Source organism: Parvibaculum sp., assembly GCF_030694575.1.
Lineage (GTDB): Bacteria > Pseudomonadota > Alphaproteobacteria > Parvibaculales > Parvibaculaceae > Parvibaculum.
Map to the genome: position 1 here is coordinate 57,672 of NZ_JAUYUS010000023.1, position 90,441 is coordinate 148,112.

At 63.2% G+C, this 90,441-nt stretch carries 88 protein-coding genes and 2 tRNA genes (1 of these 90 cut by a window edge); 66 read left to right on the forward strand and 24 right to left on the reverse strand.

The features are described from left to right. On the forward strand, window positions 1-224 hold the 3' portion of the coding sequence (locus Q8S60_RS03960; protein ID WP_012112162.1) for an HU family DNA-binding protein. It extends 52 nt beyond the left edge of the window; the window shows 224 of its 276 coding nt (coding positions 53-276); the start codon falls outside the window, past its left edge; the stop codon is at window positions 222-224. A 71-nt stretch (window positions 225-295) separates the two neighbouring features. Here the strand turns inward: Q8S60_RS03960 and Q8S60_RS03965 are convergent, their stop codons facing one another. Then, entirely contained in the window at window positions 296-1,579 is a 1,284-nt protein-coding gene (locus Q8S60_RS03965; protein ID WP_305277621.1) for an MFS transporter, read from the reverse strand. Window positions 1,580-1,726: 147 nt separating this feature from the next. On the opposite strand from Q8S60_RS03965, the gene Q8S60_RS03970 reads away from it, so the two are divergent. From Q8S60_RS03970 to Q8S60_RS04065, 20 genes are all read left to right on the forward strand, one after another. Then, window positions 1,727-1,802, forward strand: a tRNA-Val gene (locus Q8S60_RS03970). 105 nt (window positions 1,803-1,907) lie between these two features. Continuing rightward, window positions 1,908-1,984 (forward strand) — tRNA-Asp (locus Q8S60_RS03975). 278 nt (window positions 1,985-2,262) lie between these two features. Then, complete coding sequence (locus tag Q8S60_RS03980; protein WP_305277622.1) at window positions 2,263-2,628, forward strand: NADH-quinone oxidoreductase subunit A; 366 nt, start codon at window positions 2,263-2,265, stop codon at window positions 2,626-2,628. Continuing rightward, window positions 2,619-3,194 (forward strand): NADH-quinone oxidoreductase subunit B family protein, encoded by a 576-nt coding sequence (locus tag Q8S60_RS03985; protein WP_305277623.1) that lies wholly within the window; start codon window positions 2,619-2,621, stop codon window positions 3,192-3,194. The genes Q8S60_RS03980 and Q8S60_RS03985 overlap by 10 nt, the downstream gene beginning before the upstream one ends. Before the next feature lie 69 nt (window positions 3,195-3,263). Continuing rightward, on the forward strand, window positions 3,264-3,866 hold the full coding sequence (locus tag Q8S60_RS03990) for an NADH-quinone oxidoreductase subunit C (RefSeq protein WP_305277624.1): 603 nt from the start codon (window positions 3,264-3,266) through the stop codon (window positions 3,864-3,866). 3 nt (window positions 3,867-3,869) lie between these two features. Further along, window positions 3,870-5,048 carry an NADH-quinone oxidoreductase subunit D gene (locus Q8S60_RS03995; protein ID WP_305277625.1) on the forward strand — a complete coding sequence of 393 codons (1,179 nt, stop codon included), beginning with the start codon at window positions 3,870-3,872 and terminating at the stop codon, window positions 5,046-5,048. Beyond that, window positions 5,045-5,671 carry an NADH-quinone oxidoreductase subunit NuoE gene (gene nuoE, locus Q8S60_RS04000; protein ID WP_305277627.1) on the forward strand — a complete coding sequence of 209 codons (627 nt, stop codon included), beginning with the start codon at window positions 5,045-5,047 and terminating at the stop codon, window positions 5,669-5,671. Before Q8S60_RS03995 ends, nuoE begins: the two co-directional genes overlap by 4 nt. Further along, window positions 5,671-6,960, forward strand: a complete 1,290-nt coding sequence (gene nuoF, locus Q8S60_RS04005) for an NADH-quinone oxidoreductase subunit NuoF (RefSeq protein ID WP_305277628.1) — start codon at window positions 5,671-5,673, stop codon at window positions 6,958-6,960. The genes nuoE and nuoF overlap by 1 nt, the downstream gene beginning before the upstream one ends. A gap of 5 nt (window positions 6,961-6,965) precedes the next feature. Continuing rightward, window positions 6,966-9,011: an NADH-quinone oxidoreductase subunit NuoG gene (gene nuoG, locus Q8S60_RS04010; protein ID WP_305668382.1), complete on the forward strand. Its 2,046-nt coding sequence runs from the start codon at window positions 6,966-6,968 to the stop codon at window positions 9,009-9,011. 10 nt (window positions 9,012-9,021) lie between these two features. Further along, window positions 9,022-10,035, forward strand: a complete 1,014-nt coding sequence (nuoH, locus tag Q8S60_RS04015) for an NADH-quinone oxidoreductase subunit NuoH (protein ID WP_305277631.1) — start codon at window positions 9,022-9,024, stop codon at window positions 10,033-10,035. A 40-nt stretch (window positions 10,036-10,075) separates the two neighbouring features. Continuing rightward, window positions 10,076-10,567, forward strand: coding sequence for an NADH-quinone oxidoreductase subunit NuoI (gene nuoI / locus Q8S60_RS04020; protein ID WP_305277632.1), 492 nt, complete (start codon window positions 10,076-10,078; stop codon window positions 10,565-10,567). Between the two features lie 29 nt (window positions 10,568-10,596). Then, window positions 10,597-11,211 (forward strand): NADH-quinone oxidoreductase subunit J, encoded by a 615-nt coding sequence (locus Q8S60_RS04025; protein WP_305277633.1) that lies wholly within the window; start codon window positions 10,597-10,599, stop codon window positions 11,209-11,211. A gap of 102 nt (window positions 11,212-11,313) precedes the next feature. Further along, entirely contained in the window at window positions 11,314-11,622 is a 309-nt protein-coding gene (gene nuoK / locus Q8S60_RS04030) for an NADH-quinone oxidoreductase subunit NuoK (RefSeq protein ID WP_305277634.1), read from the forward strand. A 6-nt stretch (window positions 11,623-11,628) separates the two neighbouring features. Then, window positions 11,629-13,560 (forward strand): NADH-quinone oxidoreductase subunit L, encoded by a 1,932-nt coding sequence (gene nuoL / locus Q8S60_RS04035; protein WP_305277635.1) that lies wholly within the window; start codon window positions 11,629-11,631, stop codon window positions 13,558-13,560. After that, window positions 13,560-15,104, forward strand: a complete 1,545-nt coding sequence (locus Q8S60_RS04040) for an NADH-quinone oxidoreductase subunit M (protein ID WP_305277636.1) — start codon at window positions 13,560-13,562, stop codon at window positions 15,102-15,104. Before nuoL ends, Q8S60_RS04040 begins: the two co-directional genes overlap by 1 nt. A 24-nt stretch (window positions 15,105-15,128) precedes the next feature. Further along, on the forward strand, window positions 15,129-16,580 hold the full coding sequence (gene nuoN, locus Q8S60_RS04045; protein ID WP_305277637.1) for an NADH-quinone oxidoreductase subunit NuoN: 1,452 nt from the start codon (window positions 15,129-15,131) through the stop codon (window positions 16,578-16,580). Window positions 16,581-16,587: 7 nt separating this feature from the next. Further along, window positions 16,588-17,346 carry a biotin--[acetyl-CoA-carboxylase] ligase gene (locus tag Q8S60_RS04050; protein WP_305277638.1) on the forward strand — a complete coding sequence of 253 codons (759 nt, stop codon included), beginning with the start codon at window positions 16,588-16,590 and terminating at the stop codon, window positions 17,344-17,346. Window positions 17,347-17,355: 9 nt separating this feature from the next. Beyond that, window positions 17,356-19,059, forward strand: coding sequence for a ribonuclease J (locus tag Q8S60_RS04055; protein WP_305277639.1), 1,704 nt, complete (start codon window positions 17,356-17,358; stop codon window positions 19,057-19,059). A gap of 81 nt (window positions 19,060-19,140) precedes the next feature. Then, window positions 19,141-19,545 (forward strand): methylmalonyl-CoA epimerase, encoded by a 405-nt coding sequence (gene mce, locus Q8S60_RS04060; protein ID WP_305277640.1) that lies wholly within the window; start codon window positions 19,141-19,143, stop codon window positions 19,543-19,545. 31 nt (window positions 19,546-19,576) lie between these two features. Then, window positions 19,577-19,855, forward strand: coding sequence for a DUF1467 family protein (locus Q8S60_RS04065; RefSeq protein ID WP_305277641.1), 279 nt, complete (start codon window positions 19,577-19,579; stop codon window positions 19,853-19,855). 476 nt (window positions 19,856-20,331) lie between these two features. On the opposite strand, the gene Q8S60_RS04070 is transcribed toward Q8S60_RS04065, so the two are convergent. Beyond that, entirely contained in the window at window positions 20,332-21,642 is a 1,311-nt protein-coding gene (locus tag Q8S60_RS04070) for an NCS2 family permease (protein WP_305277642.1), read from the reverse strand. Between the two features lie 80 nt (window positions 21,643-21,722). Here Q8S60_RS04070 and Q8S60_RS04075 point away from each other — a divergent pair, with 80 nt between their 5' ends. The 5 genes from Q8S60_RS04075 (at window position 21,723) to Q8S60_RS04095 (ending at window position 27,374) form a co-directional block, all read left to right on the forward strand. Beyond that, the gene (locus Q8S60_RS04075) at window positions 21,723-22,157 is read left to right on the forward strand and encodes a hypothetical protein (protein WP_305277643.1); all 435 of its coding nucleotides are present in this window, start codon (window positions 21,723-21,725) and stop codon (window positions 22,155-22,157) included. A gap of 110 nt (window positions 22,158-22,267) precedes the next feature. Further along, the gene (locus Q8S60_RS04080; RefSeq protein ID WP_305277644.1) at window positions 22,268-23,938 is read left to right on the forward strand and encodes a hypothetical protein; all 1,671 of its coding nucleotides are present in this window, start codon (window positions 22,268-22,270) and stop codon (window positions 23,936-23,938) included. Between the two features lie 91 nt (window positions 23,939-24,029). Continuing rightward, a complete protein-coding gene (gene proS, locus Q8S60_RS04085; protein WP_305668383.1) occupies window positions 24,030-25,349 on the forward strand; it encodes a proline--tRNA ligase in 1,320 nt (439 codons plus the stop codon). A gap of 20 nt (window positions 25,350-25,369) precedes the next feature. Further along, window positions 25,370-26,653 (forward strand): lipoprotein-releasing ABC transporter permease subunit, encoded by a 1,284-nt coding sequence (locus Q8S60_RS04090; protein WP_305668384.1) that lies wholly within the window; start codon window positions 25,370-25,372, stop codon window positions 26,651-26,653. Further along, window positions 26,646-27,374, forward strand: a complete 729-nt coding sequence (locus Q8S60_RS04095) for an ABC transporter ATP-binding protein (RefSeq protein WP_305277647.1) — start codon at window positions 26,646-26,648, stop codon at window positions 27,372-27,374. Before Q8S60_RS04090 ends, Q8S60_RS04095 begins: the two co-directional genes overlap by 8 nt. Window positions 27,375-27,462: 88 nt before the next feature. On the opposite strand, the gene Q8S60_RS04100 is transcribed toward Q8S60_RS04095, so the two are convergent. Then, window positions 27,463-27,933 (reverse strand): SRPBCC domain-containing protein, encoded by a 471-nt coding sequence (locus Q8S60_RS04100; RefSeq protein ID WP_305277648.1) that lies wholly within the window; start codon window positions 27,931-27,933, stop codon window positions 27,463-27,465. Window positions 27,934-28,097: 164 nt separating this feature from the next. Then, entirely contained in the window at window positions 28,098-28,628 is a 531-nt protein-coding gene (locus Q8S60_RS04105; RefSeq protein ID WP_305277649.1) for a dihydrofolate reductase family protein, read from the reverse strand. Between the two features lie 155 nt (window positions 28,629-28,783). Between Q8S60_RS04105 and Q8S60_RS04110 the strand changes: the two genes are divergently transcribed. The 17 genes from Q8S60_RS04110 (at window position 28,784) to lpxB (ending at window position 47,800) form a co-directional block, all read left to right on the forward strand. Next, the gene (locus Q8S60_RS04110) at window positions 28,784-28,918 is read left to right on the forward strand and encodes a hypothetical protein (RefSeq protein WP_305277650.1); all 135 of its coding nucleotides are present in this window, start codon (window positions 28,784-28,786) and stop codon (window positions 28,916-28,918) included. Between the two features lie 180 nt (window positions 28,919-29,098). Beyond that, on the forward strand, window positions 29,099-32,518 hold the full coding sequence (gene dnaE / locus Q8S60_RS04115; RefSeq protein ID WP_305277651.1) for a DNA polymerase III subunit alpha: 3,420 nt from the start codon (window positions 29,099-29,101) through the stop codon (window positions 32,516-32,518). A gap of 221 nt (window positions 32,519-32,739) precedes the next feature. Further along, on the forward strand, window positions 32,740-33,501 hold the full coding sequence (gene rpsB / locus Q8S60_RS04120) for a 30S ribosomal protein S2 (RefSeq protein WP_305277652.1): 762 nt from the start codon (window positions 32,740-32,742) through the stop codon (window positions 33,499-33,501). Between the two features lie 70 nt (window positions 33,502-33,571). Further along, window positions 33,572-34,498 (forward strand): translation elongation factor Ts, encoded by a 927-nt coding sequence (gene tsf / locus Q8S60_RS04125; RefSeq protein WP_305277653.1) that lies wholly within the window; start codon window positions 33,572-33,574, stop codon window positions 34,496-34,498. Between the two features lie 142 nt (window positions 34,499-34,640). Next, complete coding sequence (pyrH, locus tag Q8S60_RS04130) at window positions 34,641-35,366, forward strand: UMP kinase (protein ID WP_305277654.1); 726 nt, start codon at window positions 34,641-34,643, stop codon at window positions 35,364-35,366. A 24-nt stretch (window positions 35,367-35,390) separates the two neighbouring features. Then, entirely contained in the window at window positions 35,391-35,954 is a 564-nt protein-coding gene (frr, locus tag Q8S60_RS04135; protein WP_305277655.1) for a ribosome recycling factor, read from the forward strand. A 77-nt stretch (window positions 35,955-36,031) separates the two neighbouring features. Continuing rightward, a complete protein-coding gene (locus Q8S60_RS04140) occupies window positions 36,032-36,796 on the forward strand; it encodes an isoprenyl transferase (protein ID WP_305278273.1) in 765 nt (254 codons plus the stop codon). Next, complete coding sequence (locus Q8S60_RS04145) at window positions 36,793-37,656, forward strand: phosphatidate cytidylyltransferase (protein WP_305668385.1); 864 nt, start codon at window positions 36,793-36,795, stop codon at window positions 37,654-37,656. Before Q8S60_RS04140 ends, Q8S60_RS04145 begins: the two co-directional genes overlap by 4 nt. After that, window positions 37,647-38,876, forward strand: a complete 1,230-nt coding sequence (locus tag Q8S60_RS04150) for a 1-deoxy-D-xylulose-5-phosphate reductoisomerase (RefSeq protein WP_305277657.1) — start codon at window positions 37,647-37,649, stop codon at window positions 38,874-38,876. Before Q8S60_RS04145 ends, Q8S60_RS04150 begins: the two co-directional genes overlap by 10 nt. A gap of 135 nt (window positions 38,877-39,011) precedes the next feature. After that, complete coding sequence (gene rseP, locus Q8S60_RS04155; protein WP_305278274.1) at window positions 39,012-40,181, forward strand: RIP metalloprotease RseP; 1,170 nt, start codon at window positions 39,012-39,014, stop codon at window positions 40,179-40,181. Continuing rightward, window positions 40,124-42,658, forward strand: a complete 2,535-nt coding sequence (gene bamA / locus Q8S60_RS04160) for an outer membrane protein assembly factor BamA (protein WP_305277658.1) — start codon at window positions 40,124-40,126, stop codon at window positions 42,656-42,658. Before rseP ends, bamA begins: the two co-directional genes overlap by 58 nt. Window positions 42,659-42,708: 50 nt before the next feature. Next, window positions 42,709-43,308: an OmpH family outer membrane protein gene (locus tag Q8S60_RS04165; RefSeq protein ID WP_305277659.1), complete on the forward strand. Its 600-nt coding sequence runs from the start codon at window positions 42,709-42,711 to the stop codon at window positions 43,306-43,308. Window positions 43,309-43,358: 50 nt separating this feature from the next. Then, window positions 43,359-44,420, forward strand: a complete 1,062-nt coding sequence (gene lpxD, locus Q8S60_RS04170; protein WP_305277660.1) for a UDP-3-O-(3-hydroxymyristoyl)glucosamine N-acyltransferase — start codon at window positions 43,359-43,361, stop codon at window positions 44,418-44,420. Between the two features lie 35 nt (window positions 44,421-44,455). Then, complete coding sequence (gene fabZ, locus Q8S60_RS04175; protein WP_305277661.1) at window positions 44,456-44,932, forward strand: 3-hydroxyacyl-ACP dehydratase FabZ; 477 nt, start codon at window positions 44,456-44,458, stop codon at window positions 44,930-44,932. Next, a complete protein-coding gene (gene lpxA / locus Q8S60_RS04180) occupies window positions 44,929-45,729 on the forward strand; it encodes an acyl-ACP--UDP-N-acetylglucosamine O-acyltransferase (protein WP_305277662.1) in 801 nt (266 codons plus the stop codon). The genes fabZ and lpxA overlap by 4 nt, the downstream gene beginning before the upstream one ends. Window positions 45,730-45,740: 11 nt before the next feature. Beyond that, window positions 45,741-46,616, forward strand: coding sequence for an LpxI family protein (locus tag Q8S60_RS04185; RefSeq protein WP_305277663.1), 876 nt, complete (start codon window positions 45,741-45,743; stop codon window positions 46,614-46,616). Window positions 46,617-46,618: 2 nt separating this feature from the next. Beyond that, complete coding sequence (gene lpxB / locus Q8S60_RS04190; RefSeq protein WP_305668386.1) at window positions 46,619-47,800, forward strand: lipid-A-disaccharide synthase; 1,182 nt, start codon at window positions 46,619-46,621, stop codon at window positions 47,798-47,800. A gap of 50 nt (window positions 47,801-47,850) precedes the next feature. Here the strand turns inward: lpxB and gltA are convergent, their stop codons facing one another. Together gltA and gltX are read right to left on the reverse strand one after the other, a co-directional pair. Continuing rightward, complete coding sequence (gene gltA / locus Q8S60_RS04195; protein ID WP_305277665.1) at window positions 47,851-49,167, reverse strand: citrate synthase; 1,317 nt, start codon at window positions 49,165-49,167, stop codon at window positions 47,851-47,853. Between the two features lie 114 nt (window positions 49,168-49,281). After that, on the reverse strand, window positions 49,282-50,694 hold the full coding sequence (gene gltX, locus Q8S60_RS04200) for a glutamate--tRNA ligase (protein WP_305277666.1): 1,413 nt from the start codon (window positions 50,692-50,694) through the stop codon (window positions 49,282-49,284). A 225-nt stretch (window positions 50,695-50,919) separates the two neighbouring features. Between gltX and Q8S60_RS04205 the strand changes: the two genes are divergently transcribed. After that, complete coding sequence (locus tag Q8S60_RS04205; RefSeq protein ID WP_305668387.1) at window positions 50,920-53,103, forward strand: ComEC/Rec2 family competence protein; 2,184 nt, start codon at window positions 50,920-50,922, stop codon at window positions 53,101-53,103. On the opposite strand, the gene lexA is transcribed toward Q8S60_RS04205, so the two are convergent. The 10 genes from lexA to Q8S60_RS04255 all read right to left on the reverse strand — a co-directional run bounded on the left by lexA (window position 53,097) and on the right by Q8S60_RS04255 (window position 63,769). Then, complete coding sequence (gene lexA / locus Q8S60_RS04210) at window positions 53,097-53,810, reverse strand: transcriptional repressor LexA (RefSeq protein WP_305277668.1); 714 nt, start codon at window positions 53,808-53,810, stop codon at window positions 53,097-53,099. The two genes, Q8S60_RS04205 and lexA, sit on opposite strands and share 7 nt — an antisense overlap. A 120-nt stretch (window positions 53,811-53,930) precedes the next feature. Continuing rightward, the gene (gene glp, locus Q8S60_RS04215; protein ID WP_305277669.1) at window positions 53,931-55,142 is read right to left on the reverse strand and encodes a gephyrin-like molybdotransferase Glp; all 1,212 of its coding nucleotides are present in this window, start codon (window positions 55,140-55,142) and stop codon (window positions 53,931-53,933) included. Between the two features lie 3 nt (window positions 55,143-55,145). Next, the gene (moaC, locus tag Q8S60_RS04220) at window positions 55,146-55,628 is read right to left on the reverse strand and encodes a cyclic pyranopterin monophosphate synthase MoaC (RefSeq protein WP_305277670.1); all 483 of its coding nucleotides are present in this window, start codon (window positions 55,626-55,628) and stop codon (window positions 55,146-55,148) included. A 3-nt stretch (window positions 55,629-55,631) separates the two neighbouring features. Continuing rightward, a complete protein-coding gene (locus Q8S60_RS04225; protein WP_305277671.1) occupies window positions 55,632-56,144 on the reverse strand; it encodes a GNAT family N-acetyltransferase in 513 nt (170 codons plus the stop codon). A gap of 163 nt (window positions 56,145-56,307) precedes the next feature. Further along, window positions 56,308-57,105: an indole-3-glycerol phosphate synthase TrpC gene (gene trpC, locus Q8S60_RS04230; RefSeq protein ID WP_305277672.1), complete on the reverse strand. Its 798-nt coding sequence runs from the start codon at window positions 57,103-57,105 to the stop codon at window positions 56,308-56,310. After that, window positions 57,098-58,123 carry an anthranilate phosphoribosyltransferase gene (gene trpD, locus Q8S60_RS04235; protein WP_305668388.1) on the reverse strand — a complete coding sequence of 342 codons (1,026 nt, stop codon included), beginning with the start codon at window positions 58,121-58,123 and terminating at the stop codon, window positions 57,098-57,100. Before trpD ends, trpC begins: the two co-directional genes overlap by 8 nt. A 19-nt stretch (window positions 58,124-58,142) precedes the next feature. Further along, a complete protein-coding gene (locus tag Q8S60_RS04240; RefSeq protein ID WP_305277675.1) occupies window positions 58,143-58,736 on the reverse strand; it encodes an aminodeoxychorismate/anthranilate synthase component II in 594 nt (197 codons plus the stop codon). Window positions 58,737-59,815: 1,079 nt separating this feature from the next. Next, entirely contained in the window at window positions 59,816-61,324 is a 1,509-nt protein-coding gene (gene trpE, locus Q8S60_RS04245) for an anthranilate synthase component I (protein WP_305277676.1), read from the reverse strand. Then, the gene (locus Q8S60_RS04250) at window positions 61,321-63,216 is read right to left on the reverse strand and encodes a peptidylprolyl isomerase (protein WP_305668389.1); all 1,896 of its coding nucleotides are present in this window, start codon (window positions 63,214-63,216) and stop codon (window positions 61,321-61,323) included. The genes trpE and Q8S60_RS04250 overlap by 4 nt, the downstream gene beginning before the upstream one ends. Before the next feature lie 199 nt (window positions 63,217-63,415). Beyond that, window positions 63,416-63,769, reverse strand: coding sequence for a hypothetical protein (locus tag Q8S60_RS04255; protein ID WP_305277678.1), 354 nt, complete (start codon window positions 63,767-63,769; stop codon window positions 63,416-63,418). Window positions 63,770-64,430: 661 nt separating this feature from the next. Between Q8S60_RS04255 and tpiA the strand changes: the two genes are divergently transcribed. The 5 genes from tpiA to Q8S60_RS04280 all read left to right on the forward strand — a co-directional run bounded on the left by tpiA (window position 64,431) and on the right by Q8S60_RS04280 (window position 66,282). Further along, window positions 64,431-65,186 (forward strand): triose-phosphate isomerase, encoded by a 756-nt coding sequence (gene tpiA, locus Q8S60_RS04260; protein WP_305277679.1) that lies wholly within the window; start codon window positions 64,431-64,433, stop codon window positions 65,184-65,186. Window positions 65,187-65,407: 221 nt separating this feature from the next. Continuing rightward, the gene (locus Q8S60_RS04265; protein ID WP_012112089.1) at window positions 65,408-65,617 is read left to right on the forward strand and encodes a cold-shock protein; all 210 of its coding nucleotides are present in this window, start codon (window positions 65,408-65,410) and stop codon (window positions 65,615-65,617) included. A gap of 50 nt (window positions 65,618-65,667) precedes the next feature. Next, window positions 65,668-65,895 (forward strand): hypothetical protein, encoded by a 228-nt coding sequence (locus Q8S60_RS04270; protein WP_012112088.1) that lies wholly within the window; start codon window positions 65,668-65,670, stop codon window positions 65,893-65,895. Between the two features lie 32 nt (window positions 65,896-65,927). Next, window positions 65,928-66,089, forward strand: coding sequence for a hypothetical protein (locus Q8S60_RS04275; RefSeq protein ID WP_305277682.1), 162 nt, complete (start codon window positions 65,928-65,930; stop codon window positions 66,087-66,089). A 4-nt stretch (window positions 66,090-66,093) separates the two neighbouring features. Further along, a complete protein-coding gene (locus Q8S60_RS04280; RefSeq protein ID WP_305277683.1) occupies window positions 66,094-66,282 on the forward strand; it encodes a hypothetical protein in 189 nt (62 codons plus the stop codon). Here the strand turns inward: Q8S60_RS04280 and Q8S60_RS04285 are convergent. Continuing rightward, window positions 66,279-67,073, reverse strand: a complete 795-nt coding sequence (locus tag Q8S60_RS04285) for a DUF4386 family protein (protein WP_305277684.1) — start codon at window positions 67,071-67,073, stop codon at window positions 66,279-66,281. The two genes, Q8S60_RS04280 and Q8S60_RS04285, sit on opposite strands and share 4 nt — an antisense overlap. A gap of 140 nt (window positions 67,074-67,213) precedes the next feature. On the opposite strand from Q8S60_RS04285, the gene Q8S60_RS04290 reads away from it, so the two are divergent. The 4 genes from Q8S60_RS04290 (at window position 67,214) to kdsA (ending at window position 71,292) form a co-directional block, all read left to right on the forward strand. Beyond that, window positions 67,214-68,149 (forward strand): helix-turn-helix transcriptional regulator, encoded by a 936-nt coding sequence (locus Q8S60_RS04290; RefSeq protein WP_305277685.1) that lies wholly within the window; start codon window positions 67,214-67,216, stop codon window positions 68,147-68,149. 125 nt (window positions 68,150-68,274) lie between these two features. Beyond that, the gene (secG, locus tag Q8S60_RS04295; RefSeq protein ID WP_305277686.1) at window positions 68,275-68,697 is read left to right on the forward strand and encodes a preprotein translocase subunit SecG; all 423 of its coding nucleotides are present in this window, start codon (window positions 68,275-68,277) and stop codon (window positions 68,695-68,697) included. A gap of 112 nt (window positions 68,698-68,809) precedes the next feature. Then, the gene (locus Q8S60_RS04300) at window positions 68,810-70,438 is read left to right on the forward strand and encodes a CTP synthase (RefSeq protein WP_305277687.1); all 1,629 of its coding nucleotides are present in this window, start codon (window positions 68,810-68,812) and stop codon (window positions 70,436-70,438) included. A gap of 20 nt (window positions 70,439-70,458) precedes the next feature. Beyond that, window positions 70,459-71,292: a 3-deoxy-8-phosphooctulonate synthase gene (gene kdsA, locus Q8S60_RS04305; protein ID WP_305278275.1), complete on the forward strand. Its 834-nt coding sequence runs from the start codon at window positions 70,459-70,461 to the stop codon at window positions 71,290-71,292. On the opposite strand, the gene Q8S60_RS04310 is transcribed toward kdsA, so the two are convergent. Beyond that, the gene (locus Q8S60_RS04310) at window positions 71,289-72,194 is read right to left on the reverse strand and encodes a phytanoyl-CoA dioxygenase family protein (RefSeq protein ID WP_305277688.1); all 906 of its coding nucleotides are present in this window, start codon (window positions 72,192-72,194) and stop codon (window positions 71,289-71,291) included. The two genes, kdsA and Q8S60_RS04310, sit on opposite strands and share 4 nt — an antisense overlap. A gap of 11 nt (window positions 72,195-72,205) precedes the next feature. Then, a complete protein-coding gene (locus Q8S60_RS04315; protein ID WP_305277689.1) occupies window positions 72,206-72,799 on the reverse strand; it encodes a TetR/AcrR family transcriptional regulator in 594 nt (197 codons plus the stop codon). 203 nt (window positions 72,800-73,002) lie between these two features. Here Q8S60_RS04315 and Q8S60_RS04320 point away from each other — a divergent pair, with 203 nt between their 5' ends. From Q8S60_RS04320 to Q8S60_RS04360, 9 genes are read left to right on the forward strand one after another with little or no spacing between them, the layout of a single operon-like run. Next, entirely contained in the window at window positions 73,003-74,385 is a 1,383-nt protein-coding gene (locus Q8S60_RS04320) for a Rieske 2Fe-2S domain-containing protein (RefSeq protein ID WP_305277690.1), read from the forward strand. Further along, complete coding sequence (locus tag Q8S60_RS04325; protein ID WP_305277691.1) at window positions 74,385-74,948, forward strand: aromatic-ring-hydroxylating dioxygenase subunit beta; 564 nt, start codon at window positions 74,385-74,387, stop codon at window positions 74,946-74,948. The genes Q8S60_RS04320 and Q8S60_RS04325 overlap by 1 nt, the downstream gene beginning before the upstream one ends. Window positions 74,949-74,984: 36 nt before the next feature. Then, window positions 74,985-75,815 (forward strand): 3-(cis-5,6-dihydroxycyclohexa-1,3-dien-1-yl)propanoate dehydrogenase, encoded by an 831-nt coding sequence (gene hcaB / locus Q8S60_RS04330; RefSeq protein ID WP_305277692.1) that lies wholly within the window; start codon window positions 74,985-74,987, stop codon window positions 75,813-75,815. Window positions 75,816-75,828: 13 nt separating this feature from the next. Next, complete coding sequence (locus tag Q8S60_RS04335; RefSeq protein ID WP_305277693.1) at window positions 75,829-76,701, forward strand: VOC family protein; 873 nt, start codon at window positions 75,829-75,831, stop codon at window positions 76,699-76,701. Window positions 76,702-76,725: 24 nt separating this feature from the next. Then, window positions 76,726-77,577, forward strand: a complete 852-nt coding sequence (locus Q8S60_RS04340; protein ID WP_305277694.1) for an alpha/beta fold hydrolase — start codon at window positions 76,726-76,728, stop codon at window positions 77,575-77,577. After that, on the forward strand, window positions 77,567-78,346 hold the full coding sequence (locus Q8S60_RS04345; protein WP_305277696.1) for a 2-keto-4-pentenoate hydratase: 780 nt from the start codon (window positions 77,567-77,569) through the stop codon (window positions 78,344-78,346). Before Q8S60_RS04340 ends, Q8S60_RS04345 begins: the two co-directional genes overlap by 11 nt. 9 nt (window positions 78,347-78,355) lie before the next feature. After that, window positions 78,356-79,303: an acetaldehyde dehydrogenase (acetylating) gene (locus Q8S60_RS04350; RefSeq protein ID WP_305277697.1), complete on the forward strand. Its 948-nt coding sequence runs from the start codon at window positions 78,356-78,358 to the stop codon at window positions 79,301-79,303. Continuing rightward, the gene (dmpG, locus tag Q8S60_RS04355) at window positions 79,300-80,331 is read left to right on the forward strand and encodes a 4-hydroxy-2-oxovalerate aldolase (RefSeq protein WP_370867289.1); all 1,032 of its coding nucleotides are present in this window, start codon (window positions 79,300-79,302) and stop codon (window positions 80,329-80,331) included. Before Q8S60_RS04350 ends, dmpG begins: the two co-directional genes overlap by 4 nt. A 25-nt stretch (window positions 80,332-80,356) precedes the next feature. Further along, a complete protein-coding gene (locus Q8S60_RS04360; RefSeq protein WP_305277698.1) occupies window positions 80,357-81,343 on the forward strand; it encodes an AraC family transcriptional regulator in 987 nt (328 codons plus the stop codon). Window positions 81,344-81,367: 24 nt separating this feature from the next. Here Q8S60_RS04360 and Q8S60_RS04365 read toward each other — a convergent pair whose 3' ends face one another. The 3 genes from Q8S60_RS04365 to Q8S60_RS04375 all read right to left on the reverse strand — a co-directional run bounded on the left by Q8S60_RS04365 (window position 81,368) and on the right by Q8S60_RS04375 (window position 83,726). Further along, entirely contained in the window at window positions 81,368-82,159 is a 792-nt protein-coding gene (locus Q8S60_RS04365) for a 2-keto-4-pentenoate hydratase (RefSeq protein ID WP_305277700.1), read from the reverse strand. Window position 82,160: 1 nt separating this feature from the next. After that, window positions 82,161-82,931, reverse strand: coding sequence for an HpcH/HpaI aldolase/citrate lyase family protein (locus tag Q8S60_RS04370; protein ID WP_305277701.1), 771 nt, complete (start codon window positions 82,929-82,931; stop codon window positions 82,161-82,163). Between the two features lie 102 nt (window positions 82,932-83,033). Continuing rightward, window positions 83,034-83,726: a TetR/AcrR family transcriptional regulator gene (locus Q8S60_RS04375; protein ID WP_305277702.1), complete on the reverse strand. Its 693-nt coding sequence runs from the start codon at window positions 83,724-83,726 to the stop codon at window positions 83,034-83,036. Between the two features lie 257 nt (window positions 83,727-83,983). Between Q8S60_RS04375 and Q8S60_RS04380 the strand changes: the two genes are divergently transcribed. The 4 genes from Q8S60_RS04380 to Q8S60_RS04395 are packed head-to-tail and all read left to right on the forward strand — an operon-like array spanning window position 83,984 to window position 88,735. Next, window positions 83,984-85,483 (forward strand): 4-hydroxyphenylacetate 3-hydroxylase family protein, encoded by a 1,500-nt coding sequence (locus Q8S60_RS04380; protein WP_305325867.1) that lies wholly within the window; start codon window positions 83,984-83,986, stop codon window positions 85,481-85,483. Beyond that, complete coding sequence (locus Q8S60_RS04385) at window positions 85,480-86,940, forward strand: aldehyde dehydrogenase (RefSeq protein WP_305668390.1); 1,461 nt, start codon at window positions 85,480-85,482, stop codon at window positions 86,938-86,940. Before Q8S60_RS04380 ends, Q8S60_RS04385 begins: the two co-directional genes overlap by 4 nt. Before the next feature lie 12 nt (window positions 86,941-86,952). After that, on the forward strand, window positions 86,953-87,855 hold the full coding sequence (locus Q8S60_RS04390) for a VOC family protein (protein WP_305277705.1): 903 nt from the start codon (window positions 86,953-86,955) through the stop codon (window positions 87,853-87,855). A 46-nt stretch (window positions 87,856-87,901) separates the two neighbouring features. Beyond that, window positions 87,902-88,735, forward strand: coding sequence for a fumarylacetoacetate hydrolase family protein (locus Q8S60_RS04395; protein WP_305277706.1), 834 nt, complete (start codon window positions 87,902-87,904; stop codon window positions 88,733-88,735). A gap of 18 nt (window positions 88,736-88,753) precedes the next feature. On the opposite strand, the gene Q8S60_RS04400 is transcribed toward Q8S60_RS04395, so the two are convergent. Together Q8S60_RS04400 and Q8S60_RS04405 are read right to left on the reverse strand one after the other, a co-directional pair. Further along, on the reverse strand, window positions 88,754-90,124 hold the full coding sequence (locus Q8S60_RS04400; protein ID WP_305277707.1) for a HAMP domain-containing sensor histidine kinase: 1,371 nt from the start codon (window positions 90,122-90,124) through the stop codon (window positions 88,754-88,756). Between the two features lie 105 nt (window positions 90,125-90,229). Then, window positions 90,230-90,441: NADPH-dependent 7-cyano-7-deazaguanine reductase (locus Q8S60_RS04405; protein WP_371134311.1), on the reverse strand; the 212-nt coding region annotated here is incomplete at its 5' end.

Below are 90,441 nucleotides of genomic sequence, written 5' to 3' on the forward strand. Positions count from 1 at the left end.
AGGCCGATGCGACGAAAGCCGTCGACTATGTGTTCGACATCATCACGGACTCGCTGAAAAAGGGCGAAGAGGTCCGGCTCGTGGGCTTCGGCACATTCAACGTGTCGAACCGCGCCGCCACAGAGGGCCGCAACCCGCGTACCGGCGAGACCATCCAGATTCCCGCCTCCAAGCAGCCCAAGTTCAAGGCTGGCAAAGGCCTGAAGGACGCTGTGAACAGCTGATCCGCGCCGGATTTTTCTGAAGGGCCGGCCGCCGGAAAGGTGAGCCGGCCTTTTTCTTTGCGGAAACCGCCTCAGCGGGCCGCCTCGTTCTCGGCCTCGCTCGCCTCTTCGGCCGGCGGCTCGTCGGATGCCCGTGGGTCGAGTTCGGTCGGCAGCGGCTGCACCTGCGGAAAGGGCACAGCCACGAAATCGCTCCGCTGCTCCCCCGTCAGCGCGGGAGCCGAGGCGATACGGTAGGCGGTATAGGCCGCGAAGAGCAGGTGCACCGCCGCCGTCACCACGAAAATGGACGCGATGCCGAAGGTGGAGACGCCGATCGAGGCCGCCGTCGGACCGATGATCGAACCGACGGAAAAGACGATGAGCAGCCCGCCCGAAATGGCGACGAAGCTCTCGCTCTGCCCGTGATCGTTCATGTGAGCCACACAGACCGAATAGAGCGTGAGGCCGAACACGCCGAACAGGAAGCCCGCCAGCATCACCGCCGTCACGCTGCCGCTCCCGCCGGCCAGCACCAGCGCAATTTCACCGAGCGCCGCGCCGATGCTGACGACCACGATCACGCGCCGCCGGTCCATACGGTCCGACAGCCGTCCGATTGGCCATTGCGCCGCCGCGCCGCCGATAATGGCCGCCGCCATGAAGAGCGAAATCCCGCCCGTGTCGAGGCCGCTCTCGCTCGCATAGAGCGGTGCCAGCGTCCAGAAGGGGGCATTGGTGACACCGACGATGAAGGACCCCGCCAGGCCCACCGGCGACAGCGCATAGAGCTTCCATATGTCGATGCGCGTGCTCTGGATCGGCATCGGCTGCACCGAGGTTGTAAGGGCGATGGGCACCAAGGCCAGCGATGTCAGGATCGAGCAGACGGCGAAGAGGGCAAAGCCGCCCGGGTCTGCCGCATTGAGCATGAACTGCCCGACCGTCAGCGCCGACAGGTTCACGATCACATAGGTAGAGAAGAACCGGCCGCGCGTCTCATTGGTCGACTGTTCGTTCAACCAGCTCTCGATCACCATGTAGAGCCCCGCGAAGCAGAAGCCCGTCAGGATGCGCATGAGGCCCCAGATGAAGGGATCGGACGAGAGCGCGTGAATGAGCGGCGCGGCGGAGGCGAGTCCGCAGAAGGTCGCGAAGCTTCTGATATGGCCCGCCCGCTGCACCACATGCGGCGTCGCGAGGCAGCCGACCAGGAAACCGGCGAAATAGACGCTGCCGATCACGCCGACCGTGGTCGTGGCGAAACCGTCGAGACCGGCGCGAATCGGAATGAGCGTGCCCAGCAGGCCGTTGCCCACGAGCAGAATCGCCGTCGCCAGCAGCAGGGAAAAAACGGGTGCAAGGGTGCGGGGCAACGAAACACCCGATCATCGTGAGAGCTTGAGGTAGTACCCAAGATCGCGGGTTTGAGAAGGGATTGCAATGGCCCGATTTGGGTTCCGATTGCAATCGCGAGGCCCATCCGATAGGAGTTTCGCCGGATTGAACGCTGAATATGCAGCGGGCGGTTAGCTCAGTTGGTAGAGCATCTCGTTTACACCGAGAGGGTCGGCGGTTCGAGCCCGTCACCGCCCACCAGATATACAATCCCTCGCGCTGCTCCGCCTGCAGCGATGCGCCTTGACAGCGCGGGTACCTTGGCTTACGAGACGCCCACCTTTCAGGCGGTTTCACCGTCGGCAAGGGGGTGTAGCTCAGTTGGTTAGAGCGCCGGCCTGTCACGCCGGAGGCCGCGGGTTCGAGTCCCGTCACTCCCGCCATCGTTTCCATATCACCGGGTCCGGCAATGGTCATGCACCCGCTCTGCGGGCCATGGCGCACGTCGTGTGGGGAGCGGCGCAAGGGCAGATAAAACAACGGCTTTTTGCTTCGGCAAATCGTTAGCCGCCCTTTGATTCTGCAATTGCGAGGGCTATACTGCGCGCCGAATTGGGCGGTCGGTTATGGATGATTTCTCGTCCGGTCCGCGTGCTCGCGCGGACAATTAGGCAGCCCCGGCCGGTGCGTCACGCATCGGTACCTTGTGAGGACAATTCGGATGGAAGACCTGCTGCTCGAGTACCTGCCCATACTGATCTTTATGGGCCTGTCGCTCGTGGTGGGCCTTGCTCTGCTGATCGCGCCCTTCGTGATCGCGCCGAGCAAACCCGATCCCGAAAAGCTCGCCGCCTACGAATGCGGTTTCGATGCCTTCGACGATGCGCGCATGAAGTTCGACGTGAAATATTATCTCGTCGCCATTCTCTTCATCATCTTCGACCTCGAAGTCGCGTTCCTCTTTCCCTGGGCGGTCTCGCTCGGCGATGTCGGCGTCTTCGGTTTCTGGTCGATGATCGTCTTCCTCGGCGTGCTGACGATCGGTTTCACCTATGAGTGGCGGAAGGGTGCCCTGGAATGGGAGTGACGAACCCCGACAAGATAATCTCGAACACGCCCGGCGTGGTCGATCCGGCAACATCCGTTCCCGGCTGGCAGGACGACGCCTTCTTCCGTCAGGCGACCGATCAGCTTGCCGACAAGGGATTCGTGCTGACCACGGTCGACGATCTCATCAACTGGTCGCGCACCGGTTCGCTGATGTGGATGACCTTCGGTCTCGCCTGTTGCGCGGTCGAGATGATGCAGACCTCGATGCCGCGCTACGACGCCGAACGCTTCGGTGTCGCGCCCCGCGCCAGCCCGCGGCAGTCCGACGTGATGATCGTCGCTGGCACGCTGACCAACAAGATGGCGCCGGCGCTCCGCAAGGTCTATGACCAGATGCCCGAACCGCGCTATGTGATCTCCATGGGGTCCTGCGCGAATGGCGGCGGCTATTATCACTATTCCTATTCCGTGGTGCGTGGCTGCGACCGGATCGTTCCGGTCGACATCTATGTGCCCGGATGTCCCCCCACCGCCGAGGCCCTGCTTTACGGCATCCTCGCGCTCCAGAAGAAGATCCGTCGGACGGGTACGCTCGACCGCTGATTTCAATGACAGGGGCGGGTAGCTTCCGGTAGGGAAGCGCGCGCCGCTCCGAGTTTCGAGACCGCATCGATGGACGAAAGTCTTACAGAACTGGGCGAACACATTCTCGGCACGCTCGAAGAGTCCGTGCTGGGATTTCACGTCGCCTTCGGTGAACTCAATGTGCTGGCGCAGGCGCAGTCGATCGCACGGGTCCTGAAATTCCTGCGCGACGATCCGGCCTGCCATTTCGGAACGCTGCTGGACATCACCGCCGTCGACTATCCGCAGCGCCCGTCGCGCTTCGATGTCGTCTACCACCTTCTCTCGATGCATCAGAACCAGCGCATCCGCGTTACCGTCCGCACCGACGAGGAGACGGCGGTGCCGAGCGTGGTGACGATCTATCCGTCCGCCAACTGGTACGAGCGCGAAACCTTCGACATGTACGGCGTGCTCTTCTCCGACCATCCGGACCTGCGCCGCATCCTCACCGATTACGGCTTCAACGGTTATCCGCTCCGCAAGGATTTCCCGCTTACCGGTTACGTCGAAGTGCGCTACGACGACGACGAGAAGCGTGTGGTCTACGAGCCTGTACGGCTGGTGCAGGAATTTCGCAGCTTCGATTTCATGAGCCCGTGGGAAGGTGCCGAATACCTCCTGCCGGGCGACGAGAAGGCGGAGCACTAGATCATGGCCGAGCAGGAACTCCGCAACTATCACCTCAACTTCGGCCCGCAGCATCCCGCCGCTCATGGCGTGCTGCGCCTCGTTCTTGAACTTGACGGTGAAGTCGTCGAGCGCGTCGATCCGCATATCGGCCTGCTTCATCGCGGCACGGAAAAGCTGATCGAGTACAAGACCTACCTTCAGGCGACCCCCTATTTCGACCGCCTCGACTACGTTGCGCCGATGAACCAGGAGCACGCCTTCGTGCTCGCCGCCGAAAAGCTGCTCGGCCTCGAAGTGCCGCGCCGCGGCCAGTTCATCCGCGTCCTCTATTCCGAGATCGGCCGCATCCTCGCGCATCTGCTCAACGTCACGACGCAGGCGATGGACGTCGGCGCCCTCACGCCGCCGCTCTGGGGCTTCGAGGAACGCGAAAAGCTGATGATCTTCTATGAGCGCGCATCCGGCGCCCGCATGCACGCCAACTATTTCCGCACCGGCGGCGTCCATCGCGACCTGCCGCCGCAGCTGCTGGAAGACATCTACAATTTCTGCGATCCCTGCTCGCAGGTACTGGACGATCTCGAAGGTCTCATCACCGACAACCGCATCTTCAAGCAGCGCAACGTCGACATCGGCATCGTCTCGCAGGAAGAAGCACTCGAATGGGGCTTCTCCGGCGTCATGGTGCGCGGCTCCGGCATGGCATGGGACCTGCGCCGTGCGCAGCCCTACGAAGTTTATTCCGAGCTCGATTTCGACATTCCCGTGGGCAAGAACGGCGACTGCTACGATCGCTATCTCTGCCGCATGGAAGAGATGCGTCAATCGCTGCGCATCATGAAGCAATGCATCGAAATGATGCCCGGCGGCCCGGTGCATGTGACGGACGGCAAGATCGTGCCGCCCTCGCGGGCCGAGATGAAGCGCTCGATGGAAGCGCTCATCCATCACTTCAAGCTTTATACCGAGGGCTACCACGTGCCCGCCGGAGAGGTTTACGCGGCCGTCGAGGCGCCCAAGGGCGAGTTCGGCGTCTACCTCGTCTCCGATGGCGGCAACAAACCCTACAAGTGCAAGATCCGCGCGCCGGGTTACGCGCATCTCCAGGCCATGGACCATCTCTGCAAGGGGCACATGCTGGCGGACGTGTCGGCCATTCTCGGTTCTATCGATATCGTTTTCGGAGAGGTGGACCGGTGAGCGTACGGCGACTGGATCCCAATCAACCCGCGAGCTTCGCCTTCACGGCGGAGAACGTCGAGTGGGCGAAGCAGCAGATTGCGAAATATCCGGAAGGCAAACAGGCCTCCGCGGTCATTCCGCTTTTGTGGCGCGCGCAGGAGCAGCATGACGGCTGGCTGCCCGAGCCGGCGATCCGCTATGTCGCGGACATGCTCGGCATGGAATATATCCGCGCCATCGAGGTCGCGACCTTCTACACCATGTTCAACCTCTCGCCGGTCGGCGAACATTACGTGCAGCTTTGCGGCACCACGCCGTGCTGGCTCCGTGGCGCCGACGAACTGAAGGAAGTCTGCCGCAAGCATATCGGCCCCGAAGGCACGGTCAGCGCGGACGGCAAGTTCTCCTGGCTCGAAGTTGAATGTCTCGGCGCCTGCGTCAACGCGCCGATGGTGCAGATCAATGCCGACTTTTTCGAGGACCTCGACGCGGCGTCGTTCGAGCGCGTCCTCGCCGATCTCCGTTCCGGCAAGGAAGTGAAACCGGGACCGCAAAACGAACGTCACGCGTCCGAGCCCGCGGGCGGGCTCACCAGCCTCACAAACGTGGGCCAGGAAACCGGGACGGGCGGGGGCAACTGATGCTTGAAGACAAAGACCGCATTTTCACCAATCTCTACGGGCTCCAGGACTGGCGCCTGCAGGCGGCGCGCGGCCGTGGCGATTGGGACGGCACGGCGGACATCATCGCGAAGGGACGCGACTGGATTCTCGACGAGATGAAGAAGTCGGGCCTGCGCGGGCGCGGCGGCGCCGGTTTCCCGACCGGCTTGAAATGGTCCTTCATGCCGAAGGAGTCGGACGGCCGCCCGCATTATCTCGTGGTCAACGCCGACGAGTCCGAGCCCGGTACCTGCAAGGACCGCGACATTCTCCGCCACGATCCGCAGAAGCTCATCGAAGGCTGCCTCATCGCCAGCTTCGCGATGGGCGCGCACGCCTGCTACATCTATGTGCGCGGCGAATTCATCCGCGAGCGCGAGCAGTTGCAGGCCGCCGTCGACGAAGCCTATGAAGCCGGCCTTATCGGCAAGAACGCCGCCGGTTCCGGCTGGGACTTCGACCTCTACGTCCATCACGGCGCCGGTGCTTATATTTGCGGCGAGGAGACGGCCCTCCTCGAAAGCCTCGAAGGCAAGAAGGGCATGCCGCGCCTGAAGCCGCCGTTCCCGGCGAATGTCGGTCTCTATGGCGCCCCGACCACCGTCAACAACGTCGAGTCGATCGCGGTTGCGCCGACCATCCTCCGCCGTGGCGCGACCTGGTTCGCAGGCCTCGGTCGTCCGAACAACACCGGCACGAAACTCTTCTGCATCTCCGGTCATGTGAACCGTCAGTGCAATGTCGAAGAGGAAATGGGCATCCCGCTCCGGGAGCTGATCGAGAAACATGCGGGCGGTGTGCGCGGCGGCTGGGACAATCTCCTCGCCGTCATTCCGGGCGGTGCGTCGGTGCCGCTCCTGCCGAAATCCGTTTGCGACGATGTGCTGATGGACTTCGACTCGCTGAAGAACGTGCAGTCCGGTCTCGGCACGGCGGCCGTCATCGTCATGGACAAGTCGACCGACGTCATCAAGGCGATCGCGCGGCTTTCCGCCTTCTACAAGCATGAAAGCTGCGGCCAGTGCACGCCCTGCCGCGAAGGCACGGGCTGGATGTGGCGCGTCATGGAACGCCTCGTTGCGGGCGACGCGGAAGTTCAGGAAATCGATATGCTGCTCGACGTGACGAAGCGCGTCGAAGGGCACACCATCTGCGCCCTCGGCGATGCGGCGGCTTGGCCTGTTCAGGGTCTCATCCGCCATTTCCGGGGCACGATCGAAGAGCGCATCGCGTCCAAACGCGGCATCGCTCAGGCAGCGGCGGAGTAGGGGCAATGCCGAAACTGACAGTCGACGGCATCGAAGTAGAAGTCGAGAACGGCGCCACCGTGCTGCAGGCATGCGAGGAAGCCGGCGCCGAGATTCCGCGCTTCTGCTACCACGAGCGCCTCTCCATCGCGGGCAATTGCCGCATGTGCCTTGTCGAGGTCGAGAAATCGCCGAAGCCGATCGCCTCCTGCGCCATGCCGGTCGCCGAAGGCATGGTCGTCCGCACCAAGACCGAACAGGTCAAGCGCGCCCGCGAAGGCGTGATGGAATTCCTCCTCATCAACCACCCGCTCGATTGCCCGATCTGCGATCAGGGCGGCGAGTGCGACCTGCAGGACCAGTCGATGGCCTACGGCGTCGACGGTTCGCGCTTCCACGAGAACAAGCGCGCGGTCGAGGAAAAATACATGGGCCCGCTCGTGAAGACGGTGATGACGCGCTGCATCCACTGCACGCGCTGCATCCGCTTCTCGACCGAAGTCGCCGGCGTGCCCGAACTCGGCGCCATCGGCCGCGGCGAGGATATGGAAATCACCACCTATCTCGAACACGCGCTGACATCCGAACTCTCCGCCAACGTGGTCGATCTCTGCCCCGTCGGTGCGCTCACCTTCCGCCCCTTCGCCTATACGGCGCGCCCCTGGGAGCTCCGCAAGACGGAATCGATCGACGTCATGGATGCCGTCGGCTCCAACATCCGCGTCGACGCGCGCGGCCCCGAAGTCATGCGCATTCTCCCGCGCAACAATGACGACGTGAACGAGGAGTGGATTTCCGACAAGACACGCTTCGTCTGGGATGGTCTGAAGACGCAGCGTCTCGATACGCCCTATGTGCGCGAGAACGGCCGCCTCCGCGCCGCAAGCTGGGACGAAGCCTTCGCCGCCATCGCCGCGCGCCTGAAGGGTGTAGATGGCTCCCGCGTCGCCGCCATCGCCGGCGACCTTGCCTGCGCCGAATCCATGAAGGCCCTGAAGGACCTCTATACGGCCCTCGGCTCGCCCAACATCGATTGCCGCCAGGACGGCGCGAAACTCGATGCCTCGAACCGTGGCGCCTATCTCTTCAACACGACCATCGCTGGTATCGAGGAAGCGGACGCGATCCTGCTCATCGGCACCGACCCCCGCAAGGAAGCGGCCATCGTCAACGCGCGCATCCTCAAGCGGTCTCGCATGGGCGGCCTGAAGGTCGGCGTCGTCGGTCCGCGTCACGACCTCACCTATGATTACGACTATCTCGGCGCCGGCCCGCAATCGCTGAAGGACCTCGGCTCCTTCGGCGACGTGCTGAAGAATGCCGCCAACCCGATGATCGTTGTCGGCCAGGGCGCGCTCGCCCGCGCGGACGGCGCGGCGGTTCTCGCTGCCGCCCTTTCGCTGGCGAAGTCGGTCGGCGCCATCCGCGAAGGCTGGAACGGCTTCAACGTCCTCCACACCGCCGCCTCCCGCGTCGCCGGTCTCGATCTCGGCCTCGTGCCGGGCGAGGGCGGCCGCGACGTTGCCGGCATTCTCGACGGCGCCTCGAAAGGCGAAATCGAAATCGTGCATCTCCTCGGCGCCGACGAAATCGACATGTCGCGCCTCGGCTCCGCCTTCGTCATCTATCAGGGCACGCATGGCGACGCTGGCGCGCACCGCGCCGACGTCATCCTGCCGGGCGCCGCCTACACCGAAAAGAACGCTCTCTGGGTCAACACCGAAGGCCGTGTGCAGGCGGGCAACCGTGCCGTCTTCCCGCCGGGTGCCGCCCGCGAGGACTGGGCGATCCTGCGCGCCCTTTCCGCCGTCCTCGGCAAGACGCTTCCCTACAACGACCTCGCCGCCATTCGTACCGCGATCGAGGCCGAGGCGCCGCATTTCGCGCTGCTGGACATCCTCGTCCCCGCCGCGGACATGCCGGACCTCAAGGCCGGCGAGCTCGATGCCGCGCCATTCGAAACGCCGGTGAAGGATTTCTACCTGACCAACCCGATCGCGCGGGCAAGCGCCGTCATGGCCGAGTGTTCGGCCGGTCGCGCGGCGGCAACGCGCATCCGGGCGGCAGAGTGAGGGCGGGGCAATGACGGACTTTCTCGTCGGATACGGAATTCCACTGGCGATCATCGTCGCGCAGTCGCTTGCGCTCATCGTCGCGCTGCTGCTCGTCACCGCCTATGTGCTGCTGGCGGACCGCAAGATCTGGGCGGCAGTGCAGTTGCGCCGCGGGCCCAACGTCGTCGGCGCCTTCGGCCTGCTGCAATCCTTCGCGGACCTGCTGAAATTCGTCTTCAAGGAAATCGTCATCCCGGCCGGCGCCAACAAGGGCATCTTCCTGCTCGCGCCGCTGGTGACCGTCACCCTCGCGCTCTCCGGCTGGGCGGTGATCCCGCTCGATGCGCGCATGGTGATCGCCGACATCAACGTCGGCATCCTTTACATCTTCGCCATCTCGTCGCTCGGCGTCTACGGCGTCATCATGGCGGGCTGGGCGTCTAACTCCAAATACCCGTTCCTCTCCGCCCTTCGCGCCGCCGCGCAGATGGTCTCCTACGAAGTCTCCATCGGCTTCGTCATCGTCTGCGTACTCATGACGGCGGGCTCGCTCAATCTCTCGGCCATCGTCGAGGCGCAGCGCACCGTCTGGTACTTCATCCCGCATCTGCCGATGTTCGTGATCTTCTTCATCTCGGCGCTGGCTGAAACCAACCGCCCGCCCTTCGATCTGGCGGAAGCGGAGTCGGAGCTCGTCGCCGGCTTCATGGTGGAATATTCGTCCACCGCCTACATGATGTTCATGCTGGGCGAGTATGTGAGCATCCTGCTCATGTGCGCCATGACGACGATCCTCTTCCTCGGCGGTTGGCTGCCGCCCATCGATATCGCACCCTTCAACATGGTGCCGGGCGTGATCTGGTTCCTGCTGAAGGTTTTCCTCGTCTTCTTCATGTTCGCGATGGTCAAGGCTTTCGTGCCGCGCTACCGCTACGACCAGTTGATGCGTCTTGGCTGGAAGGTCTTCCTGCCGATCTCGCTCTTCTGGGTCGTGCTCACGGCGGGCGTGCTGGTCGGCTTCGACATCGTGCCGCAGCATTGAGGGCCGGGATCATGATCGCAATACGGGAAAGGACTGAATAATGGCCTGGCTGGATCAGTCGGCGCGGTCGCTCTTCCTCGCCGAATTCGTGTCGAGCTTCGTGCTCGCCATGCGCTATTTCTTCAAGCCCAAGGTGACGCTGAACTACCCCTTCGAGAAAGGCCCGCTCTCGCCGCGCTTCCGTGGCGAACATGCGCTGCGCCGTTATCCGAATGGCGAGGAGCGGTGCATCGCCTGCAAGCTCTGCGAGGCCATCTGCCCCGCGCTCGCCATCACCATCGAGGCCGGCCCGCGCCGCAACGACGGCACCCGCCGCACCACGCGCTATGACATCGACATGACGAAATGCATCTATTGCGGTCTCTGCCAGGAGGCCTGCCCCGTGGATGCGATCGTCGAAGGTCCGAATTTCGAATTCGCGACGGAGACGCGCGAGGAACTGATGTACGACAAGAACCGGCTGCTCGCCAACGGCGACCGCTGGGAACGCGAGATCGCGAAGAACATCGCGCTCGACGCGCCTTACCGATAACGCTTCCGAGGGACGAAGGGTCCAGATAGATGATTGGCACCGCCATCGCGTTTTACCTCTTCGCGGCGATCACAGTCGCCGCGGGTTTCATGGTGATTTCCGCGCGCAATCCCGTTCACTCGGTGCTCTTTCTCATCCTCGCATTCTTCAATGCGGCGGCGCTCTTCGTGCTGCTCGGCGCGGAGTTCCTCGCGCTGATCCTCGTCATCGTCTATGTCGGCGCGGTCGCGGTGCTGTTCCTCTTCGTCGTCATGATGCTCGACGTGGATTTCCTCGAGCTGCGCGAAGGCTTCCTGCAATACCTGCCCGTCGGCGCGTTGGTCGGCATCATCCTGTTGATCGAGCTGCTGCTCGTGCTCGGCAGCTGGGTCATCGCGCCGGAGGCGGCAGGCGTCGCAGCCTCGCCCACGCCCGCCATAACGGCCGTCGACAACACGCGCGCGCTCGGCCAGGTCGTCTACACGCAATATGTCTATCTCTTCCAGGCAGCCGGTCTCATTCTGCTGGTCGCGATGATCGGCGCCATCGTGCTCACGCTGCGCCACAAGCCGAATGTGAAACGGCAGGTCATCGCCCATCAGGTCGCGCGCACGCGCGAGACGGGCGTTGAGCTGAAGAAGGTCGAGCCGGGGCAGGGACTTTAAATCGGCGGACGCGCCGCCGGGCATCTGAACTGAAGACGGCGCGCCCGGTAAATATGAGGGGACTGGCCCCGGCGCCTCGGCGCGCGAGGGCAGGAGAAAATGATGGCAATCGGCCTCGAACACTATCTTACGGTGGCGGCGATCCTGTTCACGCTGGGCATCTTCGGCATCTTCCTCAACAGGAAGAACGTGATCGTCATCCTGATGTCGATCGAACTGATGCTGCTTGCGGTGAACATAAACCTCGTCGCCTTCTCGGCTTATCTGGGCGATCTGGCGGGGCAGGTCTTCGCGCTCTTCGTCCTCACCGTCGCCGCCGGCGAAGCGGCCATCGGCCTCGCCATTCTTGTCGTCTATTTCCGCAACCGCGGCTCCATCGCGGTTGAGGACATCAATATGATGAAGGGGTAAGGGGGAATGTACTCGGCAATCGTCTTCCTGCCGCTTCTGGGGTTTCTCATCGCGGGTGTCTTCGGCCGCTGGCTCGGGTCTCGCGGCGCGCAGATCGTAACCTCGAGCCTGCTCGTCGTCTCCGCGCTCCTCTCCGTCGTCGCCCTCGTTTCGGTCGGCCTCGGCGGCGAGACGGACCGCGTCCAGGTCATGACCTGGATCGACTCCGGCGACTTCGAGGCCGACTGGCGCCTCCGCATCGACACGCTGACCGCCGTCATGCTGGTCGTCGTCACGTCCGTTTCCGCGCTCGTGCACATCTATTCGATCGGCTACATGAGCCACGATCCGCACCAGCCGCGCTTCTTCGCCTATCTCTCGCTCTTCACCTTCGCCATGCTCATGCTGGTGACGGCGGATAACTTCATCCAGCTCTTCTTCGGCTGGGAAGGCGTGGGCCTCGCCTCCTACCTGCTCATCGGCTTCTGGTACAAGAAGCCGAGCGCCAATGCCGCTGCCATCAAGGCCTTCGTGGTGAACCGCGTCGGCGACTTCGGCCTCATCCTCGGCATCGCCACGCTCTTCTTCACCATCGGTTCCGTCGACTACGACACCGTCTTCAAGGCCATCCCGGAAATCGCGGACAAGACCTTCCCCTTCCTCGGCTACGACGTGCCCGTGGTCACTACCGCCTGCCTGTTGCTCTTCATGGGCGCCATGGGCAAGTCGGCGCAGTTCCTGCTGCACACCTGGCTGCCGGATGCGATGGAAGGCCCGACGCCCGTTTCCGCCTTGATCCATGCCGCCACCATGGTCACCGCCGGCGTCTTCCTCGTCGCGCGCCTGTCGCCCATTTTCGAGTTCTCGCAGACGGCGCTCACCTTCGTCACGGTGATCGGCGCGACCACCGCCTTCTTCGCCGCGACGGTCGGCCTCGTCCAGAACGACATCAAGCGCGTCATCGCCTATTCGACCTGTTCGCAGCTCGGCTACATGTTCGTGGCCCTGGGCGTCGGCGCCTATGAAGTCGCGATGTTCCACCTTTTCACGCACGCCTTCTTCAAGGCGCTCTTGTTCCTCGGCTCGGGCTCGGTCATTCATGCCATGAGCGACGAGCAGGACATGCGCAAGATGGGCGGCCTCTTCAAGCTCATCCCCGTCACCTGGATCATGATGGTGATCGGCACGCTGGCGCTGACGGGCTTCCCCTTCACGGCGGGCTACTACTCCAAGGACGCCGTCATCGAAGCCGCCTATGCCGGCCACAACGCCGCGCATATGTATGCCTTCACGCTGACGGTCGCCGCCGCGCTCCTCACCTCGTTCTATTCATGGCGCCTGATCTTCATGACGTTCCATGGCGAAAGCCGCGCCTCCAACGAGACGCTGAGCCACGTCCACGAGTCGCCGCTCGTCATGCTGGTGCCGCTCGTCGTGCTCGCCGTCGGCGCGCTCGGTGCGGGCGCGGTCTTCGCCCCGCTCTTCATCGGCCACGCCTACGAGGCGTTCTGGCTCGAGGCGATCTATCGCGGCGCGGAGAACCACATTCTCCACGCCATGCACGAAGTGCCGGATTGGGTGCCGTTCGTTCCGACGCTCATGATGATCGTCGGCTTCGCCACCGCATGGCTCTTCTATATCGCGCGGCCGGACATGCCCCGGCAGCTCGCCCGCACGCATGAGTCGCTCTACAAGTTCCTCCTCAACAAGTGGTACTTCGACGAGATTTACGACTTCCTCTTCGTCCGTCCGGCCTTCTGGCTCGGGCGCGTCTTCTGGAAGCAGGGCGACGGCCGCATCATCGACGGCCTCGGGCCCGACGGCATCTCCGCTCGCGTGCTCGACGTCACGCGCGGCGTCGTCCGTCTCCAGAGCGGCTATCTCTACCACTATGCCTTCGCCATGCTGCTCGGCGTCGCGGGCCTGGTGACCTGGTTCATGGTCGGGGGAACGCACTGATGACCGACGGCAATATTCTTTCGCTCATCACCTTCCTGCCGCTGGTCGGCGCGCTGGTCATTCTCGCCACGCGCGGCGACGAGGCGACCGTCGCCCGCAACGCGCGCTACGTCGCGCTCTGGACCACCGGCGCCACCTTCCTTGTCTCGCTCTACATCTGGTGGAAGTTCGACAACACCACGGCGGATTTCCAGTTCGTCCAGCAGAGGGAATGGCTCGGCGGCGCTATCAACTATCACATGGGCGTCGACGGCATCTCCATGCTGTTCGTCATCCTGACGACCTTCCTGATGCCCGCCTGCATTCTGGCAAGCTGGACGTCCATCAATACGCGCGTGAAGGAATACATGATCGCCTTCCTCGTGCTCGAAACGCTGATGATCGGCGTCTTCTGCGCGCTGGACCTGGTGCTCTTCTATCTCTTCTTCGAAGGCGGCCTCATCCCGATGTTCCTCATCATCGGCGTCTGGGGCGGCGCGCGCCGCATCTATGCGAGCTTCAAGTTCTTCCTCTACACCTTCGTCGGCTCCGTGCTGATGCTGCTCGCCATCATGGCGATGTACTGGGACGCGGGCACCACCAGCATTCCCGTCCTGCTGGAACACGATTTCCCGGCGGACATGCAGTTCTGGCTCTGGCTCGCCTTCTTCGCCTCCTTCGCGGTGAAGATGCCGATGTGGCCGGTCCACACCTGGTTGCCGGATGCTCACGTCGAAGCGCCGACGGCAGGCTCCGTCATCCTGGCGGGCATCCTGCTGAAGATGGGCGGCTACGGCTTCCTCCGCTTCTCGCTGCCCATGTTCCCGGTCGCCTCCGCCGATCTCGCCTGGCTCGTCTTCGGCCTCAGCGTCATCGCCATCGTCTACACCTCGCTCGTCGCGCTGGTGCAGGAGGACATGAAGAAACTCATCGCCTATTCGTCCGTCGCCCATATGGGCTTCGTCACGATGGGCATCTTCGCCGCCAACCAGCAGGGCGTGCAGGGCGGCATCTTCCAGATGCTCTCCCACGGCTGGGTTTCCGGCGCGCTCTTCCTCTGCGTCGGCGTCATCTACGACCGCATCCACACGCGCGAGATCGCGGCCTATGGCGGGCTCGTCAACCGGATGCCGCTCTACGCGGTCGCTTTCATGGTCTTCACCATGGCGAATGTCGGCCTGCCGGGCACCAGCGGCTTCGTCGGTGAATTCCTGACGATCCTCGGCGTCTTCAAGGTCAACACTTGGGTTGCGGCCATCGCCGCCACCGGCGTCATCCTCGCCGCCGGCTACGCGCTCTATCTCTATCGCCGCGTCGTGTTCGGCGCGCTGGAGAAGGACACGCTGAAATCCATCCTCGACCTCAATCGCCGCGAGGTCGTCACTCTCGCGCCGTTGCTCGCCGCCACGATCTTCTTCGGCGTCTATCCCTCGCCGATCATGAACGTCACGGCGGTATCGGTCGAAAATCTCGTCACGAACTACACGGCCGCCGTCGAGGCATACCGTCTCGCCGAGGGGCCGGGCATGATGTCTCAGGTCGCGAACCTGCTGAGCGGAAACTAGGCGGAAGGCCGAGGACAGAAGACCATGGAAAACGCAATCACCTCCGTGCCGGATTTCTTGCCGGCCTTGCCGGAAATCCTCATGGCCGTCGGCGCCATGGCGCTGCTGATGTACGGCGTCTTCCGCAAGAGCTGCGACGCCCACGAAACGGCTTACGGCGCGCTGGCCCTGTTCGCGCTCGTCGCCGCGCTCCTCGTCATCGAGCCGAATGCCTCCATCGAAACCTTCGGCGGCATGTTCGTGGTCGACGGCTTCACCAAGTTCATGAAGCTGCTGATCCTGCTCGCCGCCGCCGCCGCCATGGTCATGTCGCTCACCTTCATCCGCCGCGAAGGCATGGATCGTTTCGAATTCCCGGTCCTCATCGTGCTCGCCACGCTCGGCATGTTCATGATGGTCTCGGCCAACGGCCTCATCTCGCTCTACATGGGCCTCGAGCTTCAAAGCCTCTCGCTCTACGTCATCGCCGCCTTCCACCGCGACAACACGCGCGCGACCGAAGCCGGCCTCAAATATTTCGTCCTCGGCGCGCTCGCCTCGGGCATGCTGCTTTACGGCGCCTCGCTCATCTACGGCTTCACCGGCAGTGTCCAGTTCGCCTCCATCGCCGCCGTCCTCCAGTCGGACGGCACGAATATCGGCGTCATCTTCGGCATCGTCTTCGTGCTCGCGGGCCTCGCCTTCAAGATTTCCGCCGTGCCCTTCCACATGTGGACGCCGGACGTCTACGAAGGCGCCCCGACGCCCGTCACCGCCTTCTTCGCCGGCGCGCCCAAGGTCGCCGCCATGGCGCTCATCCTGCGCGTGCTCTTCGTCGCCTTCCCCTCGATGGAAAATGAGTGGCAGCAGATCGTCGTCTTCATCGCCATCGCCTCGATGCTGCTCGGCGCCTTCGCCGCCATCGGCCAGTCCAACATCAAGCGCCTCATGGCCTACAGCTCCATCTCGCACATGGGCTTTGCCATGGTCGGCCTCGCCGCCGGCACGCCGGAGGGCGTTCGCGGCGTGCTCATCTATCTCGTCATCTATGTCGTGATGAATGCCGGCGTCTTCTGCTGCATCCTCGCGATGCAGCGGAAGGAAGGCTATGTCGAGGGCATCTCCGAGCTCGCCGGCCTCTCGCGCAACCAGCCCATGGTCGCCTTCGTCATGGCTATGCTGATGTTCTCGCTTGCCGGTGTGCCGCCGCTCGCGGGCTTCTTCGGCAAGTTCTATGTCTTCATGGCCGCCGTGCAGGCCGGGCTCTATCCGCTCGCCGTCATCGGCGTGCTGTCGAGCGTCGTCGGCGCCTTCTACTATCTGCGCATCGTCAAGATCATGTATTTCGACGAGCCCGCCGAAGCCTTCGTCCAGCCCATGCCGGGCGAGCTCACCGCCATCCTCGGCATCTCGGGCTTCTTCACGCTCTTCTTCTTCATCTATCCGGCGCCGCTCATTATCGGTGCGCAGGCCGCCGTCGGCGCTCTCCTGCCTTGATGCGGGCATGACCGCGCTCCCTCCCGTTCGCCGCTTCGCGGAGATCGACAGCACCAACGAGGAAGCGCGCCGTCTCGGCGAGGCGGGCGAGCCGGGTCCGCTCTGGATCGTCGCGGAGGTGCAGACCGCCGGCCGCGGCCGTCGCGGACGAAGCTGGGTCTCTCCCACCGGCAATTTCATGGGCACGCTCTTCCTGCGTCCGCATTGCGGGCCCCGCCAGGCGGGCGAGCTTTCCTTCGTCGCCGCCGTCGCCGTGCATGATGCGGTCGAAAGCCTTCTGCCGCCGCATCTCCGCCCCGGCCTCAAGCTCAAATGGCCGAACGACCTTCTTCACGACAAGGCGAAGCTCGCCGGCATCCTCCTCGAATCCTCCGGCGTCGCCGGTGCCGAGGTCGCCTGGGTCGCGATCGGCATGGGGGTGAACCTCGCGCATCACCCCGAAGGCCTCGAATATCCGGCCACCTCCCTCGCCGCCATGGGTGCCGGCACTGTCACGCCCGATGAGGCGCTTGAAGCGCTCTCACGCTCGTTCGATAGCTGGCTCACAATATGGCGCGGCGTGCAGGGCTTCGCCGCCATCCGCGAGGCCTGGCTGAAGCGCGCGCAGGGCCTCGGCGATCCCGTCACCGTCCGCCTTTCGGACGGCACTTACGATGGAACTTTCGAGGGCCTCGCCCCCGACGGCACACTGCAACTGCGCATGCCCAGCGGCGAACTGCGCCTTGTCTCCGCGGGAGATGTGTTCTTTCGCGCCCCGGCGGGGTAAGTTCAAAATATGAGTATCTCCACATCCGTTGCCGCCCCCCGTGCCCCCCGCCCGGATGACGAGCTGGTTTTCCTGCCCCTCGGCGGTTCCGGCGAAATCGGCATGAACCTCAACCTCTACGGCTTCGGTCCCGCGCGCCACCGCGAATGGATCCTGGTCGATCTCGGCGTGACCTTCGGCGACGACCGCACGCCCGGTGTCGACGTCATCATGCCGGACCCCTCCTTCATCGTGGAGCACAAGGACAGCCTCCTCGGCATCGTGCTCACACACGCACATGAGGATCACATCGGCGCCGTCGCGCATATCTGGCCGCGCCTGCGCTGTCCCGTCTACGCGACGCCCTTCACCGCCGCCATGGTGCGCGGCAAGCTGATCGAGGCCGGCATCGAGAGCCAGGTGCCGATGCACATCGTCCCGCTCGGCCACCGCTTCGCCCTCGGCCCCTTCGACATCGAGCTTGTCACGCTCACCCATTCGATCCTGGAGCCGAACGCGCTCGCCATCCGCACGCCGCTCGGCCTCGTCATGCACACGGGCGACTGGAAGATCGACCCCGATCCCGTCGTCGGCGACGACATGGATATCGCCCGCCTCACCGAGATCGGCGACGAGGGCGTCCGTGCCATCGTCTGCGACTCGACCAACGTCTTTTCGCCCGGCACATCGGGCTCCGAAGCCGACGTCGCGTCGAGCCTCATCGACCTCATCAAATCCTGCGAGGGCAGGGTGGCCGTCACCACCTTCGCCTCCAATGTCGCCCGCCTCGAAAGCATCGCCCGCGCCGCCGAAGCCTGCGACCGGCACGCGGTGCTTGTCGGCCGCTCCATGCACCGCGTCGTCGCCGCCGCCCGCGAATGCGGCTACCTCTCGGGCCTCGCCCCCTTCGTCAGCGAGCATGACGCGGCTTACCTCCCGCGCGAAAAGGTGCTCTTCATCTGCACCGGTTCGCAGGGCGAGCCCCGCGCCGCGCTTGCCCGCATCGCCGAGGACGGCCATCCCCACATCGTGCTGGAAAGAGGCGACACCGTCGTCTTCTCGTCCCGCATCATCCCAGGCAACGAAACCTCGATCTTCGACCTGCAGAACCTGCTGGCCGAGCGCGGCGTCCGCGTCGTCACCGAGAAGGACCACTTCGTCCATGTCTCGGGCCACCCCTGCCGCGACGAACTCGCCCGCATGTATCAATGGATCAGGCCGCAAATATCGGTCCCCGTTCACGGCGAAGCCCGCCACCTCGCGGAACATGCCGTGCTCGCCCGCGAATTGCAGGTGCCGGAGCAGGTCGTGATCCGCAATGGCCTCATGGTCCGCCTCGCGCCGGGCCCCGCCGAGATCATCGACGAGGCGCCCTCGGGCCGCATCTATCTCGATGGCGACGTGCTGACGGAATCCGACGAAGGCGCCGTGCAGGAGCGGCGCAAGCTCGCCTTCGCGGGCTCCGTCTTCGTCAGCATCGTGCTCGACGGCAAGGGCGAGGTCCGTGGCGACCCGCAGGTCCGCCTCATGGGCCTGCCCGAGGAAGACGGCAACGGCGTCTCCTTCGAGGACCGCGCGCTCGACGCCGTGGACGACGCCCTCGACCGCCTGCCGAAAAAGCGCCGCGGCGACGACGATGCCGTAGCGGAATTCCTGCGCCGCGCCGTCCGCGGCGACCTCCGCCGCTACTGGGGCAAGAAAGCCCAGGTCGCCGTCGTCGTCACCCGCATCTGAACGGCCTCCGGCTCGCCTTGCCCGCATGGCGAAACCGGCCTAAACATGGGCCATTCGAATTCAACGGTAAGGAACAAGCGGATGCTCGGTCCCCTCAATCACGTCGCCATTGCCGTGCCGGATGTGCGCGCGGCGGGCGAGATGTACCGCAAGAAGTTCAGCGCCAAGGTCTCCGAAGCGGTGCCTCAGCCGGACCACGGCGTCACCACCGTCTTCGTCGATCTCGGCAACACCAAGATCGAGCTGCTTGAGCCCCTGGGCGAAAATTCGCCCATCGCCGGCTTCCTCGCCAAGAACCCGAAGGGTGGCATCCACCACATCTGCATCGAGGTCGAGGATATCGACAGCGCCTGCGAAAAGATGAACGAGGAAGGTGTCACCATTACCGGCACGGGCAAGCCGCGCATCGGCGCCCATGGCAAGCCGGTCGTCTTCCTCCACCCGAAAGACCTCTACGGCACGCTGGTCGAGCTCGAACAGGCATAAGCCCGGCAGGCCGGGGAGGGGACACACGCTCATGGAATGGCCCGCAGGCCTCGCCATCTACTTCATCCTCTGGTGGATCGTGCTCTTCGCGGTCCTGCCCTGGGGCGTCAAATCACGCACCGAGGCGGGCGAGGAAGCGATCCCCGGCACGGATGCCGGCGCCCCCGCGCGCCACGGCCTGCTGATAAAAGCCGCCGTGACCACGGTCATCGCCGCCTTCGCTTGGGCGTTCGTCGCCTGGATCTGGATCTACCAGCCCATCCCCCTCGACAGCATCCCCTTCATGCCCGACTTCAGCGCCGAATACTAAACCCGAGCAAAGAAGTCGGACTTTCCAGAAACCGAAACGCCTTCCCACCCTCCCACACTTGTCCGCCTTGGCGGACAAGCCGCCAAGAAGGAGGGAGGGTCGAAATTTGCCCTCGCAAATTTCGGGGCGGGGGCTCTGAGTCCATGCGAATGAGGTCGCTGCTTAGGGCACAAAAAGCAGCAAGGGTCACTTTCGTCCCCTTCCGCGCGCAGCACAAAAAATAGCAAGGTCACTTTCGTGGAGTTGCTCGGTAGTGTTCCCTCGGTCGCGCCCCCGCCATCCTTTTCGGACGGTCAAGGTCAGCGTTCCCTCCCTAAACTTGGGCTCGCGCTATCACGCTTTTCCCTTTTTGTTGAAGGGACTATACCCACGCTGCGTCATCCTGTCACGCACCTTTTTGCCTCTCGTGAAATTTTTGCAAGTATTACGGATGTCCGCAGCAACTTCCTGACAGGAATGAATGTCCGGCCGGCGTTTCATTGCAGCGCGAGCTTGAGAGTGAAGGCGGCCGCGATGACGATCACCGCCATGTTGAGGTCCCGCCACCGCCCCGCCAGCAGCTTGATCGCGGCATAGGAAATCACCCCGAGCCCGATCCCCGTCGCGATCGAAAAGGTGAGGGGGATCGCCAGCGCCGTCACGATGGCCGGTGCCGTCTCGCTCACATCTTCCCAATCGATATCGGCGATGCTGCGCGCCATCAGGCAGGCGATGAAGACGAGCGCGGGCGCCGTCGCGTAAATTGGCACCATCTCCGCGAGCGGCGCGAAGACGAGGCTCAGCACGAAAAGCGCCGCCACGATGACCGCCGTCAGCCCCGTGCGTCCGCCGGCATTCACGCCCGCCGCGCTTTCGATGTAGCTCGTCGTCGTCGACGTGCCGAGCGCAGCGCCGATGATGGTCGCCGATGAATCCGCCACCATCGCCTTCCGCAATCGCGGAATGTTGCCCTCCGCATCCACCAGCCCCGCGCGTTGCGCCACGCTGACCAACGTGCCTGTCGTGTCGAGCAGGTCGACCAGCAGGAACACGAAGATGATGGTGACGAACCCCGCCTGGAATGCGCCCGCCAGATCCATCTGCAGGAATGTCGGCGCGAGCGAAGGCGGCGCGGCGGCAACGCCCTTGAATTCCTGCAGTCCGAGAATGACGGCGGCAACCGTCACGCCCAGAACCGTCAGCATGATCGCGCCCGGCACGCGCCTGAATTGCAGCGCCACCAGAACGACGAAACCCGCGCAGGCGAGCAGCGCGCCCGCATCGCCGACATCGCCCAGCGTAACGAGCGTCGCCGGGTCGCCTGCCACGATGCCCGCATTCTTCAGCCCGATCAGCGCGAGAAAAAACCCGATGCCCGCGCCGATGCCGTATTTGAGCGAGCGCGGAATCGAATTCACCATCCGCTCGCGCAGCGGCGACAGCGACAGCAGCAGAAAGAGAAAACCGGAAACGAAGACGCAGCCAAGCGCGAGCCGCCAGTCGCCGCCGAACAGCGGCACCACCACGAAGGCGAAATAGGCGTTGAGCCCCATCCCCGGCGCCAGTGCCACCGGATAGTTCGCATAGAGCCCCATGATGAGGGAGCCGGCCGCCGCCGCGAGACAGGTCGCCACGAACACCGCCCCGAAATCCATCCCCGCCGCCGCAAGGATCGCGGGGTTCACGAAGACGATGTAGGCCATCGTGAGATAAGTCGTTGCCCCCGCCAGCACCTCGGTGCGGATCGTCGTGCCGTTCGCCGCGAGCTGGAACACCCGCTCGAAAACCCCGCTTCCCCCATTCGCCATTCTGCTTCCCCAGCCCTCATTTGCCTCGTCGTCAAATCCCCGCAACAATTCCTTAAACGCCCCGCGCGCAGGATGGAAGCATGATGAAGCCCGCCCTTGCCCTGTTGCTCGGCCTGCTGATCGTTTCCCCGCTTCGGGCGGAGGAACGGCTCGCGGGTGCGGACGACCTGCGACACGCGCAGATATCCGAAGCCGACTGCGCCCGCCTCGCTCCCTACCTGCCCGGTGGCGCGGATTACGTCCCCGGTATCGCCGCCGACGGCCGCGCCGTTGCCCCCGCCGACCTCGATGGCGGCTACCGCTATGGAAACCGCTCCGTTTACGAATTTGATGTGACACTCGATCCGCTGGTCGGCCGCAATCCGGCCTTCAATTCCGCCACCAAAATGATCGTCGCCCGCGTCGTCATCGACATGGAAACCGGCCGCACCACGATAGATGGCCACGACGTCTCCGGCGGTAACCATGCCATCGCCGAGGCCTGTGCAGGATTGCATCACAAGCCGGTGAAATAGCCTCCGCCGCGCCCGCCTTTCATTGACATGCACCCGGTACGCCCGCACCCTTCGGCGGGGTTGATGTTGGGGTGTCTTCAATGCGTTTCCTTTACCGCAAAGCGGCGGTCATGGCCGTTTGCTTTTGTGCCGCTGTGGTCTGGTCCGCCGTCTCGGCCGTGCCCGCCGCCGCCCAGAGCGCCCAGTGGCGCATCACCAAGGAGCGCTGGAGCGACACCGACGAAAGAGCCTGGCAGGATTTTGTGGCGGCCCTCGGCGGCGCCGATTGCTGGACCTTCGACGAATGCATCAAGAGTCCCGCCAATCCCTACCGCCACACCGATCCCAAAACCCGCTTCTACGTCGATTGCGCCGACATGCCCTATGTCCTGCGCGCTTATTTCGCCTGGAAGAACGGCCTGCCTTTCGCGTGGCAGAGCGCGATGAAATCCTCCGATGGTCCGGGTGCGGACATTCGCTATTCCGAGGAGGGCAACGTCGTCGTCGGTCGCGATTCCGTGCCCCGCACCGCCTCGGGCGTCAACGCGATCTCGGTCCTGCACACGCTCGTCAACGTCGTCTCCACCGCCATGTTCCGGCGCGATGCGACGGTGGACGACACGCATATGTTCACCGACACCTATTCACCGCGCCTCGACCGCCAGTCTATCGTTCCCGGTACCGTCGCCTATGACGTGAACGGTCACGCCTCGCTCGTCTGGAAGGTCGAGTCCGGCGGCCGCGTCCTCATCTTCTCGTCCCACCCGGACCATTCCCTGAGCCGCACATTCCTGGGGCGCGAATTCCTCCGCACCGGCCCGCAGCTCGGCTCCATCTTTCAGAAGTTCCGCCCCATCGAAGTCGTCGGGGCAACGCGCGCGCCGAACGGCGCGCTTGTCGGCGGCAAAATCGTCGCCGCGCGCAATGCCGACATTCCCGATTTCTCGCTTGAGCAATATCAGGGCAGCCCGCCCGGAAGCCCCTATGGCTGGCGCACCGCCTCTTGGGTCTGGAACGGCGAGAACATGGATTTCTACACCTATCTTCGCGCGCGCCTTTCCGCCGGCGAACTCGAGTATCATCCGGTCGCGGAAATGAAATCCATGATGCAGTCGATCTGTTTCGATCTGCGCTCGCGCAAGCAGGCGGTCGAGATTTCGCTCGGGCGCGGTATTCAGAACATGTCGCCGCCGGATCGTCTCCCGCGCAACATCTACGGCACCGATGGTGTGTGGGAGCTTTACTCCACGCCCTCGCGCGATGCGCGCATGAGGACAGCCTTCCGGGAGATGTACGATCTCGTCGTCGAGTTCATCAAGATGGACATGGTTGACGCGCCCCGCCTCCATTACGAAGGCGACGATCTCGCTCGCGATCTCCTCGCCGCCTATGAGGAGCAGAACGCCGCCTGCAGCATCTCCTACCGCAATTCCGACGGCCGCACGGTCGAGCTTTCCATCGACCGCATCGTCCACCGCCTCTATGACCTCTCCTTCGACCCCTACCAGTGCGTCGAGCGCCGCTGGGGCGCCAAGGGGGACGAACTCGCTTCCTGCCGCGACGGCGCGCACAAGACCCGCTGGTACGAGGCCCAGCGCTACCTCCGCAACCAGATCGACCGCACCTACGACGTCTATATGGGCTATTCCATCGCCGAGCTGGAAAGCGGCCCCTGGGGCCCGCGTAGCGGCAAGGGCGTCGAGCAGGGTCCCGAAGTGGACGTGAAGGCTTGGCTCATCGGTGTCGCCGAACGCAGCGCCGCGCCGCGCGCCGACATTGCGAATCCGGTCGTGACCCCCTAAAACTTGACCCCCATATCGCAAGTTCCGGCGGGCTCGAGGGTCCGGCCGCAGGCTGCCGCATTTTAGTCCGGCAGCCATTTTCAGGGTCATCATGCGCCTTTCCAGATATTTCCTGCCCACACTCAAGGAAAACCCCGCCGAGGCGCAGATCGCGTCGCACCGGCTGATGCTGCGCGCCGGCATGGTCCGGCAGACCGCAGCCGGCATCTATGTCTGGCTGCCGCTGGGCCTCGCCGTGCTCCGCAAGATCGAGGGCATCGTCCGCGACGAGCAGAAGCGGGCAGGGGCGATCGAGCTTCTGATGCCGACCCTCCAGTCCGCCGATCTCTGGCGCCAGTCCGGCCGCTACGACGCCTACGGCCCCGAAATGCTCCGCATCGTCGACCGTCACGAGCGCGACATGCTCTACGGCCCCACCAATGAGGAGATGATCACCGACATCTTCCGGGGCGCCGTCCGCTCCTACCGTGACCTGCCGCGCAATCTCTTCCACATCCAGTGGAAGTTCCGCGACGAGATCCGCCCCCGCTTCGGCGTCATGCGCGGCCGTGAATTCCTGATGAAGGACGGCTACTCCTTCGACCTCGACGTCGAGGGCGCGCGGCGCGCCTATCGCAAGATGTTCGTCTCCTATCTCCGATCCTTCGCCCGCATGGGCCTCAAGGCGATCCCCATGGCCGCCGACACCGGCCCCATCGGCGGCGACATGAGCCATGAATTCATCATCCTCGCCGAGACGGGCGAGAGCGCCGTCTTCTGCCACCGCGATCTCGTGGACATGCCCGTCCCCGGCGACGACATCGACTACGAGGCGGACCTCACCCCCGTCATCGACGCCCGCACCACCCTCTACGCCGCCACCGACGAGAAGCACGACGCCGCGAAGTTCGACGCCGACGTGCCGAAGGACAAGCAGCTCTCCGCCCGCGGCATCGAGGTCGGCCACATCTTCTTCTTCGGCACCAAATATTCGGAATCCATGGGCGCCCTCGTCACCGGCCCGGACGGCAAGGAAACGCCGGTCCAGATGGGCTCCTACGGCATCGGCGTCTCCCGCCTCGTCGGCGCCATCATCGAGGCGAGCCACGACGACGCCGGCATCGTCTGGCCGGACGCCGTCGCGCCTTTCCAGGTCGGTCTCGTAAATTTGAAGTCCGGCGACGCCGAAACCGATGCCGCCTGCGAGAGCTTCTATGACAAGCTCACCGCCCGGGGCATCGACGTCCTCTACGACGACACGGACGAACGCGCGGGCGCCAAGTTCTCGAACATGGACCTGATCGGTCTCCCCTGGCAGCTCGTCGTCGGCCCGCGCGGCATCAAGTCCGGCACCGTCGAACTGAAGCGCCGCGCCACCGGCGAAAAAGAAGAACTGAGCCCCGAAGCCGCACTGGCGAAAATCGCGGGGTGACCCGCCAGCAAGGACGGCACATGACGGACACGACAAGCAGAGCCCGCACCGGCAGCAGCCGCGCCTTCGGTGCCTTCGAATGGCTGCTCGCGATGCGCTATCTCCGCGCCCGCCGCCGCGAGGGCTTCATCTCCGTCATCGCCGGCTTCTCCTTCGCCGGCATCATGCTCGGCGTCGCCACCCTCATCATCGTCATGTCGGTGATGAACGGCTTCCGCACCGAGCTTCTCTCCCGCATCCTCGGGTTGAACGGCCACATGTTCGTGCGCGGCATCGGCGCCAGCATTACGGATTACGACGCCGTCGCCGAGCGCGTCCGTTCCGTTCCCGGCGTCATCAGCGTCATCCCGCTGGTCGATGGCCAGGTCATGGTGCAGAGCCCGCGCAATGCCGGCGGCGCGCTGGTGCGCGGCATGCGCGAACAGGACCTGAAAAGCCTTTCCGTCGTCGCCGACAACGTCACCATCGGCTCGCTCGACGGCCTCGACGAAGGCGGCGTCGCCATCGGCTTCCGCCTCGCGCAGAACATGGGCCTCACCGTCGGCGACAACATCACGCTGCTCTCGCCGCGCGGCGCCATCACGCCCTTCGGCACAGCCCCCCGCGTCGCCTCCTTCCCGATCCGCGCCGTCTTCGAAATCGGCATGTCGGAATACGACGCCAGCTTCGTCTTCATGCCGCTCGACGAAGCGCGCGCCTTCTTCCGCACCTATGAAGGCGTCACCGCGCTCGAAATCCGCATCGGCAATCCCGACAGGGTGAAGGAACTGGTGCAGCCCATCGCCAATGCCGCCGGTCCCTGTTGCGACGTCGTTACCTGGCAGCAGACCAATGAGAGCTTCTTCAGCGCCCTTCAGGTCGAGCGCAACGTGATGTTCCTCATCCTCACGCTCATCCTCATCGTCGCCGCGCTCAACATCATCTCCGGCCTCATCATGCTGGTGAAGGACAAGGGCAGGGACATCGCCGTCCTGCGCACCATGGGCGCCACGCGCGGCGCCGTCATGCGCGCCTTCTTCATCTCTGGCGCGTCGATCGGCTGCGCCGGCACGCTGGCCGGCTTCCTGCTCGGCCTCGCCTTCTGCCTCAACATCGAGACGCTCCGCAAATTCCTCTCGGACCTCTCCGGCACCGAGCTCTTCTCGCCGGAAGTCTACTTCCTCACCCACATGCCGGCCGAGGTCGATCCGGGCGAGGTCGGCGCGGTCGTCGCCATGGCGCTCTTCCTGTCCTTCGCCGCCACGCTTTATCCCGCCTGGCGCGCCGCCTCGCTCGATCCGGTAGAGGCGCTGCGGTATGAATGAGCGGACAATGAACAGCGATCCCGTCCTCGCCCTTCGCGGCATCACGCGCACCTATCGCCAGGGCGAGGAGGCGCTGCGCATTTTCGCCGGTGCCGATCTCGACATCTACGAGGGCCAGATCGTCGCGCTGGTCGGCCCCTCCGGCTCCGGCAAATCCTCGCTCCTCCACATCGCCGGCCTCCTCGAAGCGCCGAACGAGGGCGAGGTCTGGGTCGGTGGCGTCAACGGCGTTGCCTTGTCGGACACGCGCCGCACCGCCATGCGCCGCAGCCAGATCGGCTTCGTCTACCAGTTCCACAACCTGCTGCCCGAATTCTCCGCCATCGAAAACGTGATCCTGCCGCAGATGATCGCAGGCGTCCCGAAGCGCGCCGCGCGCGACTTCGCGATGGACCTCCTGACGCGCATGGGCCTCGGCGACCGCGCCGATCATCGGCCTGCGGAGCTTTCCGGCGGCGAGCAGCAGCGCGTCGCCATCGCCCGCGCGCTCGCGAACCGTCCCCGCGTCCTCCTCGCCGACGAGCCGACCGGCAATCTCGATCCGAAAACGGCCCGCATGGTCTTCGGCGAACTGATGAACATCTGCCGCTCGGAAGGCGTCGCGGCTTTGGTCGCCACCCACAACCTCGACCTCGCCGGCCACATGGACCGCGTCGTCCTCCTCCACGAAGGCAAGCTCCACGAAGGCACCGACATAGCGGCCGCCTATCAGAGCTTGTGAACTAAAGCCCTCTCCCCGTGGGGGAGAGGGAGGGGACCCGCCGAAGGCGGGGAGGGTGAGGGGGCACCCTCTCGGCAAGAACCCCGTCTTACCCCAGAAACGCTTCCAGCTTCTCTAGCGACCCCGTCCAGCCATGCGTATGGCCCGCCTTCGACGCCTCGTCGAAAAGCTGCTCATGGATCAGCGTCAGCATCGTCGCCTCGCCCTCGTCCTTGAAGCGCACCGTCACCTGCGATGTCCGGTCCGGCGTCGTGTACCAGGTCCATGAGAAGACGAGCTTCTCCCCCGGCACGACTTCCTTGTAGACGCCGTTCACTTCGTGCCGGTCGCCGGTATTCTCGATCATCGCGACATGGAAATGCCCGCCCACGCGGACATCGCATTCCGCCTCCGCCATGGTCACGTTCTCCGGCCCGAACCACTGCATGAGCTGCGCCGGGTCGGTCCACGCCGCATAGACCCTGTCGCGCGGCGCATTGAACTTCCGCCTCATCATCAGGCTCGGCTTGGAAGACGTATCGGCGCCGGCAGCCGGCTGCTCTTGGGGGGAAGCGGTCATGACATCGCTCGCACTGGTTACGGGAAGCTTAACTAAGAGGTTAAGTGTGCCGCCCGCTCGCGCGGCCGTCAAGCCACGGCTCCCTCTCCCCTCGGGGAAAGGGAAGGGTGAGGGGGCACCCCACCCACAGAGTCACCCGGCACCCTCGAGATTTTCGCGCCTACCTATGCGGGAACATAGATCAGCCTGATCACGTCTTCGCCCATGGGGTCGCTGGCCGCAAGGCGGAGCGGCGGTGGCTTGCCGGCGAAGAAGGGCGTGCCGCTGCCAAGCACCACGGGATGGAGATAGATCCGGTACTCGTCGATCAGGCCAAGCTCGGTCAGGCTTCGCGCCAGCTCCGGTCCGCCGACTTCGATCTCCCCGTCGAGCTCGGCTTTGAGCTTGCGTATCGCCGTCTCCAGGTCGCCCGCGACAAGCGTGGCGTTGGGGCCGACGGATTTCAGCGTGCGCGACACGACCCATTTCGGATTGCGCCGCCACGCCGCCGCGAACTCGCGCTCCGCCGCCTCCCACTCGGGATGCTCCTCGTCCCAATACCGCATGATCTCATACAGGTGACGGCCGTAGAGACTCCCCGTCAGGTCGCGCGTCTGCTCGATGAAGTGGCGGAAGAGCCCCGGGCCCGGCGCAAATCCCATGTGGTCGACATAGCCGTCCAGGGACTGGTTCATTCCGAAAACGATCTTCGCCATGTCGCAAACTCTCCACCGCGGGTTTCCTCAGAATAACGGGCGCCGCCATCATGCAGAAGCGGAATTGGGCCTAATGGCGCCCCTTGACACGGGAGAACAAACAGGCAACATTCCAGTCCGGAACATTTGATGAACATCCACTGGAGGGCTTCAAGATGCGCGGTATCTGGAACAAGGCGGGCGGCACGTCGGATGGCTGGTTCAAGGACATCGCCGCCCTCATCTCCGTCGGCGCCTTCATCTGGGTCGTCAGCACCTGGACCGTCATCGCCCAAACCCTGATCGGCTAGGGCGGCCTGATCTTTCCTTCCCACCCTCCCCCTGTGGGAGGGTCAAACCGCTGCAAGCGGTTTGGGGAGGGGTCGCGGCGTCGCTTCTGGCCTCATGGCTGGACAGGGTTGTCCACAGCTTTGGGCCACCTCAGCCCACCCGCCGCGTGACTCTGAAGCAGGGGCATCCGAAAATGCCCCATGCTCGACTCGCCCCCCAAATTCATCCACCTCCGCCTCCACTCGGCCTATTCGCTGCTGGAAGGCGCGATCCGCATCAAGGACATCCCCAAGCTCTGCAAGGCGAACGGCATGCCCGCCATCGCCCTCACCGACACGGCCAATCTCTTCGGCGCGCTGGAGTTCTCCGAAACCCTCGCGAAGGAAGGCATCCAGCCGATCACCGGCTGCACGCTCCCCGTCCTCCTCGACACCCCGGACGAGCCGGCGCGCGGACCTGTAAGACGCGAGCCCTCCGGCAATCTCGCGCTCCTCGCCAAGGACGAGCGCGGCTACGAAAACCTGATGAAGCTCTCGAGCCTCGCCTTTCTCGGGCCGGACGCCGCCGAGCCCGCCCATGTCACGATGGAGAAGGTCGCCGAATTCCAGGAAGGCCTGATCTGCCTTACCGGCGGGCCGGACGGCCTCGTCAACCGCCTCCTTGAAGCCGGCCAGCCCGATGCCGCCGAAGAACTCCTGCTCCGCCTGAAACAGGTTTTCGGCGACCGCCTCTATGTCGAGCTTCAGCGTCACGACCTTCCCCGCGAGCAGATCGTGGAAGGCCCGCTGATCGACCTCGCCTACAAGCACGAGCTGCCCCTCGTCGCCACCAACGAACCCTATTTCACGCGCGAGGCGGAATACGAAGCCCATGACGCGCTGATCTGCATCGCTGCCGGCGCCTATGTCGTCCAGTCGGACCGCCGCCGCCTCACGCCCCAGCATCGCTTCAAGTCGCAGGACGAGATGGCGGCCCTCTTCGCCGATCTGCCGGAAGCGATCGAGAACACTATCGAGATCGCGCGCCGCTGCGCCTATCGTCCGCGCACCCGCAATCCGATCCTGCCGAAATTCGCCGCCGGCACCAGCGAGGCGGACGAGCTGCGCCGTCAGGCGGAGGAGGGGCTCACCATGCGCCTCGCAACGCTCGATGCCGTCGCGCCCGAGGAGGACTACCGCGCGCGCCTGCGCTTCGAGCTCGACGTCATCATCAAGATGGATTTCCCGGGCTATTTCCTCATCGTTGCCGACTTCATCAAATGGGCGAAGGAGCAGGGTATTCCCGTCGGCCCCGGCCGCGGTTCGGGCGCGGGCTCCGTCGTCGCTTGGGCGCTCACCATCACCGACCTCGATCCCCTGCGCTTCGGCCTCCTCTTCGAACGTTTCCTGAACCCTGAGCGCGTCTCGATGCCCGACTTCGACATCGACTTCTGCCAGGACCGCCGCGACGAAGTGATCCGCTACGTGCAGGACCGCTACGGCAAGGACAAGGTCGCCCAGATCATCACCTTCGGAAAGCTGCAGGCCCGCGCCGTGCTGCGCGACGTCGGCCGCGTGCTGCAGATGCCCTACGGGCAGGTCGACCGTCTCTGCAAGCTGGTGCCGAACAATCCGGCCGCGCCGGTCACGCTCCCCGAAGCCATCAAGGGCGAGCCCCGCCTTCAGGAAGAACAGCGCGCCGACGAGACGGTGGCGAAGCTTCTCGAAATCGGCCAGAGCCTCGAAGGTCTCTACCGCCACGCCTCGACCCATGCCGCCGGCGTCGTCATCGGCGACCGGCCGCTCGATGAACTCGTGCCGCTCTACCGCGACCCGCGCTCCGACATGCCGGTCACCCAGTTCAACATGAAATGGGTCGAGCCCGCCGGCCTCGTGAAATTCGACTTTCTCGGCCTGAAAACGCTCACCGTCCTGGACCGCGCGGTAAAGCTCCTCGCCCGCCGGGACATCCGGGTCGACCTGCTCAATCTTCCGTTGGCGGATGAAAAGACCTTTGCCATGCTCGGGCGGGGCGAGACGATCGGTGTGTTCCAGCTTGAAAGTTCGGGCATGCGCGATGTGCTGCGCAAGCTGGAGGCCGACCGCTTCGAGGACATCATCGCCCTTGTCGCCCTCTATCGTCCCGGCCCGATGGACAACATCCCGTCCTATGTGAAGCGCAAGCACGGAACCGAAAGGCCGGATTACCTTCATCCGCTGCTTGAGCCCGTCCTGAAGGAGACGCACGGCGTCATCATCTATCAGGAGCAGGTGATGCAGATCGCGCAGATCCTCTCCGGCTATTCGCTCGGCGAAGCCGATCTTCTGCGCCGCGCCATGGGCAAGAAGATCAAGGCCGAGATGGAGGCCCAGAAGGAGCGTTTCGTTACCGGCGCCGTCGCCAAGGAGATCGACAAGGCGCAGGCCGCGAGCATCTTCGAACTGGTCGACAAGTTCGCGGGCTACGGCTTCAACAAGTCGCACGCCGCCGCCTATGCGCTCGTCGCCTATCAGACCGCCTGGCTGAAGGCGAACCACCCGGTCGAGTTCCTTGCCGCTTCCATGAGCCTCGATCTCGGCAACACGGACAAGCTCGGCCTCTTCAAGCAGGAGGCGGAGCGCCTCGGCCTCAAGGTGCGGCGCCCTTGCATAAACCGCTCCGAGGGCCTCTTCGGCGTTGCCGATGGCGAAATCCTCTATGCGCTCGCCGCCATCAAGAATGTCGGCCTTCAGGCGATGGAGCACATCGTGGAGGTTCGCCGCGAGGGCGGCCCCTTCCGCGACCTGTTCGATTTCGCGCGCCGCATCAATCCGCGCCTCATCAACAAGCGCACCTTTGAAAATCTGGCGCGGGCAGGGGCCTTCGATGCGCTGAACCCCAACCGCGCCCAAGTGCTCGCCGCCGCCGATCTCCTGCTCGGCACCGCGAACGTCGCCGCGCAGGAGCGCGAGAGCAAGCAGGTCGGCCTCTTCGGCGAGGAAAGCGGTGTCGCCGCCGCCCATCCGGCGCTCCCCGCCGTCGAGCCCTGGCTGCCGATGGAGCGCCTTACCGAGGAATTCAACGCCGTCGGCTTCTACCTCTCCGGCCACCCGCTGGACGATTACCGGACCGCGCTTCAGCGCGCGGGTGCCGTGACCTATGCGGAGCTGCTGGCCCAGACCTCGACGGCGGCGAAGATCGCCGGCACCGTCACCGCGAAGCAGGAGCGCAAATCCAAGAAGGGCAATCCCTTCGCCTTCCTCTCGCTGTCGGACCCGACCGGCCAGTTCGAGATCGTCGTCTTCTCCGAAGTCCTCTCCCAGTCCCGCCAGCTCATGGAGCCGGGCAGTGCGGTCGTCGTCAATGTCGAGATCGAGCGCATCGGCGATGAGGTGAAGCTCCGCGCCCAGTCGCTCCGCAGCGTCGACGAGGTCGTGAAGGACACCGGCGCCGGCCTCAAGATATTCATCGAGGATAAGTCCTCCATCGAGCCCCTGAAATCGCGTCTCGCCGAACGCGGCAAGGGCATCGTCTCCCTCGTCCTCATGACGGAGGGCGGAGGGGAGGTCGAACTCAAATTGAAGGACCGCTACCGGGTCACTCCCCAGGTCCGCGGCGCGATAAAATCGGTCCCCGGCATCGTCGAGATTCAGGATATATGACAGTTTGATTACAGTTCGATGACAGCCGGTCGGGGATAACCGCCTAAGACGCTGTAACGCTTGCTTTTTCCCGCTTTTGAGCCTATCAAGGCGCCATTCCACACGCGGGGTTCGGCTCTCCCACTTCCTTTTATCAAGGAAAACATAGGGTTAGTCGGTCCGGTGCGACATTTGTCGTTCACTCCCCGCGGAGGTTCAACCGGAAAAGGAGCACAAGTGCCATGGCACTTCCCGATTTCTCTATGCGTCAATTGCTGGAAGCCGGCGTTCACTTCGGCCACCAGACCCACCGCTGGAATCCGAAGATGGAGCACTTCCTCTTCGGCAGCCGAAACAACATTCATATCATAGACTTGGCGCAGACGGTTCCGCTTCTGCATCAGGCTCTCGTCACCGTCCGCGACGTCGTCGCCGGTGGCGGCCGCGTGCTCTTCGTCGGTACCAAGCGCCAGGCGTCGGACCCCGTCGCCGCCGCTGCCCGCCAGTGCGCCCAGTACTACATCAACCACCGCTGGCTCGGTGGCATGCTGACCAACTGGAAGACCATTTCGAATTCGATCCGGCGCCTGCGCCAGCTCGACGAGATGCTCGTTGGCGAAGCTAAGGGCTTGACGAAAAAGGAAGTTCTGAATCTGACCCGTGAGCGCGACAAGCTTGAACGCGCCATCGGCGGCATCAAGGACATGGGCGGCCTGCCCGACCTGATCTTCGTCATCGACACCAACAAGGAAGAGATCGCGATCCAGGAAGCCCGCAAACTGGGTATCCCCGTCGTCGCGATCCTCGATTCCAACTCGAACCCCGACGGCATCGCGTTCCCGGTTCCCGGCAATGACGACGCGGCCCGTGCGATCAGCCTTTATTGCGATCTGGTCTCGCGCGCGGTCATCGACGGCATCTCGCAGAGCCATTCGGCTTCCGGCGTCGATGTCGGTGCCGAAGCCGAACCCGTGGTCGATATTCCGGCCGCCGCCGAAGCCTGATAAGGCAACGGATTCAATACGATAGCCCCGGCCTTGTGCCGGGGCGACCCGACAACTTCGAGGACATCCGATGGCTGAAATCACCGCGAGCATGGTGAAACAACTGCGCGAGACCACCGGCGCAGGCATGATGGATTGCAAATCCGCCCTCACCGAAACGGGCGGCGACATGGAAGCCGCTATCGACTGGCTGCGCACCAAGGGCTTGGCGAAAGCCGCCAAAAAGGCAGGCCGCGTGGCCGCCGAAGGCCTTATCGGCGTTGTCGCGAAGGGCACCGCCGGCGCGATCGTCGAAGTCAATTCCGAGACGGACTTCGTGGCGCGCAACGAGCAGTTCCAGAAAATGGTTTCCGACGTTGCCTCGGCCGCGCTCTCGGTCGAAGGCGATTTCGACAAGCTGGTGGCTTCGAGCTACCCGGGTTCGTCGAAGTCGGTGAAGGACTATGTGACGGAAATGGTTGGCACAATCGGCGAAAACATGAACGTTCGCCGCGCCGGCTATATCTCCGTCGATGACGGCGCCGTCGCCGCCTATGTCCACAGCCAGGTCGTGCCGGGCCTCGGCAAGATCGGTGTGCTGGTCGGGCTGGAGTCCAAGGGCGACAAGGCGAAGCTCCTCGAGCTCGGCCGCCAGATCGCCATGCACATCGCCGCCACGAACCCGCTGGCGACGCGCAAGGAAGATATGGACCCGGCCCTTGTCGAGCGCGAGCGCAACGTCCTGATCGCCGAGGCGAGAGAATCCGGCCGTCCCGAGAACATCATCGAGAAGATGGTCGAGGGCCGTATCCGCAAGTTCTATGAGGAAGTCGTGCTGCTTTCGCAGGCCTTCGTCATCAATCCCGACGACACGGTCGAAAAGGCCGTGAAGGCCGCCGAAGCCGATGTGGGCGCTCCTATTACGGTCGTCGGCTTCCTGCGCTTCGCTCTCGGCGAGGGCATCGAAAAGGAAGAGTCGGATTTCGCGGCCGAAGTAGCGGCTGCCGCACGCGGCTGAGACGAATTGCCGATTGAAGTAACGCCCCCTTCGCCAGACGGTGCTGGGGGCGTTATTGTCACTGGATGCCTGTGGGGATTCGGGCCCGCATCGGCAGACGCCCGGAAACGGCCTCAGGGCCAGCCGCAACGGAACGCTGTAAATGTCTGATAAAACGCTCTATTCGCGCGTTCTTCTCAAGGTTTCGGGAGAGGCTTTGATGGGCCCAACCCAATACGGAATCGACCTAGATACGGTCGACCGCATCGCGCGCGACATAAAGCAGGCCATCGACGCCGGCGTTCAGGTTTGCCTCGTCATCGGCGGCGGCAACATATTTCGCGGCCTCTCCGGCGCCGCCAAGGGGATGGAACGCGCCAGCGCCGACTACATGGGCATGCTTGCCACCGTCATGAACGCGCTCGCCATGCAGACGGCACTTGAGGCAATCGGCGTGCCGACCCGTGTTCAGTCGGCAATCCCCATGATGACGGTCTGCGAGCCCTATATCCGGCGCCGGGCCGTCCGCCATATGGAAAAGGGCCGCGTCGTGATATTCGCGGCTGGCACGGGCAACCCCTTCTTCACGACCGATACTGCTGCCGCTCTCCGCGCCGTCGAAATGGGCTGCGACGCACTGCTCAAGGGAACCCAGGTAGACGGCGTCTATTCGGCAGATCCCCACAAGGTGCCCAACGCGGAACGCTACGACCGGCTGACCTATATGGATGTGCTTTCGCGCGATCTGAAGGTCATGGATGCTTCGGCGATCGCCCTGGCGCGCGAAAATGCCATACCGATCATCGTCTATTCGATCGACGAGCCGGGCGGCTTCGCGGAAGTTCTCACCGGGAACGGCCGCTGCACCATAATCTCCGACGCGGCCTGAGCCGGACCAGAAAAAGGACAGGAAATGGCTGACACTACTTTCGACCTCGACGATACCGAACGCCGGATGCGCGGCGCGCTTCAGTCGCTCAAGCAGGAATTCGCGGGCCTTCGTACCGGCCGAGCGACAGCGAGCCTTCTGGAGCCGATTGTCGTTGAGGCCTACGGTCAGAGCATGCCGATCAATCAGGTAGGCACGATCGGTGTTCCCGAACCGCGCATGTTGACGGTGCAGGTATGGGACAAGGGAATGGTGTCGGCCGTGGAGAAGGCTATCCGGAATTCGGGCCTTGGCCTCAATCCCAACGTCGATGGCATGCTGATCCGTCTGCCCATACCGGAACTCAATCAGGAACGCCGGGCGGAACTGACCAAGATCGCGGCCAAGTATACGGAACAGGCCCGTATCGCAGTGCGTAACGTGCGCCGGGACGCCATGGATGAATTGAAGCGCCTCGAAAAAGACTCACACATGAGTCAGGACGATCACAAAACCTGGGCAGACAAGGTTCAGAAGTTGACGGACAAGATCGTCGCGGAGATCGATGCAGCGTTGTCGCACAAGGAGGCCGACATCATGCAGGTGTGAGCGCTCTCACATCTCATTGGTGACATCGGGGTTGGACGTTAAACGTATGTATTCGAAAGCGAAAACCTGAGGGCATGATGCTGACGTCCAGCCAGAAGATGAGCGATGTTGCGCCGGGCAAGCCGCCCCGGCACGTTGCCATCATCATGGATGGCAACGGTCGTTGGGCGGCAAAGCGCCACCTGCCGCGCGCCGCCGGTCATCGCCAGGGCGTCGAAACCGTCCGTGTGATTGTCCGCGCGGCCGGCGACCTCGGTATCGAATATCTGACGCTTTATGGCTTCAGTTCCGAGAACTGGAAAAGACCCGTCGAGGAGGTCAACGACCTCATGGGGCTCTTGAGGCTGTTCATCAGACGCGATCTGGCTGAACTCCATCAGAACGGCGTGCGGGTCCGGGTCATCGGCGACCGTGACCATCTTGACGCCGACATCGTGGCTCTCATCGACGAAGCCGAAACGCTGACCCGCAACAACGAAAAACTCAAACTCGTCATCGCCTTCAATTACGGCGGCCAGAACGAAATCGCGTCTGCCGCTCGCCGTATGGCTTATGAGGTCAAGGCGGGGCGGCTCGATCCCGAAACCATTACGCCGGAAACCGTCTCGGGATTCCTGGATACGGCCGGCTTGCCCGACCCGGATCTCATCATCCGTACGAGCGGTGAAAAACGTCTCTCAAACTTTCTGATATGGCAAAGCGCCTATTCGGAGTTGGTTTTCACGGATGCTTTCTGGCCTGATTTCACCCCCGACTGTTTACGCGACGCCGTAGCGGAATATCAGCGCCGCAGCCGCCGTTTCGGAGCCGTCGGGGAAACCGACGCCGGCGGCAAGACATGAACGGCCAGCAGGATATACCGCGGCCCGAACCTATGGCGCCCAAGGCGAGTGACCTTCGCGTGAGGATTGTTTCGGCGCTGGTTCTGGCGCCTGTCGTGCTTGGCGCCGTGTGGCTGGGCGGATGGGCATTCTCCCTGCTGCTGGCGCTCGCCGCCGTTCTGATGGCGCATGAAATCGCAGGCCTGCTGTTTGGCGGCGGCGGCCCGCGCCGTACTGCGCTTCTCGCGGGCACGGCGCTTGTTGTTGTCGCGCTCGCATCGGTCGGGCTTACCGCCGCCGCGCTCGCGGCTGCCGCCGCCGGCCTTGCCTTCGCGCTGGCGGCGAGGAGTTGGACACGTGACGAGCTTTGGCCGGCGTTGATCGCCTATCCTTATCTGCTTCTGCCGCTGATCTCCCTGATCTGGCTGCGCGCGGATTCCGCCTTGGGGCTTGCCGTCGTTTTCTGGCTCCTCGCAACGGTTTGGGCGATCGATATATGCGCCTACTTTGCGGGCCGGTTTATCGGCGGCCCGAAGCTTGCCCCCCGCATTTCTCCTAAAAAGACCTGGGCAGGCCTTGTCGGCGGCATCCTCGGCGCCATGATTGTCGCGATCGTTACATCGCTATGGATCGGCGAGGGGGCGCCCCTCCTGCTTGCGCTGATCGCAGCGGCACTCGCTGTTCTCGAACAGGTTGGCGACTTTGCGGAATCCGCCTTGAAACGCAGGGCGGGTGTAAAGGATTCCGGTACGCTGATACCCGGACATGGCGGTATTCTGGACCGGGTGGACGGTCTCGTTGCGGTCGCTGTCGGGGCCGCTATCCTGGCCCTGATACATAATTCCGCCGAGCCGGCGGCAGGAGTTTTGATTTGGCCCTGATCGCTGCGGCACAAAAGGGAGAAGCGAAAGTCCCTGACCGCGTCTTCGGGGGCGGGGTCAAGAGCGTCACCATCCTCGGTTCGACCGGTTCTATAGGGTGTTCGACGCTTGATCTCGTCGCGCGGGACAGAGGCCGCTTCGAACTGGTAGCCCTCACGGCACACAGAAATGTCCGCTTGCTTATAGAGCAGGCGCGTATGCATCGGCCGCAGCTCGCGGTCATAGCGGACCCCCGCCACTACGAGGAACTCAAGGAGGGGTTGGAGGGGACCGGCATCGAAGTCGCATCGGGCCCGAAAGCCGTGGTCGACGCCGCAAGCCGCCCGGCGGATTGGGTGATGGCGGGCATCGTTGGCGCAGCCGGTCTCGCACCGACGCTTGCGGCGGTCCGCCGCGGAGGCTGTGTTGCTCTCGCCAACAAGGAGTGCCTCGTTTCAGCCGGACCGCTTTTCCTTGAGGAAGTAACGAAATCCGGTGCGACATTGCTGCCCGTCGATTCCGAACACAACGCCATATTTCAGGTGCTGGACGCCACGCGGCTCGAGTCCGTGGACAAGATCGTCCTGACCGCCTCGGGCGGGCCCTTCAGAACATGGACTGTGGCTGACATGGCGAAGGCCAGTCCGGAGCAGGCCGTGGCCCATCCCCGCTGGGATATGGGGGCGAAGATTTCGGTCGACTCCGCCACGCTCATGAACAAGGGCCTTGAACTGATCGAGGCGCATTATCTGTTCCCGGTGGGCGAGCCCCGTCTGGATGTCATCATTCACCCGGAATCCATCGTTCACAGCATGGTGGCGTATGTGGACGGCTCCGTGCTTGCACAGCTCGGATCGCCGGACATGCGCACTCCGATTGCCTACGCCTTGGCATGGCCCGGCAGGATGGTTACACCCTGCGCGCGGCTCGACCTTGCCCAGATCGGGCAATTAACCTTCGAAGCTCCTGATTTAAAAAGGTTTCCGGCCCTCGCCCTCGCAAGGGAAGCCCTGTGTGCCGGGGCCGCCGCCTCGACCGTGTTGAATGCCGCGAATGAAGTGGCCGTGGCCGCATTTCTCGACCGCAGGATCGGTTTTCTCGATATTGCGGCGGCGGTTGACGCGGTGTTGGCGACCGGGGCCGGAATGACCGGTGCCCCCTCAGACCTTGATGCCGTTTATGAAATTGACCGAATTGCCCGGCTCAAGGCAGAGGAATGGGTGCAAAGTCGCGTGCGCTGACGTAGTCTGTGTCTGTCGGTACCCTCGAGTCGCTGACGGGCGGGGGTGCGACATGTGCTATGGGGGAAACGGTTCGGATGCATCTGAGACGAGGCACCCGGGGCCGCTTTTGTGTGGGATAACAGCTTGAACGCGATGGATTTGCTAACAGGCATCGGGGGCTTCGGAGAATCGCTCTGGAGCTACCTCATTCCTTTCCTGTTTGTTTTGACGGTTGTGGTCTTCTTCCACGAACTTGGGCATTTCGCGGTAGCCCGCTGGTGCGGCGTGAAAGTCAGCACATTTTCGATCGGGTTCGGCCGCGAGATCGTTGGATGGAACGACCGCCACGGCACGCGCTGGAAGGTGAGTTGGATTCCGCTGGGCGGTTACGTCAAGTTTGCTGGCGACGAAAATGCTGCAAGCGTGCCTAACCGGCAGCAACTCGAGCAAACACCCGTTGCGGAGCGCGCGGGGCTGTTTCACTTCAAGCCGCTGCCGCAACGCGCCGCGGTCGTGGCGGCCGGTCCGATTGCGAACTTCATTCTGGCGACCGTCATTTTTGCCGGCATCTTCACTTTTGTCGGACGAAGCATAGCTACGCCGGTTGTGGACGACGTTCGTCCGGACAGTGCCGCTGCTGTGGCTGGCTTTGCGGCAGGCGATCGCATCCTCACGATCAACGGAAACCCGATCGCAAGTTTCGAGGAGATGCAGCGGATCGTCTCCACGAACAGCGGTAGCGAACTTCGCTTTGAGGTAGTACGAGGCGGTGAAACGCTTGCTCTGGAGGCTACGCCTCAGGTGCAGGAGATTACCGACCGCTTTGGCAATGTGCATCGCATCGCGATGCTGGGCATCGTGCGACACATAGACAGCGGCAATGTTGAAATTGTGCGCAGCGATCCGGTAACGGCGCTTTGGCTTGGCGCCAAGGAAACATGGTTCGTTGCTGAGCGTACGCTGAGCTATATCGGGGGCATCTTCACGGGTACGGAAGACGCCGATCAGTTGGGCGGCCCATTGCGTATTGCGCAAGTTTCGGGTCAGGTCGCAACGATCGGCTTCGCTGCGCTCATCAGCATGACGGCGATGCTTTCTGTCAGTATCGGATTGCTGAACCTCTTTCCTGTGCCGATGCTTGATGGCGGTCATCTTCTGTACTACGCGGTGGAGGCGGTTCGCGGACGTCCATTGGGTGAGCAGGCGCAGGAGTATGGCTTCCGGATCGGCTTGGCGCTGGTCATGATGTTGATGGTTTTTGCCACGTGGAACGACCTGGTTCATCTTCAGGTTTTTTCGTTTCTGAGTGGTTTGTTCAGTTGATTGCCGGAGCGGCGACGGATCTGCTGCGGCGGGGAATGGTTTTCGCGCGGGCGTTTAGGCACCCGGTGCAACGTGACAGGTTAGGGGACGAGATGGGGCGACTGGCCGGTTACCAGACCAGAGAGACGCGTGTGCGGAGCATCTTTTCGGCGCTTCTCCTTGCATTGCTTTTCGCCGGTAGCGTCGGCGGGGTGAGCGGACTCGTCGGTATCACTGCCGCACACGCTGCGGAGCCGAACATCAGCGAAATTGTGGTTCAGGGTAACCAGCGCATCGAGGCGGAGACTGTCAGGTCCTATATGCTGCTCACTCCGGGGATGCCCTACGATCCGGAAGTGGCCGACCAGTCGCTCAAGCAGCTCTTCGGCACGGGCCTCTTCGCCGACATCACCATGCATCTGGATGGCTCGCGTCTCATTGTCTCCGTTGTCGAGAACCCGATCGTCAATCGCGTCGCCTTCGAGGGCAACAGCGCCTTGAAGGAGGAAGACCTTCAAAAGGAAGTGCAGCTTCAACCGCGTATTGTCTATACGCGGGCAAAAGTGCAGGGCGATGTGACGAGGATGATCGAACTATACCGGCGCAGCGGGCGGTTCTCCGCCACCGTCGAACCAAAGGTTATCCAGCTTCCCCAGAACCGTGTGGATCTGGTGTTCGAAATAACCGAAGGCCCGAAGACCAAGATTGCATCGATCAACTTCATCGGAAATGCTGAGTTCAGCGACGGTACCTTGCGTGAGGTCATTTCGACCAGTGAATCCGCATGGTGGAAATTCCTGTCGTCTTCGGACAGCTACGACCCCGACCGCCTTACTTATGATCGGGAGCTGCTCCGGCGTTACTACCTGCAACGCGGTTACGCCGATTTCCGCGTTGTTTCCGCCGTCGCCGACCTGAGCCGTGGTGACGCGGCCTTCCATATCACGTTTACTGTGGACGAAGGTGAAGTATACGAGTTTGGCGACGTCGCGGTGACGACCGAACTCGACAAATTGAACAAGGAAGAGCTTGAGACTCTCCTGTTGCCGAAGTCCGGAGATACCTACAATGCCGGGCTTATCGATGAAACGATCGATAAGCTGACTTTTGCCGCCGGTACCAGCGGATATGCTTTCGCAGAAGTACGTCCGCGGATCAAACGTCGTCGCGATGAACGTGTGATCGATCTCACATTCCAGATCACCGAGGGGCCGCGTGTCTATGTCGAGCGGATCAACATCACCGGCAACTCGCGCACCTTGGACAAAGTTGTCCGGCGCCAGATGCGGATGGCGGAAGGCGATGCTTTCAACAAGGTACTTCTCGACAAGTCGGAAAAGAATATTCGTGCGCTTCAGTACTTCAGCAAGGTGGAGATAGCGCAAAGTCCTGGCTCGGCCCCGGACAAGACGATCATCAATGTCGATGTTCAGGAACAGTCGACAGGATCGCTCTCGCTCAGTGCCGGTTTTTCGACCCTCGACAATGCTGTTGCAGGTATTCAGCTCTCGGAGCGGAATTTCCTAGGGCGCGGCTTGCAGCTCAGCACAGCACTGTCGATTTCGAAGCGCCGTCAGTTGATCGAGTTTCATTACACCGATCCATATTTCCTGGACCGCGATCTTCTTGGCGGCTTCGACCTCTTCGGCAGCGAGACCAATTTCCAGAACGAATCTTCATTCGACTCTCGTTCTCAGGGCTTTGGTCTTCGATTTGGTTTCCCGCTATCCGAAAAGAGTCGCTTTCTCGCGAGGTATCAGTTCCGCCTCGACGAAATTTTCAACGTCCGATATCTCTCGTGTAGCGACCCCGCTCTCGTGCCGGGTGATTATTGCGTTTCTCCAATTATCAAAGATGCCGAAGGAACCGAATATCGTTCAATCGTCGGGTATGACTATTACTACGATAATCGAAACGATCCGGTTGAGCCGACAGGGGGCTGGGATTTCCTGTTCACCCAGAATTTCGCTGGCCTTGGGGGGTCGGTCCGTTACGTGTCGACGGAAATCCTCACCCGTTACTACTACCAGTTGTCGAAAGACTTCCTGACGAGTTGGCGTATTGACGGCGGGTATATTCAGGGCATTGGCGACGACGTGCCTTTGAATGACCATTTCTTCAAAGGCGGAAATAATATCAGAGGTTTCGCCCGAGGAGGCGTCGGTCCCCGCGACGTGACGTCTTCCAATAAGGATGCTGTCGGCGCCACCGCTTATATCTTTGGTACCGCGGAGCTGTCGTTCCCGAATGGTCTGCCGGAAGCGCTGGGCATCAAGACTTCCGTGTTCACGGATGCAGGTTTCATCGGCATGTCCGATTACGACAGGACGCTTTATCCCGGTATTGAGGATGATTTTTCCCCCCGCGCATCGGTGGGTGTCAGTCTTTATTGGCAGTCGCCGTTTGGTCCTATCCGGCTCGACCTCGCGCAGGTTCTGCTGGACGAACCTTATGATGAAAAGGAAGCTTTCCGCTTCAGCGCGGGTACATCGTTCTAATGGGTCGCGACAGCAGGCCTGCAACAAAAGCTCGAGAGGGGCGTTCGGAAATGAAGTCCAAGTTAGTTGTTTCGCGTCTCGTGGCCGCCTTTGCCCTGACGATGGGGCTGGGCATGATTCAGCCGTCGGTTTCAGCGGCGGCAACGCCTGCTGTCATATTTATCGTCGACACGGAGGCAGTATTCTCTCAGTCGAAAGTCGGACAGAGTGTTCGCAGTCAATTTGAGGATCAGGCGAAGAAGCTTCAAGCCGAAGGCAAGAAGACGGATGACGCCCTTCAGGCCGACGCAAAGAAATTGAGCGATGAGCGGGCGCTCCTGTCTCAGGAGGATCTGCAGAAGAAATTCCAGGCGCTGCAGAAGCGCGAGGCGGAGTTTCAACAATCCATGCAGCGAAAAGGGCAGGCGCTCCAGCTGGGCCTGCAGAGAGCTAATGCAAAAGTCGAAGCGGCACTTCGGCCGATTTTTGCGGAAGTCCTGAGGGAAAAGGGTGGCACGGTGCTCTTCGACCAATCTGTCGTACTGGCAGGCGGTGCCGATCTCGATATCTCCGCTGAAGTGCTCAAGCGCCTCAACGAAAGGTTGGCGACGGTTGAAGTAAAGCCGGTGACTCCCGAGGAACTGGCCGCCGAGCAGAAAAAAGCTCAATAGCAGTATAGTGGACAGGCGCGCCGGGCTCCGGCGGCCGAGATGCGACGGCCATGGCTGATAAACGCTTCTTTGCGACAGGCAAACCTTTGTCGCTCGGCGAGATCGCCGAGCGTATCGGATCGACGCTTGCTGACAATGCCGACACCAACCGTCGGGTGAGCGGTGTCGCGCCCCTTGATGCGGCCGGTGCCGACGACCTGAGCTTCCTCGATAATCCCAAATATGCTGACGCCTTCCATGCGACAGCAGCGGGCGCTTGCATTGTTCACCCCCGCTTTGTGGATCGCGCGCCCCCGAAGGTTGCGCTGCTTGTTTCCGAGCAGCCCTATCGAGCCTACGCGCTGGCCGCACAGATGTTTCATCCGGATGAAGCACACGGGGCCGACACATTCGGTGAGCGCGGCAAGGTTGATCCGCGGGCTGCCATTCATCCGACTGCGAAAGTCGGGAGCGGCGTGACGATTGAGCCTAGTGTTACGGTTGGAGCGAATGTCGAGATAGGAAATAACACCGTCGTCGGCACGAACACCAGCATCGGCAAGGGCTGCACCGTCGGCAAGGATTGCTTTATCGGACCGAACGTCACCATCAGTCACGCGCATATCGGAGACCGGGTGATGCTTCATCCTGGCGTGCGTATAGGTCAGGATGGCTTTGGTTTCGCCATGGGCCTGCCGCGACATGAGAAAGTGCCGCAGTTGGGCCGTGTCATTATTCAGGACGATGTTGAGATCGGGGCCAACTCCACGGTCGATCGCGGCGCCGGTCCGGACACGGTAATCGGTGAAGGCACCAAGATTGATAATCTTGTTCAGATCGGCCACAACGTGGAAATCGGGCGGAGCTGTATTGTCGTTGCCCAGACGGGGATTGCGGGGAGCGCCAAGCTCGGCGATTTTGTCGTTCTCGCGGCTCAGGTCGGTGTGACTGGCCATTTGACGATAAATTCGGGTGCTCAGATCGCGGCACGCGGTGCGGTAGTTCACGACGTGCCGCCCGGCCAACAGTATGGCGGAGTGCCGGCAAAGCCCATTGCGGAATGGCGGCGTGAGGTGGTGGAGCTGCGCAAGCTCGGGCGGCGGCGCAAGGCGGACAGCAAGCCAGGCGAGTGACATGGTTATGGCGTGGGGCCGGGAAGGATTAACGTATGAGCGAAGTTGAAGCGTCGGAGAAGCTTGATAGCGCCGATATTAGTCGGGTTTTGGAACTTCTTCCCCATCGCTATCCGATGCTGATGATCGACCGGATCATTGAAATGAAGGGTGATGAGTCCGCCATTGGCATCAAGAACGTCACCAACAACGAGCCATTCTTTCAAGGGCATTTCCCGGGTCATCCGGTAATGCCGGGCGTATTAATTGTGGAGGCAATGGCGCAGACCGCTGGGGCGCTCGTTATCAATCATCTCGGTACCTCCGGCAGCAACCAACTCGTCTATTTCATGACCGTCGACCGCGCGCGTTTTCGCAAACCGGTGGTGCCGGGAGACGTACTTCATGTTCACGTGACGAAGCTTCAGAGTCGCGGTTCGGTCTGGAAATATCATGGCGAAGGCCGGGTCAACGGACAGCTGGTTGCCGAGTGCGACCTCGGTGCGATGATCGCCGGTCTGGGGCCGAAATGAACGGGATTCATCCGACCGCCATTGTCGATCGAAAAGCACAGATTGCGTCGGATGTGACGGTGGGCCCCTACTGTGTCGTTGGTCCGAATGTCACACTCGCCGAAGGCGTGGTGCTCCATTCCCACGTGGTTATCGAAGGGCGCACGAGCATCGGTGCGCGCACGCAGATATATTCTTTTGCTTCCATCGGTCATCCACCGCAAGACCTGAAGTATAAAGGCGAGCCGAGTACGCTCGAGATCGGAACGGACAACCTCATACGCGAACACGTGACGATGAACCCGGGAACGGAAGGTGGCGGTATGCTGACCCGTGTCGGTAATCACTGCGCCTTCCTGGCGAGCGCGCATGTCGGACACGACTCGATCATTGGCGACCACGTGGTGTTCTCGAACAACGTCATGTTGGCGGGACATTGCAAGATCGGAGATTTTGTCATCTTCGGTGGCGGCGCCGCCTTGCATCAATTCGGCCGTGTCGGCAAGCACGCCTTCGTTGGCGGAATGAGCGCTGTCGAGAACGATGTCATTCCCTATGGTCTCGTCGTCGGAAATCGCGCCAACCTCATGGGACTCAATCTCGTTGGATTGAAGCGGCGCGGCTTTTCCCGTGAAAAAATTCAGGCGATGCGGGAGGCGTATACATTTCTCTTTTCCGAGAGCGGTACTCTACGCGGCCGCGTGGAAAACGTCGCCGAAAGGTTTGCCGATCAGCCGGAAGTAATGGAGATCGTCGATTTCATCCGCGCCGAATCCGACCGCGCGATTTGTATGCCCCGGCATGACCGGACCGCATGAAAACGGGTTGAATGACGACCGTTGAAAAACCTCGAAAACTCGGCATAGCGGCAGGCGCCGGACCCTTGCCGATAGCTTTGGCCGAAGCGGCGCAAGCTGCGGGGCGCGAGGTTTTCATCGTCGGCATTGAAGGTGCTGCAAGCAGCGACATTGCGCGCTTTCCTCACGCCTGGGTCCGAATTGGAGCTATGGGCGAATTCCTCCGCTTGCTGAAGGAGGCCGGTTGTCAGGACATCGTTCTGATTGGCGGCATCAAACGGCCCGACCTGAGCAAGCTGGGTCTGGATGTGACGGGCATGAAGCTGCTGCCCCGCGTCGCCCGCTGGATGAAGGCCGGCGACGACGGACTCCTCCGCGGCCTCGCGGAATTTTTCGAGAAAGAGCACGGTTTCCATGTGGTCGGCGCTCATGAGATAGCTGCCAGCCTGCTGATGCCGGAAGCCTTACTCACGCGTGTCGCGCCCTCGGATCAGCAAGAGAAGGATATCGACATCGCCGTTCGCGCGGCTCTTGCCATAGGGGCTCTGGACATCGGACAAGGAGCTGTCGCGTGCCGGGGGATCATTCTCGCTCTCGAAGCCGCAGAGGGAACGGACGAGATGCTGCGCCGCGTGGCGCGGCTTGCACCGGAACTGAGAGGACGGCCGGAGGCGCCGGACGGTGTGCTCGTGAAGCTGTCAAAGCCGGGACAAGAACGGCGCGTCGATATGCCGACCATTGGAGTTGAAACCGTCGAGAACGCCGCTGCCGCCGGTTTGGCGGGCATCGCCGTGGAGGCAGGCGGAACGCTTGTCGTTGACGGGGAAGCGGTGGCACGCGTCGCCAATGCAAAGGGACTTTTCGTCGTGGGGCTCGGCAGAGCACGCATCGAAAAGGGTTCGCTGTGACCTTGGACAAAGCGAACGAACTCCACATCATGCTCGTCGCAGGCGAGACTTCCGGCGATGCGCTGGGCGCCGACTTGATGGTTGCGCTGAGAGAGATATCGGGTCGGTCATTGCGCATCTCGGGTGTCGGCGGCCCGCGCATGGAGAGAGAGGGGCTTGCGTCGATATTCCCCATGTCGGACATAGCCGTGATGGGACCGAGAGAAATTGTCCCCCGCCTTCCCCTGATCTTGCACCGGATTTGGCAAACGGTCCGGCATGCTGTCGAACATAAGCCGGATATTCTCGTCGTCATCGACAGTCCGGAATTTACCCACATGGTGGCGAAGCGCGTTGCGCGACGCGCTCCGTCTATACCCATCGTCGACTATGTTCTACCCAGCGTCTGGGCGTGGCGTCAGGGACGCGCGCGCGCTATGGCCAAGTATATTCGTCGCGTGCTTGCCCTTTTACCGTTTGAGCCGGCATTCCTGAAGCAAGCCGGCGTCGATTGCGTATATGTCGGCCATCCGGCGATCCATCGCATGCCTGACGAAGGAAGCGGCGCGCGCTTTCGCGCCGCGCGCGGCATCGCTCCGGACGAGCCGGTGCTGCTGGTATTGCCCGGCAGCAGGGTCAATGAGGTAAAGCATTTGATCGGCATCTTCGGCGAGGTGGTATCAAAGCTCACGGAAGAGATGCCATCGCTTAAGGTAATTGTTCCGACCGTCCCTCATGTCCGCCGTCTCGTGGAGGAATCGGTCCGACGTTGGTCCGTGCCTGCCGAAATTATCGAGAACGATGAAGATCGGCGCGCGGCTTTCGATGCGGGAACGGCCGCGCTCGCCGCTTCTGGCACCGTCGCGCTCGAACTCGGTCTTGCGCGCGTTCCCATGGTGATTGCCTATCGCGCCGAAGCACTGGTTGGCTGGTTCGCACTCAGCGTGCTCAAGGTGCCATCGGTCGTTCTCATAAACCTCATTCTCGATCGGCCGTCAGTGCGTGAATATCTTCAGAGCCGTTGTACGCCGGAATATCTGCTGGGAGGACTAAGGCCGCTGATGAGCGATACGCTGGAGCGGAGGCGAGCCCTGGCCGATCTTGAAGAGGTGCGGGTTCGCATGGGGGTGGACGGCGAGCCGCCGAGCCGCCGTGCGGCCCGGGCGGTGCTGGACTTGCTGGAGAGACCCGCCTCGCCGGCTTGAAACAAAAAAGGCGCTTCCATTGGAAGCGCCTTTCTTGTTGGCGATTGCGTTTATTTACGCTTGCCGACGTCGACATAGTCGCGGCGCGGCGCACCCGTATAGAGCTGGCGCGGGCGGCCGATACGCTGACCCGGATCTTCGATCATCTCGTTCCATTGCGCGACCCACCCCACAGTACGCGCGAGCGCGAAGAGAACGGTGAACATCGTTGTCGGGAAGCCCATCGCCTTCAGCGTGATGCCTGAATAGAAGTCGATGTTCGGGTAGAGTTTCTTCTCGACGAAATACTCGTCGTTGAGCGCGATTTTCTCGAGTTCCAGCGCGACGTCCAGCATCGGATCGTCCTTGATGCCGAGGACATTGAGAACTTCGTGGCAGGTCTGCTGCATCACGCGCGCGCGCGGATCGTAATTCTTGTAGACGCGGTGACCGAAGCCCATCAGGCGGAAGGGATCGTTCTTGTCCTTCGCGCGCTTGATGAATTCCGGGATGCGGTCGACGGTTCCAATCTGCTCGAGCATGTTCAAGGCTGCTTCGTTGGCACCGCCATGCGCGGGGCCCCACAGGCAGGCGATGCCGGCAGCTATGCAGGCAAAGGGATTTGCGCCGGACGAACCTGCAAGACGCACCGTGGAAGTCGATGCGTTCTGTTCGTGATCGGCATGAAGGATAAAAATGCGATCCATCGCACGAGCGAGGATCGGGTCCACCTTGTATTGCTCGGCCGGAACCGAGAAGCACATGTGCAGGAAATTCTCCGCGTAGTCGAGATCGTTACGCGGATAGACGATCGGCTGGCCTGCTGAGTACTTATAGGCCATGGCGGCGATCGTCGGCATCTTCGCGATCAGGCGACGGCTCGCGATCATGCGCTGCGTCGGATCGTTGATGTCGGTGGAGTCATGATAGAAAGCCGACAGCGCCCCGACCATGCCGCACATAATCGCCATCGGATGCGCATCCCGGCGGAAGCCGCGAAGGAAAAACGTCATCTGCTCATGCACCATTGTGTGCATGGTGATGGCGCGCTCGAACTCCCGGTATTCCTCCGCGGTCGGCAGATCGCCGTTCAGCAACAGAAAGCAGGTCTCGATGAAGTTGCCGTGATCGGCCAGCTGGTCGATCGGATAGCCACGATAAAGCAGAACACCTTCTTCACCGTCGATATAGGTAATATCGGACTCGCAGCTCGCCGTGGAGGTGAAGCCCGGATCGTAGGTGAAGTGTCCGCTCTTGCCGTAGAGAGTGGAAATATCCACGACGCTCGGGCCGAGAGAACCGCCGTAGATCGGCAATTCGTAAGACTTGCCGTCCACCGAAAGGGTCGCGGTTGAAATCGCGCCGGCTTTGGTTCCGAATTTTGTCATACCTGCCTACCTGTTCCTGTTTGGCCGGCCGGTGCACCGCGTTTCGGCGGTAGAGCCGGGCAGTTTGTTAAACATCATACCGTCGCGCCGCCGCGATCCGCAAAAGCACGGATGTCAGGCGGCCTGATCCTTGATTCGTCCCAGCGCTTCTTCGCGCCCGAGGGTCGCCAGCACATCGAATATGGGCGGCGAGACGGTGCTGCCGGTTACGGCGGCCCGCAGCGGCTGTGCCACTTTGCCGAGCTTGAGGTTCTCGTCCTCCGCGAAAGCGCGTACCGTGGATTCGATATCGCTGACCGCCCAGTCGTTGCGTGCCTCGAGCCGGCTGACCAGCCGCGCAAGCAATGCGCGCGCATCGGGATTGAGAAGCTGCAAGGCCTTGTCGTCACAAGTGAGCGGGCGCTGTGCGAGCAGAAATGCGGCCCCTTTGCCGAGTTCAACCAGCGTCTTCGCTCTCTCCTTGAGCCCCGGCATGAGCGCCACCAGTTTCCGCCGGAATGTCTCGTCCGTTTTCCAGCCCTCCAGCCGCGTCATCAACGCGATTGTTTCGTCGGTCAGCCGCTCATCGTCGGCTTCACGGATATAGTGGCCGTTCAGACTTTCAAGCTTCGCAAAGTCAAAACGCGCAGGCGACCGTCCGATGCTTTCGAGGTTGAACCACTCGATTGCCTGCTCGGTCGAGAACACCTCATCGTCGCCGTGGCTCCAGCCGAGCCTGACAAGATAGTTTCGCATCGCCTCCGGCAGATACCCGAGGTCCCGATAGGCTTCGGCACCGAGGGCGCCATGGCGCTTTGAAAGCTTTGCGCCGTCGGGCCCGTGGATCAGCGGGACATGGGCGAACTCGGGGACCGGCCAGTCGAGGGCTGCATAAATCTGGCTCTGCCGGCCGGCATTGGTCAGATGATCGTCGCCGCGGATGACTTGGGTAATTCCCATGTCGTGGTCGTCCACTACCACGGAGAGATTGTAGGTGGGCGTGCCGTCGCTCCGCAGGATGATGAGGTCGTCGAACTGTTCGTTGGGAAAGCGTACCTCCCCCATTACGTGGTCGTGGACAATCGTTTCGCCCTCGTCTGGCGAACGAAAGCGAACCACCGGCTTTACGCCGGCCGGCGCGTCTGAAGGATCGCGGTCGCGCCAGCGTCCGTCATAGCGGATGGGGCGGCCTTCGGCGCGCGCCTTTTCGCGCATCTCCTCGAGCTCCTGCGGGCTCGCGTAGCAATGATAAGCTTTGCCGCGCCGGAGCAGCTCCTGAACGACCTCGACGTGCCGTGCGGCACGCGAAAACTGGAAGACCGGTTCGCTGTCCCAGTCGAGTCCGAGCCAGCGAAGCCCCTCGAAAATGGCGTCAATCGCCGATTCCGTGGACCGTTCGCGATCCGTATCCTCGATGCGCAGCAGGAACTGACCGCCGTGGTGGCGTGCAAACAACCAGTTGAACAGCGCGGTCCTGGCACCCCCGATATGAAGATAACCGGTGGGGGAAGGTGCGAAACGGGTGATGACTGTCTTCTTTTCCGTCATGATCTCCTGCGATCCGGCGCCGCGGCCGCGCGGGTAGGCAACTCGACTGAATGTTGGCAAGCTTCGACCCGGAAAAATAGGGCGCAATGCCTAGGGTCCGCTGCGGGGCAGGGGTTTTTCTACCACATCGCGGCAACGCAGCGTAAGCCCGAAATGAGCGCGGAATCGGGCCATAAAAGTTCTTTGTTGGTAGGGTGTTAGGCGGGACTCCTGAGGGCATGTCGAATGCCCGGGCTGGCTTTGGGGAATAGTGTGACAATAGAGGCCGGTACGCCGGGAAGACTTTCGCCTGGCCGATGGGCGAGAGCCGTTGTCGATGCTCTTGGCGCGGGGGCAGAGTGGCTGAGAGCGTCGTTTGCCGCAGACGGCGACAGGCTGTTCCTTTGGTCGCCGGTTTTCGTAGCCGCTGGCGTGGCGCTCTATTTTTCACTCGATTTCGAGCCGCCGGCATGGCCGGCGGCGGTCGCCCTGTCCGTCACGGCAACTGTGCTTTGGCTGGTCCGCCGCCGGCCGGGATCTGCACTATGCGCCGCAGCGTTGTTCTGCCTGGCCATCGGTTTTGGCGCCGCCGTCTTGCGAGCGCATCTGGTAGCGGCACCTGTGCTCGAGCGGCCGATGTCCGGCGCATTGGTGGCGCAGGTAATTGCCGTGGAGAGCAATGAGAATGGCGGCCTGTCCGCCATCCTTGCACCCCGCTCTTTTGGCCGTTTGGACGCCGCCGCTCTGCCGGCGAAAGTGCGGATCCATATCCGCCTGCGCGAGGCTGTTCTGAGGCCGGGAGCTACGGTCCAGCTCCGTGCCCGCCTCATGCCGCCGCCGGAACCTGTGCAGCCGGGCGGCTTCGATTTCGCCAGGCAGGTCTGGTTCGAGGGGCTGGGGGCAGTGGGATTTGCCTATACGGTTCCGGAAGAGTTGTCGCCACCGGCCGGCGACATACCGGCAATGCTCGTAAACCTGAGGATGAAGATCGGCGAGCGGATACGTTCGGTCATAGGCGGCACGAGCGGCGCGGTGGCGGCCGCCCTTATAAACGGAGAGCGGGCCAGTATTCCGGACCATGTGTCGGATGACCTTCGCGCGGCGGGTATCTTCCATGTGCTGTCGATATCGGGCCTGCACATGGTGCTCTTCGCCGGCTCTGTCTTCTGGGTTGTTCGTGCCGCTCTCGCGCTCTCTCCTTCGATGACACTCCGCTACCCGATCAAGAAATGGGCGGCGGCCGCCGCGCTTTTCGGCGCAACTTTCTACCTGCTGATATCGGGTGCGGCGATAGCCACGCAGCGGGCATGGATCATGATCTGTCTGATGTTCATCGCCATTCTTCTCGATCGTCCGGCGCTCACCATGCGAAACGTCATGCTCGCCGCGCTGGTCATCCTGCTGTGGCGGCCGGACAGCCTGATCGGCGCAAGCTTCCAGATGTCTTTCGCGGCGGTGATCGCACTTATTGCATTCTACGAGAGCAATACAATGCGAACCTGGACGTCGCGGCCGCGCACGAGCGGTCTTGGCAGTTTGCCCGGCATCGCCGGTACGTATGTGCTCGGGATTGCGCTTACGAGCATTGTTGCGGGCGCCGCGACCGGCGCCATCGCCGCCTACCACTTCAACCGCATCGCTCTCTACGGTCTCGCAGGCAACATGGCGGCAATGCCGCTGGTCGGGATCGTGGTGATGCCGATGGCGCTTCTGTCGTTGCTGCTGATGCCGTTCGGCTTGGACGGTCCCGCATTATGGGCGATGGGAAAGGGTGTGGAAGGAATGTTGCTTGTGGCACATGAGGTGGCGAGCTGGCGCGGCGCCGACCGTCTCGTGCCGGAGGCACCGCTCCATGCCTTGATTCTGACGGTACTGGGCGGGTTATGGCTCGCGCTCTGGCGGGAGAACTGGCGCTTCGCGGGCGTTCTGCCGATGGCATTGGGATTGGCGCTTTGGGGATCGGCTGGAAAGCCCGACGTGCTCATCGACAGGGATGCGGCGCTCTTTGCCGTTCGCACAACGGATGGTGCGCTGGCGCTTACCTCTTCGCGTCCATCGTATACAGCGGAGCAATGGCTGCGGCACGACGGAGACGGGAGAAGTCCGCGCGAGGCGGCCAGATCGAAAGCTGTCAACTGCGACGGCGAGGGATGCATCTACAGAGAGATGGGGAAGCCGGTCATCGCCTTTCCCGCGACGCTCGCCGCGACGGTCGAGGACTGCACTCGTGCCGATGTCGTGATCGCCAAGGTGCCGGTGCCACACCGCCTCCGTCGCGAATGCGGGGCGCGGCTTCTGCTCGATTATTTCAGCTTCTGGAGAAACGGTGCGACGACGTTGACGTTCGCCGAAGACGGCGAGATTACAGTCGCAACGGCGCTCGAAGCGCGCGGCGACCGGCCATGGGTTCAACGTCGCAAAAATCAGTAGCGGCGCAACAGCCCGACGAGCTTCCCTTGCACCTTCACCCGGTCAGGCCCGAAAATGCGCGTCTCGTATGCCGGGTTTGCGGCTTCGAGCGCAATGGAATCCCCCTTCTTGCGCAGGCGCTTCAGGGTAGCCTCGTAACCATCGACGAGAGCAACGACGATGTCGCCGCTCGTTGCCGTGTCGCAGCGCTGGATGAGAACCGTATCGCCGTCGAGGATACCGGCCTCGATCATCGAATCGCCTTTGACCTCGAGCGCATAATGTTCTCCGGACCCGAGAAGGTTCAGAGGCACGCTGACCTGATGGCTTTCTTCCTGCAACGCTTCGATCGGCGTGCCGGCAGCAATCCGGCCCATGACGGAAAGGGTCATCGTATCGCCGGCGCTTCGCGCCGGAGCGAGGTCACGGCTGGTGGGTTTAGGCTGCGCACCGCCTTCGATAACGCTCGGCGAGAAGCCGCGACCGCGCGCCATGGCGAGGCTCGGCGACGCCGCATCGGGAAGCTTGAGAATTTCGAGAGCGCGGGCGCGATGAGGCAGGCGGCGAATGAAACCGCGCTCTTCCAGCGCCGTGATGAGCCGGTGAATGCCGGACTTGGAACGGAGGTCCAGGGCCTCCTTCATTTCGTCGAAGCTCGGTGAAACGCCGCCTTCCTTGATCCGCTCATGGATAAACATAAGCAGCTCATGTTGCTTGCGTGTCAGCATCGACTTCAGCCCCTCCGGTTGTCCTTTTGAGCCGCGCAGGGCCCTTTGGAACAAAACAAAAACGTTGGAGCTTGTTCTAGTTTAGTTCTCGCAATCCTGTCAAGCGCATTTGTGGATAACTCACCGGCGCAACGGCAAAACCGTAACGATTCCGCCCGCTTTGAGGGGGGGCGCCTGAGGCGGGCGGACGATGAGGCACGAAGCACCCGAAAGGACGGAGAGCATCGAACTATCCTGAATCTCGAAGGGTGTGGCGACGTGGAGTTCGCCCGGCACGTGGTCGAGACCGGCGCGGATGTAGTCTTCGCGGGGACCGTTCGCGGGCAGGTCGCGGCCGAGCCGCGCGAGCGTCGTGTGAAGGGCGCTGTCGCCGCCCTGCATGCGTACGATGGCGGGACGGAGGAAGAGGGTAGCGCAGACAAGCGCGGATACGGGGTTCCCCGGTAGGCCGAGCATAGGCAGGTCGCCGAGCTTGCCGAACATCAGCGGTTTTCCGGGCCGCATCGCGACCTTCCAGAAGTCGATGTCGAGGCCGAGCGGTGTGAGCGCTTCCTGCACCAGATCGTGATCGCCGACGGAAGCGCCGCCGAGCGTGACGAGCATGTCGGCGTCTTTCGCGCGGCTGGCCGTTTCGCGGATGCTGCCGACCTTGTCGGGCGCGATGCCGAGATCGAGCGGTATGCCGCCGGCCTCGACGATGAGCGCCGCAAGCCCGTCATTGTTGGACGAAACGATCTGGTTGGGACCGGGTTCGGAGCCCGGCCGCACGAGCTCGTCGCCGGTCGAGAAGAAGGCGATGACAGGCCGCCTGTAAACGCTGAGCAGCGGCAGGTTCATGGCGGCGGCAAGCGCGATATCGGCGGGCGAGAGCTTGCGCCCGACCGGCATGCCGGCATCGCCGGTGCGGAAGTCGAGACCGCAGACGCGGACGTGCTGACCTGCTTTCGCCGCCTCGTTGACGATCACGATATCGCCGTCGCGCGAGGTGTCTTCCTGGATGACGATGGTATCGGCGCCGCGCGGCAAGGGCGCGCCGGTGAAGATGCGGACGGCTTCGCCCTCACGCAGATTTTCTTCATGGGCACCGCCCGCAGGCGCCATGCCGACGACCTTGAGACGGACGGGAACCGTGGAGACATCGGCAGCGCGCACGGCATAGCCATCCATCGCGGAAAGATCGGCGGGCGGCTGTGTGCGCCGTGCGATCGCTTCTTCCGCGAGCACGCGGCCAAGCGCTTGCGCGAGCGGGACGTTCTCCTTTTCGGTGGTATGAAGCGCGGAGAGAATGCGCGCCCGCGCTTCCTCGACCGGAAGAAGAGGTTGCTGTGCCATATGCTACTTCGCCTTGTAGTCGCCCGACTTGCCGCCGGATTTGTGCGTCAGCCTTATGTCGCCGATCCGCATGCCGCGGTCGACCGCCTTCGCCATGTCGTAGATCGTGAGACAGGCGACGCTGACCGCCGTGAGCGCTTCCATTTCGACACCTGTCTGGCCCGAAACTTTCACCGTTGCCTCGACTTCGACAGTGTTTTGCGCGGTGTCGGCGTGAAGTTCGACTTCGACTTTGGTTATGGCGAGCGGGTGGCAAAGCGGTATGAGATCGGCCGTCCGCTTTGCCGCCATGATGCCCGCGAGACGCGCGACTTCGAGCGCGTTTCCCTTCTTGAGGCCGTCCTCGAGAATGAGTTTCAGCGTCGCCGGTTTCATCGTCACGCGGCCTTTCGCCGTCGCGCTGCGCGAGGTGACGGCTTTCGCCGATACGTCCACCATGCGCGCGGCGCCATGCTCGTCGAGATGCGTGAGCTTCTTTTTCGCCATGGTTTATACGAGTTCCTTGCGCATGAAGCATCGCCGGTCGAGCGGCAGGCCGATGTCGTCCTCGTGATAATGCGCGAGGAGGAGGGCCGGCGTCCACTCATCCTCGGGAACGATCCTGAAGCCGCATGAGGCATAGAACGGTGCGTTCCATGCGATGTCGCGGAAGGTCGACAGAGTGACGGCTTTCGACCCGTTTTCCTTGGCCCAATCGCATACGGCCTCGACGAGCGAACGCCCCAGACCCTTGCGGCCGTGATCCGGATGGACCGACAATTCGAAGATATGGATGGACCGGTCCAGAGGCGCGGCGAGGATGAAACCGACCGGCATATCGTTCAGTACAGAGACGAATACGGCGCCGCTGCGTGCGTTGGCACGGATGAATTTTATGTCGGTTGGCTCGTGCGATGCGATCTCCGGAAGGCCCGCTTCGATGAAAGCCTTGCCGGCAGCGCCCTCGATGGCGCCAAACAGTTGAAACTCCTCAGGTTTTGCCTGTCTTATGAGGTAATTCATGGAGATATCCCGCAGCCTCTGTCACGCAACTGTCACAAAAATGTCATGTAGCGCGAGGGGCGTGAAGACGATGTTCGAAAATAAACAGGCCGGGGATAAAGGAAGCGCACTTGTCCCCGGTTTCGGCCAGGCACGAAACGCGCGCGACCGTATTTATCCCCGGTCAGGCGGGAGGAGCGAGCAACGCACGGGTTGCCGCCTCCACGTCCGCCTGCCGCATCAGGCTTTCACCGACCAGAAACGTCCGTACACCGACTTTTGAAAGACGCGCGAGATCGGCCGGCGCGAAGATTCCGCTTTCGCCCACGATGAGCCGGCCGGCAGGCACCAGAGGCGCGAGCCGCTCGGTCGTGGCGAGGGTCGTTTCGAAGGTCTTCAGGTTCCGGTTGTTGATCCCGAGGAGAGGGCTTTTCAGCTCAAGCGCGCGGGCGAGTTCCTCCTCGTCGTGAACCTCGACCAGCACATCCATCTTCCAGCCGAAAGCGGCCTCCTCGATCTCGCGGGCTTGCGCGTCCGAGACGGCGGCCATGATGATGAGGATGGCATCGGCGCCCATCGCCCGGGCTTCCGCCACCTGGTAGGTGTCGTACATGAAATCCTTGCGGAGGACCGGCAGCGACACCGCGGCGCGGGCGGCGGACAGGTAGTCCGGCGCACCCTGGAAGGAGGGGCCGTCGGTAAGGATCGAAAGGCAGGTGGCGCCGCCCGCCTGATAGGCGCGGGCGAGAGCGGGCGGATCGAAATCCGCGCGGATGAGACCCTTGGACGGGCTTGCCTTCTTGATCTCGGCGATGAGGGCGTAGGACCCTGTGTCGATGCGGGCGCGAAGCGCGGACGCGAAGCCGCGCACGGGACCGGTGGCGCGGGCCGCATCCTCGACGGTGGCGAGCGGACGGGCGCGCTTCGAGGCGGCGATCTCGTCGAGCTTGTAGGCGCCGATCTTTTCGAGGATGTCAGACATGGACCTTACCGTTCGAAACGGCGACGAGTTTCGCGAGCGTTTCCCGTGCCGCGCCGCTGTCGATCGCCTTCGCGGCGATGGCGGCGCCTTCCTTCAGCGTCGAAGCCTTGCCCGAAACGATGAGCGCGGCGGCGGCGTTGAGCAACACGATATCGCGGTAAGCCCCTGCTTCGCCATCGAGAAGACGGCGGATTGCGTCTGCGTTCTGCGCCGGATCGCCACCCTTGAGGTCTTCGATCGAGGCGCGCTTGAGGCCCGCTTCCTCGGGCGTCACCTCGAAAACGCGGATAGCGCCGTTTTTAAGTTCGGCGACCGCGCTCGGGCCCGTGGTCGTGAGTTCGTCCATGCCGTCGGAGCCGTGAACCACCCAGGCGCTTTCGGATCCGAGGTTGCGCAGCACCTCGGCAAAGGGCTTGACCCATTCGGCGGCGAAGACACCGAGCAGTTGCCGCTTCACAAGGGCGGGATTGGAGAGGGGCCCCAGCATGTTGAAGATCGTCTTGATGCCGAGATCGCCGCGTACGGGAGCGATATGTTTCATCGCCAGGTGATGCGCCTGCGCGAACATGAAGCCGATGCCGGCCTCGCCGATACAGGCGGCAATCGTCTCGGGCGCGATGTCGAGCTTGACGCCGAGTTCCTGCAGCGCGTCGGCGGTGCCGGAAAGCGAGGACGCCTTGCGGTTGCCGTGCTTGGCGACGGGAACGCCCGCCGCCGCGACGACGATGGCGGTCGCGGTCGAGATGTTCCATGTGCCGACGCCGTCGCCGCCCGTGCCGACGATGTCGATGGCATCCGCCGGCGCCGTGACGCGGAGCGCCTTTTCGCGCATGACGGTGGCGCCCGCCGTGATTTCGGTGACGGTTTCGCCGCGCACGCGCAGGCCCATCAGGAAGGCGCCCAACTGCGCGGGTGTCGCCTCGCCGGACATGACGATTTCAAAGGCGGCGCGCGCCTCGGCGGCGTCGAGCGCGCGGCCTTCGGCGAGGCGCGCGATGATGATTTTGAAATCGGTCATGGCCCCCCGCAAAACTCCCTTACGCCAGCTCGCGCGTGTTCATGCCCGCGATCTGCAGGAAGTTGCGCAGGATGTCGTGGCCGTGTTCGGAGGCGATGCTTTCCGGATGGAACTGGACGCCGTGGATCGGCAGCTCCCTGTGCTGCGCGCCCATGATGATCCCGTCGGTCGTCCATGCCGTCACTTCGAGGCAATCGGGCAGGCTCTCGCGCTCGACGATCAGCGAGTGATAGCGCGTCGCCTCGATGGGGCTCGGCAGGTACTGGAAGATGCCCTTGCCGCCATGATGGATGGCGCTGAGCTTGCCGTGCATGAGGGTGGGCGCGCGCACGACCTTGCCGCCGAATGCCTGTCCGATGGCCTGATGGCCGAGACAGACGCCGAGCAGCGGAATGCGGTGCGCGGCGGCGGCCTGAATGAGGTCGAGGCAGATGCCGGCCTTGTCGGGGTCGCAGGGGCCGGGCGAGAGCACGATCGCCTGAGGGCGGCTGGCCAGCGCCTCGTTGACCGTGATCTTGTCGTTGCGATGGACGACCGCCTCCGCGCCCAGTTCCCCCAGGAAATGGACGAGGTTGTAGGTGAAGCTGTCGTAGTTATCGATGAGCAGCAGCATGGCGGTATCCCTGAAACGGCCCGGAATGGGGGCCGCACGGTCTTTATATAGGCGTTAGGGGGCAGGTGGGGCAAGGTCAGTTGGGTTGGCGGGTTTGGGTACAACGCGGCGTGGAGGAAGGCGACTATTTGGTTGGTAGCCTTGCATGCGCGGAATTTCCGCAACGCAGCAACGCCGCGAGGCTGAGGGCGATAGAGGGAAATGGCTTTACGAGGAGTATTTCGGTTGCTTACGCTGCCCTTATGGATGCCGAAACAATTGTTGGAGGCGAACATGAGCAACGCGAGTTCCTTGGCCAAGAAGATAGCGGAAGGCACATTGACAATGGTCTCTGCAATTTCGGCCCTTACTGGATTTAATCAGAGTGAGATTGAGCGGCTAATCTCTCAGGGGGAAGCGGCGCTTGACCAGAATCGCAAGGAGCAGGTTGTACGGGCTCAGCGCGAAATTGAGTCGGCCATCCGATCCCGTAACTGGTGAGCTGGCAAAGTCGACGATGAGGGTAACATTTACGACCTCGATAATCCTGAGAGGCGAATCGGGCGCATTTATGAATCAGATGGAAGTTTAACCCTGTTCTGTGCGCAGCAAGACGAATTCAGTTGCTGGATCGCGTGCAATGTACTCCGTACAAAGATAAATCTACTCGAAAAATATATTTTTGCTGTCTGGGATGCCCGCATGTTCCGGAAACGAGGCATGTCCAGGTAACCACCGGTCCCCGGTTCCGGCTGGGTGAGGAAAGGAGCCTGCGATGTACTCTGTGTTGTGCACTTGGATTTCCCTAGATGGGAAAGAGAACGGAACCACAATGGACTTTTCCATCGATGACCTTGGAACGGCAAGGCGACGTGCCGACTCATATGGAATTAAAGACGTACCACTTTCATCAGAAAGATACGGGTCTGTAGAGGTAATATTCTTTTGGGTTTTCGATATGACACAAAGCAAAGCTGTCTACAAAGCCAGACCTTTCCGTCCCTGAACCGAAGGGACTAACCAAGTCTCTGCCCCGCTTTCGGCGTCGCTGCTATCAAGAACCAGTCCCGTCGAGCCGACAATGGCACGCGGGTTTTCGCCTACTGCCTCTTCCCCGCCTGCGAGGCGTAGCGCACCGCTTCTTCCGCTGCGCGGAAGAGGGCCTTGGCCTTGTTGATGCTTTCCTGATGCTCGCCCTCGGGGCTTGAATCCGCGACCACGCCGCCGCCCGCCTGGACGTACATCTTGCCGTCCTTGACGATGGCGGTGCGGAGCACGATGCAGGTATCCATTTCGCCGGCGGCCGAGAAATAGCCGACGCAACCGGCATAGGGGCCGCGCTTTTCGAGTTCGAGTTCGTCGATGATTTCCATGGCGCGGACTTTCGGCGCGCCGGAAACGGTGCCTGCCGGGAAGCCCGCGACGAGGGCGGAAATCGCGTCATAGGCGGGATCGAGGTCGCCTTCGACGTTCGAAACGATATGGATGAGGTGCGATGTGTACTGGAGCGCGAAACGCTCCGTCACCTCGACCGAACCGATCTTCGAGACGCGGCCGACATCGTTGCGCCCGAGATCGAGCAGCATGAGGTGTTCGGCGCGCTCCTTCGGATCGGCGAGGAGCTCTTCGGCGATCGCTTCGTCTTCCGCCTTGTTCTTTCCGCGGTGGCGCGTGCCCGCGATGGGGCGGATGGTGACGCGGTTGTTCCGGACACGGACGAGAATTTCCGGGCTCGAGCCGACGATGGAGAAATTCTCGAAATTCAGGAAGTAGAGGAAGGGCGACGGGTTGATGCGGCGGAGCGCCCGGTAGAGCGCGAAGGGCGGCAGCTCGAACGGGGCCTCGAAACGCTGCGAGAGGACGACCTGGAAGATGTCGCCGGCGGCGATATATTCCTTCGCGCGGGCGACCATGCCGAAATAGGCATCCTTGGGCGTGTTCGAGCGCGGCTCTTCGAGCGGGCCGATCTCGGCGTCGCGGTGAAGATGCGGCAGCGCCGTGTCGAATTCGGCGACGACATCGGTGATGCGCTCGTTGGCCCGCGTATAGGCGGCGCGCGCGCTGACGCCGGGCTCCGGCCGCACGGGCGTGACGACGGTGACCTCGTCCTTCACGGAATCGAAAACGGCGATGATGGTCGGGCGGATGAAGATGCCGTCCGGCAGGCCGAGCGCGTCGGGATTCTCGTTCGGCAGGTGCTCCATCAGGCGCACCGTGTCGTAGCTCATATAGCCGAAGACGCCGGCGGCCATCGGCGGCAGTTCCTCCGGCAGGTCGATGCGGCTTTCCTCGATGAAGGCGCGCAGGCTCTTCAGCGCGCCGCCGGGGCAGGGCTCATAGGTATCGTCGAAGCGGGCCTTGCGGTTCAACTCCGCCTTGTCGCCCCGCGTCCGCCAGATCGCATCGGGTTTGAGGCCGATGATCGAATAGCGGTTGCGGCTGTCGCCGCCCTCGACGGATTCGAGCAGAAAGCTGTTCGGCTTTCCGTCGGCGATCTTGAGCATCGCGGAGACGGGCGTCTCGAGATCGGCGACGAGCCGCGTGTAGACGACCTGCGCCGTGCCTGCATTGTACGCCGCTTCGAAGCTGGCGTAGTCGGGCGAGATCATTGGCCGGTATCCGTCGACGTCAGTTGCCGGAGGAGGGCGTTGTTGACCTCGACGCCGAGCTCCTGCTGGTAACCGACGACGAAGGTCTGGAGCATGTCTGCCTCAAGCGAGTCGCGGACATCGGCGGCGGCCTTCTTGTATTCCTCGCCGTCCTTGTCGAGCTTCGGCGCGCGGATTTCCTTCACCTGCATGAGGACGAGACTGTCGCCGAGGCCGACCGGGCCATAGGTGAAGCCGCCTTCGCGCGTGGCGAAAAGTTTTGTCACGGCGGCGCGCGAGAAGGTGTCGTTCGACGCGTAACGCTGGAAGCCGGGCATGGTCAGCACGCTGCGGCCGTATTCGCCGGCGATCTTGTCGAAGCTCTCGCCCTTGTTGCCGCGTTCGGCAAGACCGGCAGCGAGCGCCTCGAGCGCCGCGGCGCGCTTCTCGTTCTTCCAGATCGTCACGACCCGGTCGCGCAGGCTGTCGAGCGGCGGAAGCTCGGGCGGCGTGACCGTGTCGACCTCGACCCAGTAATAACCGTCCTTGCCGGAATCGAGCGGCGGCACCTGCTCGCCCGGTTCGCTCTCGTAAACGGTCTTGAGGAGATCCGGCAGGTCCGGCAGCTCGACGGCATCGCCGTCGCGCGTCTTGCCGTCCGCCGTCACGCCGGAGATCGAGCGGATGGTGAGGTTGTAGCGTTTGGCGACGTCGGCCAGCGGCTCGCCGCCCGCGCGCGCATCCTCGATGGTGTTCTGGATGTCGTAGATCTGTTCGCGCGCCAGTTCGAGTTCGACGGCGGCGCGGAGTTCCTCCTTCACGCCCTCGAAGGTGCTGGGCTTGCCCTGCTCGATCGCGGTGACATGGAGGATCGACCAGCCGAGCGGGCCCTGCACGGGCTCGCTGTAGCCGCCGCTTTCGAGCGCGAAGGCGGCGTCGGCGAGTTCGGGGGCGAGCATTTCATTGTGTGTGACCTTGCCGAGGTCGACATCCTTCATGGTGAGGCCGAGGCCGCGGGCGATCGTCTCGACCGTTTCGCCGCCGCGCAGCGCCGCGAGCGCCTCCCCGGCGGCATCTTCGGTCGCGAAGGTGATCTGCTGGACCTCGCGCCGCTCCGGCACGTCGTACTCGCCGCGCCGCTGCTCATAGGCGGCTTCGAGCGCCTCGTCCGAAATGGCCATGGTGTGGGTCACGTCCTCGGGCTCGAGGACCATGATGCTGAAGTCGCGCGTCTCGGGGAGCCTGAAGGCGGCGGCGCCGGCTTCATAGAATTTCGCGACGGTTTCCTCGTCGGGTTCGCCGATGTCGCCGGCAAGCGAGGGCGGCAGGATGATGTAGCCGGCGACGCGGGTCTCTTCCTGGAAGCGCGTAACGACGTCGATCAGCGCGTCGGGCGCGGCGACGCCGGCCTGGACCGCGGCGATGAGCTGGTTGCGCGCCATGAAATTGCGGCGCTGCTCGACGAAACGCTCCTCCGTGATGCCGTTCTGCCGCAGGGCCTGGCGGAACAGATCGCGGTCGAAGCGGCCGAAGCCGCCCTGCAGGTCCGGATCGGAGGTGATGTTGATGCCGACCGCCTCGTCGCCGACCCTGAGGCCGAGATCGCTGGTAGCGCCGTCGAGGGCCGCGAGGCTGATGAGCCGCGACAGGGCCGCCCGGTCGATGCCGAACTGGCGCGCCTGGTCGAGCGTCATCGGCTGGCCGAGCTGCCGGGAGAACTGGTTCATCTCGCTGCTGAGTTCGCGCTGGAAGGAGACGGCGTCGATCTTCTCGTCGCCGACCTTCGCGACCGTGTCGCCGCCGAAGCCGGTGAAGATATCGGCGATGCCCCACACCGCGAAGCTGAGCGCGAGCAGGCCGATCAGCACCTTGGCAACCCAGCCCGAGGCGTTTCTCCGTAGTGAATCGAGCATGTGCAGTCTTTCTTCTTCGCCCGCTCCCGGCCGGCGATCTGGTCAGTCCGCGGGCGCGGCCCCCGCCGCCCGCCCCTCGCGAGAGGGCGGCATGATAGGTGCGGGGCCCTTGCCTCGCAAGCGGATCGGGGGCGCTTTCCGTTTGATTTCCCTCGATAATTTTCGGCGGAAACCGGACGCGGCGCGGCGGCGGACGGGGCTAGAGCGAGAACCCCATCATCGGCGGGCCGCCGAGCCGGACATAGGCGTCGATACCGGCCCGCGTCGCGGCGACGAGGAACCAGATGGCGACGAAGACGGCGGCGGCCCAGAAGGCGATGACGCGCACCGCCGCGAGCGCGCCGGCGACCGGCGCGCCGTCGAGCGCGAAGGCGACGACGAAGGCGAAAAGGGTCACCTCCAGCGCCGGCAGGATGACGACAAGGGCCTCGAGCGCCCCGTCCGGCGGCTGGGCGGGCAGCGCCACGGCCAGAAAGCCGAAGAGCGCGGCAAGCGTACCGGCGGCGCGGGCGTTCCGGACGATGAGGGTGGCGGACGCAGTGACGGCGAACATAATTCTCCTCCAGTCTCTCTCCACGAAACGAAGAAAGCATCAAAGTATTGGTCAAGTATTCGTCAGCGGCGGACGGCTGGGCGCACTTCACCCGTCCCCTGGACGCGGTTCGCGCGGCGGCGGGGGTGGAATGGCCTTTATCGGCTGCTGGCCTGGACTACCGGGGCATATGGCGGGGCGGACCGCGGATTTCCCAGGCCGGGTTCGGTCCGGGAGCGGAACGCCTTCCGCCGCCCGTGAGCGGCGAAGCGAAGTATTGGAACGACATGCTGAAACTCCGGGAACTCAGTGATGGAACTGACCGGAGGCCTAAAAACACAAAAGCCCCGATCTGTATGAACGGGGCTCTAAAGTGTCGATTTTGCAGGCTGTATCAGCGCGCGCGCAAGCGACCCGGCCCCGAAGGCGAGTAGTTTCGACCAAAGGTCTCTGCGACCGATTGCATCCAAAGATGTGTCATGGCGCGCAAGCTACGCCTGAGTCGTTTACTTGCCAAATGAATAGTCGCGAGAATGAAACTTTTGCTTCACCTGTGTTCTATTTCACTCAGGTGAATCTGACCCACTTCGGCTGCGGCCGGGCGGGCCCCCGTATTGGCTTGCGGGCGGACCATCTGCTAAACGAACGCGGCACGGGATTCCCAATGGAGCGGAGCGGACAGATGGCAGCGCGCGTAAAGGCACTGGTGGCGGGCAACTGGAAGATGAACGGCCTCGAGGCCTCGAAGAAGGAGCTGACGGCGCTGGCGAAGAAGCTCGCCAAGTCGAAGCCCGGCTGCGACGTGCTCATCTGCCCGCCGGCGACGCTGGTTGCCACGCTGAAGGATGCCGCGAAGGGCACGAAGATCGCCATCGGCGGTCAGGACTGCCATGCGAAGACGTCGGGCGCGCATACCGGCGACGTCTCGGCCGAAATGCTGAAGGATGCAGGCGCCTCATATGTCATCGTCGGTCATTCGGAACGCCGCGCCGATCATGGCGAGAGCGATGCCGTGGTGAAGGCGAAAGCGGAAGCCGCGCACCGGGCAGGGCTCGTCGCCATCGTCTGTGTCGGCGAGACGGAAGCACAGCGCGACGCGGGCGAGACGCTGAAGATCATCAAGGGCCAGCTCAAGGGCTCGCTCCCCGACGGCGCGACGGCGAAGACGACCGTGGTCGCCTATGAGCCTGTCTGGGCGATCGGCACCGGCCGCACGCCGACGGCGGAGGATGTGGCGAAGGTCCATGCCGCGATCCGCAAGGCGCTCGACGCCCGCTTCGGCGCGGAAGGCGCGAAGATGCGGATACTTTATGGCGGCTCGGTGAAGCCCTCGAACGCGGTCGAGCTGATGGCCGTGCCGAACGTCAACGGCGCCCTGGTCGGCGGTGCGAGCCTCAAGGCCGAGGACTTCTGGGGAATTATCGCCGCCTACGCCTGAAAACGGGTCATTTCGGCATGCCGGAGCGGGGCCAAGGGATATTCCTTGTAACCGGCAGGATATCGGCCTATATAGCCCTTATCGAATTTTCTTGGTTCGGCTGCTCTCCACGCTCGCGATCGAGCGCCGGACCTGTCTTTCCCGATTCCGAAAAAGTTTGATCTGCCGCTCGCGCGTGCGAAGGCAGCACTATCTCAACCTACCTACAAGGAATGCCAAACATGGCGAACGGAACAGTTAAGTGGTTCAACTCCCAGAAGGGCTTCGGCTTCATTCAGCCGGACGGCGGCGACAAGGACGTTTTCGTCCACATCTCCGCAGTTGAACGCGCGGGCATGAGCTCGCTCAATGAAGGTCAGAAGATCGGTTACGATCTCGAGACCGACCAGCGCAGTGGCAAGGTCTCGGCCGCCAACCTGCGCAACGCCTGATTTCGGAAGGGGCGCTCCGGCGCCCCTTTTTATTTGCCGGAGAAGAACCCATGGCGAAGAAAAAGCCAATGGATGCGGATTTTATCGCATTCAACGTCGTCTACGAGGACGGCTCGCTGAGTTCAAACCGGAAAGTCCCGACATCGAAGCTCGAAGGCGCCGACGATACGGCGAACGCGCGCGCGATCATCGAGGCCCAGGATCGCGAAATCGGTGAGAAGTCCGGCAGGCCGCGCAGCCGCGTGAAGACGCTCAACCGTGTGGGCGCCCGGAAGTAACACCGACCGCGGCCGCATCAAGCGAGGACCGGATGGCTTTCAAGCCCAACTACAATCATGAACGTGCGGAACGCAATCGCGCCAAGGCGGCGAAAGCGCAGCAGAAGCTGAAGGACCGTGAGGAGAAAGCCGCGCAACGCAAGGCATCTCCCGATGACGACAGCGCTGCTCCCGACGATACGTCCGAGGAATAGGCAAATGCAGAAGCACAAGTTCGAAGTCGGCGAGACGGTCGAGTTCAGCCCGGGCGGTTCCTATCCGCCGGCGGCGCGCGGAAGCTATGTGGTTCTGCGCCAATTGCCCTCCGAAGGGCTCGACTACCAGTACCGTATCAAGAGCGTCGCCGACGGCCAGGAACGCATGGTCCGCGAAGGCCAGCTCGGCTAACCGGCAACCGCCGGCCAGATCATCGCCATATAAAGAACGATCCCGACCATCGCCGCGCCCGCGCCGAGCGGCTTTGCCGTGCCGCCTTGCGGCCGCCGCGCGAGCTGCCACGCCAGCGCGAAATGGATGAGGGCGAGGAGCGGGAAGCCGAAATCCGTCAGCAGGCCGAGGATCGGAGCATCGAAGCCGAGCTGTTCGGCGGCGAGAAGCCACATGAGCGGGCTCAAGGCCATCATCGCGCGGCCGATCCGGTCGTCCAGCAGGCCGGTGCGGCGGACCGAGAGACCGGTGAAGAAGAGCCAGAACCCCCAGCAGATATTCGACAGATGCTCGCCGACCAGCATGCCGGCATAGCGGTTGAAGGCGCCCTCGATGAGCGCGACGGCCTCGCGGCCCGCTTCCGTCGTCGCGGGATCGCTCATCTGCGCCGCGAGCCAGGGGACGAGGATCGCCCAGCGGCCGAAACCCATCGCCTGGCCGAAGCCGGTGAGAATGCCGAAGACGAGGGCGAGGAGACCGGCGGTGCCCGCCGCGCCGAGCGTCCGGTAAAGCAGGACCGTGAGCAGCACCTGCGTGATGCCGGTCATCGCCAGCACCCAGTAGGCCGGTACGATGACGGCCTTGCCCGCCTCGAACAGCGCGAGGCGCTCCGGCGCGGGAAGGCGCAGCACATCCGGGAAGTCGAAGACAGCCGCCAGAACCGTGAAGCCGGTAAAGAGCAGGACGATGTGACCGGCCAGGAGGAGGGTGGTCCCGTAGTCGTGGCGTTTGCCGATGTCGGTCCCGTTCATGTGCGTTCTCCGGTTGGGTGTGACCGGAAGGTAGGGAGCGGCGGGGGGCCGCACTTGCAGGATCGCGCCAGAATTCGGCCGGCGGCGCATTGGCGCGATTGTTCAAGCGGCTGGCCCCACGCTCTGCCATAGTCCCGTCCATGACGCCGGACGAAGAAGCCATCGCCGAAAAGGACCTCACCAGCTCCGGGCTGCTGGCGCTGGTGATTGCCGGTTTGCAGGCGGAAGCGCCGGAGTTGCTGATCGGCGAGGCGGTGGCCATGCCGGATTGCGCGCTTGCCCATGCGCCTGCCTCGATCAAGCGCGGCCTTCTGACGAAGGCCCATGAGGCGCGCGGCGCGGACTTCATCCTCGGCTTGGGCCAGTTCATCAAGGGAATCGGCTTCGATCCGGTGCTGCATGTGCTGTTGCGGCCGGCGCCACCGATGGTGATGGCAGGCAAGTTCCGCCGCTTCGAGCAGTTCACCCATTCCCGCCACCGCTGCGACGTGACGGAGACCGAAAACGGCCTCGATGTGCGGCGCTACGCCGTGTCGGGTCCGCCGCCGCTTGCCGCCGAGAATCTGCTGATCGCCGGACTGCTGAAGGCCCTGCTGGAGGAGATCGGCTGCGAGGAGGTGACGGTGACGACGGGCGAGGCGCCGTTCGCCGGTTTCAGCCTGCACTGGCGCCGCTTCGTCCAGCGCGATGTCACGGACCCGCTCGGCCTGGCGGAGAAACGCGGCCGCGAGCCGCTGAAGGTCTATGGCGTGGACGAGACGCGACCGCTCGCACGCCGCGTGGTGACGCTGCTGTCGGGCGATCTCGGCCGCAACTGGTCATGCAAAGAAATAGCAATGGAATTAAGGCTTTCCAGCCGAACCCTCCAGCGACGCCTGAAGGAAGACGGGACGAGCCTTTCCACCATTATCCGGGCGGTGCGCATGCGCGAGGCCTGCCAGTTGCTGACCGGCAGCGACCTGAAGCTGACCGAAATCGGCTATTGGTGCGGCTTCTCCGACAGCCCGCATTTCTCCCGCGAATTCCGCCGGGCGCTCGGCGTGCCGCCTGTGCTTTACCGGCAGGCAGCCGCATAGGCAGTGAATTGAGCGACGGGCGGTAAAGGGCTGGAAACGCGCGTCCTCATGCGGTACAAACCGCCGCGACGACCGACCCGGCCCGCGACGACGGGGCCGGGGCTTTTATTTTGGCCCGAGGGATCATGGCGACCATCATTCTGATCATTCACCTGATGCTCGCGCTGGCACTGGTCGCGACCGTTCTGCTGCAGCGCTCCGAAGGCGGCGCGCTGGGCATCGGCGGCGGCGGCGACGGCTTCATGTCGGGCCGCGGCGCCGGCAACGCCCTGACGCGGGCAACCGCCATTCTGGCCGCGCTCTTCATCGGGACGAGCCTGACCCTCGGCATTCTCGCGTCGCGCGGCGGCACCGCCGACGGCATCCTCGACCGGATCGTCCCGCCGGCGGTTCAGAGCGACGACAACGTGCCGGACGTACCGGCACCGCTCGGCTCCGAGTTCCCGGCTGCGGGCGAAACCCCGGCCACGAACCAGCAGGACACGGCCCCGGCCGAGCCCGCTCCCGCGCAGGAACCGGCCGAACCCGGCGTTCCGCGCGCCCAATAACCGGAACTGCCGGCCGCCCGGGATGACCGGGTGTGCGGCCGGTTTCCACTATTTTTGGCCGAAGCTGCGTTTGCCGCTTCGAATCGTTTTGCTTGGTGTAATCTAGGGGCCCATGACGCGGTACATCTTCATCACCGGCGGCGTGGTTTCCTCCCTCGGCAAGGGTCTCGCTTCCGCAGCGCTCGGTGCGCTCCTGCAGGCGCGCGGCTATTCCGTGCGTTTGAGGAAACTCGACCCCTATCTCAATGTGGACCCGGGGACCATGTCCCCGATCCAGCATGGCGAAGTCTATGTGACCGACGACGGGGCGGAGACCGACCTCGACCTCGGCCACTACGAGCGCTTCACCGGCGTGCCGGCGAGCCGCGCCGACAACATCACCACCGGCCGCATCTATCAGGAGATCATCGCGCGCGAACGGCGCGGCGACTATCTCGGCGGCACGGTGCAGGTGATCCCGCATGTGACGGACGCCATCAAGGAATTCGTGCTCTCCGGCAATCTCGACGTCGACTTCGTGCTGTGCGAGATCGGCGGCACGGTGGGCGACATCGAGGGCCTGCCTTTCTTCGAGGCGATCCGCCAGCTCGGCAACGAACTCGACCGCGGCCAGACCTGCTACATCCATTTGACGCTGCTGCCGTTCATTCCCTCGGCCGGCGAGATGAAGACCAAGCCGACGCAGCACTCCGTGAAGGAACTGCGCTCCATCGGCATCCAGCCCGACATTCTGATGTGCCGCTGCGACCGCCCGATCCCCAAGGACGAGCGCCGCAAGATTGCGCTTTTCTGCAATGTGCGCGAGACCGCCGTCATCCAGGCGATGGATGTCGACACGATCTACGACGTGCCGAACGCCTATCATCTCGAAGGGCTCGACAGCGAAGTGCTGTCGGTCTTCGGCATCAAGGGCGCGAAGGAACCGAACCTCGCCAAGTGGCAGACCATCGCCCACAACATCCGCGAGCCCGAAGGCGACGTGACCATCGCGATCGTCGGCAAATATACGGGCCTCAAGGACGCCTACAAATCGCTCTCCGAGGCGCTGGTGCATGGCGGCATCGCCAACAAGGTGCGCGTCAACGTGAAATGGGTGGAGTCCGAGATCTTCGACACCGAGGATACGGCCTTCTATCTGGAAGACGTGGACGGCATTCTCGTGCCGGGCGGTTTCGGCGAGCGCGGCTCGGAAGGGAAAATCCGCGCGGCGCAATTCGCACGGACGCGCAACGTGCCCTATTTCGGCATCTGCTTCGGCATGCAGATGGCCGTGATCGAGGCGCTGCGGAACATTGGCGGCCTCGAAGGCGCGAGTTCGACCGAGTTCGGACCCACCAACGAGCCGGTGGTCGGCCTGATGACCGAATGGATGCGCGAAAACGAACTGGTGAAGCGGGCGGCGCATGGCGACCTCGGCGGCACCATGCGGCTCGGCGCCTATGAGGCCGTGCTGGCGGAGGGAAGCCGCGTGGCGCAGATCTACGGCTCGACGCGCATCAACGAACGGCACCGCCACCGCTACGAGGTCAACATGACCTATCGCGACCGGATCGAGGCGGCAGGGCTCGTCATGTCCGGCGTGTCGCCCGACGGGCTGCTGCCGGAGATCATCGAACTGCCGGGCCACCCGTGGTATATTGGCGTTCAGTACCATCCGGAGCTGAAGTCGAAGCCGTTCGATCCGCATCCGCTGTTCCGTTCCTTCGTCGAAGCGGCGGTGGAGCAGAGCCGGCTGGTTTAGTTCAGAAAGATCAAGTGACGATGCCCGCCAACCGCACAGTAACCATCGGCAATCTCGAAATCGCCAACGACAAGCCCTTCGTGCTGATCGCCGGGCCCTGCCAGCTCGAAACGCGCCAGCATGCCTTCGACATGGCGGGCGCGGTGAAGGAGATCACGGACCGGCTCGGCATCGGCTTCATCTATAAAACCTCGTTCGACAAGGCCAACCGCACGAGCCGCAACGCGACGCGGGGCCTCGGCCTCGAACTGGCGCTGCCGATCTTCGAGGATCTGAAGAAGGAACTCGGCGTGCCGGTGCTGACCGACGTGCATGAGCGCGAGCAATGCGCCGAAGTGGCAAGCGTGGTCGACGTGCTGCAGATACCGGCCTTCCTCTGCCGCCAGACGGACCTGCTGGAAGCCGCGGCGCAGACCGGCAAGGTCGTCAACGTGAAGAAGGGCCAGTTCCTCGCGCCCTGGGACATGAAGAACGTCGTCAACAAGGTGGTCGACGCCGGCAATCCGAATGTGCTCGCGACCGAGCGCGGCGTGAGCTTCGGTTACAACACGCTGGTGAACGACATGCGCGCGCTGCCGATCATGAAGGAACAGTGCGGCTGCCCCGTCGTGATCGATGCGACGCATTCGGTGCAGCAGCCGGGCGGGCAGGGCACGGCATCGGGCGGCGACCGCCGCATGGTGCCCTATATCGCGACCGCCGCCGTCTCGCTCGGCGTCGCCGCTGTCTTCATCGAAACCCATCAGGACCCGGACAATGCGCCGTCCGACGGGCCGAACATGGTGAAGCTCGGCGAGCTTGAGGCGCTGCTCGCGCGCCTCAAGAAGTTCGACGAGCTGGCAAAGGCGGCTTAGGCCGTCTGCTTTTCGCCCCTGATCTGCGCCTGCACTTCCGCCAGAAGTTCGGCCGAACCGAATTGCGCACCCGCGTCCAGTCTGCCGAGAGCGAATTCCGGCGGCACGACTTCGGGGCCCTGACCGGCCGGCAGCGGCGGCGTGTAATAGCCGAGCGCGTAGCTTCCCATCGAATAGCCGATCAGTGCCTGAAGTTCCGGCGAGAGATCGCGCGCGATTTCGGGCGGGCAGGAGAGATACTGGTTTTCCTCCTGGCGGAGCCAGCCGAGCGTGTAGGTGATGTTGATGCCGATGCGGTCGCCATTGGACGTGTTCGCGCCGCCGCCATGGAAGACGCCGCCCGAATAGACCAGCACCGAGCCGGCGGGCATTTCAGCGTAGCCGATCTGATCGTCCGTCGGCTGATAATCGTCCGCCCAGTCGAGGCTGCCGGGGCAGACCTGCGTGGCGCCATTCTCCTTCGTGAAGTCGGTGATCGCCCAGATCGTGTTGAACTGCGGCTCGACGCCCTTGAGGTAGGTGCCCCAGGCCCAGCGGTCGCGATGTATCTGCTGCTTCGGCTGGCCGGGACGGATGCGGATGACTTGCGTCAGGTGAAGCTGGATGCGCTCGCAGAAGGGCTTGAGGAAGATTTCCGCCGCCTTCACGACGGTCGGGTGCGCGACCAGCTCGCGGCACGCAGCCGAACGGGCGACCAGGGCGCCGGTGCGCGTCGTGCTGCGGCCGGTAAAATCGTCGCGTCCGGGCTCCGTCGCCTCGATATAAGGCATCGTCTCGGCGCGGATGCGCGCGAGCTGATCCGCGGACAGCACATCCTTCACGATCAGCGCGCCGTCGCGCTTCAGGACGGCAAGGATCTCGTCCGGGGTTGCCGTGGCAGGCAGCATTTCGAGTTTCGGCATCGGTTCCTCCCTCAGGATTTTCGGCGTGGCGGCAGCAAGGGCCGCAGCATGGCTTCGAGTTGTTTTTTCTGCCGCTCCGGCGGCCAGTCGTCGCGTTCCAGCGTGGCGCGGATGCAGAAGCCGTCGATGACGGAAATGATCGCGTCGGCCGTCATGTCGGGTTCGATCGAGGCGGCGAGCTTCCGTTCGGATTGCTGCCTGCGGATGATCGCGGCGATCCCGTCGCGGAATTCGTCGTAATAGGCCTTGTTGATGCGGGCCAGCGCGGGATCGCCCACGGCGCGGCCGAAGAAACTCATCCAGACCCGCCAGTCGCGCAAGCGCTCGTCGTCTACCGGCAGGAGGAGGGCCGCGACTTCGATCATATCTTCGACCTCGTCGCCATGCCGCAGCATATGGAGGATGTTCTGGGCGACGTGATCGAGCGCGGCGAGCAGCACCGCATCCTTGTCCTCGAAATAATGGGTGATCGTGCCCGTGGTGGCGTGCGCCGCGCGGGCGACGTCGACAAGCCGCGTGTTGTCGATGCCCTGCTCGCCGATCACGGAAATGGCGGCTCTGGCAATATCGCGGCGGCGGGCGTCGTGGTCGATCTTTTTTGGCATAATGGTGATTATATAAAAATTGCGCTGGGATGCAAGAGGGTGCCGGACAAGAAAATCAGCCTGGAAATCCGACCCGTCATTTCCGGACGAATTATCAATTTTTATGAACGCCCGGATTACGCGGTTTCCGTCCGGCCGCTGCATGCTTTTCGCAACAACCGCCGCACGCGGAATTGCGGAAGCAGCGGAACAAGGAGGAAGCGATGGACTTGGTTCAAGAGCCGGGGGGCACCCCGAGCAAAGCTGAAATCCGTTCGTACTTCGATCCGGCCGATGGCACGCTGGACCGCAGGGTGTTCGCCGACCAGGAAATCTACGATCTGGAGATGCGCAACATCTATGCGCGCGCGTGGAACTTCATGTGCCACGAAAGTCAGATTCCCAATCCCGGCGACTACTTCATCAATTATATCGGCGAGGATCAGGTCATCGTCGTCCGCGACAAGCAGGGCGAGGTGCAGGTGCTGCTCAATACCTGCCGGCACCGCGGCAACGCGCTGTGCCGGGCGGAACAGGGCAACGCCAAGTCCTTCGTCTGCTCCTATCACGGCTGGAACTACGACCTGAACGGAGATTTGATCGGCGTTCCCGGCATGTCGGCCTATTACCGCAAGGACTTCGACAAGTCGCAATGGGGCCTCGCCAAGGCGGCGCAGGTGGACCATTTCCACGGCTTCTATTTCGCCACGCTCGATCCCGATACGCCGCCGCTCCCCGATTATCTGGGCGAGGTCGGCCGCATCGGTCTCGGCCTTCTCGTGGCGAACGGTCCCGTCGAGATTGTGGACGGCATCCAGAAGAATGTCATCGACTGCAACTGGAAGATCGCCGTCGACAATCTCTTCGACTGGTATCACGTGCAATACAGCCATGCCTCCGCGGGCATAGCGGGTTTCATGGATATCGCCGCCATCCTGCATCCGAAAAACCAGATGGTGATGTTCGGCGATTACGGGCATGCCATCAGCGGGCCGGTTATTACGCCCGAGCGGCAAGCGGAAATCGATGCCATGACGGATGAGCAGCGGCTCGCCGTCGCGGCGGCGGGAATGCTCAAGGATCCAAACAGGCCCGTGGTGCCGCCGCGTCTCAGCGCGGCGCGGGAACTGCTCGGTCCGACCGGCGTTCGCTGCATGGGGCATCCCAATATCTTCCCGAACCTCTGGGTATCGACGAACGGCACGCAGCTTTCGCTGCGTTTGCCGCGCGGACCTTTCGCAACGGAAATCTGGTGGTTCACCGTCCTGCCCAAGGCCATGCCGGAAGAGGTGAAGAAGAAGCAGATCGCCTTCAGCGCGCATCTCTTCGGACCGGCGGGCATGCTGGAGCAGGATGACGGCGAGAACTGGAGCCAGAGCACGCGCGCCTCGCGCGGCGTGAAGGCGCGGGGCTATCGCCACCACATGGCGATGGGGCTCGGTCAGGACGAGGTGCTGACCGATGCCTCCGGCACGTCCCGAGTGGAAACGACGATCAGCGAACACGCTCAGCGCTGGCTCTACACCAACTGGATGAACTGGCTGACGGCGGATAGCTGGGCCGAGCTGAAGGCGAACCATCCGTCCTTTCCGAAGGGGAGGGCTTGATGTCTCAGGCAAGGGCAGTGCAAGCCGAAGCATCCGGCCTCGATGGGCTCTCGCTTCAGCAGCGGATGGAGCTGCAATACGAGATCGAGCAGTTCCTCTATGCCGAGGCCGCGATGATCGACGCGCGCGAGTATCGCGCCTGGCTGGACCTCTGGACGGAGGATTGCAGCTACTGGATGCCGATCAGGCGGACGGTGACGCTGTCGGACATCGACAAGGAATTTACGAAGCGGGGCGACATGTCCTTCTTCGACGACGACAAGAAGGCGCTCGCGATGCGTGTGACCAAGATGGAATCGGGCTCGTCATGGTCGGAGGACCCGCCCTCCCGCACGCGTCACTTCGTGAACAACGTCCGCGTTGTCGCGCTCGAAGGAAGTGAAATCACGGTGGAGCTTGCCTTCTCGCTCTACCGGACGCGCCTCAACACCGAGGAGAGCATGTGGGCGGGACGCCGGGTCGACAGGCTGCGGCGCGTGAACGGCGCGCTGAAGCTCTGCGGCCGAGACATCTACCTGGAGCAGACGCTCATCCGGGCAACCAACATGAGCACCTTGTTCTAGGACAAGGTCTGCAACTTTCGGAGAGCGGGGAGGCTCATGGGAAGATTGGAAGGAGAAGTCACGCTTGTGACGGGCGGCGCATCGGGTCTGGGGCGCGCCATCGTCGACAGGTTCGTGGAGGAGGGCGCAAGAGTGGTCGTCTTCGATCGCTCGGCGGAGAGGCTTCAGGACGTGAAGCGCAGCCACGGCGGTGCCGTCGCGACCCATGCGGGCGACGTGCGCTCCGGGCCGGACAACAAGGCGGCCGTCGCGCTTGCCGTGGAGCATTTCGGCAAGCTCGATTGCGCCGTCGGCAATGCCGGCATCTGGGATTACAGCGTCACGCTGGACGACATGCCGGACGAGCAGATCGACGGCGCTTTCGATGAACTGTTCGGCGTCAATGTGAAGGGCTACCTGCATCTCGCGAAAGCGGCGTTGCCGGCGCTGGTTCGCTCCGGCGGGTCGCTCGTCTACACGGTCTCGAATGCCGGCTTCGATCCGGCGGGTGGCGGCGTGCTCTACACCGCGTCGAAACATGCGGTCGTCGGCCTGATCCGCCAGCTTGCCTTCGAGCTCGCGCCCACCGTGCGGGTGAATGGCGTCGCGCCGGGACCGATCGACACCGACCTGCGCGGCCCCGCCGCGCTCGGCCTCGCCGACAAGGCGATCAGCAGCGTCGATCTGCCGACGGTTGCGGCGCCGGTCGTGCCGCTCGGCCGGGTGCCGGCACCTGCGGAATATGCCGGCTCTTACGTCTACTTCGCGTCGCGGCGGGACAGCGCGCCGGCAACCGGCGGCGTCCTCATCTGCGAGACGGGCATCGGCGTCCGGGGTATCGGCGTCGTGGCGGCGGGCGCCGGGCTCGCCGCCAAATACAGGAAATAGGGGAGAGAAACCGATGGGCGTGGCATCGCTTGGATATATCGGCTTCGAGGTGAGCGACCTCAAGGCATGGGACGGCTATCTGACCGGGTTTCTGGGCCTCATGAGAGGACGCGGCAACGGCACCTCGGCCCGCTACCGCATGGACGATCGCGCCTTCCGCATCCAGCTCGAACAAGGGAAGGCGGACGACATCTCGTTCATCGGGCTCGAAGTCGAAACGCTGGAGGGGCTGCAGGAGCTGCGCGAGCGTCTTGAAAAGGCGGGCGTCCGGCATTCGCCCGCCTCGGACAATCTGAAGAAGGAGCGCGGCGTGCGCGACCTTCTCGTTCTGACCGATCCGGCGGGGCTTCAGGTCGAGGTCTATGTCGGCGCGACGGCGCTCACCAATGTGCCGTTCAATTCTCCTGCCGGTGTTTCCGGTTTCATGACCGGCGGCCAAGGCGCGGGCCATGTCGTGCTGGCATCCGAGAAGATGGATGAAGTTCGCGACTTCTACACGCGGCTCCTCGGCTTCCGGCTTTCCGACACGATCGGCATACCGATTTCGCCCGACTTCACGCTGGTGCTCGAATTCTACCACTGCAACCCGCGCCACCACACGCTGGCGCTGGCGCCGATGCCCGCGCCGAAGCGGTTGCACCACTTCATGGTGGAAATGGCGACGCTGGACGATGTCGGATTTGCGATGGACCGCATCGGGGAATGCGGCGTGAAACAAACCATGACATTGGGCAAGCACTCGAACGACCAGATGGTGTCTTTCTATGCCGCGACGCCTTCGGGCTTCGAGGTCGAGGTGGGCACTGCCGGTATCGAGGTTCACGACGATGTCTGGCGCGTCACCCATCACGAGGTCACCAGCATGTGGGGCCACAAGCGTGTTTGAAAGAAAAGCAACGGGGAGAAGTTCATGAGCGTTACGGAAGAGAGCACGAGCCGGTTCGTCACCGTCAAGGGCGTCAGGATTCACTACAACGAAGCGGGCTCGGGCCCGGCGCTCGTTCTCATTCACGGTGGCGGACCCGGCGCGAGCGGCTGGTCGAACTACAACCGCAACATCGAGGTGCTGTCGCGCCACTTCCGCGTGCTCGTTCCCGATCTGCCGGGCTTCGGCAAGTCGGACATCAAGCCGAAGGGCAGCGCCATGCCGGCCTGGTATGCGACGAAGATGGGCGAGTTCCTCGACGAACTCGGCATCGACAAGGCGCATTTCGTCGGCAACTCGCTGGGCGGCATGGTGACGCTGCGTCTCGCCATGGACCGGCCGGAAAAGGTCGGCCGCATGGTTCTCATGGGACCGGGCGGCAGCATCCCGATGTTCAGCCAGTTCCCGACCGAGGCGATCAAGACGCTGCTCTTCTTTTACGACGGCCCCGGCCCGTCGCTCGAGCGCCTCAAGGGCTTCGTGAAGGATTTCGTGTACGACCCGTCCCAGTTGACCGACGAGCTGCTCGAAGGGCGGATGAAGACCGCCCTGCAGCCGCATATCGTGGAGACGCCGCCCATGCGTCCCGATCCCAAGGCGCTGATGGAGCCCGTCTGGAACGATCCGCGCCTCGCCACTCTCAAGCATGAGACGATGATCGTCTGGGGACGCGAGGACAGGGTGATGCCCATCGATATGGCCTTTCCGCTGCTCAAGCAGATTCCGAGAGCACGGCTCTTCGTGCTGCCGCAATGCGGCCACTGGGCTCAGTGGGAACATGCGGAAGAGTTCAATCGCGTCACCCGCGATTTCTTCGAGGCAGCCAATGCCGCCTGACCTCGAGGCGATAGCGGCCGCCCTGGCCGAGGCACGACGTAGCCGGACCCCCATACCCCCGGTGACCGAAACCTCCCCCGGTTTCGGCGTTGCCTCGGCCTACGCCGTTCAGGAGATCAACACGCGGAGGCGTCTCTCGGCGGGCGAGCGTATCGTGGGCCGGAAGATCGGGCTCACATCGCCCGCCGTGCAGACGCAACTTGGCGTGAACGAGCCGGACTACGGCATGCTGTTCGATGCCGATGATGTGAGCGGTGCGGCGTCCGTTTCGGCAGCCACGCTGATGCAGCCCAAGGTGGAAGCCGAGATCGCCTTCGTTCTCGGCAAGCCTCTCGACCAGCCGAACCCGAGCCTCGATGAGGTTGCGGCCGCCATCGACTACGCGGTGGCGGCAGTGGAAATCGTCGACAGCGCCATCGCCGATTGGCGGATCACGCTGGCGGACACGGTCGCGGACAATGCGTCGGGCGCGAAATTCGCGCTGGGAAGCGACCGGCGCAAATTGTCGGAAATCGACCTGCATCTGGGCGGCATGGAAATGTGCCTTAACGGCAAGCAGGTATCGGTCGGTGTCGCGGCGGCCTGCCTCGGCAATCCGCTGAACGCGACGCGGTGGCTCGCGAAAAAGATGGCGGAGGTCGGCAGGCCGCTTGGAGCCGGCGACATCGTTCTCTCCGGCGCGCTCGGGCCGATGTGCAATGTGGTTGCGGGCAACGAGTTCACCGTTTACGTGCAGGGTTTCAAGCCGTTGCGCGTCGCCTTCGAGTAGGAAATTCGAATGACCGGAGCGAACGGGAAGATACGCGTTGCCATTATCGGCTCGGGCAATATCGGCACCGACCTGATGATCAAGATCATGCGCCTCTCCAAAACGCTGGAGATGGCGGCGATGGTGGGCATCGACCCCGCATCCGACGGGCTGGCAAGAGCGGCGAGGCTCGGTGTCGCCACGACGGCGGAGGGCATCGACGGTCTGGTGGCGCTGCCGGAATTCGGGAGCATCGGCATCGTCTTCGACGCGACCTCGGCTGGCGCGCACCGACATCACAACGAGGTGCTGCAGGCGCATGGCAAGCAGGTGATCGACCTGACGCCCGCCGCGATCGGTCCCTATGTCGTGCCGAGCGTCAATCTCGATGGTCTCGCAAACGAGCGAAACCTGAACATGGTCACCTGCGGCGGGCAGGCGACGATCCCCATGGTCGCCGCCGTGAGCAGCGTATCGCCGGTGCTCTATGGCGAGATCGTCGCTTCCATCGCGTCGAAATCCGCCGGCCCCGGCACGCGCGCCAATATCGACGAGTTCACCGAAACGACCTCGCGAGCCATCGAAACCGTTGGCGGTGCCACGCGCGGCAAGGCGATCATCATCCTCAATCCGGCCGAGCCGCCGCTCATCATGCGCGACACGGTGCATTGCCTGTGCGACGACGCCGACCCGGCGAGGATCGTCGCGGCTATCGAGAAGAAGGTTGGCGAGGTTCGGGCCTATGTGCCGGGATACCGGCTGAAGCAGGCGGTGCAGATCGAGAAAGTGGGCGGCAACCGGCCGCTTTATTTGCCGGACATGGACCGGTCCTTCACCGGCCTCAAGGTCAGCATCTTCCTCGAGGTGGAGGGCGCGGGCCACTACCTGCCGCCTTATGCCGGCAATCTCGATATCATGACGTCGGCGGCGCTGCGCACGGCAGAGGCGCTCGCGCTGAAATGGCAGGTGGCGGCATGAACATCCCCGACCGTCTTTACATTCAGGACGTGACGCTGCGCGACGGGATGCACGCCATCCGGCATCAATATTCGATCGACCATGTGCGCGCCATTGCCCGTGCGCTGGATAAGGCGGGCGTGGATGCCATCGAGATCGCGCATGGCGACGGGTTGTCCGGCTCCAGCCTCAATTATGGCTTCGGCGCCTGCACCGACTGGGCGTGGATCGAAGCGGTTTGCGACGTCGTCAAGTCGGCTGTCGTCACGACGTTGCTCCTGCCGGGCATCGGAACCATCGAGGATCTGCGCCGGGCGCACGGCATGGGCGTGCGGTCCGTTCGCATCGCGACGCATTGCACCGAAGCGGATGTCGCGCGGCAGCACATAGAGTCGGCGCGCAATCTCGGCATGGATGTCTCGGGCTTTCTCATGATGAGCCACATGTCGCCGCCGGACGCGCTCGCGGCGCAGGCGAAGCTGATGGAGAGCTACGGCGCCCATTGCGTCTATGTGACCGACAGCGGCGGCGCGATGACGATGGATGACGTCGCCGCCCGCCTGCAAGCCTATGACAGGGTTCTGAAGCCGGAGACCGAACGCGGCATCCACGCGCATCACAATCTGAGCCTCGGCGTCGCGAACTCGATTGCCGCCGTCCAGAACGGGGCCGTTCGCGTGGACGCGTCGCTCACCGGCATGGGCGCGGGCGCGGGCAATGCGCCGCTGGAGGTCTTCATCGCCACCGCAGACCGTTACGGCTGGAAACACGGTTGCGATCTCCTCGCGCTCATGGATGCGGCGGAAGACATCGTGCGGCCATTGCAGGACCGTCCCGTCCGCGTGGACCGCGAAACCCTCAGCCTCGGCTATGCCGGTGTCTATTCGAGCTTCCTGCGTCATGCAGAAACCGCGTCGGAACGCTACGGCGTCGACGTCCGCAAAATTCTGCTGGAAGCCGGGAAACGCGCTATGGTGGGCGGGCAAGAGGATATGATCGTGGATATCGCCCTCGATCTTGCGCGGCAGGAAGCGGCGCACTCGGATTGAGCTCTTGGGAGGGAGCCGGCCGGCCATGACCGGGAGAGAAAAGGCCGAAGCGGCAAGCCTTCATCCGGCGGGCATTGTCGGTGCCAGCGAAGTTCGCGCGGATGTGCGGATGGACGGCGTCTATTTCTTCCGCTCCTCGGCAGATTATCCTTTCAGCAAGAAGCTTGAAGCCGGCGATTTCTCCTATTGCTTCATGGTACGCCGCGGTGAACTCCGCCTGACGATCGACTTTCCCGAGCCACGTGTGATCGACCTGAAGCCGGGCTCAATCGTCGGGGTGAGCGGGCTCGCGCCGCACCGCATTCATTCGGTACCGGACAAGGATGCGATGCCGGTCGATTGTTTCGAACGGATACCGATTACCGAGGAGGTCGGGCCCGAGAAGGACGTCGAACTCCTGCTGGGCGTGGTCCCCTCGGAAAATATAGCGCTGACGAACCTGATTATCGGCCCGCTTTATCTCAGCCCCGAGACGTCGCCCGAATTCACGCGCCGTATCTGGAAGGCGGCGGAACTTCTCGACGAGGAGTTTATCGGTGCCGGTCTGGAATACGGCCAGGCGATCATCGTCCGCCGGATTGCCGAAATCATCCTCATCAATATGACCCGTTCCCTGCTGGCCGCCCGCGAAGAAGGCGATGCGCAGGAGCCGGGGCCCATCAAGAACAGAGGCGTGATAACGGCTATTCGCGCGTTCCTGGACGATCCGCTGGAAGATTGGAGCATCGACCGGCTGGCAAGGCATGCCGGCATGTCGAGAACGAAATTCGCCGAGGACTTCCGGCGTGTCGTTGGCCGAACGCCGATGCAGACACTCGCACGCCTGCGCCTCACGCTCGTGACGCGCAAGATGCTTGTCGAAGACCTCTCGGTCGAGGAGGCGGCCGATATGGCAGGCTACAGCTCCGCCGCCGCCTTTATCCGCGCATTCAGCCGGGAATACGGGGCAACGCCACACCAATGGCGCAGGGCGCACACGTCTCGCACCGAAACGGACCGGCCGGGAGGCTGACGGCTTGCCCCGGCCGCCGGCGCATCACACGAAGCTCGTGACCACCTCGCCGAGCCCCTGGTCGAAGCGGCAGACGATCTCGTCGCCGGCCGTAATCGGCAGTACGCGGATGAACGAGCCGGTGAGGATCGTGTCGCCCGGCTCGAAGGAGGTGCCGAATTCGCCGAGTTTGTTGGCGAGCCATGCGACGGCGGTGACAGGATTGCCGAGCACCGCAGATGCCTCGCCTTCCAGTTCCTTCGCGCCGTTCTTGTAAAGTGCGCCCTTGACGCGCCTGATGTCGATCTGATCGAGCCGCCGTGGATTGGCGCCGAGCACGACCGCGCCGCAAAAGGCGAGATCGGCGATATTGTCGATGACGTTGAGACCCGGTGCGCGCTCGACGCGGAAATCGACGATCTCGATGGCGGGCAACACGAAATCCGTCGCGCGGATCACGTCGACCGGCGATACACCCGGTCCCTTGAGGGGTTCCTTCATCACAAAGGCGATTTCCATTTCGACCATCGGCGCGAAGAAACGCGACATCGGAATGGGTGTTGCTTCCGGCACGAAGAACTCGCCGGTAATGGCGCTGAAATCGGGCTCGGTCGTGCCGGAAAATTCCTGCATCGGCTTCGATGTGAGGCCGACCTTGTATCCTTTCACTTTCGCGCCCGCCGCCACCTGACGCGCAACGAAGCCCTGCTGGATCCTGTAGGCGTCCTCGACCTCGATCCCCGGATATGTCGCGGTGAGAAGCGGCATCGGCTTCCGGCTCCGATAGACCTCGAAGAAATCGTCGACGATCTTCTCGCGTGTCGCATTGTCGAGCATGTCAGCTTCCCTTCTTTCCGGCCGCCCTCACGGCTTCGAGATCGCCGCGCGCCGCCATGGAAAGTGCGTTGATGTCGGTGGTGGTCGAGATCATCTGAAAGCCCTGCTCGATGCGGAGGGGTGCCACTTTCGCGTTGGAGAGAACGGCGGTTGCGATTTTCGCCGCCCGGGCCGCGGCGGCGACCCGGAGGATCGCCTCGTCGAAGGCGGGTTTGCCGTCATTGTCGCCGGGCGGCAGACCGAGCGCGATCGAGAGATCGAACGGGCCGACGAACAGTGCATCGACGCCCGGCACCGCGGCGATCTCCTCCACCGATGCAAGCGCTTCCGGCGTTTCGATCATCGGTATGACGGCGACGCGCTCATTCGCTTCCAGGAAGTAGCCCGGGCCGTCGCGCATCCCGACGCGGACGGGGCCGAAACTGCGGCGTCCTTTCGGCGGATAGAGACAGGCATCGACGGCGCGCTGCGCATCCGCCGCCGTCTGGATCATCGGAATGACGACGCCGAGCGCGCCGGCATCGAGGACGCGGCCGATGATGCCCGGATCGTTCCAGGGCACGCGCACGACAGGCAGGGCAGGCGTAAGGTCGATGGCGCGGATCATGTTGAGCGCCGTCTCGTAATCCATGCAGCCATGCTGCATGTCGACGAGCACCCAGTCGAAGCCTGCGCGGCCAAGCGCCTCCGCCGTCAGCGGCTCGGGGATCATGCACCAGGCCCCGAGCGTGACGTCGCCCTGCGCCCAGCGCGGCTTCAACGATTTGCCCAAGACGACCTCCCCTCATGCTCGCGGTTCTGCGGACTGTTAAATACTGAGTGTCATCATAAATGATGAAAGTCAATAATTGAACGAAGCGGGAGGGGCTTCAAGTCAGGTCCGGCGTGCGGACTTTTGCGGCGTCTTCGCCGGCTCGATCAGCCCTTCGACGCCGATGGCAAGCTTGGCGCGAAGTCTTTTCAGGAATCTCGGTTTCGATATTTCGCCGCTGATCCAGTTGAGCAAGGTCAGATAATAGATGGCGAAAAGATTTTCCGCCGCCAGTTGCGGGTCGACCCCCTGGCGGATGGTGCCCGCGGCTTGGCCCGCGGCGAGGATGTCGCCGATCCCGCTATAGATGCAATGCATCAGACGGGCGAGATCGCGGCGCGGCCCCGAGGTGGCGAGGACCGTCACTTCCTTCAGCAGCGCCTTCGCCAGCTCCTTGTCCTGATCGTGATATTCGATCATGTAGCGGAAGACATGCATCAGCTTGTCCACAAGCGAACCCGACGCAGGCAGATGCCTGAAGGCGTTTTGCGCCTGTTCAAGCATGTCGCCGCTGAACACCATGACCAGCAGCTCCTCCTTGGATTTCGCGTAGAGGAAAAGCGTGCCGGTGCCGATATCGGCCTTCTCGGCGATCTTCTGGGTGGTCGTATCGGCAAACCCCTGGCTGCCGAAAAGCTCCCTGGCAGCGGCGATGATCCGGGCGCGTTTTTCCTGCTTGTTGCGCTCGCGGCGTCCGGGCTCGACGGGACTCTGCGCGCGCGAGCCTTTCGCTCGAACGCCTGAACTTTGCTTCACCAACTTTTTTCCCGGCACGAATTGTCACTTTCCCGAAAATCGTAAATGCCAACAAAACAGGGCAGTTACCCTCCTATTGTCATTTGCCTCCGGTCACAAGTCCATCGGCGGAGAAGGCGGCGGCTTGACAGGCCCGGCTTTCCTAATAAACTGATTATAGTCATAAATGAGATGAATCATAAATATCATCTCGACAAGCCCGCCGGAGCGCGCATACCGCGCCGGACGAATGGCCGATCAACGGGGAGGAAAACGATATGCCCGCACGCACAGGGGAGCAATTTCTGAAAGGTCTGGCCGACGGCCGCGAAATCTGGGTCGGCAACGAAAAGGTTTCCGACGTGACCGACCATCCGGCTTTTGCAGGCGCCGCGCGCGGCCTCGCCGGTACGTTCGATCTGCAATATGAGCATGCGGATGACTGCCTGATGCCCGACCCGGAAACGGGTGAGAAGATCAATGTGAGCCACATGATCCCGCGATCCAAGGCGGATCTCATGCAGCGCCACAAGGGCCTGCAGCGCGCCGCCGAATATACGGTCGGCGTCATGGGCCGTACGCCCGACTACATGAATGTGACCTATGCGGGCTTTGCCGGACGTCCCGACGAATGGGGCGCCAACGGAAACGAACGGGGCGCGGAAAATCTCGTCAACTACCAGAAGTTCCTGCGCCGCAACGACATCTCGCTGACCCATACGATCATCCAGCCGACGGTAGACAAGGCCGAAGGCGATGCGCCGAAGCCCGGCAACACGGTGTCGCTTCGCAAGGTCGGAGAAAGCGAGCACGGCATCATCGTGCGCGGCGCGCGCATTCTCGCGACGCTCGCCCCCTTCGCCGATGAGCTGGCTGTCTATCCCGGCGCGCCGCTCCTGCCCGGCACCGACGACTACGCGCTCGCCTTCTGCATTCCGATGAATACGCCCGGCCTCAAGTTCATTTGCCGCGACAGTTGCGCAGGCTCGCTCAATTCCTTCGACCACCCGCTATCGAGCCGCTTCGACGAGCAGGACGCCTTTGTCATCTTCGACGATGTCGAAGTGCCGTGGGACCGCGTCCACATCAACTGCAACATGGATGTCTACAATCAGGTCATGTGGACGGGCTGGTTTCCCAATATCATGCAGCAGACCATGATCCGGGCGCAGACCAAGCTCGAATTTGCGTGGGGGCTTGCCACGCGCATGGCGGAATCGATCAATTCCGTACAGCCCGGCACGGCGCAGATGCTGGGCGAGATCTGGACCTTCGCCGAGCTTGCCCGTTCCGCCGTGCAGGCGGCCGAAGACAATGCGCACGATCACGGCAATGGCGTCTGGTTTCCCCAAGGCGCGCCTCTCGTCGCGCTTCGGGCCTCGCTGCCTTACTGGTTCCCGCGCGTGAACGAGATCATCCGCCTCGTGGGCTCGCACAACCTGCTCGCCGCGCCGACCGCCGCGCAATTTGCAGACCCCAAACTGCGTCCCCTGATCGAGGAGTTCATGCATGGCGCGGGCGACGTCAGCGCCGAAACGCGCGCCCGCATCTTCCGTCTGGCCTGGGATTTCTCCGGCAGCGCGCTGGCCAGCCGCAACGAACAATATGAGCGCTTCTATCTCGCGTCAGGCGCCCGCAACCAGCAACTGGCTCACAGGCTCGGCGAGCGCGCGCGGGCGGACCGGCTTGTCGATCGCTTCATGACGGAACCATACAGCGATGCGGACATCTCGGGCGGCGCTGCAAAGAAAAGCAAGAAGGTGGGGCAGGCGGCATGAGCGCGAACACAGTCGCGGTTGCGGGCGTCGACATTTCCACCGATCACTGGATCGGCGGCAAGCGCGTCTCGTCGAAACAAAAATTTGCAAACCTCTCTCCCGTCGACGGCTCGCATCTCGCGGATGTGTCGGCGGGCGGCAAGGCAGAGGCGGATGCGGCGGTTGCCGCGGCACGGAAAGCCTTTCCGGCCTGGGCCGCACTCGGCCCCAAGGGACGTCTGCCGATCCTGAAGAAATTCGCGGAAGGCATAAAGGCGCGCGCAAACGAACTCGCCGCCGTCGAGACCATGGACAACGGCTCGCTCCTCATGGGCAATGTCCATCGGGTCGTGCCCCGCGCGGCGCAGAACATCGAGTTCTTCGCCGATTGGGCAATGACGCTGGACGGCCATACGATCGACTCGCCCGAAGTCGTGAACCATGTGAAGTACGATCCGGCGGGCGTCGCTGTGCTCATCACGCCGTGGAACGCGCCCCTGATGCTGACGACATGGAAGGTCGGTCCGGCGCTTGCGGCCGGCAACACCATCGTCGTCAAGCCGCCGGAATGGGCGCCGCTCACCTGTTCGCTCATGGCCGACATTGCACATGAGGCGGGCGTGCCGCCCGGTGTGCTCAATGTCGTGCAGGGGATCGGCGAGGAAGCGGGCGATGCGCTGGTGAACCATCCCGATATCGACCGCATCAGCTTCACTGGCTCGACCGACACCGCGAAGATCATCGGTCAGGCAGCGGCGCGGTCAATCACGCCGATGAGCGCGGAACTGGGCGGCAAGTCACCTTTCATCGTCTGTGCCGATGCCGATCTCGACGCCGCCGCGCAGACCGTCGCCGCGCAATACATGAATGCGGGGCAGGTGTGTCTGGCGGGCACGCGCATCATGGTGGAGAAAAAGATCGAGGAGGAATTCCTCGAAAAGGTACGCGGCGCGGCGAGCCACATGGTGGTCGGCGATCCGCGCGACAAGGACACGCGGGTCGGACCGCTTATCCACAAGGAGCATTTCGAGCGTGTCGCAGGCTTCGTCGAACGGGCGAAGGCGGACGGCGCCGTGCCGCTCTGGGGCGGCAACCGGGCGAATTTCGGCGAACTTTATTTCGAGCCGACGCTTTTCGCCCATGTGAGCCCCGAACTCGAAATCGCGCAGCGCGAGGTCTTCGGCCCGGTGCTCACCTGGCAGAACTTCTCCTCCGATGACGAAGTGGTCGAGCTTGCGAACAATACGAGATACGGCCTTGCGGGCACGCTTTTCAGCCGCAACGAGAAGCGCGCGATGGACATCGCCTCGCGCGTCACGGCCGGCACGCTCTGGGTCAACTGCTTCTTCATCCGCGATCTCGCGGCGCCTTTCGGCGGCTCGAAGGATTCAGGTATCGGCCGCGAAGGTGGGGTCTGGAGCTTCGACTTCTACACCGACATAAAAAACATATCGGTCCGCAAGGGATCGTTCGCCTGAGGGGAGGCACAGATGGTTCAGGTAACGGAACTCGGCTACATGGGGCTCGGCGTCAAGAGCCTCAACGAGTGGAAAGATTACGCAACGAAGATCCTCGGGCTCGAAGTGGCCGATGAGGGCGAGGCGGGCCGATGCTATCTGCGGATGGATTACTGGCATCACCGCTTCATCCTTGAAGAGGATGGAACGGACGATCTGAACTATCTCGGCTTCCGCGTCGCGGGCGTCGAGGAATTCCGCGAGATGCACCGGAAGCTCGTCAATGCCGGTATCGACGTGCGGATCGGCTCTTATGAGGAAGCGGCGGATCGCCGTGTCCTCGAAGTCATGAAGCTCAAGGATGCGAGCGGCTTCCCGATCGAGATTTTCCACGGGCCGCAGGTGCAGTCCGACAAGCCGTTTCATCCCGGGCGGCGCATGCATGGCCGCTTCAAGACGGGCGAGGGCGGTCTGGGCCATCTCATCCAGAAGGAAACGGTCGGCTTCGAGAAAACCTACGAGTTCTACAAGCTGCTCGGCATGCGCGGTGGCATCGAATACCGGATTCCCTTCCCCGGTCTCGACAAGCCGTTCGACCTCATGTTCATGCATTGCAACGCGCGCGACCACACGGTGGCCTTCGGTCCGCCCGGCGAGAGACGCATCAACCACCTGATGATCGAGGTGGAGAATTTCGACGATGTCGGTCTCACCTATGAAATCGTACGCCAGGCGGGCATTCCGATCACCATGATGCCGGGCCGGCACGCGAACGACCACATGTATTCTTTCTACTTCATGAACCCTTCCGGCTGGATGTGCGAAATAGGTTGGGGCGCACGCGAAGCGACACATCAGTCCGAATATTATCAGCGCGACACATACGGCCATGAGCAGAACGATACGGTAATGAAAAAAGGCTTGATGGAAGTCTGATCGCAACGCGAGCCACGGAATCAGGAAGAGCAGGAAAGAGGAAGTCATGTCGGTATTGAACGGACCGCGCGAAGAATGGCGGCGCATACTGCATCAGGGAACTCCGGTATGGGTGAAGCCGGAGGGTAACGACAAGCTGCGGCTCGGCGACGGGCGGACGGTGGATGAGGCGAGTGCGACCTATCTACCGCCTTGCGATCCGACAAAGATCATCTGCATCCATCTGAACTACGACTCGCGCCGCGTCGAGTTCAAGGCACCGCCGCTCGTCACGCCGACCTACTTCCAGAAGCCGCTGACGACACTCAATTCGCATCGCGGTTTCCTCAACCGGCCAGCCGACTGCCAGTATCTCAATTATGAAGGCGAGATCGCGGCTATCGTCGGCAAGCCCATGCGCAATGTCGCGCCGGCGGATGTGTGGGATCATCTCGCGGGCTTCGCGGCGGCAAACGATGTCGGCGCGCAGGATTTCCGCGACACGGATGCGGGCTCGATGCTTCGCGTGAAGGGGCAGGACGGCTTCTGCCCGATCGGGCCGGGCATCGTGCGCGGCGTCGACATCCGGAAAGAGAGAGTGCGGACCTCTATCAACGGCAAGGTGGTGCAGGACGGGCCGGTAAGCGAGATGACCTTTCCGATCGACTACATCTTCGCCGATCTCTCGCGTCACATCACTTTTCTGCCGGGCGATGTGGTCCTCACCGGCACGCCGGCGAACTCGCGTCCGATGAATATCGGCGATGTCGTCGAGGTTGAGGTAACGGGCGTCGGGCGCGTCTCCAACACCGTTCAGGAAGTACCTGCGCCACGGCACGACGTCGGGCACAAACCGACGGACACGGAAGCGGTGCGGCGCGTGGCCCTCGGGCAGTTCTAGCTGCTCCAGCGCGGTTCGTCAGGCGACGGCCTGATTTTCGGATCGGATTCGGCGCGGCAGGATGACCGTCGCAATGGTGCCGCCGCCGGGTTCGCTTTCGAGGTAGAGGCGGCCGCCCATCATCCGCAGCAACTCGCTGACGAGAGCGAGACCGAGACCCGTGCCTTCGAAAGCGCGGTCGAGCCCGGCATCGGCCTGCCAGAAGGGACGTAGTGCATTGTCGAGTTCCTCGCGGCTCATGCCGATGCCGGTATCGACGACACGGATCACTGCGCTGCCGTCCATACTTCGGGCGAGGTCGAGCGTCACCGCGCCTCCTGCGGGCGTGAACTTCACCGCGTTGCTCAGAAGATTGATGAGTATCTGTTTCAGCCGCCGCTCGTCGGTTTCGATTTCCGGGAAAGGGGGCACACCTTCGAACCTCAGCTGGACGCCGCCGCGCTCGGCGCGGCCGCGCACGATCGCGAGGCAATTGTTGCAAACACGGGCGAAGTCGATCTTCTGTGTCGTAAGGGTCATTCCTTCGAGTTCGATACGCGACAGGTCCAGAATGTCGTCCACGAGCGAAAGGAGATGCGCACCGGCATTGTGGATGTCGTGCGTATATTCGACGTAGCGCCGATGGCCGAGCGGGCCGAACAGTTCCTTCTGCATCGCCTCGGAAAACCCGAGAATAGCATTGAGCGGCGTTCGGAGCTCATGGCTCATATTGGCGAGGAATTCTGTCTTCGCCTTGTTCTCGCGCTCCGCCGTTGCGTAGAGCTGTGCCTTCGCCAGCGCCTGGTTGAGCTTCTGTTCGCGTTCGGCCGCCTCCGCCCGCATGGCAATCAGGCGCCGCGTTCCGCGTAGACGGATTTCCTGTGCGAGCAGGGCGATGACCATCGCAAGGAACATCATGAAGCCGAAATGGATGCCGTCCTCCTTGAGGCCGCCGACGAGGTGTGCGGCGGAGAGCCAGACAGAGAGGATCAGTCCGAACGACAAGGCGAGATAAAGGCGCGACAGAAAGAAGAGCCCCATGGCGACGAGGAGAAGGCCGAAATTGGTCGATTGCTGCGCGTCTCCCGTCATGTACATCTGCGCGGCGGCATTGATGAGGCAGAGCGAGACGAGGGCGAAGCCGGCGAGGGGGGCAAATCGGGGCGCGAGGAGCTCCGTCCTGACCGAGAGACCAATGGCGGCGGCGATAGCCGCGGTGGTGAGGGCCAGGCCCGCCATGTGGAGACGCAAGTAAGGCGGCATTGCAAACAAATGCAACACCGTAAAAGTCGCGAACAGTACGGCGACATAGATGGAGATGGGAAAAATCGAATCGCGGAAGATCGCACTCAACTCGCGCGCGATACGATCATCTTCCGGATAGACGGCCATCCGGGCTTGTTGAGACACCGGAACACTCCTCACACCGCACGGCAAAAAGCCGTGCGCCAAGCCCCCAGCCACGGACACTAGGGGGCGAGCGTAAAACAAACCTTAACAGAAAGTAAAAAGGGATCAGCCGCGTCCGCGATAGGGCGCGACGCCCTGATCCGGGATCCATACGCCTGCGGGGAGCCGGCCCTGCTGCCAGAAGACGTCGATCGGAATGCCGCCGCGCGGATACCAGTCGCCGCCGATACGAAGCCATTTTGGCGCCAGCGTGGCAACGAGGCGCTTGCCGATGGCAACCGTGCAATCTTCGTGAAAGGCACCGTGATTGCGAAAGG

What these genes read in the sequence shown, in the direction of transcription:
- Q8S60_RS04145 (WP_305668385.1), top strand. Translation starts at nt 36,793, where the DNA reads ATGAACGGCCAGCAGGATATACCGCGGCCCGAACCTATGGCGCCCAAG.
- Q8S60_RS04275 (WP_305277682.1), top strand. Translation starts at nt 65,928, where the DNA reads ATGGCTTTCAAGCCCAACTACAATCATGAACGTGCGGAACGCAATCGC.
- frr (WP_305277655.1), top strand. Translation starts at nt 35,391, where the DNA reads ATGGCTGACACTACTTTCGACCTCGACGATACCGAACGCCGGATGCGC.
- Q8S60_RS04205 (WP_305668387.1), top strand. Translation starts at nt 50,920, where the DNA reads ATGCCCGGGCTGGCTTTGGGGAATAGTGTGACAATAGAGGCCGGTACG.
- kdsA (WP_305278275.1), top strand. Translation starts at nt 70,459, where the DNA reads ATGCCCGCCAACCGCACAGTAACCATCGGCAATCTCGAAATCGCCAAC.
- Q8S60_RS04395 (WP_305277706.1), top strand. Translation starts at nt 87,902, where the DNA reads ATGTCGGTATTGAACGGACCGCGCGAAGAATGGCGGCGCATACTGCAT.
- tsf (WP_305277653.1), top strand. Translation starts at nt 33,572, where the DNA reads ATGGCTGAAATCACCGCGAGCATGGTGAAACAACTGCGCGAGACCACC.
- trpC (WP_305277672.1), bottom strand. Translation starts at nt 57,105, where the DNA reads ATGTCTGACATCCTCGAAAAGATCGGCGCCTACAAGCTCGACGAGATC.
- Q8S60_RS04090 (WP_305668384.1), top strand. Translation starts at nt 25,370, where the DNA reads ATGACGGACACGACAAGCAGAGCCCGCACCGGCAGCAGCCGCGCCTTC.
- Q8S60_RS04250 (WP_305668389.1), bottom strand. Translation starts at nt 63,216, where the DNA reads ATGCTCGATTCACTACGGAGAAACGCCTCGGGCTGGGTTGCCAAGGTG.
- gltA (WP_305277665.1), bottom strand. Translation starts at nt 49,167, where the DNA reads ATGACAAAATTCGGAACCAAAGCCGGCGCGATTTCAACCGCGACCCTT.
- nuoN (WP_305277637.1), top strand. Translation starts at nt 15,129, where the DNA reads ATGGAAAACGCAATCACCTCCGTGCCGGATTTCTTGCCGGCCTTGCCG.
- Q8S60_RS04270 (WP_012112088.1), top strand. Translation starts at nt 65,668, where the DNA reads ATGGCGAAGAAAAAGCCAATGGATGCGGATTTTATCGCATTCAACGTC.
- Q8S60_RS04165 (WP_305277659.1), top strand. Translation starts at nt 42,709, where the DNA reads ATGAAGTCCAAGTTAGTTGTTTCGCGTCTCGTGGCCGCCTTTGCCCTG.
- tpiA (WP_305277679.1), top strand. Translation starts at nt 64,431, where the DNA reads ATGGCAGCGCGCGTAAAGGCACTGGTGGCGGGCAACTGGAAGATGAAC.
- nuoK (WP_305277634.1), top strand. Translation starts at nt 11,314, where the DNA reads ATGGCAATCGGCCTCGAACACTATCTTACGGTGGCGGCGATCCTGTTC.
- mce (WP_305277640.1), top strand. Translation starts at nt 19,141, where the DNA reads ATGCTCGGTCCCCTCAATCACGTCGCCATTGCCGTGCCGGATGTGCGC.
- Q8S60_RS04080 (WP_305277644.1), top strand. Translation starts at nt 22,268, where the DNA reads ATGGCCGTTTGCTTTTGTGCCGCTGTGGTCTGGTCCGCCGTCTCGGCC.
- Q8S60_RS03985 (WP_305277623.1), top strand. Translation starts at nt 2,619, where the DNA reads ATGGGAGTGACGAACCCCGACAAGATAATCTCGAACACGCCCGGCGTG.
- Q8S60_RS04365 (WP_305277700.1), bottom strand. Translation starts at nt 82,159, where the DNA reads ATGCTCGACAATGCGACACGCGAGAAGATCGTCGACGATTTCTTCGAG.
- lpxA (WP_305277662.1), top strand. Translation starts at nt 44,929, where the DNA reads ATGAACGGGATTCATCCGACCGCCATTGTCGATCGAAAAGCACAGATT.
- Q8S60_RS04055 (WP_305277639.1), top strand. Translation starts at nt 17,356, where the DNA reads ATGAGTATCTCCACATCCGTTGCCGCCCCCCGTGCCCCCCGCCCGGAT.
- pyrH (WP_305277654.1), top strand. Translation starts at nt 34,641, where the DNA reads ATGTCTGATAAAACGCTCTATTCGCGCGTTCTTCTCAAGGTTTCGGGA.
- fabZ (WP_305277661.1), top strand. Translation starts at nt 44,456, where the DNA reads ATGAGCGAAGTTGAAGCGTCGGAGAAGCTTGATAGCGCCGATATTAGT.
- Q8S60_RS04280 (WP_305277683.1), top strand. Translation starts at nt 66,094, where the DNA reads ATGCAGAAGCACAAGTTCGAAGTCGGCGAGACGGTCGAGTTCAGCCCG.
- Q8S60_RS04255 (WP_305277678.1), bottom strand. Translation starts at nt 63,769, where the DNA reads ATGTTCGCCGTCACTGCGTCCGCCACCCTCATCGTCCGGAACGCCCGC.
- Q8S60_RS04345 (WP_305277696.1), top strand. Translation starts at nt 77,567, where the DNA reads ATGCCGCCTGACCTCGAGGCGATAGCGGCCGCCCTGGCCGAGGCACGA.
- nuoG (WP_305668382.1), top strand. Translation starts at nt 6,966, where the DNA reads ATGCCGAAACTGACAGTCGACGGCATCGAAGTAGAAGTCGAGAACGGC.
- Q8S60_RS04315 (WP_305277689.1), bottom strand. Translation starts at nt 72,799, where the DNA reads ATGCCAAAAAAGATCGACCACGACGCCCGCCGCCGCGATATTGCCAGA.
- Q8S60_RS03980 (WP_305277622.1), top strand. Translation starts at nt 2,263, where the DNA reads ATGGAAGACCTGCTGCTCGAGTACCTGCCCATACTGATCTTTATGGGC.
- Q8S60_RS04040 (WP_305277636.1), top strand. Translation starts at nt 13,560, where the DNA reads ATGACCGACGGCAATATTCTTTCGCTCATCACCTTCCTGCCGCTGGTC.
- Q8S60_RS04350 (WP_305277697.1), top strand. Translation starts at nt 78,356, where the DNA reads ATGACCGGAGCGAACGGGAAGATACGCGTTGCCATTATCGGCTCGGGC.
- trpE (WP_305277676.1), bottom strand. Translation starts at nt 61,324, where the DNA reads ATGATCTCGCCCGACTACGCCAGCTTCGAAGCGGCGTACAATGCAGGC.
- rseP (WP_305278274.1), top strand. Translation starts at nt 39,012, where the DNA reads ATGGATTTGCTAACAGGCATCGGGGGCTTCGGAGAATCGCTCTGGAGC.
- Q8S60_RS03995 (WP_305277625.1), top strand. Translation starts at nt 3,870, where the DNA reads ATGGCCGAGCAGGAACTCCGCAACTATCACCTCAACTTCGGCCCGCAG.
- nuoL (WP_305277635.1), top strand. Translation starts at nt 11,629, where the DNA reads ATGTACTCGGCAATCGTCTTCCTGCCGCTTCTGGGGTTTCTCATCGCG.
- Q8S60_RS04310 (WP_305277688.1), bottom strand. Translation starts at nt 72,194, where the DNA reads ATGCCGAAACTCGAAATGCTGCCTGCCACGGCAACCCCGGACGAGATC.
- glp (WP_305277669.1), bottom strand. Translation starts at nt 55,142, where the DNA reads ATGGCACAGCAACCTCTTCTTCCGGTCGAGGAAGCGCGGGCGCGCATT.
- Q8S60_RS04285 (WP_305277684.1), bottom strand. Translation starts at nt 67,073, where the DNA reads ATGAACGGGACCGACATCGGCAAACGCCACGACTACGGGACCACCCTC.
- Q8S60_RS04050 (WP_305277638.1), top strand. Translation starts at nt 16,588, where the DNA reads ATGACCGCGCTCCCTCCCGTTCGCCGCTTCGCGGAGATCGACAGCACC.
- Q8S60_RS04095 (WP_305277647.1), top strand. Translation starts at nt 26,646, where the DNA reads ATGAATGAGCGGACAATGAACAGCGATCCCGTCCTCGCCCTTCGCGGC.
- Q8S60_RS03990 (WP_305277624.1), top strand. Translation starts at nt 3,264, where the DNA reads ATGGACGAAAGTCTTACAGAACTGGGCGAACACATTCTCGGCACGCTC.
- Q8S60_RS04225 (WP_305277671.1), bottom strand. Translation starts at nt 56,144, where the DNA reads ATGAATTACCTCATAAGACAGGCAAAACCTGAGGAGTTTCAACTGTTT.
- lexA (WP_305277668.1), bottom strand. Translation starts at nt 53,810, where the DNA reads ATGCTGACACGCAAGCAACATGAGCTGCTTATGTTTATCCATGAGCGG.
- hcaB (WP_305277692.1), top strand. Translation starts at nt 74,985, where the DNA reads ATGGGAAGATTGGAAGGAGAAGTCACGCTTGTGACGGGCGGCGCATCG.
- Q8S60_RS04240 (WP_305277675.1), bottom strand. Translation starts at nt 58,736, where the DNA reads ATGCTGCTGCTCATCGATAACTACGACAGCTTCACCTACAACCTCGTC.
- nuoF (WP_305277628.1), top strand. Translation starts at nt 5,671, where the DNA reads ATGCTTGAAGACAAAGACCGCATTTTCACCAATCTCTACGGGCTCCAG.
- dmpG (WP_370867289.1), top strand. Translation starts at nt 79,300, where the DNA reads ATGAACATCCCCGACCGTCTTTACATTCAGGACGTGACGCTGCGCGAC.
- Q8S60_RS04075 (WP_305277643.1), top strand. Translation starts at nt 21,723, where the DNA reads ATGATGAAGCCCGCCCTTGCCCTGTTGCTCGGCCTGCTGATCGTTTCC.
- Q8S60_RS04335 (WP_305277693.1), top strand. Translation starts at nt 75,829, where the DNA reads ATGGGCGTGGCATCGCTTGGATATATCGGCTTCGAGGTGAGCGACCTC.
- Q8S60_RS04385 (WP_305668390.1), top strand. Translation starts at nt 85,480, where the DNA reads ATGAGCGCGAACACAGTCGCGGTTGCGGGCGTCGACATTTCCACCGAT.
- Q8S60_RS04390 (WP_305277705.1), top strand. Translation starts at nt 86,953, where the DNA reads ATGGTTCAGGTAACGGAACTCGGCTACATGGGGCTCGGCGTCAAGAGC.
- nuoI (WP_305277632.1), top strand. Translation starts at nt 10,076, where the DNA reads ATGGCCTGGCTGGATCAGTCGGCGCGGTCGCTCTTCCTCGCCGAATTC.
- Q8S60_RS04110 (WP_305277650.1), top strand. Translation starts at nt 28,784, where the DNA reads ATGCGCGGTATCTGGAACAAGGCGGGCGGCACGTCGGATGGCTGGTTC.
- Q8S60_RS04340 (WP_305277694.1), top strand. Translation starts at nt 76,726, where the DNA reads ATGAGCGTTACGGAAGAGAGCACGAGCCGGTTCGTCACCGTCAAGGGC.
- Q8S60_RS04325 (WP_305277691.1), top strand. Translation starts at nt 74,385, where the DNA reads ATGTCTCAGGCAAGGGCAGTGCAAGCCGAAGCATCCGGCCTCGATGGG.
- Q8S60_RS04185 (WP_305277663.1), top strand. Translation starts at nt 45,741, where the DNA reads ATGACGACCGTTGAAAAACCTCGAAAACTCGGCATAGCGGCAGGCGCC.
- Q8S60_RS04360 (WP_305277698.1), top strand. Translation starts at nt 80,357, where the DNA reads ATGACCGGGAGAGAAAAGGCCGAAGCGGCAAGCCTTCATCCGGCGGGC.
- Q8S60_RS04265 (WP_012112089.1), top strand. Translation starts at nt 65,408, where the DNA reads ATGGCGAACGGAACAGTTAAGTGGTTCAACTCCCAGAAGGGCTTCGGC.
- gltX (WP_305277666.1), bottom strand. Translation starts at nt 50,694, where the DNA reads ATGACGGAAAAGAAGACAGTCATCACCCGTTTCGCACCTTCCCCCACC.
- Q8S60_RS04065 (WP_305277641.1), top strand. Translation starts at nt 19,577, where the DNA reads ATGGAATGGCCCGCAGGCCTCGCCATCTACTTCATCCTCTGGTGGATC.
- moaC (WP_305277670.1), bottom strand. Translation starts at nt 55,628, where the DNA reads ATGGCGAAAAAGAAGCTCACGCATCTCGACGAGCATGGCGCCGCGCGC.
- lpxD (WP_305277660.1), top strand. Translation starts at nt 43,359, where the DNA reads ATGGCTGATAAACGCTTCTTTGCGACAGGCAAACCTTTGTCGCTCGGC.
- Q8S60_RS04070 (WP_305277642.1), bottom strand. Translation starts at nt 21,642, where the DNA reads ATGGCGAATGGGGGAAGCGGGGTTTTCGAGCGGGTGTTCCAGCTCGCG.
- Q8S60_RS04300 (WP_305277687.1), top strand. Translation starts at nt 68,810, where the DNA reads ATGACGCGGTACATCTTCATCACCGGCGGCGTGGTTTCCTCCCTCGGC.
- Q8S60_RS04100 (WP_305277648.1), bottom strand. Translation starts at nt 27,933, where the DNA reads ATGACCGCTTCCCCCCAAGAGCAGCCGGCTGCCGGCGCCGATACGTCT.
- Q8S60_RS04290 (WP_305277685.1), top strand. Translation starts at nt 67,214, where the DNA reads ATGACGCCGGACGAAGAAGCCATCGCCGAAAAGGACCTCACCAGCTCC.
- dnaE (WP_305277651.1), top strand. Translation starts at nt 29,099, where the DNA reads ATGCTCGACTCGCCCCCCAAATTCATCCACCTCCGCCTCCACTCGGCC.
- Q8S60_RS04025 (WP_305277633.1), top strand. Translation starts at nt 10,597, where the DNA reads ATGATTGGCACCGCCATCGCGTTTTACCTCTTCGCGGCGATCACAGTC.
- trpD (WP_305668388.1), bottom strand. Translation starts at nt 58,123, where the DNA reads ATGACCGATTTCAAAATCATCATCGCGCGCCTCGCCGAAGGCCGCGCG.
- nuoH (WP_305277631.1), top strand. Translation starts at nt 9,022, where the DNA reads ATGACGGACTTTCTCGTCGGATACGGAATTCCACTGGCGATCATCGTC.
- Q8S60_RS04140 (WP_305278273.1), top strand. Translation starts at nt 36,032, where the DNA reads ATGCTGACGTCCAGCCAGAAGATGAGCGATGTTGCGCCGGGCAAGCCG.
- secG (WP_305277686.1), top strand. Translation starts at nt 68,275, where the DNA reads ATGGCGACCATCATTCTGATCATTCACCTGATGCTCGCGCTGGCACTG.
- Q8S60_RS04320 (WP_305277690.1), top strand. Translation starts at nt 73,003, where the DNA reads ATGGACTTGGTTCAAGAGCCGGGGGGCACCCCGAGCAAAGCTGAAATC.
- Q8S60_RS04380 (WP_305325867.1), top strand. Translation starts at nt 83,984, where the DNA reads ATGCCCGCACGCACAGGGGAGCAATTTCTGAAAGGTCTGGCCGACGGC.
- rpsB (WP_305277652.1), top strand. Translation starts at nt 32,740, where the DNA reads ATGGCACTTCCCGATTTCTCTATGCGTCAATTGCTGGAAGCCGGCGTT.
- proS (WP_305668383.1), top strand. Translation starts at nt 24,030, where the DNA reads ATGCGCCTTTCCAGATATTTCCTGCCCACACTCAAGGAAAACCCCGCC.
- Q8S60_RS04105 (WP_305277649.1), bottom strand. Translation starts at nt 28,628, where the DNA reads ATGGCGAAGATCGTTTTCGGAATGAACCAGTCCCTGGACGGCTATGTC.